The organism is Emticicia aquatilis, from assembly GCF_014644295.1.
Taxonomy (GTDB): domain Bacteria; phylum Bacteroidota; class Bacteroidia; order Cytophagales; family Spirosomataceae; genus Emticicia; species Emticicia aquatilis.
Genome location: NZ_BMKK01000015.1, coordinates 1 through 115,343 on the forward strand (window position 1 = coordinate 1; position 115,343 = coordinate 115,343).

Genomic DNA, 115,343 nt, shown 5'->3' on the forward strand with positions numbered 1-115,343 from the left:
GGTCGTCAACAAGCCGTTGACAGCATATTTTGGTCTGTCAACAGCAATCTTCAGCATAAACTGTAATAAACATATCTTTTATGAAATCTGAGTATCAAGTTCAACAGTAGAAAGGCTCGTTGCAGGCTTTGTTATCATTCTCTGAATCTTCTCTGTCAACAAACGTAAAACAGGCTGTCAACAAGCTGTTGACAGGCCGTCAACAAACGTAAAAAAGTCTGTCAACAAGCTGTTGACAAACCGTCAACAAAAGTAAAAAAGTCTGTCAACAAGTGTAAAACAGGTCGTCAACAGGTCGTCAACAAGCCGTTGACAGCATATTTTGGTCTGTCAACAGCAATCTTCAGCATAAACTATAATGAACATATCTTTTGTGAAATCTGAGTTACTGTACTCAACAGTAGAAAGGATTGTTGCAAGCTTTGTTGCTATTCTTTAAATTTTCTCTGTCAACAAACCTAAAACAGCCTGTCAACAAGCCGTTGACAAGCCGTCAACAAACCTAAAACTGTCTGTCAACAAGCTGTTGACGAGCCGTCAACAAAAGTAAAAAAGTCTGTCAACAAGTGTAAAACAGGTCGTCAACAGGTCGTCAACAAGCCGTTGACAGCATATTTTAGTCTGTCAACAGCAATCTTCAGCATAAACTATAATGAACATATCTTTTGTGAAATCTGAGTTACTGTACTCAATAGTAGAAAGGATTGTTGCAAGCTTTGCTGCTATTCTTTAAATTTTCTCTGTCAACAAACCTAAAACAGGCTGTCAACAAGCCGTTGACAAGCCGTCAACAAACCTAAAACTGGCTGTCAAGAAGCTGTTGACGAGCCGTCAACAAAAGTAAAAAAGTCTGTCAACAAGTGTAAAACAGGTTGTCAACAGGTCGTCAACAAGCCGTTGACAACATATTTTGGTCTGTCAACAGCAATCTTCCGCCCAAACTATAATAACCATATCTTTTATGAAATCTGGGTTATTGAGCTCAACAGTAGAAAGGCTTGTTGCAGGCTTTGTTTCTATTCTTTAAATTTTCTCTGTCAACAAACGTAATACAGCCTGTCAACAAGCCGTTGACAAGCCGTCAACAAAAGTAAAAAAGTCTGTCAACAAGTGTAAAACAGGTCGTCAACAGGTCGTCAACAAGCCGTTGACAAGCAGAAAATTTATACGTCATCTTTTAAATATACGTTCAATAATTTAAAAATCACCGCATTTTACTTATCAAATTCGACTGCCAGTTTACATCAAACTTCCAAACTCATTTTTGAAAATAATTGACCGTTAACAAACTTCGATATAATTTTCAAATTATTTTAATTTACAGTATCCAATTAGCCAAATGAGGTTTTGAATTTTAGTTTCAAAAAGGGTCGTTTGTTGTGTACTCATCTTGCTCAAATGAAATTTAGTTTTTTACAACGTGAGTTGGTAATTTTTGACAATAAACTAAAGATGTATATTTTGAAATTTTCAAATTGATGCAAAAACATCAATTGCCAAACTATATTAGCATTTCGTTACTATTTAATTAATTAAAATTTACACAAGTTATTGATAATCAGCATTCTAAATATTTTACGGAGTTTTCAATTGAAATATATTTTTACTGTAGTGAGCATTTAAAACTGTTTCTTGAACTATATTACCCTGAACACGCTATTTGCCAAATTAAATAGACTGCAAATATTATCCAACATTCTCAGCCGACATGATTAACCTTGCAAAATGATTTTCTAAATGATTTCTCATGGCATTTCTGAATAATTCTGGCGAGCCATTTTCAAGAATATCAACAAGTCCTTTATGTGAAACAAACTTCTTTTGTTCGAGCTGTTTTTGAAGTAAACCGCTATTATGCACATAATCAAAGATAGGCAATAACATTCTTTGAAAAGTCTTCATGGTTTTATTCCCTGTAATTTCATACAATTTTCCATGAAATTTTATTTCGTGGTCAATATTAAAAAGGTGAGATTCGCTTGATAGTGGCTCATTCTTCACAATTTCTTTCAATTCATTGATATCTTCTTTTGTTATTTTTTGAAAAATAAAATCTGCCATTCCAATTTCTAAAACCAACCTAATCTCAAAAATTTCTTTAAGCGTTTCTTGGTCGAGAATATGAGGATTCATGCTCTTACTCATGATTCCAAAAATATCAGGACTCGTGATAACCGAACCTTTCTTTTTCTTTGATTCAATCAAACCCATTGTACGGAGCCGAGCCAGTGCTTCTCTAATAACAGTTCTACTTACGCCCAGCGTTTCCACTAATTCTATTTCCTTAGGAATGACATCCCCAACTTTGAGTTTTCGATTTTGTAGTAATTCGACCAAATTCGCCTCTACTTTATCTACCAGCGAGCTATTATCTACAGTTGTGAAATTATTAATTATATTATCGACCATATTATGTATTATATATTAAAACAAAATTAGCTAAAAAAAAGCTTATTGAAAAACATAGTAATTAATAAATATAATTTAACAAAAAAATCTTTGTGATATAAAAAAAGAACATATTATTTATAATTATACAGTTATTGTATGAATACAGGAGTATTTAATAGTAAAATCTTTCTTCAGATAATACCTAATTGCATAATTATAAAAATTTATTTTATAATTATTTTGATTTTTAAATAATACCTTTTAGTTTTGTTATGTCATACATAATACATCAATCAAATTCTTTTCTATGAAAAACCTTTATCCGAAAGTATGTATCATAATTGCCTGCTTTCTATTTTCAAATGCTTTGTGGGCACAAACAAAAAATATTACTGGAAAAGTAAAATCTGAAGACGAAGGTCAAGGTCTTGTAGGTGTCAGTATTTCAGTAAAAGGAAAGTCAGTGGGGACAATTACTGATAGTAATGGGGCTTTTTCGATAGCTGCAGATGCAGGTGAAACTATTGTTTTTAGCTATATTGGTTATCAAAAAGAGGAAATTAAAGTTGGTAACTCTTCAATACTCAATGTTATATTAAAGCCTGATTTAGCTACCCTTAATGAAGTGGTAGTGGTGGGATATGGCACTCAAACTCGTAAAAATATCACCAGTTCTATCGGAAAACTGAATACCGAAGTACTTGCCAATGCCCCACGAGCAAATGTTGGTGCTGCATTACAAGGCTCATTGGCTGGTTTGCAGGTAATCAATAGAAGTGGAACACCCGGTGCGGCTCCAAGTATTTTGTTAAGGGGTGGGGCTTCAATAAATAGCCCAGGAGCACCATTGGTGGTAGTCGATGGTGTTGTAAGGTCGCTTAATGATATTGCACCAGATGATATTGCCTCTATTGAATTATTGAAAGATGCTGCTTCAACAGCAATTTATGGAGCAAGGGCAAACAATGGCGTAATTTTAATTTCTACCAAACAAGGAAAAATAGGCACAGCTCAGGTTTCTTATAAATTCAATGCTGGTTACAACAAAAATCGTGAAGGCTACCAGTATATGAATGCCCGTGATTATATATATTATAATAGACTTGGAAACCTCAATTCGCAACGAACCTTAGCACAAGTAAATGCTTCGAGAGGTTATGGTTTATTAACTGGGGCAGGAGATTTGGCACTTTTCGACATTCGACCGAATAATGCAGCTAATGCAGGGCTTTTAGCTCAAGGTTGGGAAAGTTTAGACGACCCTTATGGTGGTTCGATTTTATTTAAAGACCATGGTCAGGAAGTTCAAGACTTGGTTTTTAGAAATACTCAAACCCAAGACCATTATATCAATGTTATGGCTGGAAATGATAGAGGTAAATATTTTGCAAGTTTTGACTATTATAATGAAGAAGGTGTAATCGTAGGTTCTGATTATAAGCGTTATACAGGAAATATCAATGGTTCTTATAAAATAAAACCTAATTTGGAGGTTTCTACGGGAGCAACTTTTTCTACCTCAGCTCAACTTGGAGTTTTGGGCTCCGAAGTGAATACTTTGTATCGTAATTTGGCGATTTGGCCAACCATGAACCCTTGGTTAGATGCTGAAAAAACGCAACCAAATCCGGGCAATGGAATTAGCGATGGCAATCCTCTTTATTGGCTAAACAAAACTAAGAGAAGCAATGAAGTAAATAGAATCACCGTAAATGCTTCTGTAAAATATGATATTATAAAGGATTTGTATATCAAAGTTTCGGGCAATGCCTATTTATTTGAAAATATAGACCAGTCTTTTACACAAGCAACCCAAAACTATACAAATTTATATACTACTCCGCCATCGTTTAGTAGCACTACTCGAAATTCGATTTCAGCATTTTCAAGGTCAGTTCAACAACAATATAACGCTATCATCAATTACAGTAAAACATTAGGCGAAAAACATAACATAAATGCGATGCTGGGGGCAGAACTTTTTGGAAACAAAGGCTTCGGAATGCAAGTTTTTGGTCAAAATGCACCAACTGATGATATTATTACAGCAAATGCATCGACATCGTTTGCCGCAGGAAGTAATTTTAGTTCAAGAGATGAATATAAAATTCTTTCAAATTTCGGACGCTTAAACTATGATTATGATAGTCGCTATCTTTTAACTTTAGTTTACCGCCAAGATGGTGTTTCGAGCTTGGCAAGTAATAATCGCTTCGGATTTTTTCCAGGAATGTCGGCAGGTTGGAATGTTCATAAAGAAAAGTTTTTCCAAAATAGTTTTCTTTCTAAATACATTACCTCTTTGAAACCAAGATTTAGTTATGGGCAAAATGGAAATATTGCAGGAATTGGGAACTATGAAGTACAAGGAGTATATGGTTCACAAGGAAATTATAATGGGAGTCTGGGATTTCTAAATACAGGAATTGTCAATAGTGATTTAAGATGGGAAAAAAGTAAAACGCTGGATTTAGGACTTGATTTAACCATTTTTAATAATCGCTTGACTTTTATGGTGGATTATTATGATAGACAAACCAGTGATTTATTAACAAATCTTACACTTCCAAGTTATGTTGGTTTTACTTCGGTTAGAACAAATTTAGGAACGTTCCAAAATAAAGGATTTGAGTTTACGACAAATGCGATTGTTTTAAGAAAACCAAACGGTCTTGTCTGGGAAATTGGAGGTAATATAGCCTTTGTAAAAAACAAAATTCTACAATTACCTTTCAATGGTAACGAATTTAATCGTCAGGGTGGCTTACAAATTTATGATGCAGCACAAGGTAAAGTAGTTTGGGTAGGAGGTCTTCAAGAAGGGCAGCCTCTCGGAGCAATTTATGGTTACAAACAAGTATCAATATTTAAAAGTGCCGAAGAAGTAGCTCAAATTGCTGCAAATAGAATAGATGCCATTGCTGGAATCGGTGGACCAAATACTTCGCAAGCTAATAAAATTACTGCTGGCGATGTAAATTGGTTAGATGTTGATAAAAATGACATTATTGATTCAAGAGACCAAGTTTACCTTGGCAATATAAATCCGAAAGTTACAGGTGGTTTCACCACAAGTATTTCGTTTAAAGGAATTTCATTATTTTCTCGCTTTGATTTTGCATTAGGACATACCATTTATAATGATTTGGTAGCCCGAACATTAGGTAATTATCAGGGTACGTTCAATTATATGGAGCTACAAAAAAATGCGTGGTCGCCAACCAATACCGATACTGATATTCCAAAAGTATATTTTGCCGACCAAGTAGGAGCACCAGCAGGAAAGAAAAACTATACCAGAGCTAATAATGCAAACCAAGTATTAAATGGCAACAATTCAAGATTTTATGAAAAAGGTGATTATTTAGCTTGTAGAGAAATTACGCTTTCTTATGATTTTGCCAAGTCAATTTTACCACAAAAATGGCTATCACAGGCAAGAGTTTATGCCAATTTTAATAACCTTTTTTATGTAACCAAGTTTAGTGGACCTTCACCAGAGCCACCAGCAGGAGGCATATATGCGGGTACTTATCCAACACCAAAATCAGTAGTTTTGGGCGTTCAGGTAACATTTTAATCATTATTTTAAAAAGTAATTTCATGAAAAAGACAATTAAAAATATATTGATGAGCGTAAGTATTGTGGTATTCATCACCTCATGCTCAACAGACCTTGATTTAGCTCCAATTAGCAGTATTAGCGATACAAATTATTGGAAAACCGCCGACCAATTCGATGCATTTGTTTCGGGCATTCAAGCCCGGTTTAGAAGCCATAATTCCAGTTTTCAAGCATTGGGCGAACTTCGAGCTGATATTTTTGGTACAGAGCCTGGCAACCCAAGTACATTTACAGGTGAAGCCACTCAGGGAGTAGAAAGAATGTGGTTACAAACCTTAGATTTAGACAATACAGGTGTGAGTAATTTTGGTGGTTTTTACAGCAATATTGTTCAAATCAATCTCTTAATTGACAAACTCAGTACGTCCACGGTAGTTACCCAAGCCAACAAAGATTACTATTTAGGTATGGCTTACGGCATGAGAGCGTATTACTATTTTCATTTATTGAGGTCGTGGGGCAAAGTAGTGATTCAAACCGACCCAATTTTATCAATTAATATTGCAGATTTAGCCAAAGAGGCATCAAGCGAAGAAACAGTAATGGCTTTAATAAAAGCTGATATTGAAAAATCGCTTAGTAGCTTTGGAACAAATTATACTTTCAGAAATGCAAAATCTTTTTGGTCAAAAGCAGCCTCATTGATGCTTAAAGCAGAAGTTTCTCTCTGGAATAGTTATCGAGGAGGCGGAACAACTGATGCCACAGCTGCACTAAATGCCTTAAAAGACATTCAAACCAATGTGCCCAGTTTGGCTTTGTTACCAAGTTATAGTTCAGTTTTTACAGCTTCAAACAAAGGAAACAACGAGATTATTTTCTCTATTCGCTACTTGCTTAATGAAGCTACAATGGGATTTGTTACAGGTAGTTTTGTACCACAATCAGGCTTAATTGCCAATTTCTATGACCTCGATGGCTCACGACAATTTAATGTTACGACCGACAACTGGGGTGGACTTCTGAGAGCTCCTGTAAAAACATCAACCTACAATAAATTCAACGATTTGGATAGCCGAAAATTGGCTTCCATTCAGCCAGCATTTCGTAAAAATGGAACTAAATTTGAATTGGCAGGTGCTTTTACCAATAAATTTCAAGGTGAACAAAGTGCAGGTTCGAGGTCAATTACAAACGATTATCCGATTTATCGTTATGCTGACTTACTTTTGATGATTGCCGAAGCAAAAGTCATCTTAGGTCAAAGCCCAGCCGACGAAATAAATTTAGTAAGAAAAAGAGCTTTTGGTGCAAAATACGATGAAAAAACGCTCGGTTTTCCTAACCAAAGTATTGATGTAAAACCAGCAGAGGCCATATTGAATGAACGCCTTTTCGAGTTTGTATTTGAAGGCAAAAGATGGTACGATTTAAGAAGATTTGGCAATAACTATGTGTTTGCCAATACCACAGTTTTACCCTCAGAAGCATATAAAGTTCTTTGGCCAATTGACCGAAATTCATTGACAAACAATAGGTCGTTAAAGCAGACCGACGGCTATCCAGCTTTTTAAACACCAACGATTCAAAGCAAGTGCTTTGTGCTTGCTTTGAAAATAGTTAAATTATTACTTTTATTATTTTATAAATTTAAAAAAATGGCTATAAATCACTTAGAAGGCTTAATTGCTGCACCATTTACACCAATGTACCCAGATGGTTCATTGAATTTATCATTGATTCCTGCATATTATGAATTTTTGAAAGAAAATGGAGTAAACGGAGCTTTTATTTGTGGCTCAACTGGAGAGGGTGTATCATTAACATTAGTAGAAAAAAAGGTCGTAGCAAAAGCATGGGCAGATTGTACCAGCAATGATGCTGACTTCAAGGTAATGTTATTTTTGGGTGGGACTTGCCTTGAAGACTGTAAAGACTTAGCCCGATTTGCAGAGCAAATTAATCTGTATGCTGTTTCATTTACTGCTCCTTTTTATTTCAAACCTGTAAATATTGAAATGCTTGCAGAGGCGTGTAAAGAAGTAGCGGCAACCGTACCTCAAATGCCTTTTTATTATTATCATATTCCTGTGCTGACAGGTGTAAATTTTGCCATGTTTGATTTGCTAAAAGCTATTGAAAATAAGATTCCAAATTTTGCAGGCATCAAATTCACCCACGAAGACTTTATGGATTTCCAGTCTTGTCTCTCATATAATGATAATCACTATGATATGCTTTGGGGCAGAGATGAAAATATGCTTTCGGCCTTAGTTTTAGGGGCAAAAGGGGCTGTGGGTAGTACCTTTAATTATGCAGCACCATTATACAATCGCTTAATAAAGGCATTTCAAAACAACGATTTACAAACTGCACAAAAGCTACAGTTAACCTCAATAAATATGATTCGTTTATTGGGAAAATATGGAGGTATTGCCACCGGAAAAGCCTATATGAAATTGGTTGACATAGATTGTGGCAAGTTCAGATTACCCGTTAAAAACATGGATAATACACATTTTGAAATGTTTAAAAATGACGTAAAAGATTTGAATTTTTCAGAATTTTGTTCAAAACCAGCCGTTTCGATAGCATGAATCGTAAATTCCTTCTAATAATCGTACTTATATTTCTACCATTGAAAACTATCTCGCAAAAGTTAAGGCAAACACAAATCAAGTGGTCTGTTTGGTCAGAGTTACCGATTGCTGATGGATTAGAAAAACAAGTAGGATTGGCGGGTGCTTCATCGGGACTCAGTAATGATGTGATGCTTATTGTGGGCGGTTCAAACTTTGAAGATGGCGTACCTTGGAGAGGTGGCCAAAAAAAATATTTCAATGATATTTATGTGGTTCAAAAAGATGGCAAAAACTTCGTTTGGGCAAAAAAGACCTATAAATTACCATTTAATTTAGCTTATGCTGCTACGGTAAGTACGCCCCGAGGGCTCGTTTGTATTGGTGGAGAAAACGAAAATGGGATTAGCCCAAAAGTAATACTTTTGAATTGGAATGATAAAAAACAAGAAGTTGATTTCAATTTTATGCCAGATTTGCCATGTGGTATTACAAACGCATCCGCTATATTTTTAGATAATAAAATCTTCGTTTTAGGTGGGGAAACTAAATCCGAAACACTGAGTTCTGTTTACCAACTCAATGTCAATTCTGGTGGGGCAACTTGGCAAAAACTCATGGATTTACCTCTTCCCTTATCTCATTCAGTGGCTGTTATTCAGTCAAACAACCTTTTTCTTTTTGGTGGAAGAGCAAAAACTGAGAGCGGAATTAGCAAATTGTCAAACAGGGCCTTTCGATTTGACCTAAAGAAAAACAAATGGGAAACAATAAAAAACATTGCTGATAAAAACATTGAGATTCCAGCCCTTTCGGCGGGAGTCGGGGTAGCTCTTGGAAAAGATAAAATTCTTTTGATTGGGGGAGATAAAGGAAATATCTTTTCCCAAATAGAAATGTATAATGCCAAAATAATTCAATCAAAAGACGAAAACGAAAAGAGTAGTTTACAAAAAGAAAAAGTTGCACTTTTAGAAAATCATCAAGGATTTAGCAAAGATATTTATGTCTATGATATTCGTAAGAATAGCTGGACAAAATTCGGAGAAATGCCAATGATTACTCCAGTCACGACCAACCTTGTAAAGTGGGGCGATGTTATTTTCATCCCTTCTGGTGAAATAAAACCAGGCATCAGAACGCCAAATATCTTGATAGGCAAAATAATAAAATGAAAAATTCTAAAAAATATCCTTGGATTTTAGTGGGGTTGCTGTGGGTGGTTGCATTATTAAACTACATGGACAGGCAGATGCTTTCTACAATGAAACCCACCATGATGATAGATATTGCAGAACTTCAAACGGCTGCAAACTTTGGTAGGTTAATGGCTATTTTCTTGTGGATTTATGGGTTTATGAGTCCTATTTCGGGAATGATTGCCGACCGAATGAATCGAAAATGGTTAATTGTAGGTAGTTTATTCGTTTGGTCTGGAGTAACTTTTGCGATGGGTTTTGCCAAATCTTTTGAGCAATTATACTGGTTACGGGCACTCATGGGCATCAGTGAAGCCTTGTATATTCCAGCTGGGCTTTCACTAATAGCTGATTTCCATACTTCAAAAACAAGGTCGCTCGCTATCGGAATCCACATGACAGGTTTGTACATGGGACAGGCTCTGGGTGGCTTTGGGGCGAGCATTGCCGCCCAATTTTCTTGGAATTCAACTTTTCAATCTTTCGGAATCATTGGGATGGTCTATTCATTCATATTGATTCTTTTTCTTCGAGAAAGTAAAAGTTCAGAGAAAGATGATTCAACTGAAAATATTTTCATCGAAAAAGCACCTTTTTACAAAGGAATGATTGTATTATTTAGCAATATTTCGTTTTGGATTATCCTCTTTTACTTTACCGTCCCGAGTTTGCCTGGTTGGGGTGTTAAAAACTGGTTGCCGACACTTTTTGCAAGTAAGTTAAACTTAGATATGGTGCAAGCAGGGCCACTTTCTACGATAACCACTTCTCTTTCATCGCTTTTGGGTGTAATTGTTGGTGGAATATTATCAGATAAATGGGTACAAAAAAACCTTAGAGGCAGAATTTATACTTCTGCTATTGGTTTGGGGTTGACTATACCAGGACTATTATTAATTAGCTTCGGTACTTCTTTGTTCCATGTAGTTGGAGCGGCATTCTGTTTTGGCTTTGGCTTTGGTATGTTCGATTCCAATAATATGCCTATTCTTTGTCAATTTGTTTCATCTAAATACAGAGCCACAGCATACGGTTTTATGAATTTGACAGGCATTTTGGCAGGTGCTTTTATCACTGATTTATTAGGAAAATCAACTGACAAAGGCAATCTCGGAAAAGACTTTGCCTTAATGTCGGCCATAGTGTTGGTTGCTTTGATTATTCAACTTACTTTCCTTCGACCCAAAGTCAATGATTTTAACGATATTTAAACATACAATGAAAAAAAAGAGATTAATTCTATCAATTTACTTATTTTTTGCATTTGTAAACGGAAGTTGTCAAACAAAAGAGACGCCCAGTATTCAACAAAACAAAATTGAAGTAACCACTTACTTTCCTTCTAATCCAGTCATAGCAGGGCTTAACTCAAACCCGCAATTAAGAGTAAATATTGCAATCCTTGAAGGGAAATCAGCAGTAAATTTTAAAAAAATTAAATGTACAATTAATGCTGAAGCTGTTGGTTTAATTCAAAAAATCAATGTCTTTTTCCCTAATACGATAGCTTTTTCAGAAAGCAATTTAATAGCAACTCTTAGCCCTACTTCTACGGAGTTTGAGATTCCAGTTAATCTATTGCTAAATCCTGGCAATAATTATTTTTGGATGAGTACCCAACTAAAAAATGATGCAGAGATTAACAAAACAATAGAAATCCATTGCACCGATGTTATTGATTTTAATGAAAAATCATACCCTATTAAAGAATCGAGTGCGGCTTTTATTAAAGCTATTGGTAAAGCCGTTCGTAAAGCTGGCGATGATGGGGTCAATACTTATCGTATTCCGGGTATCATAACAACTGATAAGGGAACACTAATTGCGGTCTATGACATTCGTTATTCAGGTAGTGGAGACCTTCCAGGCAATATTGATGTAGGTATGAGCCGAAGTATCGATGGTGGTAAAACGTGGGAAACCATGAAAATAATTATGGATATGGGACCACCACATGAAAACAATGGTATTGGCGACCCTTCGATTTTATTTGACCCAGTCACCAAAAAAATATTGGTTGCTGCCTTATGGAGCAAAGGCAATCGCTCTATAGGCGGTTCTGGCCCAGGACTTACGCCAGATGAAACAGGACAATTTGTTTTGGTAAGTAGCACTGATGATGGGCAAACATGGTCGGCACCCAATTCAATTACGCCACAAATAAAGATTCCATCATGGAATATCTTATTTAATGGTCCGGGAAGAGGAATTGCAATGCAAGACGGCAAACTCGTTTTTCCTGCACAATATTGGAATGAAACAAAGATTCCTTTTTCAACCATAATTTATAGTGAAGACCACGGCAATTCATGGAAAGGTAAAGCTTTGGGGCCAAAATCAAATACGACAGAAAGCCAAGTAGTGGAAACAACACCAGGAACACTTATGCTGAATATGAGAGATAACAGAGGTGGCTTTAGAAGTGTGGCAACCACAAACAATTTTGGCACGACATGGACAGAACATCCCACTTCTTTTAACACACTTACTGACCCTGTTTGTATGGGAAGTTTGATTAAGGCAAAAGTAAAGGTAGGAGGGGTGTTGAAAGATGTCTTGTTCTTTAGTAACCCTAATTCTGCATCTGGTCGAGATAATATAACTATCAAAGCCAGTTTAGATTTAGGTGAAACATGGCTTCCCACCAATCAATTATTGATTGATGAACGACTTTGTTACGGATATTCATGTTTAACGATGGTGGACGAAAATACCATTGCTATTTTATACGAAGGCACTAAAGATTTATACTTTGTAAAAGTGCCAGTGAATACTATTATTAGATAAGTTAAATTCAAATGAATTTATGGAAATGCTATATACAAAAACAATTTTAACTGAGTTACAAAATTTTTATAAAAATCAATTACTCAATGATACCATTCCATTTTGGTTTCCTCGAAGTATTGATAAAGAACACGGCGGATATTTATTGATGAGAGACCAAGATGGTACTTTAATCGATGATGATAAAGCCGTTTGGATTCAAGGACGTGCTACTTGGATGCTTTCGACACTTTTTAATACCTTTGACCAAAAACAAGAATGGTTGGAAGGTGCAAAAAGTGGCATTGATTTTCTGAATAATCATTGCTTTGACACTGATGGTCAAATGTTTTTTCATGTAACTAAAGAGGGAAAACCGATTCGCAAACGTAGATATTTCTTTTCAGAAACGTTTGCCGCCATAGCCAATGCCGCTTATGCAAAAGCGAGTGGAGATAAAAATGCCGCTGATAAAGCAAGATTCCTTTTTGGAAAATGTATCGAATATGCTACAACACCAGGTTTATTACCTTCAAAATTTACTTCTACCCGACCAGCAAAAGGCATAGGCGTACCTATGATTATGATAAATACTGCACAGCAAATTCGTGACAATATTGGCGATGAGCGTTGTGATGAATGGATTAGTAAATGGATTCTGGAAATAGAAACTGATTTTGTGAAAGATGATATAAAGTGCGTCATGGAGCAAGTTGCCCCCGACGGAAGTATAATAGACCACATTGACGGTAGGACTCTCAACCCAGGACACGCTATAGAAGGGGCTTGGTTTATTTTACACGAAGCCAAATACCGAAACAACGACCCTCATTTGATAGCATTAGGCTGTAAAATGCTCGATTATATGTGGGAGCGTGGTTGGGACAAAGAACATGGCGGCATTATGTATTTTAAAGATGTCTATGACAAACCCGTGCAGGAATATTGGCAAGACATGAAGTTTTGGTGGCCTCATAATGAAGTTATTATTGCTACGCTTTTAGCATATTTAATGACAGGAAATGAAAAATATGCTCAATGGCACAAACTTGTTCATGAATATGCCTATGCTCATTTTCATGATAAGAAAAATGGCGAATGGTTTGGGTATTTGCACAGAGACGGCACCATTGCTCAGACAGCCAAAGGCAATTTATACAAAGGCCCATTTCATTTGCCTCGTCAAGAATGGTATTGTGTTCAGATTTTAGAACAATATTTAAACTCAAATTAAGCCATGAAAAATACTTTAACTCTCGTAGTTTTAATCGCTTTTTTCTTAAAAACACATGCACAAATACCCGTCTATATTTCAGGAACAGAAGGGCATAAATCGTACAGAATACCAGCCATCATCAAAAATGGAGCGGGAGAATTGCTGGCATTTGCTGAAGGTAGAGTAAAAGGAAGCGGCGATTTTGGTGATATTAACATCGTTTTGAAAAAAAGTATGGACAATGGAAAAACGTGGGGGGAAATGACCACCGTTGTAGATTACAATGATTTACAGGCAGGAAATCCCGCTCCAGTTTTGGATAATTCTGACCCAAATTTTCCAAAAGGCCGAATTTTTCTTTTTTACAATACTGGAAATAACCACGAGGGGGAAGTCAGAAAAGGCAAGGGTTTAAGAGAAGTTTGGTACAAAACATCGACTGATGGAGGAGATACTTGGAGTGAGGGCGTAAACATAACGCTACAAACGCACCGTCCGAATCAACCTTTGGTGAATGCGTCTTATAATTTCAAAGAAGATTGGCGTTCTTATGCCAATACACCTGGTCATGCGATGCAGTTTCAAGAAGGTAAATACAAAGGACGAATTTTCGTAGCTGCCAATCATTCGGTTGGCGAGCCTCAAAAACAATTTACCGACTATGCCGCCCATGGTTTTTATACAGATGACCATGGAAAAACCTTCAAACTGAGTGAAAACGTAGCCATTGAAGGAAGCAATGAAGCCACAGCCGCCGAAATTTCTGATAACAAACTCATGCTTAATGCCCGAAACCAAAAAGGAGATAAGCGGTCGAGGATTGTAGCCATAAGCAATAATGGTGGCGAAACTTGGAGCGAAACCTTTTTTGATGAAAACTTGCCCGACCCAGTATGTGAAGGAAGTATTTTGAATATTGGCAAGAAAAAAGGTAAATCAATTCTCGCTTTTTGCAATGCCGCTGATACTAAAAACCGAGATAATCTAACTCTTAAAATTAGTTATGACGATGGAAAAAGCTGGAAAGCTTCAAAATTGGTGTATGCTGGAAAAGAAAATAATGACAAATCTCCATCGGCTTATTCAGACATCGTAAAAATAGGCAAAAAAACTATCGGTGTTTTATTTGAAAAAGACAATTATTCAGCAATAGTATTTTCCCCAGTAAACTGGAAATGAAAAAAACACCACTTTACATAATTTTGATTTTCCTACAGTTCGAAACTTTCTGTCAGGTACAAATCTCTCATTTCAATGATTCACTCTTTTCAACCTATTATCATCAAAGAGTAAGCCTTTTCAAAAGTTTACCTAAGACTAAGAATGACATCATTTTTTTAGGCAATAGCATCACTGACGGAGGTGAGTGGAGCGAAATTTTTCAGGATTTACACATTAAAAACAGAGGCATCAGTGGCGATAATACCATTGGAGTTTTGAATAGAATTGGAGAAATTACTGACAGAAATCCTGAAAAAGTTTTTATATTAATTGGCGTAAACGATTTAAAAAGTGGCTTAAAACCTGATAGTGTAGTAAAAAATATTATTAGGATTTGCTCTATTATCAAAGCGAAATCGCCTAAAACTATGCTGTATGTGCAAAGCATTTTGCCAGTAAATGAAGCTTTTGGCAAGTTTGGAAGCCACACCGATAAGAAAGAAGAAATACTTGAAGTCAATAAGCAACTTTCTATCAATTCCAACTCCATTCCATATACTTACATAGATATTTTTACACCTTTTTGTGATGCCACAGGACGCTTAAATTCTCGATTCACCAATGATGGGTTGCATCTTACAGGCGAAGGCTATCTAAAATGGAAAGAGCAAATTCAAAGTCAGATTTATGATTTACCTGCATTAATTCCATTGCCTCAAATAGTAAATTGGGGAGTAAATAAGTTTTTGATTAGCAATTATAGCAATATCTCATTTGCAGACAAAACCCTCCGAAAAGAAGCAGAACTAATAAAAAACCTTTTTAAAGATAAAGGTTCTCGGTCCACTTTTAAGTTCAATGCACCTGAAGAAGCATTCAAAATTGAACTTAGAAAAGAAGTTATTTCGAATGCAAACAATATCGATGAAGCCTATTCAATAAATGTTTCAGAAAAGAACATATTAATAAAAGCATCTACGGCACATGGATTTTTTAATTCTATTCAAACACTATCTCAATTAATAAACAATAATGAAATTCAAGCCTGTGAAATAACCGATTGGCCATCTTTTCCTTGGCGAGGATATATGGTAGATGTTGGTAGAAGCTATCAGTCTATCAAGCAATTAAAGCAGCAGATAGATGTAATGGCAGCATACAAGTTGAATATTTTTCATTGTCACCTTACAGAAGATGTTGCTTGGCGAATACAAAGTAAAGCATATCCTCAACTTACCAATGAAAAGTATATGTTACGAGATAAAGGTAAGCTTTATACCTTAATCGAGATTAGAGAATTAATTAAATATTGCAAAGACCGACACATTACTTTTATTCCTGAAATAGATATGCCCGGCCATAGCGACGCATTTAAGAGAGCAATGGGCGTCGAAATGCAAAGTGAGCAAGGTTTGAAGATTTGTAAGAATATTTTGGTAGAATTGTGTCATGAATTAGATGTTCCTTACGTACATATTGGCGGTGATGAAGTGAAAATATCCTATAAAGAATTTCTGCCCGAAATTGTAGCTTTGTTGAAGACTAACAGAAAAAAAGTTATAGCATGGGACCCAGGTGGAAATGTCCCCGAAGGTACTTTTCTTCAAATGTGGAATGGAAATACAGTCACTAAAGAAAAATTCCCTTCAATCGACTCTCGGCATTTATATCTAAATCATTTCGACCCAATTGATGGTGTTGTAACTACCTTTAATCATCAGATTTGTGATGTACCTGTAGGCGATGCAAATAGGTTGGGAGCTACACTTTGCAACTGGCCAGATAGAAAAGTGGCAAAAGAGGAGGATATTATAAATATGAATGCCGTTTATCCTGTAATGCTTGCATTTGCTGAACGCTGCTGGCAAGGCGGAGGATGGCAGAATTTCTTGTCAGACATTAGTGTGCCAGGAAATGAGCGATATAATGCCTTTGTAGAATTTGAAAACCGTTTGTTACAACATAAATCTATTTATTTTAAAACACTTCCTTTTCCGTATATACACCAAAGTAATATTGAGTGGAAACTGATAGGCCCTTATGATAACAAAGGAAAAACCGATATGGTATTTGCTCCAGAATTGCCTTCTTTTTATGATACATTGCAATTAAAAAAATATCCGTCTGTCTATGGAGGTACTATTTGGTTTAGACATTTTTGGCACCCAATGATTCAATCGCATTTAGGATTTGAAAAAGATAATACTACTTTTTACGCAACAAGAAATATTTGGAGCGATGAAGCTGGGAGCAAAGATTTTTGGATTGGTTTCAATAACATTTCCCGTTCGCCTGCTACTGATTCACCACCTGAGGGTGCTTGGGACAATAAAAACAGTGTAGTTTGGGTAAATGGAAAAAAAGTAGAGCCACCACATTGGAAGAATGGCGGACAAAAAGGGAATGCTGAGATTCCGTTGATAGATGAAGGTTACGAATATAGAGAACCTACTAAAATATTTTTACAGAAAGGATGGAACACTATTCTAATAAAAGCTCCAGTCGGAAGTTTCATTGGTACTGATTGGCAAAATCCCGTTAAATGGATGTTCACGTTTATTCAAAATTAAGGTTTTTGGGGAAATTTGACGAAAAATGGCAAAATTACAAAAAACAGAACCCTTCAATTGTGTCCTTGCAATCCAAAAAAAAATCATTTGGGTATATATTCTTTTTATAGTTCCCAATGCTTTTGCCCAGAAAAGTGAAGGGTTAAAATTACCTGCCATTTTCACAGATAGCCTTGTTTTACAACAAAACATGAAAATTCCAGTTTGGGGAACTTCGTGTAGCAATTGCGAGGTAAAAATAGCATTCAATGGTTCTACAAAAACTACTATTGCCAATAAAAATGGTGCATGGAAAATAACATTACCCGCCACGAAAGCTGGTGGGCCATTTACATTAAAGGTTTCAGACAAAAACAGCAATATTTTACTCAAAGATATTTTGGTAGGCGAAGTTTGGCTTTGTTCGGGGCAGTCAAATATGGAATTTACGTTGGCACAATCAAAAAATGGAAAAGAGGAAATAACACAAGCCCAATATCCACAAATTCGTTTTTTTTCAATGACAGCCAATGCCAAAGCAAGACCATTAGCAAAAGTTGCTTTTAGCGATAGCCTTTTACAAGAACTTAGTACAGGGAATTTTTATAATAAAACTACTTGGAGGACTTGTTCGCCAGCAACCGCAGCCAAATTTTCGGCGGTTGGTTATTATTTCGGCAAAGAACTTCAACAAAATTTGAATGTTCCGATTGGGCTTATTTGTAATGCAGTAGGCGGTACAACAACCCAAGCATTTATTGACTCCATTACATTGGCGTCGCATCCTCAATTAATTCAATTTTTAGGAAACAATCAAGGCAAAACATGGCTTGAAACTGCAAAAGATGTACACCCATGGGTAATAGAAAGAACAAATGAGAATTTAGGTGAAAATACAAAAACCAAGGAATTCCTTCATCCTTTTGCACCAACTTTCTTGTTTAAAAATGGCATCAAGCCTATTGCCACTTATGCCATAAAAGGAGCAATTTGGTACCAAGGCGAATCAAATGCTACTCATCCTGAAATTCACGATGCTTTATTTACTGCCTTGGTAAACAATTGGCGAAGTGCTTGGGAACAAGGTAATTTCCCTATTTACACCGTACAATTGCCAAAAATTTCTAACCGAAGTCGTTGGCCAGAATTCAGAGAAAGTCAAAGAAGATTAAGCGAAAATCTCGAAAACACAGGCATGATAGTTACTATTGATTCGGGCGACTCTTTAGATGTTCATCCAAAAGAAAAGGAACTGGTGGGCAAACGCCTATCCCTTTTAGCACTCGCCACAACGTATCATCAAGCTCTCGAGTATTCGGGTCCTATTTTTGAAAAATACGAAATGACTAAAAATGAATTACAGATTTATTTTAGCCATGCAAAACAGTTAAAACCAGCCAACGAAACGGAACAGGTAATAAAAGGGTTTTACCTACATGGCTACAACAAAAGTGGCTCAAAAGAAGTAGTAATTGAAGCCAAAAGCATAAAAATTGATGGTTCAAAACTAATCATTTCTATTCCTGCGGAACTTCAACTAACAAGCATCAAATATGCTTGGTCGCCCTATCCGATTTGTAATTTGGCAAACGAATCGAACTTACCAGCCCCTCCATTTAAAATAGACTTTACAGGTAACTTCTAAAATAAACTTATTACTGCGGTAAATTATTTTTTATAGCAAAATCATTTATAAAATTAGAAATTTTCGAATTGGCAACCGAATATGGCGTTCTTCAATCTATAATACCATACAAATTGTCATAATTTGTATAATATTGAAAAAGTTTTGTCTATGAGGTTTTGCTTACAAATGAGACCCTTTTACAACAATATACTTTTCCCGCTACCTAACTGACAAAACAATTGTTAAAACGTTCATATTACTCAATTGGTACTTGTCGTTACCTCAATAATTGATTGTCTAATTAAACGGTCGTTAAACAGGACTTTGGGGAATATCAAAAACTACTCCCCATTTTTTTAATTTTATAGTCCTAAATTGTTGTCTTATTTAATTATATCCTATATATTTGAAATAGTTAAGAAAATAGGACAAAAATTGAATTATGGAAGTTGGTTACGCACGTGTTAGTACCCAAGAGCAAAATTTAGATTTACAGCTGGATGCACTCAATAAAGCTGGAGTAAAAAAAATATTTACTGATAAGGTTTCGGGAGCAAAGTCTCAAAAACCACAATTAGAGGAATTGCTAAAGTATGCTCGTAAAGGCGACACGATTGTAGTTTGGAGATTAGATAGATTAGGTAGAACAACCGTACAGCTTATTCAATTTGTCGAAGAATTGCAAAAATTAGGAATTAGCTTAAAATCATTAACCGAGCCTATTGATACAAGTACAGCAACAGGGACTTTGGTGGTTCAAATATTCTGTGTGTTAGCCGAACATGAAAGAAATGTTCTCAGGGAGAGAACCAGAGCAGGGCTTAATTCAGCCCGAATAAGAGGCAGAACGGGCGGGCGACCTAAAGGCCTTTCACCTAAATATGAAAAAATAAAAGACCTTGTGAAGAATGCTTATGAAAGTAAAGGCTCTACAACTGCCGAAATAATGCAAGCCTTTAAAATCCCTTCAAGGGGTACGCTTTACAGAATTTTAGAAACAGCTGGGGTAGAAGTTACGAGCTTTGTTAAAAGAAAATGATAAGTACCCAAAAACAACAATTGTAAATCTCACCAAACTAAAAATATAGATGGCAAAATTGGGTAGAAAAGACTTGGATGTAATCGCATTTAAACAAGGCATTGCCTTTGCTCGATTCACCAAAAAGCTCAAAGCGATACGTTTCAAGCAGAAATTTTATTGGAAATGTTACAAGATTCTTTAAGGAAAGAATTAGGCAGTGTAACGTTTAATCAATTAGCACCAGGCTTCAATCCACATGAAATTGAGGATTCGTTAATTGAAAAATTAATGGTGGGCAAAGTATTATTTAGCATCACAAAACGACAAGATTAATAAACTAACTTCCTTGATTTCGGGGAATTAAATTCTCATAAAACTATTTAAATGACATATATTGTTGGACTCATAAAAGATGATTTACCTGATACTTTAATCAGCCCAGTTTCTCATAATTCTGTTGAAGAATTGTATGAGTGGCTAATCAAGTTTTTTAACAAAGATGATTACAAACTTAGCATTCCCCTGACAATGGAGATATTAAAACCAGCAATTGAAGAAAATCAACCAATAATTATCAATATTGCTGGCTATCCACTTTCTGCCATGTTTGGTGATAAAAATGTAGTCATGGAGGCGACTAACCGTTTCATACATATTGTGGGATTAGATTTATTGGATAAAGAAGGTATTCAAAAAATTGCAGATGCAATTGCGAAAAATGTTAAATAAAAGATACTTCAGTATCATAAACCGACAAAAAATGTATTTAATATGTCAATATTCACAAAGCTGGAAAGCATATAATCTTGAAGAAGTTAAAGAATTTTTAGAGTTCTACTTATTAATTAATGATTTAGGTGGCATGAATCATCAGCTAAAAGTAAATGGTTGTTGGGATGGGGGTAACGGAATTTTTGTGGAGTCTGGACACCTAAATGTTAAATTAAAAGATGTGGAGTTTGCTCTAAATGTTTTCCCTAAAGAGCAACCTACACATTTAAAAAAGAAAAATAAAAAGTAATATATCAGAATTAATCTCACAAAACATGGATAATTTTCAAAACCAACTGGAGGGAATTAAAGCATTAGACCTTCTATTTTATAACTACACAAATGAACAAATAAAAGAAATGCTTCAAATAGGTGACTTTAACTATGTATGGGAAACTTACATTGATTTAGAAAAGCTGACCTATATGCAGCTTTGGGAATTGTACAACACTAAAATGAATTTAGAAACAAGGTTATCTCTTTTGGAAATAGCTAATAAATATTATGGACATGAAGCAAAAGAGGGGATTGCTTTGGGATTGAAAGTAAAAAGAATGTTCAAAGAAAAGTACTCATAGCCTAAAAGGATAACAGTAATGCTTTAGTTTCTGTAAATACTGATAATTTGTTAGGAAAAAGTTATTATCGACAATCGTTTATATTTGAGTAAAATACTGGTATCCAATTAGTTGATTGGTGGTAATGAAAGATTGCCCCTGAATGTTTAATTGTACCGATACTTTTTGACAAATTCTCAAACTAATTTATTCATAAAAACTTAACATTTGGAAAATATTGCCTGTTGCTGAAGGAAAAATTAAGGTTGTAACTTTACACATTCTTATCATCACAATCTAACAAAATGGATTTTGGCAATATAAAGGCTAAACATTTTCCCAAAAAGTTTATTTGGGGAGTTGCTACATCAGCTTACCAAACTGAAGGTGGACGCCACTTGGGTGGTAAAAAAGATTCTATCTGGGATACTTTCACCAATTCGAGCAAATTCCGAAATGGCAACGGTAACAAAGCCACCGATTTTTACCACAAATACGAAAAAGATATAAAACTCATCAAAGAGTTGAATCTCGGCTCTTTTAGGTTCTCTATTTCTTGGTCCAGGATTTTTCCTGAAGGTATAGGTGTGCCTAATCAAAGTGGAGTAGATTTTTACCATAAAATAATAGATTGCTGCCTTGATAATGACATAGAGCCTTGGATAACATTATACCACTGGGATTTGCCACAAACATTACAAAATTTAGGTGGATGGACCAACAGAGAAATACTCAATTGGTTTGGTCATTATGCTGAGTTTTGTTCTAAAGAATTTGGCTCAAAAGTAAAAAAATGGTTTGTTCTTAACGAACCTATGAGCTTTGTCGGACTGGGTTATTTTATGGGCATACATGCTCCAGGGAAAACAGGTCTCTCAAATTTCCTTTCCGCTGCCCATCATGCTACATTGTGTCAAGCAGAGGGTGGAAGAATTCTCCGAAAAAATATTCCAAATGGACAAATAGGCACTACTTTTTCCTGCTCGGTAGTCAAACCAAAAAATATTTGGAGAAGACATGTCAAGGCTGCAAAACGCTTAGATGCACTTCTAAATCGCTTTTTCATAGAGCCTGCATTGGGTTTGGGTTATCCAACAGATGTAATTCCTGGATTAAAAAGAATAGAAAAATATTTTCGCCCTGGTGATGAGGAAAAAATGAAGTTCGATTTTGATTTTATTGGTATTCAGTACTATTTCCGAATTGTAGCACAATACAGCCTTTTACCACCCATCTTATTTGCTAACCAAATACCAGCCAAGGAGCGTAATGTTAAGATAAACAATATGGGCATGGAAATTTATCCCAAAGGATTAATGAAAATGTTGAAAAAATTTAATCAATACGATGGAATCAAAGAAATCTATATTTCAGAATCAGGGGTATGTTTTGATGAGAGTATAACTGATGGGATAGTCAATGACAAAAATAGAATTCGATACTTTAAGAAAACATTTAAAATCTGTCGAAAAGCAATTAAAAGAGGTATAAATCTTAAAGGGTATTTTATATGGACATTAGTGGACAATTTCGAGTGGGCCGATGGTTTTAAACCACGTTTTGGGATTGTTTACAATGATTTTGCTACTCAAAAACGCACCATCAAAAAGTCAGGTTATTGGATAAGGGAGTTCTTAAAGAAATGAACGACACGTTAATTTAACACTTTCTGTTGTCACTTTTGTTATGACCTTAAACGACTTAAACTTCGTTTTATGGTCAATTAATTATTTTTCACTCCCTGTTGAATCCAAAATTTTATAAGGTTGGTTTCACAATCCGTAAGCTTCCCACCTTTAGGCATCTTCGGAGCGTATCCATTAATCGAAATTACCGAATCATACAATTCACCACTTTTTGCACTTGAGGCAATTTGTTCATACTTTTCAAAAACAAGTCCATCATAATGATTTTTTGAATCGTGGCATTGAAGACAATTTCTTGAAATCAGTGGCATGATTTCTTTATTAAAACTAATTTCCCTACTAACATCAGCATTACAATTATTTGCTTGAATTTCTGACTTTTTATTACAACTGAGCATTAGACTTGCAAAAATTGTCATTTGTAAGGTTCTACAGTACTTCATATTAAAACGATTATGATAAAAACAGTAAAAAAATCAACGGAAATATCATTCCAGCAATTGCCAACTTCCATCCTCTCTCCTTAAAACTAAATTTGCTTTTTTAATCATGAATATACCTGTGACAGCAATCTCAAGCAGTGAAATTCCGAAAATATCAGAATAATAAATCCACCAATTGGAGGTACTTTTATGCAACAAGTGCATTTGACTTATCAAAGGTGTATTACGATAAGTAACGATTTCACCCTTGCCTGATTTAATATTAATTTCGACCCCATTTTTTTCATAAGACACTTTCAATTCGCCTTTTTTAACCATTGAACGTCTAAACTTATCTTTGACGCCCAAACGATTCCCTAAGCTTTTTTGCAAAATCGTCCGTTAGTTCTTTTTCATCTTGCGGTAACAGTACAGAAACGTGCTTTGTATCGACCGTATATTTCTCAGGTTTCCAATAATCTCTATGGTTTTGTAAAATACCAGAGATTGATAACGCTATAATTAAACCAATATATAAATATCCTAAGTCTCGATGTAAATTTCTAATATCTAATTTCATTTAGTTACTTTAAATGTATCTATTAGTTTGCCGTTTTTATCTATTTGCTTGAAAACAATAGTAGGTCCATTCACATCGGCAATTGTCAATGAGTGTTTAGTCGAGATAAATTTAGAGGTAAATCCCTGCCACGAATCTTTATCCGTTTCTTGTTCGGGATTGTATAAATCATTACCACCTGCACCCGTAATCAAATAAATTATTCCGTTCGGTTTTGTAATTGTTTTACCATTAAATTTCTTATCTAATTTCCAACTTCCATTGACAATTCTGCCTTTCGAGAATTTATTTCCCATACCACCAACTAACTGAACTCCCTTTCCATCTGGAATAAATTTCAATGGAAATGAACGTTGATAATTATGCACGTGTCCATTAATAACTATATCTACACCAGCTTTCTCAAAAATCGGAGCAAGTAAGCGAGTTTGTTGTTGTTCATAGTGTTCAATCGAAGAATTAAATCCAGGATGATGAAACATTACAAACTTCCAAGTAACATCATTAGCATTGTTTAAATCATTTTCAATCCAACTAACAAATGGTTTGTCAGTATAATCGACATAATTATTTGAATCAATGATTAACCAATGTGCGTTTCCATAGTTAAATGAATAATTGGCCATTTTGAAATAGGTAGAGCCTCCAGCTTGCATAAATGCTTCTCTGTTTTCGGTCGATGCTGTCAGATTAGGAATAATAGCACCACCTTCAACTCCTTGCATTCCGTTAAGAGGGTTCTGCCAGTAATAATAATATGCCAACGCATCTGGATATTTATTCAAATCACGAGTTTCGATGTCATGGTTTCCTGGAGCTGTAATCATCGGAACTTTTCTCATCAAGGGCGAACCAGTTGTATCTAACACATCGGAATTATAAATTGGAAAAAACTTTTTTCGGTATTCCGAAATTAAACCTCTATCATAAACAATATCCCCAGGAACTACTACAAAATCAGGATTAGCTTTGTAGGCTTGAACAGCCAGCATCTTTTGTTGTGCTGTTTCAGCTCCAATATCTCCAAAAGCAACAAATCTATAGGGTTTTGATGCAGAAACAGGGGCTTTAGCGGACGAAATAAATACTTCATTTCCATCTTTTAAAACCTTGTATTCAAAACTGTGTCCAGCTTTAAGACCATTCATTGACGCATGAAAAACATAATGAGGTGGTGTATTAGCAACAGCTACTTTTGTGAATAATGGTTGTGGCATTTTTATCCAAGACGCATTTTCGTCCACTTTTACTTCAACGGACCAATTTGCCTCTGAATTATTTGTATGCCAAAGCACTTGCAATGATTCGGGAGAAGGATTATAACCAATTTGTAAATATGGTTCTACAACGAAAATTTTAGCGTTTTTTTGTGCTTGAATGGGTACTATATTCGCAACTAACAGGAAAAAAAGTATAATTGGTAAGAGCTTCATACAATTAAAGTTTTATAAAAATAGTCGGACAAATGCCCGACTATTGGATGTATTTTTTCGATTAATGCTTGTTACCAGTTCCATCAGATGGATATGCACCAATATCTTTGTTTGGAGGAGTGATTGCAGATGAACCAAAAGTTGCACTTACAGGCACAACATTTAATGGGGTAAATCCTGTATAACCTTTTCCAATTGCAGGAGAAGTTGCCTGTAATCTAAAATTGAAACTACCAACAAAACTCACATCTCCCATTTTTTTCGTTGTTTGCGGTAATGGGAAATTTACAAACATTGGATTATTTTTTCCGACGATTGCCGAACCATCATATACAGCACCAGGCTTATAAGTAGCTGGCAAGAATGAATTTGGGGCTGGAATGTCATTCACACTTGGTTTGGTGGCAAAGCCTGTTGGATAAATTTCATTAGCTATTTTCAATGAATCAACGTAGCAATAATTATATCCGCCTTTGATATTAGCAGTATCTGCAACTACCAAAGCATTACCATTGTAGTTGGCTGTCGCACCAACAATACGTGGACCATATTTACAATTCACCATTAAGTTGTTATAGTAAACACCTCTCGAACCTTCTTCAAAGTTAATTGAACCGCCACGACCCGCCGATGAACGGCGAAATCCTGAAGCAATTATTGTATTGTTATAAAACTGAACATTAGTCTGTGGATTTACGCCACCATTATTGGATGCCTTGGGACCATTGGTAGCAGAACCGACAATTAAATTATAGGCAAAAATACCAACATTTCCTGACTTGATATTCATCGACTCTCCGCCCGTAAAGCCACCTTTTTCAAAGGTATTTCGCATAACATTAAACTTGCAACCAAATGGGCGGAACGGGTCATCAATACAACCGTACATCCAAGAGTCTTCTAATACAAGAATTCCATCAGGATTTTTAGTAGAAAGCACGTAAGAAGTTGCCCCATTGGCCATGTAAGAAACAGGAGATGTACCCAGCTTCCCGCCACCAAATTCAAGGTGAGTCCATTTGATTATGATATTTTTGAAGGTAGTTTCTCCATAAATACCTCCCCAAAAGCCTTTATATGCTGGGTCAGTAGTTGGGTCAGCTCCTAATATATCTGTTTTTGCTACGCTTGGTACGGTAAAATAAACAGGCTTTGCCTCAGTACCAAGAGATAATAATGAGCCTTTTACAACAAAGCAATATGGTTTGTCGCCTGGAAAATGAATTTTTGCCCCTGGCTGAATCACTAAAGTATCTCCTTCGTTGATAAAAACATCGCCACCAACTTTATAGGTAGAGTCACTTAAAAGTGTACCCTTAATCGAACCTGAAAGAGGTGTTTTAGTACTAACTGCTTGTCCGACCTTGAATAAAGGAGCAGAAACAACCACTTCTTCAGTTGATGTATCACATGCAACAAGCATTGAAGCAAGACCAGCAACTACTATTGTGGCCCATAGATTTAACTTAAACTTGATTTTCATTGAGTATTTGAATTATTTTGATGCGTGTAAAAAATTTTTTGGTATTCCCCCTCTCCATTTTAGAGAGGGAGGAATTATAGGGTTTAGGTATTAATGTTTATATCGGATTCCGAATGAATAACTTTGTTGAAGTATATCTTTTTGAACCAAAATTCGGTCAGTACGAGTTTGGTCTGGAAGGTTTTGATTGGTATTAGGTTTCAGCACTTCAACGATTATTGGATTATTGAGAAGGTTGGTTAGTTTGGCAAAAGCCGAGAAGTGTGTTTTCCCAAACTTCTTTTCAGTAGAAAAATCTACTTGTGATGTTCCCCTTTGCCAATAATCTAAGTCCTTATATGGCGAAACAATATTGATTCTTTTTCCTGTATAGACCCATGAAAGCTGAGCATCTAAACCTATTTGCGAATTTTTATAAATCAGTGATAAATTACCAATATGGTCAGATTGCCCTTGGAGTGGTCGTGTTTGAGTACCCAACGAGTTGACAATACTACCGTTAGTATCACGGCCATAAATTCGCTTGGTTGTGGTGATTCTTGAATGGGTGTAGGTATAGTTACCCGAAACTCCCCAATTTTTCAAATATTTAGTAAAAACTATTTCAGCTCCATAATTTTTGGCTGTACCAAAATTAAGTGGGGTATAGACAAAGTTGGAATTTCCAAACTCCGAAAAGCCAAACTCTATAGGATTTTTGATATTTTTTAAAAACGCTCCTAATAATAGTTGTTCATTTCCACGAGGAAAGAATTCATACCTCAAATCAATATTGTCGGCCTGTGTGTGTTTCAATTTGTAATTTCCCGATTCATTGAAATATTCACCAGGAAATGTTGCAGGAACAATCTCGAAATACCCAGGACGAGTAATGCCTTTAAAGTAAGAAATACGTACATTTTCACGCTCAGATAGTTTATATTTGATGTGCAGACTTGGCAAAATATCCATGTAGCTAATTTTTCCTGTCTTACCAGTAGCAGTCACGGGTAATTGTGAAACATAAGATTGGTTGGTAGTTTCCACCCTAACTCCACCCAAAATTTGCCAATCTGATATGTTGACCTTAGCTTGCAAATAACCCGCACCTATCTTCTCCTTCGCTGTATAATTATTGGCATTCGTACTATCAGCATAAGCAAAAGACTCTGGTCTAAAGGTAAATTTTGTTTGCTCGATACTCGTAAATATTTGTCGTTCACCTCCAGGTAAGACAGTGGCTAATGAATAATTATTGTAAAAGTTACTTCTATCTTTATCTCGATACATTCCACCCGACGAGAATTCGATTGTTGGTGAATAACTATATATCAGGTGAATATAGCCCGTTAAATCTCGGTCTTCATTATGAGTCCAGATATGGCTAACATTATCTATATACCGAGCAGATTCGATGGGTTTCCCATCAAGCCCTTGTGAGGTTCTTGATGTAACGGATTGGTCAGTCCAGTCAGGGGTTTGACTTTTAGCTAAAGAATAGACTGTCGACCAATTAAATTTCAGTTTTTTTGCAAGTGTATGCTCGCCTTGTAAAGTTGAGTTGTAAATATTTTGGCGACGAAAAACAGAACGGTCATTATTACCTACATCACCAAACAAAGTTAATTGATTACTTAAAACATGTCGATGCTGCCAATCATCTAATTGCATAAATAAATTATAAAGACTAATTCTATTTCGACTATTAAAGGCATAGTCTAATTTAAGATTAAGCCCCAATCTTGCTTGTTCGTTTGAATATATACGTTTCTGAACAGATTCAATTAAGGGAGAATTAGGAAGTGGGTCTGGGCTCGGCTGACCATTCAAATTGAAGAAAGAAGAATTACTTCCTCGGTAGGTATGCTGATAACTTCCTCCTAACAAAAATCCAAGTTTGTGATTGAATATTCGGTTTCCTACTGACAAACTCAACAAGCTATTAATCGGAAGGGCAACATTTTTATATTGTAAATTTTTAATCGAAAAATCAGTTGTTTTAGCAGCATACAAATTACCGTGTATTTCAGATGGGGATTTGAATTGAATATCTTTTGTACGAAATCCTGCAAAAGGCTGATTACTAAACAATTGACTATATCCTGTTGTGGCCGTTGCCGATAAAATCAAATAGTCAGGGACACTCTTCATAACCATATTCATAGCCCCACCAATGGCATCACCTTCCATATTAGGAGTTAGAGCCTTCACAACTTCGAGTCTCTCCAGTAAATCAGCTGGAAAAATATCCATTGGAACATACCGATTTTTGTTATCAGGACTTGGAATTTTAACTCCGTTGATGGATGTATAATTATAGCGTTTGTCCATTCCCCTGATGACTGCATACTGTCCATCACCCGTACTATTTCTCACTACAGAAACACCTGATACCCGCTGCAAAATATTTCCTACCGTAATATCAGGCAATAACTGTATCGTTTTAGCACTGATAACATTTAACACATTGTCTGATTTTTGTTCGGTTTTGCGGGCATATTCGTCATTCTCGCCGTTGGCTTTTGCAGAAACGATTGTTTCAGCTAATTGGCTAACTTGCTCATTCAATAAAAAATCAGACAGTAATATTTGAGTGGCTGTTTTTACCTCAATTTTTGCAGATTTTGGTTCATAACCAATGTACTGAATCACAACTTCGTAGCTACCAACGGCTAAGTTTTTTATTTCAAAACTACCATCCAAAGCTGCTATCGAACCCATCTTGGTATTTTTAAGCAAAATCGTCGCTCCAACTAATGGTTCATTGGTTTTAGCATCTTTGATTTTACCTTTGAACGAAGCCGAAAAAGCATTGAAAGAAAGTAGAAAACTCAGTAATAAGAGAAAAATATATTTGCGACTCATAGTATAATAGTTAGTAATGCCGCAAAAGTAGTAAGATGGATGTGGGTAAATTGCTTACAATTAAGAACTTAACAGAATAATAAATTTCATAAAAATATAATAACAGTTTATTAATAATTAAGTAATCATTTAGTAAAATGATTAATATTTTGAACTATTTCCCCGAAATACTTTTCAATTCCTTTCCTGCAATGTCTTCCCAACGGTATAAATGAAAAGTTCGGTCGTCGCTCATGGCAATAAACAAGCCTTTTCGGAAAGTCTTATTAAAAGGTAAAGCAACCGTTTCTGAGCCATCACTTTGATGAGCTTTTACTTTCACAACTTTCAAAAGTTGGTGTTCATTGGGATTTTGCGTGGTGCCTTCTCTTGTGAAAACATGAAATTTGTCAGCTCCTTGGTCAGAAACGAGAATATAACCTTTAGTTTTTGATAATTTGTAAATTGAAATGCCTTCGTGGTCTTCTGTAAAACCTGTGGTAGCAAAAAGTGCCAATTGTTCGTTTCCTTTGCTTGGTTCGGCATAATATTTTCTTACGCCAATACCTTCATCAGAATAATAGACATAGCCTAATTCATCATCAACGGCAATAGATTCTATTTCTTTTTTTCCGCTGTAAAGACCAAATTTTCTTACTAATGTAGCTTTTACATTCCCAGTGCCATCATCTTGCAAGCGATACTGCCAAAGATATTCGCCCGTCGTTGGGCCAGTTTTTCGACCGACAATAGCATAAAGCTCCCCTTTTTTGTTTTTATACAAAGCAATTCCCATCAAATCACGGAAACCCGCACCTGTTTCATTTTCAAAAACTTCAATGCCGCCGTTGTCAATCGGTTTCATGTCGGGTAAAGAAAAAATACGAAGTTTATGGGTAAATCTTTCAGTAGTTACGGCAATATCAGTTGCAATACCTTTGAGTTTTAAGCCATATTCTATATCAACGTTGTTAGGTCTTTTTAAGCCTCGAACTACCTTTTCGGTTTGTACTTTTCCTTCTAAATCAAATACATACAAAGCTCCATCAAGGTCTTTGTCGGTGCCAATAATTAAACTTTTACTTGGGTCTTTTTTATTAATCCAAACGGCTGGGTCGTCGGAATCTTTATTTACACTATCGGTGATAAAGATTGGTGATATAACTTCACTTTGACCAAAAGAATGCTCAAACGAAAATAAAATAATGATTGTAAAAGAGAGTAACTTCATAGTCATAAAAACAGAATCTTGTATTTAGCAAAAAACCACTATTTTCAAGTGGTTTTATTACTAATTTTAGGGTTTAGAAGTGATTTATTTTGTTCCAAAAGCACCTGCATACGTTGCGGGTTCTGGTGATTTATAAACTATACCGTTGATGGTAATACCATCTTTAAAATTTCTTGTAAAAGTAGTGATACCTTTACCCAAAGCAGGTGAACCAGCAGATAAATGAAAATCCCAAGCAGTATTAAAATCTGAGTTCATCTTATCTGTGTTTGTTGGATAATTCACAAATTTAGGGTCATTTTCATCAGCTTTTGTACCTATAACATCATTTTTGCCCGCAAGAATCTCTGTTGATGGTTGAAATTGCGTGACGGCATCTTGTGAAAAACCATAATAATAGTTGTTGCTTACTATCGAGCGTTTGTCTTCTGGAAGCTTCACATCTCTTTTGATGCCAAAACGACAATTTGCCATTAAATTATTATACAAATCGGCTTGAACACTTTGTTCTAACCAAATTGAACCACCTTTTACGGTTGGTCTTCTCCAACCAGTATTCAAAATTGTATTGTTATAAGCAACAACATAAGCCTGAGGCGTACGTCCACCTGTACTCGAAAGCTTCAAAGCATTGGTATTGGTGCTATAAATAAGGTTAAAAGCAACATCGGCAATGACCCCCGATTTGATATTGATACCTTCACCACCACTCAAGCCAGTTGTATAAAACGTATTATTGGCAAAAATAACACTACCACCTTCAATGTATGTTGCATCATCACGCCAGTTCCGTATTGTTGAATTTCTTACTACTAATTTTCCCGCAGTATTTGAAAACCACAATGCTGGGTCGAACTCTCCACTTACAGCTTTGTATAAACCTAATTTTACTGAGGTTGAGGCTTCTGTTGTTACTGCACCACCATATTCGAGAATTACATTATCAAGCACTAATTCTGTACAAGTTTTGGCAGCTAAAATGCCTCCCCAAAGTTGTCCAAATTTATTTTTTACTAATTTTGCTCCTTCGGGAACTGAGAATTTAATTGGATTGGCGGTTGTACCAATAGCATACAAATTTCCATTCACAATTAATTCGGGTTTGCTGGTCGTATCCATCACGATACTAACACCTTCTTCAATTGTCAAGGTTTTTCCTGTGGGAATAATAATATCACCTTTTACAGTAATGATTGAGCTTTTTTTCCAAGTACCCGACACTTCCCCCGATACACTTAACTCATCTGGTTTTACTACTGGTGTTACATCAGAAGTATCATTTTTTGTACACGCTACAACGAAAATTACAGCGAATATTGACAAGAGCAGCACATTTTTCATTTTTTTCTAAGGAGTTATTAATTAAAATTATTTTACATTTTGAAACGAACACCAACAATAAACGACCTTTTATAATAATCTTGGCGAATAAGTGTACGATTGCCACTCTTTGTATCAAGATATATATCTTGATTTATTGGGTTCGTATTTTTGATTATTACTCGCAAAGGTGTATCAAGTAAGTTATTAGCTTTTGCAAAAATTACCCATTTCCCTTCGAAACCTTTTTCAATAGAAGCATCCATTTGAATAAAGGCCTCTTGCCAAAGGTCATTATCCAAAAATTGTGAAACCGTATTGATTCGTTCACCTGTGTAGGAGGCAGCTAATTGAGCATCCCAAGCATTTTTTGTATCCTTGAAAAGCATTGTTAAATTACCTACATGAGCAGATTGACCATATAGTGGTCTGGTTTGTTCAACGTTTTTTGAGAAAAGATTACCATTAGCATCTCTCTCACGGATAATCTTTTGAGTTGTAATAGAAGAACTTGTATAGGTGTAGTTGGCTTTAATGCCAAATTTTTGAAAATACTTAATAAAATTAAACTCTAAACCATAGTTAGTCGCATTTCCATAATTGCCAGGAGAATAAAATACATCTTGTCCACGAGTAGCATCTACATTCAAAGCGTATTCTATGGGGTCTTTGATATGTTTGTAAAACAAGCCAAACATTACTTGGTCTGAAGGATTAGGGAAAACTTCATATCGAATATCAAAATTATCAGCAATTGCTCTTTTCAAGTCAGGATTACCACGCTCTTGGTATTCTTCATTGACGACTTTTCCTGGTACAATTTCAAAAAAACCTGGTCGATTAATCGAACGAAAATAAGAAGTACGTAAAAACTGTGTTGGTTTTAACTCATATTTTAAGCTGATACTTGGCAAAAAATCATTATAAGTTTGATTACCAGAAGGTCTTAATTCACCCAAAGGAAACAACATTTCATACCCTTGATTTGTCTGTTCTGCTCGTAAACCGCCAATGGCTTGTAATTTTTTCAATTGTAATTTCGCCATCACATATTCAGCAGATACTTGTTCGGTAGCCTTATAAGTAAGAGCAGAAGCTGCCGAACCACGAGGGTTACTGAGTGTATAATTGATGTCAGCATTACTCACAAAATCTTTTCCGTAGAGTGTAAAAGCATTTGAGGGTTGAAACTGATAATTATTGTAGAAATTATCTCTGATTTTATCTCTATAAAGTCCGCCTACACTCATTTCTAATGAATTTCCACTAAAAAGTGTCGTATAAGCAAGATTTAAGTAGGCCGCATAATCTTGGTCAGAATTATGCTCCCAACGGCGAGCAGATTGCGAAGCATAAGTTTTGGTTTCTATAAAATTTTCTCTTTTTCCTAAGACACTTACTGTGGTATTGTCAGGAATGATATTAGTGGCGAATGAATACACTGCTGACCAATTAAGTTTCAATTTTTCAAGTAGAAAATGATTTCCTTGTAGTGTACTATTCAAGATTTGTTGTTGTGTAAGTCTCGACCTTGTAGAAAAACTTAAACCTGCATTTCCTTTTACTGGGTCGTATCCACCAATCGAAAGTTCAGTATTTTTTGTTTCTCTCAATTGTTCATTGGTGAGATTCATGTAGGCATTGTACCATTGTATTTTACTCTTTTTGCTTAGTCGAAAGTCAACTTTTGCATGAAGTCCTAATCGTTTTTGTTGGTCAGAAAATTGTCGTTCGGCAAGACCTGTAATGCGAGAAGTGCGTTCGGTATCATAGACCGTCGAAGAGAAAAATGTACTATTACTACCTCGATAAGTATTTTGATAACTTGCTGCGACAATAACTCCCAATTTATTTTGTAAGAAACGATTACCGATAGAAAAACCACCAACCAAATTGGGCAAAGGCGTTTTGGTTTGCACACTGGCAGTTGATTTAGGAAAATCACTCACCGTAGCACTATAATCTTTTCCATTTAATTCATAAGGAGAAAGGCTATTAATTTGACTTCTATCAAAACTCGAAAAACCTTTATTAAGAAATAACTCGTTATAACCACTTGCGATATTTGCTCTTATTTCTAATTGATTAGGAGCATCTTTCATAACCATATTTACCACGCCACCAACAGCATCGCCTTCCATATCGGGAGTTAGGGTTTTAGTAATCTCCAAACGTCCTAATAATTCCGAAGGAAAAATATCTAAAGGAACATAACGGTATTTGTTATCAGGACTCGGGATTTTAATACCATTGACCAAAGTATAATTATAACGCTTATCCATTCCTCTCAAAATGGCATATTGACCGTCGCCATTACTATTTCGCTCAATAGAAACACCTGAAACTCGCTGAATAAGGTTAGCGACTGTTAAATCTGGCGAGATTTCAATGGCTTTTCCCGAAACAATATTCATCAATTGATTGGAATTTCGTTCGAGTTGGCGAGCAATATTCTCAGTAGATTTATCAGCAGATGCGGTTATAACTATTTCATTCAGTGTTTGTTGAGCATTTTCTACCAACGCAATATTGACAACCGCATCTTCATTTTTAATCGTAACTTTTATTGTTGATGTTTTATAGGATATACAGCTTATTTGGGCTTCATATTCACCAGAAGGAATATTTTTTATTTGAAATGACCCATCTAAACCAGCTGCAGTACCAAACTTAGTATTTTTAAGTAAAACAGTTGCTCCAATTAACGGTTCGCCAGTTTTAGCATCTTTAATTTGACCTTTGAACGAAGCAGAAAAGACATTAAAAGATAATAAAAAGCTCAACAATAAGAGAATGTATTTGCGGAACATGATGTGTATTGCTAATGATGTCGCAAAAGTAGAGAGATGAAAAAGTAAAAGATTATTTAACGCATAAATTTAACATAAATACAAAATTGTGCTACAATTGTTATTTTAGATTTAATGATTGATTGTCATTAAATTAACTCTTAGATAACAAGGAGTTTTATTGATATTTGTTATGCTTTTTCAATATTAATTTAATGTTAAGTTTTTGTAAACAATAGTGTTCTTTTTAAGAACTTTTTAATTTTGATTGTTAAAAGATACTTCATTCTTAAACTAAACTACCAATTATTTATGCTAAAAAATCTACTTTTGGGGTTGATGCTTTCTTGCTTAACCCAATTAACACTATTGGCTCAAGTTACAACCTCATCTATGGCTGGCTTAGTCAGCGATAATAAAAATGAGGTTTTACCTGGTGCTACTGTCATGGCAGTTCATATACCTTCTGGCTCGAAATACACTACAACTACCAGAGCGGATGGTCGTTTTTCGATTCCAAATATGCGTGTTGGTGGCCCCTACACAATTGAAGTAACTTCGATTGGATATAAGAACGAAAAGGCTGAAAATGTTTTCCTTCAATTGGGCCAGAAATTCAATCAAAACTTCGTGATGGAAGACGCCACAACTGCACTCAGCGAAGTGGTTGTGAAAGCAAGTGATATAATTAATTCAAGCCGAACGGGTGCTTCAACAACCATCGGGAATGATAAATTACGTGCCTTGCCAACTATTTCACGTTCTACTGCCGACTATACACGTTTAAATCCAATGGCGGCTGAGGGCGGCTCGTTTGCTGGACGCAATGACCAATTCAATAACTACTCGTTAGATGGAGCAATTTTTAATAATCCATTTGGACTTGATGCTTCTACGCCTGGCGGACAAACCGATGCTCAACCTGTTTCATTAGATGCCATTGAGCAAATAAGTGTTCAAGTTGCTCCTTATGACGTCACACAAGCTGGTTTTACTGGAGCTTCAGTTAATGCTGTTACGAAATCAGGCACCAATGAATTTAAAGGAACCGTATTTGGTTTCACTCGTAATCAAAACTTGGTAGGCACAAAAATTAAAGATGTTACACTACCCAAATTAGATTTAAGTCAAAATCAATTTGGTTTTAGTTTAGGTGGTCCAATCATCAAAAACAAATTATTTTTCTTTGTAAATGCCGAATTCGACCGTCGTTCTGATATTGGTTCTCCGTTTCGTCCTGCTGCACCAGGACGAACAGGCTCTGATGTTTCTCGAGTATTGGCCTCTGACCTTGATTTAGTTTCAAAACTTTTGAAAGATACTTATGGATATGAAACTGGGCCTTATGAAAACTTTTCATTAAAGACTCAAAACCAAAAAGCTATTGCAAAGATTGACTGGAATATCAACCAAAACCATAACCTTTCGTTCACTTATACATATTTGGATGCCTTTAAAGAAAAGCCAGCTAATCCATCTGCTATTGGCCGTCGTGGACCAGATTTCTTGACGTTACAATTCAGAAATTCAGGTTATCGAATCAATAATAAGATTTCGGGAGGAACCGTTGAATTAAAATCTCGTTCTGGTAATAAAGCGGCCAATAAACTACAAGTAGGATATACTGCTTTTGATGATACCCGTGACCCATTTTCTTCGCCTTTTCCAGTTTTGAATATTGGTAAAGATGGCGTTAGATACATTGTAGCGGGCCATGAACCTTTTTCAATTAATAATAAGTTAGGACAGACAGTTCTGCAAATCACGGAAAATCTAAATATTTTCGCTGGAAAACATACACTTACCTTTGGAACAAGTCTTGAAAAATTTGGCTTCAAAAATTCATTCAATCTTACTGGATACGGTTCAAGAGTATTTTTCCCTGATGTGCCGATTGCAGATGTGTCAACCCTGATTAAATCAAAAGATTTTGCTGCCGAAGTTACAGCCGCTAAAGACGCTTTCAATAAAAACTCTTGGGCTTTGGCTGAAACAAATTTAGGGCAATTTGCACTTTATGCACAAGATGAGTTTGCTGTAAATAACAAACTTAACTTAAGTTATGGCGTGAGAATTGATATGCCACTGTACTTTAATACAGCCGAGAAAATAAAAGAGAATATCGACCCTTCAAGAAATTGTTGTTATGACCCAACAATTCAGTATTACGATGAAGCGGGAAAAGCAACGAAATTTGACCATACTGTATTGCCAAAACAAACACCATTGGTTTCACCACGTGTAGGATTTAATTATGATGTAAAAGGAGATAAAACGCAACAATTACGTGGTGGAAGCGGCTTATTTACAGGTCGTTTCCCGTTTGTTTGGATTGGAAATCAAGTAGCAAATCCAAATTTCTTTTTCTATTGTGTTACTGACCCTAATTTTAAATTTCCACAAGTTTGGCGAACAAATTTAGGATACGACTATCAAACAAAAAGTGGTTGGGTCTTTTCAGCTGACGTTATTTACACGAAAGACATTAAGGCAACAATTGTGCGAAACTACGGTTTGAAACTCCCAACAGGTCGATTAGTTGGAGCAGATACTCGTCCGTATTACCAAGCAACCGACCGTGCAACGGTTTTTGGTGGAGCAACCAATGCGTATGTTTTTGGAAATACGAAAGTGGGGCAGTCGTTCAATGCTTCTTTGCAAGCTGAAAGAACTTTCTCGAACGGAATGTATGTAAAATTTGCTTACAACTTCTTAGACTCACGTGATGCGGCTTCGATTGATGCTGAAATTTCTTCTGATGCTTATGACCGTAACCCTGCCAATCCAATGCACACTAACACGGCTATTTTAGCTCCATCGCTTTACGGAAATCGTCACCGTGTGATGGCCGTTGGTTCTCGTAAATTTACTTACGGAAATATGGCTACTACCATTTCATTGTTTGGTGAATACGTGCGTGGAAATCGTTACAGCTATACTTATGCAGGGGATTTAAATAATGATGGCTCAGGACTAAATGACTTATTATTTATTCCCACTGATACTCAAATCGAAAGTATGAAATTTAGTGGAGATGCTGCCGCACAAGCTGCTCAAAAAGCTGCTTTGAAAAACTACATTGCGAATGATTCATACTTAAGTAATCACCGTGGACACATTGCTGAAAAATATGCCAGTTTAGCTCCTTGGTATTCAAACTGGGATTTACGAATCTTGCAGGATTTTAAATTGAAAAATAAAAATGTGATTCAATTAAGTGCTGATGTACTGAACGTTGGAAATCTTTTGAGCAAAAACTGGGGTGTTCGTCAGTGGGCGGGTGAAACAGGTTTAGCACAACCAATTGCGGTTTCGGTAGCAAACGGTACACCAACTTATACATTTGATATTACTCAGAAATCAGCCATTCAGAATCGTTTCGATATTCTTTCTCGTTGGAGAATGCAATTTGGTTTAAGATATAGTTTCTAATTCAATCTTAAAGTTTTAGAAATGCAAAACGGCTTCTATTGCGGGAAGCCGTTTTGCATTTTTGACAGATAACATTTATTAGTTTTTCTTTTGTATTTTCTTAGATTTGGCCTTCAATTTCTCTACTTTATCATCATCATCACGGCGTTTTTGCATGGTTTCGGTGCGGTCAAGTTCTTCCGAACTCACAAAGAACTTCCAGTCGAACTTTTCATCAAATGGAGTCAAGGCTTTTGCAGGGTCAAAAATTCTGAGGTCAGACTGCACGGCATTATATGGTAAAAAGTCTGGTTTATCAGTGAAAATATCTGACATATCAGTTGCTCCTGCATCGTATTGATTCAAGTAAGGAATGCCCAGAATGTGCCAAAAAGTCTTGAAAATACTACCAAAACTATAATGTACTTTGCTCACATAATCCTTTTTAGTGTAGGGCGAAATAACCATCATTAAGCTGCGGTGAGCATCCACATGGTCAACGCCACCTTGTGGGTCATCTTCGGTAATGAAAACCGCCATATTTTTCCAGTAAGGTGTTTTTGATAAAAATTCAATCGTGCGACCAACCGCCAAATCATTATCGGCCATGTAACTCGCTTGAAATGGAAAACCTGCGTGCGGACGTTCACCTGTACCGTGGTCGTTGGGTAACATAAGCGTAATAACCGAAGGCAAATTCCCTTTCGACCAACGTTCGTTAAATTCTTTCATAAACAAATCAGCTCTAAACTGGTCAGGAATCGCCATATTATAAGTCGGAAAAGTCTTTGAAGATTTATCAATGAGTGGAGCAGGCAGTGGATAATTTACAGTGTAAAGTTCACCAATGTATTTCATAGTGCTATCGCTGAAAGCACCTGCCATTTCTACGCCAAACCCAAAATTGTAAAAGTCGATTTTGTTGCGTTCGAGATGCTCCCACATACTGCCACCTTCGTTATAATCCTCAGGGTAAATTGAGCCAGCCGAACCATAAATTGCCAGATTTCCTGGTGCGTTGGATGTATCTCGTTGTGAAAGTTTTCCACCATAGGAAGCAGCCGTTTCAGTTTCACACCATTCATTTGGATAGGTATTTACGAGCCAACGGTGTCCGTCGGCAGAAACATCAGAATCACAAAAAAAATTATCACTCATCGCAAAACGTTTCGCCAAAGCGGCATGATTAGGCATTACTCGTGCATCAGGAATTGTTTTTGTCCCTTTTCGATTGATAACTTTTACACCATTCCCAAAACGTGCTAATGTCGAATCGCCAACACCATTTTTGTTTTGGCCAAAAACTTCATCATACGTTCGGTTTTCTTTGGCGATAAATACAATATATTTTATTTCATCTGAAGGTTTTTTATTCGTGGCTGGAATCGGATTTTTATCTTTTCTTGGAGCTATAAACTTAAAGTTATTTTCTATAACAACTTTCGTTTCTGACTTCAATTGCTCATCAGTAGGAATATCAATCACTAAAACCAAACCTTTCATCAAACCACCAATATAACTACCTTCAGCACCCATTTTGAAGTTTTTTCCAGCATTTGGTCCACTTCCGAAGCCTTTTGCATTGGCAACGATGAGTTTTTTGCCATTATTACTCACTTTTAGTTTGGAAGGAAACCAACCCGTTGGAATATGTCCGACTACCTCAAGGCTCGCTACATCAATCACCGCCACGGCATTGATGCCCGATTCGGCAACAAAAAGGCGTTTTTGGTCGGGTGAAAGCGTTATACCAAAAGGAATAATTCCACGTAAATTTCCGAGACGTTTATCAATCGAAAGTGGAATGTTTTTCAAGAGCTTTCCTGCCTTAATATCAATCACCGATATACAATCATTATTTCCATTGCTCACAAAAACGTAGTCGTTGGTTGCCACGACTGAGTTTGGACTGCTGCCACCCACCGCAGGAAAATCTTCAATCATTTGTCCGACGAGAAAACCAGTTTTGATTTTGGCCGAAGGTTGAGAGGCTTGAGTTGGATAAATCCAAACAGAAAAAGATTCGGGAGCGTTGGGGTCGCCAAGAGCAGGAATACCGTTAGCGGCATCGCCTTCGAGCATCTCTTTTGAACCGTATTTTGTAGAAGGAAATTTATGAGCCGTTCCTTTGATATTTTTTGGGTCTAAATCAGTAAATTTTTTATATTCAAAAACACCCACATTGGCCACCACTACATTTTTTTCGTCGGGAGTGAGCGTGATTCCGAAAGGATAACGCCCCGTTGGAATATTCTGAATGATTTTTTCGGTAGCCACATCAATTACCGCAATTCGGAAGCCGATTTGGTCAACAACATAAATCGTTTTTCCGTCTTTAGTCATTGCCATATCGCCCAAGTATCCGTGCATAAAGTTCTGATTAGTAATTTTTAACGCACAATTGATAGAGCCTTTGGGCTTACCCGTACTGACATCGTATTTAAAAATCTTATTCGATTCTCCACCCGAAACATAAACTGTTTGGTTATCGGGGCTAATGGCTAAACCCATGAAACAAGCCTCCAAAATTCCTTCATTGTTTTTTGCACCTTCAGGAACTTGAATCGTTTCTGGATTTGCCGAAAGAATATTTTTGATGATAGAAATCGAAAATGGACGAATACCCGAATTGGCCGTAATAGCGATGTTTCCGTCGGGACTTAAAACTAAACCATAAGGATGTGGAGCAGTTGAAATCTGTACACCACGAGGTGTAATAATACGCCCATTTGGAATTATCGTTTTGCCTGATTTATCTATTTTAGCAGGAGCATTTCCCGCTGGAGCTTCTATGACAACTTGGGCTTGAATAGCGAACGGAATAGCAAAAAGTAAGAAGATTTTTTTCATGATTTTAGTGGGTAATGGTTTTGCTTAAAGAGTTGGGTTTGTAAACCCAACCCTTTAAGCTCGAAAGTATTAAATCTCAACATTTAGTGTTAGCCACAAACTACGACCCACACCATTGATTCCTGAGCCATGGGTGCGGTAATCTTTATTTGTTAGATTTTGAGCAGAAAGATTGATATTCAGCCATTTATACTCATATCCTGCATAAATATTGAAAATCTGCCAAGCTGCGGTTCCGTTTTTGCCAATGCGATTATCGTCTTTGTCCCCTTGTGAGAGGCGGTCTTGCTTGGATGCAAAAAGCAATTCGGGGCGAACAAAGAAATTGCTTTTACGATATTCCACACCTAAACGCCCATTGAGTGGCGGAATGCGTCGAATGGGTTCGTTTTTCGTAATATTTTGTCCATAAGTGTATGAAATGCCACCGTACGTTTTCAATTCTTTACTCAATATTCCCTCGAACTCGGCTTCAATACCTTTGATGTTAGCTTTTTCGATGTTTTCTTTTTGATAAAGATTATAGCCATTAATGACTTGATTTGGCACCTTTACACGGGCAATTAACTCTCGCAAATCACTGTAATAGATGGCGGTAGCAGCCGAAAAACGATTCGTTCTGAATTTATAACCCAACTCATAATTATTCGATTTTTCAGGTTTAAGGCTGTTGGTTGGCAATTCGTATCTAAAATCAACGATGCCAAGTGTGCCTAAATCATCGACATTCGGCGTGCGAAAACCAGCATTATAAGAAGCATAAATATTTGATTTTGAGCCAATTAGATAAGCAACCGAAACATTTGGCACAAGAGCTTGAGGCGTTAGATTTGTTTTACCGATGGTTTCGTCGGGAACAATAATCGAAAAGCCATTGTAGCGAAGTCCAGCTGAAAACTGCCAATGATTTTGGACAAATTGGTGTAAGGTGTAGAGCGAATAGTTCAAAAAAGTTGAATTATCGGGGTATAAGCCACGCAAAAATTTAGGAGCTTCAGAAGATGCAGGTGAAGCTGGGACATCAATTTTTGAGCTTCTTACTAAATCATGGTAAATTTCAATACCAGAATTGGCTGTCCATTTCTCCGAACATGCCGAAAAAACATTACTTGTTAATCCTTTTGTATAAACTTTGTCAGTTTCATGAATCAACCTTGTTGAAGCATTTTTTTGGCTGTTTCTTCCTTCATAAGTCATTTGTAATGAACCAATTATCAAAAATTCATTAAAGATTTTCGACTCATTTTTTTGGTTGAATTTCACGTAAGATAGATTCCGTCTTTGGGGTTGAAATTCGTTGATGGCGAAATTTTCTAACACAACTTTATGATACACAGGCACATCTTTGGCTTCAAAATACTGATGAGCCAAGGTTAAAATTCCTTTACCGAGTTTTAGTTTGGCTTTTAGGTTTCCCATTTGTTCGTCATAACCCGATGGCGATTGGCGACCCGTGAGTTTTCCACCTACTAAATCACCGAAATTTCGATAACCAAAACTGCCCGAAATTGCCAGTTTTTCGCCGCCATAATTTATTTCACCACGAGCAGTTTGTTCCATTCCTTGTGTAGCAACTCTTCCCAGAAAACTTGTTTTCCATTTACTACCAAATTCGGGTTCTGCCGTAAAAACTTGAATCGTTCCGCCCAAAGCATCAGAGCCGTATTGCACCGAACCGCCACCTTTCAGCACCTCAATTTTTTCAATTGAAAATGGGTCTATTGTATTAAAATATTGATTTGGCCCATATCGAAATGTGCTATTACTGAGGCGAATACCATCTACCAAAAGCAAAGTTTGATTTCCTGTAAGTCCACGCACAAAGGGCGAGCCACCTCCGTGATTGGTTTTCTGCACGAAAACACCATTTACACCCATCAGAGCTTCAGGAGTTGTGCGTGGAGCATACGTTTTGAGGTATTTTTTATTAAGAATTTTGACACTATTGGCTGTCTGAAACTCTTGATTGGCCGAACGATTGGCCGTAATAACGACTTCGTTTAAAAGTTCGGTTTTGGTTGAATCTGTTGCGGAATTTAATAGTCCGACATATAACAATAATACTTTCATTTGTTGATTAGGAATTTATTACTCAATCAATCATTATCTGTTTTCGTAACTCTCACAAATGCACTTCTTCTTGGAGCTGGAAGCTGAGCCAATTCTCCTTTTATTCCTTTCCATAAAATTTCATTAAAAAGATTATCGTCATTACTATCAGCTTCTGCGAAATCTAAGCCTTCTGAACGTTTCGCCGATGGTGTGTATGCGATATTGATTTCACCTAAATTGATTGAAGAAGGAATATGAAGATACGGTGTAAAGTCGGGATTTGATGTAAAACTACGAAACATTGGCGTAGCGGCAGCATCATATTGTGTCATTGGGGGCAAACCAAGTATTAATTCAATTGTTCGGAGCATCCCAGAGGTTGAATACATCGTATGGTCAACGTGCTTGCGTTTCGTGTACGGACTCACCACAAGGGCAATTGAGCGATGGGCATCTACGTGGTCAGGGCCATTCTGAGCATCGTCTTCGATAATAAAAATTGCGGATTGATTCCATATTGGGCTTTTGCTTAAATGCTCCACAAACATCCCAACGGCTAAATCATTATCAGCGACACAAGCAAACGGAGTGGGCTTTCCAACGGCCATTCCTTGAGTATGGTCTGCACCAAGTCTAATCGAATTAAATGCAGGAACGGCCTTTGCTACAACCAAAGAATCAAAATCTCGTTTCCATTGATTCACACGGGTAGTATCTCTTACTTTCTGATTGTAATAGCCTGTAAAGTTTGAACAAACATGCTCTTTATCCAGTGCAGGAATGTTCCCTTTTTTATCATCAGCAAAAACACCATACGTGCGATAGCTCACGCCTTTACGCTTACAAAAGTCCCAAATAAAGCCGTCTTTATCATTAGCAATCTGTCGGCGGCCCATGCCTTCTGTTACCCCCCCACGACGACCATAACCTGTTGGCCAAGTTTTTTCTAAATAGTCGTTGGCGTGGGCACCCATCGACCAATTATGGCCATCGGCACTTACTTCGGCATCTACATAAAAATTATCAAGCAATACGTATTCTTTGGCCAATTTATGTTGGTTTGGTGTGTATTTTTCACCAAAAAGGCAAAGCGTAGTATCTCCGTTACCTTCTTTTATATCACCAAAAACTTGGTCATAGGTACGGTTTTCTTTTAAAATATAAAATACGTGTTTGATGGGTGAAGTATCACCCACTTTCTTCGGAATTGGATTGTTGGGTTCACCTTCGGTTACGAGTTCTTTCTCTTTTTTATAGGGGGTATTCTGATATACTTTTTTTGAATAGGCGTCTAATTCTTTTTCGCTTGGTGTATCAATGATACTTAGCGTACCTTTCATCAAATTACCAATGTATTGCCCACGGGTATCTTCACCGAGATGAGACTCTGAAAGTACACCTTTCTTTACTGGTTGCGGCCCAAGTGGGTTAGCAAATGAGGTAAATCCTTTACCATTAGAAACCACAATTTTTTGCCCAATAACTCGCACATTAGTAGGGTACCAGCCCACAGGAATAAATCCTTTTGAAAAACTTTTGCCTTTATTGCTTACATCAAAAACCGCTAAGCAATTATTATCCGCATTAGCAATGTAGAGTGTTTTTTCATCTTTTGATAACGCAACACCATTTGTAACCGAGCCAACGAGTGAGTTTGGATACAAACCGGCATCCAAGATTTCAATAACCTTTTGAGCTTTTGTATCAATTACAGAAACACTATTGTCGCCCGCATTGGCTACAAATAAATATTTGCCACTTTTACTTAAAATCAATTCATTTGGATTGTACGAAACTGGAATTGATGTGAGCATTTTACGGTTTTGTGTATCAAAAAGGGCTATTTTACGTCCACCCCAAAGTGAAATATAAAGTGTTTTTTTGTCGGGTGAAAGTACACAGGTATAGCCTTCATGGCCTAAATTTTGCTCGTAAACAATGGCTTTTGTTCTTAAATCCAGTATATAAAATGAGTTATTTTCTTTTGTGACAACGTATAATAATTTGTGGTCGTCATCTATTTCAATACCAACTGGTGAAATTTTATTTGGCCATTTCTTTCCCAAAATTAAACTATCATTTAAAACGAGTTTGTTTTCGATGATGCCATACTTTAAAATCCAATTATCGTTTCCGCCCGAAGCATATAAGCTTTTTTCATCTTTACTAAACTTTAACCCATAAAAAGACTTCGGAATCTCGATATTATCTAAAATTTTTTCTGATTTTACATCAATCAGTTGAATACTTTGCTTCCCTTGACCATTATTTGTTACGGCCATTAGTTTCTGAGAAGCAGAAACAGCGATATTCAAGGGCAAATCGCCCACTTCCAAGGAGCGGCCTGCGGGTGTCAGACTCCAACCATTGGGTAATAAAACTTCTTGTGTATTGGGTTGTGTATTGATGCTCTGACTGAAAGCTCCGAATGAAGAAAGTATCAGGAAGAATAGAAGTATTTTTTTCATTTTAATGTGTTTTATTAAATGGATAACGCTGACAAGCTCTCAGGAACTTGTCAGCGTCAGAAAATCAATTTTATGGTTTTACTTTTCCCACCAAACTTTTGTATCGCTATTATCAGCACCCATCGACGCAACTGCACCAGCCAAACCTTCTGGATTGAGTGACTGTAAATATGTAGGGTACGGTACACGACTTGGGAAGTTATTACTGGCAGGAATCCCAGTACCTCTCGGTAATACTGGGTAGCCAGTTCGACGTTTTTCAAACCATGATTGATAATCGACAAAGAAATAAGCATAGTATTTTTGTATCATGATTTGTTCCAACTGTTTTTCGGTAGAAAGTGTCGCATCGTAAGCGATACTTTTCTGTGTTAGAAAATTGGCAGGCATAGCTGCTCCCCATTGAACCATCGAGGCCGCAATTCCTGCTTCATAATGTGCTTTGGGCGTTTTACCAGTAGTATATCCTTTGAGAGCGAGTTCGGCTTTGATAAACTCCACTTCGGCATAAGGCATCATTACGCCTAATTGTGGCAAAGTTTTAAGGGCATCGGTATAACTTGAATTTTGGCCAACTACGTATTCGAGCGTGGTTGGATAACCACTTTGAATGCCTTTAAATGTTGATACACCTCCGACTGTAACGGGTATTGCCCAAATAGCACGACGTGGGTCAGCACTTACATTCATCGAATTTAAGAAAAATTCAGTAAAATATGTACCATCTCTCCAATCTAATGTACGGGCATTATAATACGGATTAAAATAAGGAAAGGTACCAGGGTATCTGAAAATCGCTTCGTCGGCGTTGGTTGTAAAAGTTGGATATTTTGTGGCATCGGCCAAAATCGCTGCTATCTGCTCTTTTACATTAATTTCACCTTCTTTTTTCGATAATCTTAGTAATAATCTTAATTTGAGAGAGTTTGAAAACTTTTTCCAACGTTGAATACCAATATTTTTTCCACTCGTCAAAACGCTTGTATTATACACAAAATCGCCACCGTAAGTCAAAATTTTGGTATCATCAAAAAGGCCGTTGGCAGTGTCTAAATCCTTCAAAATCTGGATATAAATATCCTTTTGTTTATCAAATGAAGGCTTAAAATTACCCTCAGTTGCCTTGATTGCCTGCGAATAAGGCACATCACCATACAAATCTGTTAAGATAGAATATGCCCAACACTTGTAAACCAATGCAATAGCTTTGTAATTATTTTCTTTCAGACGGTCCGCAATAGTATAAATATCTTCAATATCGGTTAAGTTTTGGTAAAAACTACTCCAAACACCAGCCCCTGGGTTAACAATGTAACGATGAAGCCCTAAACCGCTTGTACTTGAACGTGGGGCATCAACCTGCATGAGTTCGTGGGTAAAATTACGTGCGGCTGAAACAGAATTATTGACTATTCTATACTGCAATTGACTTAGAATAACCCCAGGGTTAACCTTTTCGGGTCTATTTGGGTCAATATTGATTTTTTCAAAATCTTTAGTACATGAGCTTGTAAATGACAATACAACCCAAAGTGTAACGATATATTTAAATTTATTTTTCATTTTTCGAGATACTGTTTGATTAAAACTTAAATGTCAAATTGGCTCCCATACTACGTGCCGATGGAAACTGCGTAAGTTCTACTCCTGGTGTGAGCGTTCCACTATTCAAATTTCCACCTTCTGGGTCAAAGCCTGGAAATTTGGTAAAATTGAATAATTCACGACCAAATAAAGCAACACTCGTTTGACGGATACCTATTCTACTTAGTAGGTTTTGTGGTAAATTGAACTCAAAACGAACTTCACGGATTTTCAAGAATGAAGCATCAAAAATATTGACTTCAGCATTACTGATTTGGTAATAATTATCATAGTATGCACTTGCCGCTACCTTTACTGTATTTGGTAAAAATGTTCCATCAGGTTGTTTTACAACACCATCACCAATTAAGCCTCCGTCTCGGCCCGGGAGAGTTACTTTGGTTTTTCCAAGTGTATTATTTTTATGATTGGTCTGCGAATACATACTGCCTCCCATTTGTCCATCTAACAACATACTCAGTTTTAGCCCTTTGTATGAAAATTCATTCGACCAACCTGCTTTCCAATCGGCAAAGGCATTACCCCATTTCTTTACGGTTGGGTCAAGTTGAGCAGGTAGTCCGTTTGTTCCATAAATAATTTGGCCATCGGGTGAGCGTTGAAAACCACGACCATACATATCGCCCATCAATCCACCTACACGAGCTTCAATCGTTACGTTTCCACTATGGCTATAAATGGTTTGGTTAGTAATTCCTTCGGCCAATTCACGTACATAACTGCGATTTCTTGACCAAATCAATGTAGAATTCCACTTAAAATCATTGTTGTTGACAATTTTTCCATTCAATTTTACTTCCACACCTTTACTGTTGATTAAACCTGCATTGATGAGAGCATTTGAAAAACCTGAAGTTGGGTCAAGTGGAACGGCCAAAATTTGATTTCGGCTATTATTATTATATACTGCAAGGTCTAAGCCAAGACGACTTTTGAATAAACGAAGGTCTAAGCCAAATTCATAACTTGAGGTTATTTCGGGCTTCAGATTGGCATTAAATAGAGTAGCTGGATTCGTGAAATTATTACCATAAATACGGTCGTAGTAACGAGTAGTTTGGTAAGGACGAGTATCATTACCAACTTGAGCCCATGAAGCACGAACTTTGGCAAATGAAATTGTTTGTGGCATTTTTATTAATTCGTGTAGTAACAAGCTCGAACTTACTGACGGATAGAAAAATGAATTATTGGCAAATGGTAAAGTACTCGACCAATCGTTTCTGCCTGTTAAATCCACAAAAATCTTTTCATCGTAAGCAAATTGCGTGGTAGCATAAACACTGTTAATTGCTTTGCGTGTCTTGAGTGGGTCGGCAACTGCTTGGTCTAAGCTATTCGATATTTGATAAATACCAGGTTGAGCCAGTTGGTCGGCATACATACCTGCAAAATCGTACGTTTGATTCATGGCATTTCCTCCAAGCGATGCCCTTACACTAATTTTATCACCATAACTATCTTTATAGTTGAGCAAAAAGTCGGTGTTTGACTCGTAACTAAAAACATTTTGTTCTCTAAACATCCCTCTTGGATATTTGGTCATGCTAAAAGGGCGTTGCTGAGAGCGATACTCAAACGACATATCCACACCAGTTCTGAGCATTAAATCAAACTTATCAGATAGTTGATAATTGGCGGCAATATTTCCGATAAGACCATGCTTATTCATTTTATTCAGCATTTCGTACATGTCCAAAAAGGGATTATCAGGGCCAGGATTGAACGGATTTCTCTGCTGTACACCCTCTAATCCAGGTTGCCAATAAGGTTTGTACCACTCAGGATTGACATTGGGAGCAGGACCGATAATGATAAAATACATCAACGATTGGTTATTATAGCCAGCAGCGGGTAGATTATCGCTTCTTTTATTGGTATAATTGGCTTTTCCTGTAATCTTTAATTTTGAAGATAACTGTTGATTAACTGACAAAGCTGCATTGATTCGCTCAAAGCCTGTGTTTGGAACAATCCATTCGTTTTTTAGATGAGTGAACGAGAATCTTGCCGAACCCTTATCCGTTCCTCCTTCAAGCGAAAGGCTATTAGAAAATGTTTTTCCTGTCTGGAAATAGCCCGAAATATAATTTTTGTAAGGCACCCATGGCGTTCTTTCCGTTGGTTTACCGTCGGGTGTATCGGGGTTATATTGAAAGTATGATTGACCATCAAATTTAGGCCCCCATGAACGGCCAGCTGCTGCGGTTGTGCTGGTATTGTTGCCATCGGCACTATTCAAGTAGGAATAATATGTATCTATGCGTCCTTCACCGTACTCAAACTGATAATCAGGCCAGCGATTAACTTGTTCAACATTAAAGTTTGTATTGAAAGCTACCCCAATTCCACGGTCTTTTCTTGCCCCTGTTTTTGTTGTAATGACCAATGCACCACCCGCAGCTCGGCTTCCATAAAGTGCGGTTGCTCCTGGGCCTTTCAATACGGTTACATTTTCTATATCATCGGGATTTAAGTCCGAAACTGTTGAGCCATAATCAACGGGGCTATCGGCCGAAAGGTGAGAAGTAAAGCCAGTTCCTGTAATTTTACTACTAATCGGTACGCCATCTACCACAATTAGTGCTTGGTTATTTTCAAGATTTAATGATGATTCACCACGTAGAGTAATTCTGGAAGAACCAATTGGCCCCCCTCCAACCCCTTGAATATTTAAACCAGCTACTTTACCCGAAAGTGTATTTACCCAGTTATTCGCTTTTGCATCAATCACTGCATTGGCATTGATGGTTTGAGCTGCAAAACCAAGTGATTTTTCTTCACGCTTGATACCGAGTGCCGTCACGATTACCTCATTCAAAGTTTTAGCATCTTCTTGTAAAATCACATCAATTTTACTTCGATTTCCAACCGTCAATTCTTGAGTAGCAAAACCAATGGCTGATATTACGAAAATCGCTTTCTCAGCATTTACATTGATTTTAAAAGTACCATTATTGTCTGAAACAGTACCTGTACTTGTTCCCTTTACCTGAATATTTACTCCAGGGATTGTTTCACCAACGGCTGATTTAACACTACCCGTTACGGTAGTATTTTGGGCGTTGGAATTAATAAACGAGGAGAAAGAAAAAATAAAAGCCAATAAGACTTTAAGTAGAGTTCTTTGCATAATATTTGATTAGTTTGGGGTATGTACAACAAAAAAATCAAACCCTTTAAATCTCAGAATTTGTTGTCCTTTGATAAGTTGTTTGAACAACAAAAGTAGATGGGTTGTGTGAATTGAGGGTTAAGGCAACATGATTCTATTGTTACTGTTTTAATAAATCCGTAGTCATAAAAATAACATTTGGTTAATACATTATTTTTCAGAAAGCATAACCAAAATTTCATAAAACCTTAATATATAATGATTAAATAATTAGTTTTTTCTGTATAATTTAATTTGTATTATATGGAACTAATCATGGAATTAAGGCAGCTCTTGTACCAAGTAGTAGCACATAAAAGCATCACAGACGAAATAGCTGGTATTTTTATTCAGCATTTATCTAAACAAGGGAAAGTTACAATACCGAATGTTGAAAAAGTGAAAACTTGTTGTAAAATCGTGTTGTGTTTTGCCAATAATGAGCTCATCGGAATCGGAGCATTAAAGTTAAACCAAAGCACTGCCTTTGAAAAGTCTGGTTTGCTTTCAATAAAAGATATTTTTGGTTTAGAATTGGGGTATTTTTTTGTAAGCGAAACTTACCGAGGGCTGGGTGTTTCTACAGCCATTGCTCGTTTATTACTTTTAGACCAAACAGAAGAGAATGTATTGGCCACGACAGAATTATATACCAACAATCCGATGATGAAAACGCTCGAAAAACTCGGATTTAAGCACTACGGTATTCCTTACAAAAGTATCTGGCACGATGGAACAATTGGCGTTTTCCTTAAATTTAAAAAGGGCGTAAAAAATGAAAAAGCCCCTTCTGATTAAGAAAGGGCTTTAATCATTTATCTGCTCAAAAAATACGCATCAATTTTCTTTAATTCTTTCATTTTTTGCTGAATAATTGGCTTTTTCCTTCGGCTGATTACTGCATTTTGCAATATTTCGCCATTGGGTAACGAAATCTGTAATACTAATCCATCGAAACTGGATGTATATTTTGTGTTTAATAAAACCGATTTATTGGGTCTGACGAAATAGTCAAATTCAGAAAATCTTTTTGCAAGTTTTTTGAGCGTGTACGAAACCAAAAATCTGCTCCCATCCGTGAGGTAAACGTAGGTGTAGTTTACCTCAGCTCTTAGCATGATAATTTCCTTTAATGCTATCTTTTTTCTACCTCCTACACTGATTAAATCATAATTATTAGCTTTCATATTCATAAAAAGTTACGTGATAATTAGTTGCAACCACCTATTTCGGCTTTAAATATTACGCCATTATCGGCCTTAAATCCAGCATTTAATTCTATTGACTTTGCCTGAAACGTAGCATTAGCCGTTCCAGTTATCATATTTGTAGCGACAATTCTTCCATTTACTGCCGAAGCCTGTTTTAGTTGTGTTCCGCTTGAAAAACTATCAGTTGGGTCAACTAAAGTTAAATTCTGAGGGCAAGCCGTGCCAAATTCAAATCGTGAAACCGTTGGGTAGTGGTCTGAAGTAGTTGTTGAATAATTTGAAACAACAGGTCTGAAACTTGATACAGAGGCCAAACTATATTTAATACCAGTAACTCCATTATCATAAAATTCATTTGAAATAATTTGATGGTCGATGTAGTCAGGAAAAGAAGCCGTACTTGCACAGTTAGCATCGCTTAGTGTTTTTGAAATTGGATTCCAAAAAGCACTTGGACGTGTTCCTGCAATGACCGTTTCGTCGGGGTTAGTGTATAAAAAAGGAGCATAGCTACTTATCTGACCCGTAGCAATAGATTTATCAACATCATCGTTTAAGTCTCCCAATACAATCGTTTTTCGAGTTGGGAACTCGGCTTGTAAGGTGTCGTACATGGCTCTAACATCATATTTTCTACGGTTGTACGATGTTAGGTCTGAGCCAGATTTGGCATGAAGACCAACAAAAAGCACAGTATCAGTTTGATTATTGATATTTACTTTTGCCAAAAACTTGAATGGTTTACGACCCGATGCCCAAAACTGGCTTGGTGTACCCGTTGGTGGATAGGTGGCAGGAGTAAAATTTTCAAACATTGGTTTTGAGTAAATCTTGGTAACAACGCTATTTTTATAAATTATACACACTCGCTGAGGGTTTGCATCGGCCACACTTGTTGAGTAAGCCGAAGAACATTCACCCGAAAACGTATTTGCACCGTAGGTATCATTCAAAGCCTTTAAGATTGTTCCGAAAGCGGTGGTTACATCGGCTGGATTTGATGGATTATACTGACAAATCTCTTGGAGCATATACACATCGGCCTTAACATCTTTAATGATATTGCTGGCGTTGGTAATTTGTGTAATGTCATTCGTACCACTTTGCGAAGGGCCATTGGTCGGGTGTCCTAACCACTCAATATTCCAGTTGAATACATCTAATTTGTTAGGGTCGTCAGTAAATGTCGTAAGTCCGCACCCACCAGAAACCGAACAAGTATTGGCACTATTTGTTAAATCGGTTGTAAGGCTTGGAAATAGCTGTAATTTATCTGTTCCAGTTGCATTAATAAAGCGTCCAACCAATCCAGTGATGTCTTGTGTAACCGTTGGAATTGTTGTGCCTATCAAGTTGGTTGCCGTTGCATCTATTCTAATTTCTGTTCCTCCTTGATTATTGCAACTAATAACGGTGTAGTTTGTGGAAGCCACAAATGTTCCTGTTGACTGAATATTGGCCGAAACGATTTTGATTAATTTACCTTCATTTGCACTTAGAAAATCATTCAAAGCAATATTGGTAAGTGGGTTATTGGAATCAAAAACTGTGGGAGCAGGAACCATGCCCGATGAAACCTTTGAGATACAAGTGAGTGTAATAATTTCTGATTCGCCATTAAAGCGAGCCGTTGTTCCTGTTAATCTCACGACATCACCCAAAGCTAAACCATTGGTTGTAACCACATTCGTAAAGAATACAGCAATCCCCCCAGTAGCATCTTGAACATAAAATTTATTAGCTCCAAAAATACCTGTAATTGAACCAGTAATCGTAACTCCAGCACTTCCTGTATAAGTTTGTTGAGCAGGGATTGTTGCTCGTACTGTTGCAATATCGGTAGCATTACCGCAAGCTAAACCATTAGATACCGACCCATTCACTGTAACATTTGCCGAAGCAGCACCTCCACCAGAATTTGATACAGTAATTCCACTTCCACCATAATTCCCAACAGCAAGGCCACTTTTCAATCTAACAAATATCTGAGTAGCAAATAAAGTTCCGCCAGTATAAGCCACATTTAGATTATCAGCATAAGAGCCATTTTGTGAAGTGGCTACTTCAAAATTTGCGGGGGCAGTAACCGTTATATTATTGGCCAAAGGCGTAAGGTTTAAGCCTGATAATGAATAACTTACACCTGCTGATGGGCCATTATTTTCTAAATATGTTAATCCATTAATGGTTGCTGGTGATACTGTAAGAGATGGAGAAGTATTTATACCTGCACTAACAGTTAAATCATCAATAGAAAGACCATGGTCAGAACCTGTGTGGTCAGGGTCATACCAACGTAAAATAATTTCTCCTCCTGCTGGTAGTGGACTGGTAAAATTGATAACACTGCTAATAGCTACTCTATTTGCGGCAAGATTACCGTTCAAAGCTCCTGCTGTTCCTCCAGTGATTGGAGAAGTAAAGTCTAAAGCAGCCTGTGCAGTATATCCAGTAGGAAGTGCTGAACTGGGGGTCAATGCTACCGAACTAAAAGCAGTATTTGAAGTAATGTATGAAAACGCTACTGTTTGAGCCGCTGCAGCACTATTTCTCCATTGTTCCCCAGTATAGCTTACTGTTATAGAGCTAATAGGTGAACCTGTATTATTTGTAAGCCTTAAGCCGATGGAAAAATTTCCTGCAGCAGCTCCTCCCGAACCAACAGAACCAATAGCTCTCTCGGTTGCGGTGGAGGTACCATAACTGTAAAGTGCTCCAGCGTTACTGGCTCCATCATTTGCAACAATGGTTGTTCCTGTACCTGTTCTTTGAGCGTATATCCCAGTAATCGTCGAATTATCTGTCCATGTTGCACTACTTGAAGTTATCAAGGTATTGAAGTCTTGTGTGAAAGACCAATTTCCGCCTGAATTTGAAAAGTTCGCTTGACCGAAAGCTCCAAAAGTTAAGATAAACAGTAATAATGTTAGTTGTTTTTTCATTGTAATTTTTGATGAAATGTTTAATTACAACCACCAATTTCAGCTTTGAATACTGTACCAGCATCGGCTTTGAAACCTGGTGATAGTTGAATTGATTTAGCTTGATAAGTAACAATGGCGTTTCCTGTAATCTTATTTGATGCCTGAATACTTCCATTATTAGCATTAGCCTGTTTTAACTGACTTCCCGTAGAGTAATCATCGGCTGTACTTACTAAACTTACTTGACTCAAACAAGGTCCAGCACTATTTACTGTAATAGTAGTGGCGGTTGAAACAATACTAACACAACCATTAATTGTACAGGTTGCCATATAATTCGTTGTGCTTGAGGGAGTAACTGTCAAAGGATTGGCATTACTATTATTATAAGACCATGTTATTACACCACTTGAACATCCATTAGCTGTAAGCGTTGAACTTTGACCAATAGTGATTATTGTAGGATTTGCCACAATAGTTGGAGCGGACGGTTTAGCATTTACAGTAATTGCAGTCGCATCGCTCACATCAGAAACACAACCAGCTATCGTGCAAGTTACGGTGTAAGATGAACTACTTGTTGGGCTAACCGTTATGCTGCTACCTGTTAGTCCGCCTGTCCAGTTTAGCGTTCCTCCCGTACAAGCACTGGCAGTAAGGGTTGTGGAACTTCCACTACAAATGGTCGTTAAACTTGCCGTAGTTGTCGGCTTGCTTGGTTTAGTATTTACGGTAATTGCAGTCGCATCGCTCACATCAGAAACACAACCAGCTATCGTGCAGGTTACAGTGTAAGATGAATTACTTATTGGGCTTACCGTTATACTACTTCCTGTCAACCCACCTGTCCAATTCAATGTTCCTCCTGTACAAGCACTTGCGGTTAGGGTTGTTGAATTTCCACTACAAATGGTTGTTGAACTTGCTGTAATCGTTGGTTTGTTTGGCTTAGCACTTACGGTAATGGTAGTTGCATCACTCACATCTGAAACACAACCAGCTATCGTACATGTGACGGTGTAGGATGAATTGCTTGTTGGGCTTACCGTTATGCTGCTACCAGTTAAGCCACCTGTCCAGTTCAGCATCCCTCCCGTACAAGCACTTGCGGTTAGAGTTGTTGAATTTCCACTACAAATGGTTGTTGAACTTGCTGTAATCGTTGGTTTGCTTGGTTTGGCATTTACGGTAATTGCAGTCGCATCGCTCACTTCAGAAGTACAACCAGCAATCGTGCAAGTTACGGTGTAAGATGAATTACTTGTTGGGCTTACCGTTATGCTGCTACCTGTTAACCCGCCTGTCCAGTTAAGCGTTCCTCCCGTACAAGCACTGGCAGTAAGAGTTGTTGAACTTCCACTACAAATAGTAGTTGAACTTGCTGTAATGGTTGGTTTGCTTGGTTTGGCATTTACGGTAATTGCAGTCGCATCACTCACATCGGAAGTACAACCAGCAATTGTGCAAGTTACGGTGTAAGATGAATTGCTTGTTGGGCTTACCGTTATGCTGCTACCTGTTAATCCGCCAGTCCAATTAAGCGTTCCTCCCGTACAAGCACTGGCAGTAAGGGTTGTTGAACTTCCACTACAAATGGTCGTTGAACTTGTAGTAATGGTTGGTTTGCTTGGTTTGGCATTTACGGTAATTGCAGTCGCATCGCTCACATCGGAAGTACAACCAGCAATCGTGCAAGTTACGGTGTAAGATGAATTACTTGTTGGGCTTACAGTTATACTGCTACCTGTTAAGCCACCTGTCCAGTTAAGCGTTCCTCCCGTACAAGCACTGGCAGTAAGAGTTGTTGAACTTCCACTACAAATGGTCGTTGAACTTGCCGTAATGGTTGGCTTGCTTGGTTTGGCATTTACAGAAATATTTGTTCCATTATCTGCTCCAACAATCATCGGATTGCTTGATATTATTCTAATTCTATAACCATTCCCTGCAACTGTATTCGAAGGAATAGTAACATTTATTGTTCCTGAGTTTATGCCTGTCAATGTTCCAATCGAAACAGGATTTGCAAAACTTCCGTTAGCATCACTTAATTGAGCGGTGAAAATATTCCCTATATTAAATGTTTCATTATTGAAAACAAACGGTAAACTTACTGCCGATTCTGTACATAAATTTTGGGCTATCGTTCCAATTTCTATCACTGGGGCAGAAAGGCTAACTGTCTCGCTTCTAAATTTTTTCCAGTTATTTTGAGGAAGTTCTTTTGCGATTGTTCCATCACCATAATAAATAGCATCTCCATTATCGACCAATAACTGAATATTGGTACTTGTATTTAGATTTGTTGGTACTTCTACGATAGATTCAAAACTCCCTTCAACAACAATCGAACTCAAATTAAAACTTCTTTTGATGGGGTCGTCCGCAGGTTTTCCAGTCCATGTATAAAACTTGAAATCTTTTGGAGCAGTACCCGTTGCTGCATCGGCTGGTCCTGCAATTATTAAATATTCATTCGTATCATTTTTCCTGATTTCTCTAATACCTCTTTCACCAAGATTCAATTCTATGGGCGTTCCAAAAGTTGCCGAACCAATCGTTCCCCCATTAGCTGCCAAGATTGAAGTAAAATTAGTAACAGGTATAATAAGTGCCTTTTTGCGGTCGGCAGGTACAACCTGTGGAGCTCTAAAGGCAATGTAAGCAGTTGTATTATCAGGAGCCATTTCTATTCCTTCAATATTGAAGCCTTTTAATCCTGTACTTTCAGGTATTACACCAGCTGCTGCACTCGCCACTAATCCATAATAATTTGCTCCTTTTCCGTGTACATTATTGGCATCCCATGCCAAAATATCATCCTTTAGAAAGTCATATCGGCTAACATAGGTTAAGGAAGTAGAAACTCCAGTTCCTGTAATATCTGTTCTGAATACTCTATTTCTATTCGGTCGGTTATTGCCACTGGAAGCATTGCTTTCAGAACCCATCCAATAAATACTACTTCCAATTTTTAACGATGCTTCAATATCCACTTCTCTCGGAATACCGCCAGAAATATCCGTAAGACCTAAAACACTCGTAAAATCAAAGCTATTGATTGGAAGTCCAGAATTATTTCGATTATATAACCTAATAGTTTGGTCTTCGTCGTCGGCAACTAACATTAACTCATTATCTACTTTTATCGCTGTACTTGCGTCGCTTTTTCCTGTATGAAAATGCGTATTTGTTGTAATATTTGAAGCCTGCGATGCAGCATAGTTTAAAGTAAATGTTGTATTGGTAGTTCCATCATTTACTGTGACAGTAATTGTTGCATATCCTGCCGAAATTGGCGTTATTTTAAGGTTTCTTGAAGCCCCAGTTCCTGTTAATACTAAGTTTGCATTTGGTACAACCGAAGTATTATTAGAAGTTACCGAAACAGTCAAACTACCCACGGCAGTTTCAGTATCTCCAATCGTAAAATTTATTCCCAGCGTTTTTGCAGGGTCAGTTGGGTCATCTATTACCGCACTTAATGGGTATGAACCAGAGATATTTGTATTCGAACCTCCGTCAATGTAATTAGACGTAGTGGCTACATCTATGACGATTGTTGGAGCAATATTGAAAACTTGACAGGTATTAAGCGGAGCATCAGCATTAGTAATTATAATTGGAGTTGTGCCACCTGCTGGATTTACAGTATTTGCTCCACTTGCCCAAATACCATCATCATCGATAGCTGGACAACCGCTAATTATGCCAGTTGCTACATCTCGCTTCTCAATTCTTCTTACACCAGTCGATAAATTAACAGGAATATATGCCCCCCATGACCCATCAGTTCCATCAACTGAATTATACCAAGTACTAAAATTAGTTGTAATCCCATCATTTTCTGTAAAAGTTCCATATAATGGTCGTCCTGTTCCACTTGAATTATCATATAAAAAGATTATTTCTTCTCCACTTGCTCCCGAACTACCTCTAATAGCATTGGCACCATTAGTTCCAGAAGTGGGTGTAAGCATTGTGAATGTTTGAGAAGTAGTAAGTGTAGTAACAACTGATGTTCCATTTGCACCATTATTCAATTGAATACTCAAAGGAACTGATAATCCAGCATTAAAGGCTGAATTTGAAGTTGGGACTATTACAAACCATCCTTCGTAAGTACCACTTGCATCTGTGGTTAGCTCACCATACCGATTGGCATTAGAGGTAGTATTAAATTCGTTTCCACTCATCAAACTTCCACCTAAACTTTTTTGGCTTGTATAACCAGTAATAAAACCTGCCGTACCTGTGTTATTATTAATAACCATCATATTCCCAGCAGTTGGAGCACCATTAGTATATCGATAAGTAGCATTAGGTAAAAGATTATCTAATCTTAAACGACAAACATATTGTAATCTACTTGCCGCAGTAGTACCATTGATAGCATATTGAGGAAAAATTACTTCAGTAATTGATGGTGCAGGAGTAATATTTGCAGTTAAGCCCGTTGGTTGTGTAATGGTATAATTGGAAGCACCAGCTCCGCCCAATGTGATATTAGCCGTAACCGCAATACCATTACCCACAGCACTTGAAGCAAATGTACCAGCCCCAGTAAATGTAACAACATCGGGTGAAATAACTCCTGTAAGTGTACCAGTGATTGTGGCATTGGTGTTGCCATCAAATACTTTGTTTTGAGCAGTTGCCCCCGAAAGTGTCAAGGCAAGTGCTGAAATATTGGCAGTTAGACCCGTTGGCTGACTTAATATGTAATTCCCTGCTTTTGTTCCACTCAAGGTGTAACCATTTACCGTAACAGGTTTAGCTGTACCAATATTTTTGTTACCAAATGTTGCGGATACAGTTCCAGTAATCGAAACATCGTCATTGTTTATTATCCCGTCTAAGGTTGGGATACCACTTAATGTTGCAGTGGTATTTCCATCATAGATTTTGTTATTAACTGTAATGCCTGAAATAGTCAAGGAAGCCTTTGTGATGTTTGCAGTAATTCCCGTTGGTTGGGTAATCATATAATTACTGGCATCGACTCCCCCTAAAGTTAAGGATGTACTAACGGAGATATTATCACCTGCATCAATTGAGGTAAATATGCCATTTCCGCCTACTGTAACTTCATCTGGATTTATCACACCAACAAGCGTTGCTCCATTGATGATGGCTGAATTATTTCCGTCATATACCTTATTTGATGCAGTTGCTACACTAACGGTCAATTCTTTCTTTGTAATATTAGCCGTTAAACCCGTTGGTTGTGTTAGTATATATTTGTTTGCATCTGCTCCGCTTAATGTTGAAGATGATGTTACAGCAATTCCGTCTCCAACGCTGGACTGTGCAAATATCCCTGTCCCTATGAGTGTTACTTCGTCAGAACCCACTACTCCGTTGAGCGTTCCTGTAATTGTTGCGGCATTGGTTCTATCATAAATCTTATTCTGAGCCTGAGTTGTATTTAAAGTCAACGTTTTCTTATTGATTGTGTACATCAGGGTTGCCGAACCTGTACCGCCATTATTGGTCGCAGAAATAGTCACACTAAATGGTGAACCAACTATGCTTGTTGGTGTTCCTGTTATTTCGCCAGTTGTCGTGTTGATGCTTAACCCTGGGGGTAGGCCAGTGGCATTGAAGCTCGTGGGCGAGTTCGTGGCAGTAATTATGTAGGTACTTGATACAGCACCATAGGTTGCCGAAGTCGTCAATGTACTTGTAATGATGGGAGTTGGTAAGTTTGTTATATCGGCCAACAGACCTGTCGGCTGTGAAAGTGAATAATTATTGGCAGCAGAACCAATAATGTTATAACCTGTTACGGAAACTGCAATTCCAGTCCCAACAGTAGCTTGAGCAAAATTAGCCATTGGTGAACCACTTAATGTTACATCACTTTCATCGCCCAAAACAACTCCATTTAAAATTGCTGTTCCTGAAAGCGTCGCTGTTGATGTACCATCATACACTTTGTTATTGGCCGAAATACCCGTTATGGTAAGTGGTTTTGCTGTTATATTGGCTGTTAAACCCGTTGGTTGTGTCAAAGTATAATTACCCGCATCTGCCCCACCTAATGTTGAGTTTGAAGTAACCGCAATGCCATTTCCAACCGCACTTGAAGCGAAACTTCCAGTACCATTGAGCGTTACTATTTCCGAACCAATAATACCATTTAATGTACCTGTTATCACGGCGTTTGTAGTACGGTCATATACTTTATTTTGTGCGACTGGGTTTGAAATAGTAAGTGGGGCTGCGGTAATAGTAGCCGTTAAAGAGGGCTGAGACAGTGTGTAATTGCTCGAAGGGGCAGTATAACCTGTAACGGTTACTGTTTTTGAATTTCCGACCGTAGTATTGCTAAAAGTGGCTATTGGAGAACCTGTTACGGCAAAACTTTCACCATTTTCTAAGCCAACATACGTGGGTGTACCCGAAATAGTTGCAGAGTTATTTCCATCATACACTTTATTATTGGCCGTAATTCCTGTTATGGTTAAATTTTTTGGACTAACAGAACTTGATACGGTGGCTACATTTACGCTGGTAGCATTTGTGCTTGATAATACAATATTTCCCGAATAAGGCGAACCCGAAACAGTTGCCGTAGCTTTTAGCCGAACATAGATAGTCGTACTATTTATTGTTCCACCCGATTGCGTCAGCGTTTGGGTATCTGCATAGCCACTACTGGCATTACTTTGTGACACCTCAAAGTTAGTAGATGGTGGAGTTATTAGAATATCATTCGTAAGATTTGAACCTGAAACAGTAAAACTTGTAGGGGTTGAGGATGGGCTTCCGTAAGTTGTATTTACTGCTGAAAGAGTACCAGAAGTTGAAATTGTTGGAAGTGCTGTTGCACTAAAAACCACACCATCTATTGCTAAGTTATCATCATTTCCAGTTTCATTAATATCTGTCCATCTAATATATAAGGTGGCACCTGCAGGCCAGCTTATTCCTGTTACCGTGTATGTGATATTTGATTGATTGATTGCAAGATTTCCATCTAAAGTTATATCACTTGTTGTATTGTTAGTAAGAGCTGTAAAATCTAACTGACTTACATTATTGTAAGTACCGACAGTAAGTGAGCTTGGTGATATTGCATACGCAAACGTTAATTTATTAATGACCGCCGAAGCACTGCCACCATCTTTCCATTGTTCACCTACATATGAGAGCGTAAACTGAGTAAGCGTACTACCTGTATTATTTGTAAAAAATGCTCCAAATTGTGAAGTCAAACTTCCTGAAGCATACGAGCCGAATGCTCGTTCGTTAGAAGTAGTTGCACCATCTAAGTATGTATCACCTGTTCCTGACGAGCCATTGTCATTTCTGAGTGTAGTGTTTGCATTTGTTCCAGCCTCTGTAAATATCCATCCATTGGGTAAAACTGATGCTGCTTGGGTAGTATTATTGGCAGGAACTGTGGTATAGAGATTATCGAAGTTCTGTGTATAATTACTACCTCTTGTTGAATAGCTGATTTGACCAAAATTTTTAAAATTGACAAATAAAAACAAAAAAAAGAGAGACAATTTTAAGAATTTAGGATATACTAAATGTAGATTTCTTTTCATAAAATAGCGGAGTGTTTGTCAATGTTTGTTTTTCAAAAGGTTACTTGATAACAAACTTAACCTCCAAATCAATGGTATTTAGTAGCTCCGCTTACATCTTAATAAAATGATAATAATAGCTTGATAATAATATCGTTAGGTTAAATAATTGTTACCGAAAATTAGATTTGTCTTAATATTCGTCTCGCTTTTTATTATCATAACAATCTTTTAAAATTAGCTTAATCAATGCAGGTTTTCTGTTAAATAGCTTTGGGGTCATTTTAAACGTGACCCTTTTATGAAAACAAACTACTACGGTATCCGACTGATTATAACTATTTTTATTTTAGTTTTTAATCTAAAAAACACCTTTGGACAAACCTATTTTGATATGTCCACAGGAAATTATTCCGAAACTTTTACTTCTTGGAGCAATCCTTCGACCAATTCTTGGTCAGCCGTTGCAATAAGCACAGGCACAATTCCATCGGCAGGCTCAACAACGGTTTCTTCTGCCAGCTTTTCATCAGGTACTTCTGGAGGTGTTCAAAATGGCAGCACTAATATTCAATTTTTATCTACTGGAACAACCGATAATTCGAGTGCTGTAGCATTAGATTTAAACCTAAATTTTGCGGGAAGAAATGCTGGAAATTTAAGCTTTGATGCTGCAACGGTTTTTAACTCAACGGGGAATCGAGCAGGAACTTTACGAGTCTATTATTCGATAAATGAGTCGAACTGGAATGAACTTTTAGGTACAAATTTACCTTTTACTGCCAATAATAATGTTTCTAAAACTGGTTCTATCAATATTCCCTTGCCTTCTACACTCAACAATGAACCAACCGTAAAACTTCGTTTTTATTATCACAATGGAGGCACAGCACTTCCTTCGCCAACAGGCAGCCGTCCAAAAATTTCGATTGATAATGTAAATGTTACTGCAGTTTCTGCTGGGCCAAACCTTAGTGTAAACCCAACTTCAATTATCAACCTAAACTATTTTGTGGAAAATGGCCCTTCGGGTGCGAGTAGCTACACACTCAAAGGTTCATCTCTCACTGGAGATATTACCCTTACTGCCTCTTCAAATTTTGAAATTTCAACTACTTCAAACACAACAGGCTTTAATAATTCTTTAATCATAAGTCCTGTTTCTGGCTCTATTGATATGCCAATTTATGTTCGTTTGGTTGCTGGTTTATCGGTCAATACTTATACTGGTACAGTTTCACATTCGGGAGGCTCAGCTCCAACCAATCCAGTAATTAATCTTTCAGGAAATGTTTCTGAAATCATTTTACCAACTAAATTGGCAATTACAGCTGTAAACCCTGTTTCGCCACAATTAAATACCCCTTTTTCCGTCACAGTTGAAGCAAGAGATAACAATAATACCCCACAAAACGTCAGTAGCCCAACAACAATTAACCTCTCAATTAATACAGGAAACGGGGTCTTAGGTGGCACACTCTCTGGCATTATTCCAGCTGGTAATAACTCCGTAACAATTACTGGGATTCTTTATAATGTTGAAGAAAATGGTGTAAGCTTAGCCGCATCAAGCACCGCTGGTGATATGCTATTGGCTGGAATAAGTGCTAACTTTAATATAACCTACAATGTATTTCCAAATGAAATAAAATCTATTGTATCAGGTAATTGGAATAGTACTTCAACTTGGGACTGTAATTGTATTCCAACCATGAACGATAATGTTCGTGTACGCAGTCCACATAAAATTACTGTTTTGCCTCTACCAACCGAGCAAGGTTGTGCTAAAATCTTAATAGAGAGTGGTGCTGTTTTCGACCTCCAAACGGGTGTCTTTAAGATGAATATCGTCGCACCTACTCCACCTTCGACGAATATAAATTTAGCAATGGGAAACCCGTCGGGAGCAACAACCAATATTACCTCACCTGACAATTATCTATTAGACAAACCCCAGTATGTGATGAGTTATAACCGTTCGAGAGCAACCTCAAACTGGGTGAGTTGGTACCTAAATAGTTCATCAATCGGCTCAACCCCTCGACAAAACGATTTTCGAGCTGATACCTCATTACCAAGTGGGTGGTATCAAGTGGGCGATACCGATTATTCGGGGAGTGGCTTTGACCGTGGACACATGACTCCTTCAGGCGATAGAACAAGTTCGGTAGCCAATAACTCTGCTACATTTTTGATGACAAATATGATTCCTCAGGCACCCGATAATAATCAAGGGCCGTGGGAGGGTCTTGAAAGTTACCTGCGAGGACAGCTAAACAACAATCAGGAGATTTATATAATTTCTGGTTCTTATGGAGTCGGTGGAACAGGCTCAAATGGAACGACAAACACGATTGCTAATGGTAAAATAACCGTGCCTTCGCACACCTACAAAATTGCAGTTTTATTGACAAATGGCACTGATGATGTAAATAGAGTTACGACTTCAACAAGAGTTATTGCCGTTATTATGCCAAATATTCAAGGAATTAGAACCAATTCTTGGCAACAATACCGCACAACCGTTGATGAAATAGAAACAATAACTGGTTATGATTTTCTTTCAAATGTTCCTGTAAATATCCAAAGTGTCATTGAAGCAACCGTTGATACTGTTACAAATTAACATTGATTCCATATTTATTCGGCTATTGAAATGGATTCTATAATTGATTTTGTTTAATATAACTTAATCCTCTTTTTTTGCGATACTAAGTCTAAAGGCCGATATTTGAAAAAAACATTCATTTTTATGCGTTTTCTATATTCAATCCTATTTTTCTCCATAAGTCTAAACACTTTTTGTCAGTTTAAGACATTGCCCTATATCCAAATTGGAGAGAGTGAACACTTAGACAAGATGTCGGTGATGTGGCATACCGATGAGGATATTAAAGATTTTACAGTCAAATACAAAATATCTCTAAATACAGAAAAACCAATTGAAAAAACTGTTAGTAGCAAGGCTCTTGTTATAAGTGGCAAAGTTGAGAGATATATTTATGAATGCTCCTTGGAAACGAATATATCTGGAAAAACCATTTCTTATGAGATTTGGAAAGGTAAATCAAAAGTATTTGGGTCTGAATTTAAAACCAAGCCATTCAAAAATGAAGAAGTAAAAATGGTGGTATTTGGAGATGTGGGTACAGGAAATGAGATACAAAGAAAGATTGGAGATTTGGTGATTAAAGAAAAACCTCAAATGGTGGCCATCAGTGGTGATATTGTCTATAACCGAGGTTTGGTACATGAATATGACCATAACTTCTATCCCTATTATAATACCGTTGAAAGACCATTTATGAGTACCGTTCCTTTCTTTGTAGCTCCCGGCAACCACGATTTAGAAACCCGTGACCTGAACAAATATAAAGATGCTCTGGCCTATTACTTCTTTTGGAATCAACCATTAAATGGCCCAGTAATGAAAGAGAATTCTGCATTACATCCAGAATTAATTGGTACAGACAGCCTCAAAAAAGAATTCTATAAAAATGCAGGAAATAAATATCCTGTAATGAGCAATTATTCCTTTAACTATGGCGACTCGTTTTGGTTAGTACTTGACTCTAATCCTTATGTTGATTGGACTGATTCTACACTGAAAAAATGGGTGAGCAACGAATTGTTAAAGGCAAAAGATTTTTCATGGAAATTCGTAATGTTTCACCATCCTGGTTTCAATTCGTCAAGGGCTCACTATGAACAGCAACAAATGAGGATTCTTTCTCCACTCTTTGAAACTGGAAAGGTTGACGTAGTATTTAATGGTCATGTGCATAATTATCAAAGAACTTTCCCGATGCAATTTAGTCCGAGTGGAACAGGTTCAAGAATTGCAACGGCTTCCAACCAAACCAGAGGCAGAGTGATTTCAGGAAAATGGACTTTAGATAAAAAATACGACGGAAAAACCAATTTGAAACCCAATGGACCAATATATATTGTAACTGGTGCGGGCGGAAGAGAATTGTATGATGTGGACCAAACGCATGACAAAGATAGTTGGCAGCCCTTCACTACTCAGTTTTATGCCGTAAAACACTCATTTACAAGCATTGCATTTAACACTCGTCGATTAACTATTAAACAAATCAATATTGAAGGAGAGACTGTTGAAGACCTCATGATAGAAAAACCATAGTTTTAAAATTCATTGAGTGATTTCATTCAAAAATCCTTTAAATTTAGGTATTCCCGTTATTTTGAATAGTTCCAAAGAGACTATTTCCTGCATATAGAAATAAAAAACAGCGAGTACAGGTAGTAATGATTTTCCGCATTATTATGTCATTGTTATTTCAACAAATCAAATATATCGGTTCAAGCGTTTCTTCTAAAATCAATTTCTTCACAAAAACATAATATTGCATTGGCTGTTGCGATGGGGAAAATTTAGGGTGTAATTTTGTAGATTATTTTCACCTTAATCATTTGTAATGGATTTTGGCAAAATAAAAGCTAACATTTTCCGAAAAAATTCATCTGGGGAGTTGCAACTTCTGCCTACCAAACAGTAGGAAGTAAATAAAATTTTACTTTTTTGTGATGGTATAATAAATCAGAAAATGACGATAAAATTTGGGTAATGCCTAAGCCCAAAATGATAGAAATAAGTATCGAAACATATTCAAAAGGGTTTATTTGGTTTGGGTTCATTACAAGTTAAGTTCAAAGTTTTTTCCAAAAGACTATTTTGTCTTCTCCGTCATTCCAAAAATCTCTAATTATGGCTTCTTGTGTATAACCAATTTGCTTGTAGAATTTTCTTGCACCAATTTGGGCATCATCAGTTGATGTTTCTACAATTAGAATTCTCGCTTCCTTATTTTTAAGTAGTTGTTCAATATATTCCATCATTTTACTTGCAATTCCTTTCCTTTGAGAGGCTTCGGCAACACCAATTGCTAATAAATTATATGTTCCGTTCGTAAATTTTTCTGGCACACAATATCCAAGTGCAACAATTTTATTGTCGTCAACACAAGTAAACCAAATATCCTCTGTGTTTGAATTGTTGAAGTAGTCGAATATCATTTTATCTAAATATTCAGATGGAAAAAGGCCGCTTGAATCAGCTACTTTTTTTAATCCATCAATGTCTGCCGATGTTGCGGCTCGTATTCTTTGGTTCATTTTTTTATTTTAATTCTTAAAATTTTCTTGTTCAATTTTTAGGTATAAGTTTCTGTTTGCAGTGTCATAGGGTTGAACATTACAAGTTGAAGTTGATTAATTTAAAGTTTCTATCTTTGTTAGTTGTGGTAAGATTTCTGTGCAATATATATAACGTTCTAAATCGTAATAACTCATCATTAATTCATTTTCATTGAGTTCGATAAAACTATAACTTAGCGTTTTCATATCGTCATTTCGATTAATAATAAAGCCGTTTTGTTTATCATCGAATGATTGAAAAAAATGTAAAAGGGATAACTTCGTAATGGGTGGCTTCATCGCCAACCAATTAGTAAATAAATCTTCTCGCTTGGCTTTTGATTCATTATTATATAAGGTGGCCGACGAAAATAAGTGGGCAAGACTGGTATCTAATCGAATACGATGCTTGGTTTTTCCATCCCAAACTAATTGAAAAAGCAGATTCTCTGACCACAAAATTAAAGTAAATGGCTCAATATGAGCTAAATCCATCAATTGCCAATCAATTACGGGCATTTCTGAACTTAATAATTCTGATACGATTAATCCTCGACTCTTTAGATAGTGATTTTCTTTTGTATGAGTCTCGAAACCACCATTCAATAGTATAATCACGTTGCCTAATTCACTCAAGCCAATCCAAGTACCACCCGCCAACGAATCAATTGGGGCTAAATATTTTACGCCATTTTTCTTAGTAATTGTTGGTGCAAAAGCAGCAGCTCTCTTAGGAGATTCATCTCTCAGAGAGGCAAAATAACCTCCTTTTTTGTTGGGAATAAATACGACTGTACACATCAGAGTTTATGATTTAATTAAAATCCAATTCGAGTTCCAATAAGAAAAGACCATGCCTGGGCAGTACTTTCTTGCACCCTTACGTTTGATAACCAATAAGAAGAATCTAAATAGAGTGTTTGTAAGAGTTTAGAATTAGTGTTATAAAGTATTCGTGTACCAGCTTTTGAATAAATTCCTTGCATTCTTGTTACGGTTTGCGAGATTATCCCCTTAGTAACATCAACCGTAAGTCTTGGCTCTCCGATGTTGGCATAGCCAATTCCTAAATAAGGCGAAAAAGAACATTTTTTTGAGGAGACGATTGCAATGTTTTTTCCAAAATTAAAACCCGCCAACAAGACCGAACTATTGGTATTCTGAAATAAATAATTTGAATTTTTATCTTTTATTTGTTGGCTATACTTCACTGCGTTGAAATCAAGAACAAATTGTAAGAAAAAATTCCGTTTCAGGCCATACTCAATACCCGAATTGAGTGCCAATGATTGTTGATAGGATTTGGCAAAAGCAGATGCTGGCACTAATAATCCTACTGAACTTGTGAAAAATATTTTAGTCGAATCTTGTTGGGCAAGTGAGCAATTACCGATAAAAAGTATGAGAATAACAATAATTGTTTGACACTTATTTCTTGCTCTATTCATTTTGGATTCCTTGTTTATACTTAATGGTTGAATTAGCAATGCCAAAATTAGCATCTACCAAATCTAATTTCATTTCAATCAAGGCCACACGAATCAACGCTAAATGGTGAATGGTGTGTTCGGTGTTATAAATTATTTCTCTATAAAACGTAGTAAAAACTTCCTGTTTTTCGTTTCCTACCGATTCTTCAACAATCACTCTTAGTTGTTTATCCGCCAGTCTAATAGAAGAATCCAGTTGCATTAACGCATTTTGAGCCTGTATTTTATCAGTTTCTAAACTCAGGTTTCGACTACGGTTAATATAATCTATTTCGTTCTTTTGATAACCATCAACTAAACACTTGACCAACTCAACGATGTGTCTGGTATGACTACCGATGCTCGAATTGGCTAAATGCTCTATTTTATTAGAGTATTGTTCGTTGGTTAATTTTGATAATAATTGACTCAGAGAATTTAATTGTGCTGATAATTGCAGGAAAATCATAGTAACGCAAAGTTTTTATTGACAAGATTAGCTTAGAGTTTATTAGTTGAAAAATCTTTTAAAGAGAGTTATTCCTTGTTCTTTATGCAAAAATTGAATCAATAATGAAAGTACCAACACAATGATTGCCAATGTGAATAATTGCCCGCCATCGCCTTTTGATTCGATGCCGATGACTGTTAAATGTGATAAAATTGCACCAGCCATCAAGCCCATTCCTAAAAAACCACCAACAAATGCCGTAGCTGGAATAAGTAATAAAACTCCTGTAATCAATTCAATAATGCCAGTTCCGACTCTACCCCATGGCTCAACGCCGAGTTTCGTAAATAGCTCAACTGACTCAGGATGTGCAGTAAATTTGAAATACAAGGTTTGTAAAAGAATAATGGCTGCTGCTACTCTAAATAGCCACGAAAGAATGCTTTTTAAGTTCATAAGAGGTAAGTGTTTAAATAAAGTTTATTAATGATAAATGGCTTGCCAATTTTTATCGGCTTTTGTTTTCAAGTTGGTTTCGTCTTTGTTCCATTTCAAAAGTGTATTGTTTGTCCATGAATGATAAAAAAGATACAGCTTCCCATTCAAAATTTTGAATGTTTCGGGGTCAATTTCTACTTTCTCATTGGTCGCCCCCATTGCATAAGCACACCAACCACCGTATTGAGGTTCGTATTTTTTGGGGTCTTTCACAAATAAATCTTTATTGGTGGCAGTCGCAAAATAGTAAACTACTCCTTCGTATTTGGCGGCAAATTGTTTATTCCCTTTGATGGCTTTGTTTTGAGTAAAATAGGTCACAGGGTCGAAACCTTGAATAGCTACGCCGTCTTCAAGATTAAATTGTTTGGTACGTAAAGCACTTTGGGCGTGAATTTCGCCAACGCTGATATAAGCGATAAATAGTAAGATGCTGAAAAGTTTCATTGTTGTATCTGAATTAATGGGGGTTTGAGGTTTTAAGTGAAGTCCAATTTTCATTGGCTTTTTGGATGCGAGTAGGAATATCTTTCGACCACAATTCTTTTACTTTTTTATTATAATTGAGGTATAATTTGCCATCGACTACCGTCCAAGCGTTGGGGTCAGTTGGCGACAGATGATTTTCGCTCGTTCCGTAAGCACAAAAACCACCATATTGAGGAGCAAATTTTTCTGGGTCTGCTTTGAAAGCGTCTAAATTAGTTTGTGAACTAAACAACCATTTGCTACCACTCCAGTAGTAAGCGAAATCGCTTTTACCTTCGATTGCTTTTTGTTCGGTAAAATACGCCACAGGGTCGTAGCCTTTGATAGCAGTGCCATTGGTGTTTGTAAAAGAAATACTTTGAGCAAAAGTATTGAACGATAAAATGAGGGCAAATATGCCAGTCAGAAGATTTTTCATTTTGAGTATTTGTGTTTGTTTGATTTTGATAACGCAAAGGTACTCGCTATTCCTCAGCTCGTAAATGTAGATAGTTCCCGAAGAAATGTAGATTCTTCCCTAATTTGATTGTTGGCTTGTTTTTCTAAGCTCAGAAGGGTTGATGGAAGTATAATTTTTGAAAAACTTACTGAAATGAGCGGCATCTTCAAAGCCTAAATCATCAGCAATTTCTTTAACAGATTTGTCGGTGAAATAGAATAATCGTTTGGCTTCAGTGATGATTCTTTCGTGGATAGTTTGCAAGGGTGTTTTTTTGTTATAAAGCGAAAATGTATTGGCAACCGTTTTCGGAGATTTATGGAGTAAATTGGCATAGAATGAGACCTGATGTTCTTTTCTAAAATGCCGCTCGACCAACATATTAAATTGTCGGATTAGATTAAACTTTTCTTCGTTTACTTCTTCTGTACCTAAATACTGCTTTTTGGCCAGCCTCGTAATATTGATGATAAGCCTAACGAGCAACATTCTAAGCATTCCGCCCTTTATGTCTTCTTCTGATTCAAATTCGTCCTCAAAAACTTCTAAAAGTTTTTGCATTTTGATAATGTCCTCTTCGTAAAGTTTAATAAACATCGTTTGTGAAGGTCCATAAAATACAAAACCTACACATCCAACCTCAGAATCGTGGTCAACAACACAATAAAATTCTCGGTTAAACTGCCAAATAACCAAATCTTGCGAACGTTCAAACTTAAATGTTTGGCTCATCATGATTGGCAAAATTGTATTTGAGGTGAAATCGTAAGCTATATTATCAATCAATACTTTTTGATTATTTCCACGATTCCAAACAATGGTATAGTATTTTGTAGGGTTATCCGATTGATTTCCTGTTCGTTGAAAATCAATTTCATTTTTTATCAAAATGACCGTTTCGTTTTTACTGTATTGATTGAAAATATGCTTCATGAAGGCTGTTTCTAAAAATATTTTTCAGCAGAAATATAAGCAATACTGATAAATCATTTGGACTTTAAGCAATAGTTTTCCCTATTTGTTTTATGGTAAAGTAATTCAGAAATTACTGAAAATATTTCGTCCATAAAATTCTTCAAATACTTATCAGATGGTTCTTATCTATCGCCCAAAAGTACCTTTCTAATATCACCTTTTTCAATTGCTAATAAATAGAGCAGATAAGGAGCGAAAGCTATAATTCCGATAATGGTGGCTACTGGTGCAAATATAATAGAAGATAGCGAATATTTATTTCGCCACAAAATCCATATTCCAGAGAGTAATAAATAGCAACTAAAATCTAAATTAAACTGCCCATTCCAACCGATGGAGGTGATATTATTTATAAAAATTTGGAATAAAGTCCAGCCTTCATTATTGATTACTAAGGCAGTAAAAACAACCAAAACAATGGTTTGTACGGTCAGTATCGACTTTAATAGAGTTGGGTTAGTATTTGAAGTGTTCATTCTTAATCAATTTTAAAGTTTTAAAATTATTTAGCCGATTTCCAAAGTGGACCTACTGCCAACAAAAGCACGATAACATTAAACAATACATTTGACCCATTTCCCGAAGCGTAGGAACCAGCACTGTCTAAACAAAACCAAGCACATAACCCAAAAAGCACCGATTTGCGAACGCCTTCGGGGGCAAGGTCATAAACCCATTTTTGCAAGCACCAAATCATAATTCCCCAACCAAACAGAAAACCACCCGTAAGTGCAGATAGGAAGCGAGTGGTAGGGGCTTCATAATTTTGAAGGCCGTCAATTGGCCAACTCAATAAATCCAGCGACCACCGTGCTGGTTCAGAGGTTGTGAGCATTGTACCCAAAAAGAAAATAGGTCCGAAAGAACCTACTACAAATGCCGTAAATTTAAGGTAAGACTTATGAAAAGAATTTGTCATTTTAGATTTTGCGTTTTATTTACGCTGCAAGTTAAATCTATGAAATGAAAAATTTTAGACGCTACCGTACACTGAGGATTACATAAAATTTTCTATGATTTGCTTTAAGCGTGTAAAATAGCCAAAAAGCCATTGATGATTAATATTTTCAGCATTTATTTGTAGATAAAAATTTTCAAGGGCTAATTCAAAAATACTTTCCAATTGTTTTTGAGAGAGACTTAGACCTAAGTCCTTAACCCAAACTATCACAAACCCATTTCCAATTATTTCGTTTGATTTGGTTAGAATATCTGCAAATATTTTGCGGTCTCTGTGTATGCGTAGTTGTCGGTTAAAAAGTATATCAGTTTTATGCTCAACAATGATGGCAATTAGGTCAGGATTAATAGTTGTAGCGTTTCTTTCCTTGTTTGCAATAACTAAGGATTGTTCGAGGTGGTGTTTTAAAAGCTCTTCAACAAAAAGTTCAAGGTCGGCAAAGTGATGATAAAATGAAGATTTACTTTTACCTACTTTTTTGGCAAGTGGTTCAATTTTCAGTCCACTTTGCCCTGAAAGAGCAAAAATTTCGTAGCCAGTTTTAATCCAAAGTTCTCTACTTTCTGTCATTTTTTATTTACCAATTTTGCTTTTAATTCAACGATTTCGGCTTCCAAATTCTTAATATGTTGGTATGGTAGTTGCAAAATCTCCTCAATCTCTTCGGTAGTGAATCAGGGTGTAATGTGCTGCGGACAATTCCAGTCTTAGGCTTCTACATAAAAAATCATCATGAGTTCTGGTCGAAACTTGTAATCTACCAAATTGAGCGACTCGAAAAGGACTGGATTGTCTTTTAGTTCTGCAATTTCAGCCTTTACGTAGATTTTCAATCGCTTTCTATTGGGATAATCTACCAAAAACAGAGCAACTTTATTATTGGTTGCCAAATTGCCAAGGGAAATGTACTGCATATTGCCGCTAAAATCAATAAAACCCAAGCGATTTTTATCCAGCACTTTCAAAAATCCTTTTGGACCTCCCCGATGTTGAATATACGGAAATCCATTTTCGCCAACAGTTGCCACATAAAAGCTATCTCTTTTTGAGATAAAATTTTCCTCAAATTTGGTAAGCCCTTCATAAAAAATTTGGCGTTCCATTCGGGCGTAGTTGGCTCGGCTGTCGTATTTTTCTTGTAAGTTTTTGGCTGCCGATAAATAATTTTATTGTTTTTTCATTTCCAATTCTTAAAACCAGCGAGTTTCAAACAACTTTAGCATTTATTCGGTATCTTTATCAAAAGAAAAATAACATGACAGACCATATTTTTGATTTCATTGGTGGCGATAGCGGTCAATGGCAAGTAACAAAAATGAGTACCGCTATTGGAGAATCAATGGAGATGGTTTCGCACTTAAAAATAGTGCCGAGTTCGCTAATAACTCAGAACGATAGCATTTGGACTTTGAAAGGCTTGAAAAGTAATATTCGGTATGCCGAGAAAGCAGAAAAAGAAAAACTCTTAGCGGTTCAAGAAGGACTTGGACGAGAGCAGGCTACCTGTGCGGCATTAATTCCACTACAAAAAAATGAGGCTTGGTGGAATTTGGCACAAGATGAACGCCGAAAAATCTTTGAAAGCCAGTCGAAACATACCGCAACGGGCTTGCATTATTTGCCAGCCATTGCCCGCCAGTTATACCATTGCCGAGATATTGGCCAACCATTTGATTTCCTGACTTGGTTTGAATACGCTCCCGAACACGCTGACGCTTTTGAAGAATTGGTATTTCAACTCCGCAAAACCGAAGAATGGAGTTATGTGGATTGGGAGGTGGATATTAGGTTGGTTAAAGTGCTTTAGAAGCAATTAACCACTCCTTGATTTGTACAAACTAAAACGCCATTTTGTAGAAAATTTCTACAAAATGGCGTTTATTACTGAAAAACATTTTTTTATGCGTAAACTTCCTCCAAAACTGGAGCAACAGGAAAATCAATTGGAATTTGGGTGATGGCGTGTAAGTAATTTGAAATAATTTTATCGCCGATTACCATCAGAACATCTACCAAGTTTTCGTTGGTGTAGCCCGCCGCAAAGAAATTTTCTACACTTTCTGCCGACGCACGTCCACGGTTTTCGGTTGTGTCTTTCACAAAAACAGCCAAAGCATTTAATTTTGCATCGAAAGAAGCTTCTCCCTTACGAATTTCAAGAATTTGTTCATCGGTAAAGCCATTCATTTTACCTAATACAGTGTGGGCTGATTGACAATAACGGCAGTCGTTTACTTGGCTCACTACTAAATTCACTACTTCACGTTCTTTTTTGCTGATAGAACTGGCGGCATTTTGTAAGTTTAAGTAAGTGCCAAGTCCATTTTTTGAATAGCCAAAAGTGGCATATAAATTGGGTACAAAACCTAAACCTTTTTGAAGGTTATCAAATATAGCTTGGTTGTTTTCTGACACTTGGTCTCTGGTTGGTACTGCAATTGTTTTCATTGTTATGTTTTTTAAATTGTTAATTGATTGTTTATTTCGTTTTGATGTTACAAAGGTCATACATAATAAGCAGGTACTACGAACCAGTTTTTCCCTCTGTGTTATCAATTTTTCCCGTTTGAGATTTTAGCAAAAAAAAATCCCAGTTTGGCAACTGGGATTTTACTAATAATTTAATTTTGAGATTATTTTAGTGCCTTCTCATTTCTGTTTTGAAATCGGTCGGGTTTTGCCCAATGATTTTCTTGAAAAATCGGCTAAAGTGAGCCACTTCTTCAAAGCCCAATTCGTAGGCAATTTCTTTGGTGCTTTTATCGGTGTAAATCATCAGACGTTTGGCTTCGAGCGAGATTCGTTCGTGAATGATTTGAAGTGGGCTTTTCTGATTGTAAATCAAAAAAAGATTAGAAAGCGTTTTGGGCGATTTGTTCAATAAATCTGCATAATCTTGTACTTGATGTTTGGTTTTGTAATGATTTTCTACCGATAAATTGAATTTACGGACAATATCGAAATCTGATTCTTTCATCGGTGGCGTAAGCGACTGCTCTTTTGCTAAACGGGTAATAATAATGATTAACCTCTTGAGCATCATTCTGAGCATTTCGCCTTGAATATTGTCGTGAGTTTCAAATTCATCGGCAAAGACTTTTACTAATAAATCTAAACGAGTGACATTTTTTTCATCTAAACTGATGAACAATAAATCTCGCATACCATAAAACAAAAAACCTACGCACGACACCTCTCGGTCGTGGTCAACAATGCAATAAAACTCACGATTAAATTGCCATGAAACTAAGTCTTCGGGTCGTTCAAATCTAAATGATTGATTGACCATTAGTGCTAAAATCGAATTTTTTGGAAAATGATATTCCACTTCGTCAATCCATGCAGTTTGTTCCTCTCCTCTGTTCCATGCAATGGTAAGTAGTCTTTCGTTGCGGTTTTTGAAAAAGTATTTATCGAACGTAGGCTCGTTAATTCTAAGCGATAAGGCACTATCAAGTGCGTTTTCTTGGTAAGCATATATCATCGCTCAAATTTGTTTGGTAGTAATGATTACTTGATTTGTCAGTAACTTATGAACGGGACATTTTTCGGCAATATTGAGCAACATAGCTTTTTGCTCATCGTCTAAATTTCCCACAAAATGAAGTTCACGCAAAATATTTGTCGATTGACTAACGCCAACTCTTTCAACTTGCAGCGAAAGTTCAATTTCCAATTGCTCTAAATCCCATCCTTTTCTATCGGCATACATTCGCAAGGTGGCGGCCGTACAAGTAGCCAAACCCGCCAAGATAAACTCATAGGGGTCTGGCCCTAAATCCGTTCCGTTATTTTCAATTGGCTCATCGCCAATTAATTCATGCTTATCTGTTTGAATCACCGTTTGGTATCTATCTCTGCCAATGCTTGCTTTTACTTTGGTTATTTCTGCCATTGCTTTAATGTATCAATAAAAAACTATTTTACTCAACATATTCAGAAAACAAATGTATTGCTACTTAAAATTTCACATCGTACCAGTTATTCCCTATGAGTTACCAATTTTTCCCGAATTAATGTTTAAAAACAAATTTTAAGTATAGTTCTTCTTAAATTATAATGAATTTCTAAACTCATTTAGATGATTATTTATAAAATTTTTCTAAAAAAACCAAACTATTTCTCAATGCTGCTTCATTATTATATCAATTTATCCTTTTGCTTTTATTCATCTTTTTAATAATTTCAAGCATTATTGATGCTAAATGAAGTCTGTTCAATCAGTATGAAACATTACTTGTTTAGCTGAGTAAAAATAAAATTTTAACAAAATTTGCAAAAATGAACAATGTTCATTTTATTTATACGGTAATTTTAAATCAATGGCAATTTCAGATAGAAAAGCAAGAGAGAAAGAAGATTTGAAAGCACTTATTTTGAGTGGAGCAAAAAAACTCTTTGTTGAAAAAGGAATCGAACAAACAACCATTCGGAATATTGCCGATGCGATTGATTACAGCGTAGGTACAGTCTATGTGTATTTCAAAGACAAAAATGCCATTTTTCATGCCTTGCACACGCAAGGTTTTACGCAATTAGGTGGCGAATTTAAGGTCTTATTTCATGTATCAGACCCAATGGAGCGTTTGCGAGCAATGGGTAGAGTTTATATCAATTTTGCATTGCAAAACCCTGATATGTACGACCTTATGTTTAACTTGAAAGCCCCAATGGAGTTTTTGAATGATGCAAAAAAAGAAGAATGGAGTGAAGGAAAAGGTACTTTTGGTGTGCTTCGCACCACGGTTGAGCAGTGCATGACCGATGGTCATTTCAAAGGACACAACTTAGAGCCAACAGCCTTTATGATTTGGAGTATGGTGCATGGCATGGTGAGTTTAGAAATCAGTAAACGCTCACTCGGTGTTAATATTCAGCAGCCCGAAACAATCGTTGTGGCGGCTTATGAAGAGTTTTTGAAAATAATGGATAGAGTTTAATATTTTTTTGCTCAATAATGAACATTGTTCAAATTTAAAACAAAATTCAATGAATCGTTTTTTACGCATTTCTATATTTGCTTTCTTATTACTTTTTCATCGGAAAGTAGATGCCCAAAATCATCTTGAAAAATATATTACTCAAGGTTTGGCAAGCAATGAGAGCATCAAAAAGCAACAGTTTATTCTCGAAAAAAATCTCTATGCACTTCAAGAAGCAAAAGCCTTGTTTCTGCCAGCTGTAAATCTTAACACAACTTACACATTGGCAGGAGGTGGCCGAACCGTTGATTTTCCCGTTGGCGATTTGCTCAATCCCGTTTATGGAACACTCAATAAAATGACAGGAACAAACGATTTTCCAAGCCTTCAAAACCAATCAATTTTATTAAACCCCAATAACTTTTATGACCTCAAGGTTCGCACAACTTATCCTATCATCAATGCTGAAATTGCTCTCAACAAAAAGCTCAAAAGTCAGCAGTACGATTTGCAGAAAATTGAAATTGATGTTTTCAAGCGTGAACTCGTGAAGGATATAAAAGTGGCTTATTATCAATATTTACAAGCGACCGAAGCCATTAAAATTTACGAAAATGCTCTCGTGTTGGTCAACGAAAACGAAAGGGTAAACAATTCCTTGTTCAATAATCAGAAAGTAAATCGGACGGCTTTATCGAGAAGCAATAATGAGGTTCTGAAAATGACTTCTCAGATAAAAAATGCGAAGCAAAAGCAAAATAATGCCAAGGCATACCTCAATTTCCTGCTGAATCGTCCACTCGATACTGAAGTTTTGGTAGATAAAATTGAAGCTATCCCGATACAAAATCTAAATGTTGAGGCTTCATTGACTAACCGTGAAGAATTACAAAAACTCAATACTGCCAAAGCTATCTATGAAAGCCTGCTGAGTCTGGCAAAAAGTGCCAAAATGCCCAAACTTAATTCATTCCTTGACTTGGGTTCGCAGGGTTTTAATTTCAAGGTAAACAACAAAACACCGTACTATTTCTTAGGACTCTCGCTCGAATGGAACATTTTTTCGGGCGATAAAAACAAGGCAAAAGTAAGTCAGGCACTTGCCGACGGCAAAGCACTCGAAGCACAGACAAATTATGTAGAACAACAACTGGCATTGCAGGTAAAATTGGCTATAAATGCTTTTTCGATGGCAATAACTAATTATCAAACGGCACTTTCTCAGGCAAAAACTTCGGAAGATAATTATCGTGATATGCTACGGCTTTATAAAGAAGGAACAGTACTTCTGATTGAACTCTTGGACGCTCAAAACCAGCTGATTTCGGCACAATTACAGACCAACATTTCATTGTTTGATACTTGGATAAAACAAACCGAAATCGAACGAGCTAATGCAAGTTTTACCATTAAATAATACATAAAAATGAAAAATATAGCATCAATAATCATACTAACGGTGGTTTTTTCTTGTGGAAAGAAAAACGAAAAGACAGCTGCAAATCTACTTACCGAAGAAACAATTGCGGTGAAAACTGCCAATATCTCCGCAATAAATGCACTTTCGCAAGTAACCGCAACGGGGCTTCTTTCAACGGTAAATGAAGCAAAATATGCTTTCAAAATTGGCGGAATTGTAGAGAAAATTTATGTCAACGAAAGCCAGTTTTTCAGAAAAGGGCAGTTGTTGGCAACGCTCAAAATTACCGAAATCGAAAGCCAACTTTCGCAAGCCAATCTGGGTTATGAAAAAGCTAAACGAGATTACACAAGAGCCACCATTTTGTATAAAGATAGCGTAGCAACTTTGGAGCAATTGCAAAATGCCAAAACAGGCTTAGATATTGCCGAAAAAACCATTGAGGGCATCAATTTCAATAAAAAATACACCAGTATTTATGCCAATGCCGATGGTTTTGTAACTAAAAAGATTGTCAGCGAAGGTGAAGTAATTGGCGGTGGAATGCCAGTTTTGGCCATTAACGAAACAAGTGGCGATGCAGGTTGGGTACTCAAATTGGGCGTAACAGACAAAGAATGGGCGGCCATTCAAGTTGGGAATAAGTGTAGTGTAGTGTTAGATGCTTTTCCTAATAAAGTTTTTCGTGGTTTTGTGTTCCGAAAATCGCAAGCTGCCGAACAAAATAGTGGCACGTTTCAAGTCGAAGTAAAACCGATGCTTGGAAACCTAAAACCCGCCCTCGGAATGTTTGGAAAAGCCACCATTGACATTGGCAAAAGTACCAAATTACTCTCAATTCCTTACGAAGCAGTAATCGAGGCTGACGGGAATAATGCCTTCGTTTTTACACCAGTTTCGAGCAAAAAAGTTAAAAAAGTGCCAATTATTATCGAAAGTTTCAATAATCAAGCAGTTATCGTGAAAAGCGGATTAGAAAATATTTCTGAGATTATAGTTTCAAACAGTGCCTTTCTCAACGAAAAATCAACCATCAACATTATTAAATAAAAGCAATGAACTTGACAAATTTTTCTGTAAAAAATTATCAGTTTACATTGGTAATGTTTCTGATGATTGCAGTTGTTGGCGTGGTTACGTTGCTCACAATGCCCCGTGCCGAAGACCCCCAAATCAACCCACCTACGTATCCAATTATTGTGATTTACCCAGGGACAAGTCCAAAAGATTTGGAAGAGTTGGTCGTAAAACCGATTGAAAACGAAATCTATGAATTAGAAAACATTGATAAAATCACGACCGAAATCCAAGATGGTTTTTGTGTGATAAAAGCAGAGTTTAAATATGGCTTAAATGTAGATAACAAATACCAAGAAGTTGTGCGAGAAGTAAACGCCCTTCGTAGTGAACTGCCATCGGATATTTACAGCATCGAAGTCAATAAAGTGGACCCTTCTGATGTAAATATTGTGCAAATAGCTTTGGTTTCTGAAAATGCTTCTTTCAAAACTTTAAAATATCACGCAGAAAATCTGAAAGACCAACTCGAAAAAGTATCTTCCTTGAAAAAAGTAAAAGTGGCGGGTGTTCCCGAAGAAGTTGTGAGAATTGATGTGCGAATTGATAAACTGGCCGAGTTGAAAATACCGTTAAACCTCGTTATCGGAAGTTTACAAAGCGAGGCTATCAATATTCCAGGGGGGAGTGTTACTGCTGGTACGAAAACTTTCAACGTAAAAACCAGTGGGAAATTTAAAAACATTGAAGACATTGCCAATACGGTTATTTTCAACGGAAATGGTAAGATTATTTTCTTGAAAGATATTGCCACAATTGGCTTCAAAAACGAAGAAGAAAAACACATTACTCGTATCAATGGCCACCGATGTGTATTGGTTTCTGCGGCACAAAAAGTAGGAGCCAATATTAGTACTACGCAGAACAATTATTTGCCAATTGTGGCAGAATACGAGAAAAATTTGCCCGAAAACATAAAATTAATCAAAAATTTCGACCAAGCCGATAACGTGGCTCAACGCCTTTCGGGTTTAGAAATTGATTTTCTGATTGCTATTTTGCTGGTTCTTGTCACGCTTCTGCCGCTCGGTTTTCGGGCTTCAATAATCGTGATGATTGCCATTCCGCTCTCGGTTGCCTTGGGTTTGGTCGGGCTAAACGCTTTCGGTTTTTCGCTCAATCAGCTTAGTATTGTTGGTTTGGTGGTGGCTTTGGGTTTGTTGGTAGATGATAGTATTGTGGTCGTTGAAAATATCGAACGATGGCTACGAGATGGATATAGCCCCAAAGAAGCAGCCATAAAAGCTACTAAACAAATAAGTTTGGCCGTAATTGGTTGTACGGCAACATTGGCTATTTCATTCCTGCCGATGATTTTCTTGCCTGGTGGGCCAGGTGAATTTATTCGTGGTTTGCCGATGGCAGTTATTACGAGTGTGTTGGCCTCGTTGGTGGTTTCGCTGACGGTTGTGCCGTTTTTGGCGAGCCGTTTACTGAAAAACCATGCCAACGCCGAAGGGAATATTTTTTTAAGATTACTCAAAAAAGGCATTAGCAGTAGTTATTCAAAACTCATGACTTTTGCTCTAAAACGCCCAATCATTACGCTTTTAGTTGCTTTTGGCTTATTCGGAGCGTCGGCAACGCTTTTTCCTGTCATTGGTTTTAAACTTTTTCCAACATCCGAAAAACCTATTTTTCTAATCAATATTCGATTGCCGCTGCAAACCAGTTTGCAAGAAAACAATCGAATTACGAAGATGGTAGAAGATAGTTTGAAGCAAAATAAAGCGATTGTTTATTTCACGAGTAATATCGGAAAGGGAAATCCGCCTATCTATTACAACGTACCGCAACAACAAGAGAAAAATGATTTTTCGCAGGTGTTTGTGCAACTGGACAGCCACGCCAAACCAACCGAGAAAAAAATACTGATTAATGAGTTACGTCAACAATTCGCCAGCTTTCCTTATGCCAAAGTTGAAGTCAATGATTTTGAACAAGGCCCACCCATAGAAGCACCGATTTCGATTAGAGTTTTTGGTGATAATCTGGATACGCTACGGAAATTATCTTACGAAGTTGAGCAAATTGTGAAGGCGAATGCGGGAACAATCTATGTAAATAATGACCTAAATGTACTAAAAACCGACATAAAAGTAAATATCAACCGTGAAAAAGCCCGCACATTGGGCGTGTTGACAGCCGATATTGATAAAACCGTAAGGCTGGTGGTGGCAGGCTTGCAACTCGGAAATTATTCTAACGATGATGGCGATGATTTTAAGGTAATTATTGATGCCCCCAGAGAAAAATTTGCCACACTTGATGTATTCAATAACCTGTTTGTCAATAATGCCGTTGGAGTACCGATTCCGCTCAACCAAATTGCCGAGGTGAGTTTCGAGACATCTTCTACAACCGTCAATCATTTTAATAAAAATCGTTTTATCAAGATTACGTCATCGACCAAAAAGAATGTTTTGGCCAACACAGTTTTGAAAGAAATTGTACCGAAACTTGATAAAATCAAAATGCCAAAAGGATATTTTTACAAACTTTCGGGAGAAGCCGAAAGCGAAGGTGATGCTTTTGGTGGTGGTTTCATTACGGTCATTTTGCTCACGGTGTTTTTATTTATTGCCGTACTGATTTTACAGTTCAAAAACTTCAAAGGTACGCTCATCGTGCTTTCGGTGATTCCGCTGGGCGTGGTTGGGGGCGTAACGATGCTTTGGCTTACGGGCAATCCGATGTCGTTTATTGCTATCATTGGTTTTATCGGATTGGCTGGTATTGAAGTAAAAAACTCTATTTTGTTAGTAGATTTCACTAACCAACTCCGAGCCGAAGGCATGGAACTCAACAAAGCCATTGAGCAAGCGGGCGAAATTAGATTCTTACCAGTCGTACTCACTTCGCTAACCGCAATCGGTGGCTTAATTCCGCTGGCACTCAACCCCAATCCCCAAATTTCGCCTTTGGCTTTGGTTCTTATCGGCGGACTTTTGAGCTCGACCATTCTTTCCCGAATCGTTACCCCAGTTATGTATAAAATTATTCCTCCTAAAATTGAAAAAGATGAAGACTAAACAAACAATTATGATGCTTTCGTTGATGTTTATCGGCACTCTGACTGCATTTTCACAGACAAAGGCTGATGCTATTTTAGGCGAATGGCTTTCAGCCAAAAAGGATTCAAGATTTCTGATTTACAAGCAAGGCAACAAGTATTTCGGGAAAGTAGTTTGGGGAACGGAAGTCGATAAAGGCATTGTGGCGAAAGACACCAAAAATCCCGACCCAAAACTTCGTAACCGAGATTTGTTGGGGCTGGTGCTGCTCAAAGATTTTGAATTTGATATGGATGATACTTGGGAAAATGGCACCATCTATGACCCACGAGAAGGCAAAACTTATTCGTGCAAAATGACACTAAAAAATGCCAATCAGCTTGATGTGAGGGGCTTTATGGGTATTTCGCTCTTTGGAAGAAGTGAAATTTGGACAAGATATAAATAAACAAAAACATAAAAAAATGAATCAAACCGTATTGATAACTGGTGCTTCAACGGGCATTGGGCTTGAAATGGCGAAGCAATTAGCCGCCAAAAAATTTAATCTTATATTGGTTGCTCGAAGTGCTGAGAAACTCCAAGAGATACAAAAGCACCTTCAAGACCAAGAAGGTGTAACTGTGAAAATCTTCGCCAAAGATTTATCAAATTCTGCCAATGCGATTTCACTTTATAATGATGTGAAGCGAGAAAATAGTAAGGTCGATATGCTCATCAATAATGCTGGTGTAGGTCTTTATGGCAATTTTACCGAAACCTCATTAGATGCCGAACTTGATATGATTGAGTTGAATATCTCTTCGTTGGTGGCTTTGACCAAGCTTTTTGCCCAAGATATGCTCATTCTTAAGTCGGGTAAAATTATGAATGTGGCATCGTTGCTGGCCTTCTTACCGTTTCCATATTACTCAGTTTATTCAGCAACGAAAGCATTTGTTTTGGCATTTTCTGAAACACTGGCGGCCGAATTAGAAGGAACGGGTGTAACAGTTACAACACTTTGCCCTGGACCAATTGACACACCTTTCAACACCGATTCGATGCTTACAACAAATGCTTACAAAGCCAATAAACCCATGCCAGCGAGCGTGGTAGCAGAATCAGGAGTTGACCTTTTATTAGATGGAAAAGGTAAAAAATTAGTGGGTTTCAACAATTGGTTTATCTCTAACCTACCACGTTTTACACCCGATTTTATTATGATGAAAATCAAGAAAAATTTAGCAAGTCAAAGAAAATAAACGCCTTGACCACGAGCAATAAATATAGCTTAGATAATTTAGATAAGCGTTTTTTCTTTAATCAAGAGCTTATCGAACAATCTTTTTTGAACCAAAACTTAGACATTTCACTCACTCATGTTGATGATTTTGAGTTTACCGTAGAAGTGTTGAGTTACGGCGATTGTTTTGCTACAATTTTAGATAAAATCTACGCTATTGCTATTGAAAGTTTTTGGTCAAAAAGGAAATTTAAAATTTGCCCGATACAAACGCAATCGGAAGTTCCTTTCTTTATGAATGAGCCAATTTTTGTAGATGTATTCCTTATACACTCGTGCAAGACAAAAGCAGTTTTAGAGGTTTTTGTGTATCAGAGTGAAACCGATATTTTTAATGAAACAGTCGAAATTATTTAAAACAAACGTAAAATGAAAAAGATTAATTGTTTGATAATCAGCATAATATTAGTATTTTTTTTGAATAAAACCTACGCACAACGCCAAGATTGGCGTAAGTATGTTACTCAAGCAAAAATGAATTGGCCAACGTATTTTGAGCCATCCGAAAGCCCAATTTTTGTGCATAACGAAATCGAAATAAATGCTTCGCCCGAGAAAGTTTGGGCGATATTAATCAGCACAAAAGACTGGAAAAACTGGTATAACGGTGCGGGCGATGTGGAAACGATAAATGCCGAAAAATTGGAAGCAAAGACAAAGTTTAATTGGCGAAGCCTAAAAATGAATGTAGCTTCGGAAGTAAAACAATACGAACCTAACAAAAGGCTTGCTTATACCGTAAAAACCAAGGGCGTGGATACTTACCATGTTTGGCTCATTGTTCCAATGGCAACTGGCTGTAAAATAATTACCCAAGAAACTCAACATGGATTTAAGTGTAAAATGGGGAAAATTTTCAAGCCCAAACAAATCGTAGAAGCTCACCAAAGAGGAGTGGAGGGTTTGAAGAAATTGGCAGAAAGCAATAAAATTTAAAATAACTATGAAATATTTCCTCGAAACTCTCAAATATCGCAACGAATCTCTCTTTTATTTTGGTTTACTATGTTTTGTTTTGGCCATTATATTTCTGATTTTAACACGTTTTACTACCACACAGGTATATAATGTAAATGCGTGGTATAAACCATTCAAATTTGCCGCATCGACCACGCTCTACGCTTGGGCAATGGCTTGGTTTATCGGGTATTTACCAAACTTCAATGCAAGAATTTTCAATTGGGTAATCATCATCACTTTGGGTTTTGAAATCATCTATATTGCTTGGCAAGCCAGCCGAGGAATGTTGTCACACTTTAATGTAAGCACCAGTTTTTATTCATTTATGTATTCAATGATGGCATTGGCTGCCACCATAGCCACACTTGCCACGGCATATATTGGTATCTTGTTTTTCAAAAATGATTTTCCTAACTTGCCTTTACATTATGTATGGAGTATTCGACTGGGAATTTTCTTATTTGTGGTTTTTGCTTTTGAAGGTTTCGTGATGGGGAGCAGAATGACACATACAATCGGTGGGCAGGATGGGGGCGAAGGAATTCCGATTTTGAATTGGAGTACCCAATACGGCGACCCACGCATTGCTCATTTTATCGGTATGCACGCTTTGCAGGTTTTACCCATTCTATCTTATTATGTTTTTAGAAATATCACATTTACTGTAATTATTGCCATTTTATATGGGTTGGTCGCCGTTTTTTCACTCGTAAAGGCACTACAAGGGAAATTAATTATTGGCTAACATCTAATGCCGTGCAGTTGCATGGAATTAGCTTCCCATGTATAGCATGTATAGCTTGAGATAATACTTTACCAATTCTTGACGCAATTCGAGAGTGGACTTTTAAATTTTACTGTTTCTTCAATTAATCGCTTTTTCTATTTCACAGCAAAAACAATGATATTTACTAATATTATGCCTATCAAATGATATACACCCAAATAATACGGTAATAAATATGGGCTGATAAAAGTAGGGCAGTTAGCGTTCTATTTCCCCACCTTCGCCAATCTCTGTTCGTTAAATAGTACGATGCTCTAAATTGAGTTACCTCATTTTGAACACAAATAACTGCATTTTGGACACATCCAAAACATTTTAACTTCTGACCTTTGTGCTTCACAAATAAATAAAAAATGATGAAGTACAAAGTTTTAGGAAATACAGGGTTGAAAGTCTCTACGCTATGTTTAGGCACAATGAATTATGGCGGAAAAGGTTTTTTTGGCTACATGGGCAACCTCGACCAAAAAGCGGTTGATGAACAAGTTAGAACAGTAACTGATGCGGGAGTAAATTTTATAGACACCGCCAACATTTATTCTGAAGGACTTTCAGAAGTTATGATTGGACAAGCCATCAAAAATCTTTCTATCAACCGTGACGACTTAGTTTTGGCTACCAAAGTTAGGGGCTCTATGGGCAAAGGACAAAATGATTTGGGGCTTTCAAAAAAGCACATTATCCAGCAAGTAGAAGGGAGTTTAAAAAGACTCAATACGCATTATATCGACTTGTACCAAATTCATACCGCCGACCCACTGACGCCCATCGAAGAAACCATCAGAACCTTAGACGATTTAGTACGAAGTGGCAAAATCAGGTATTTTGGAGCAAGTAATATTTCGGCTTGGCAATTAATGAAAGGCTTGGCGTATTCGCAATACAACCATATGGATAGGTTTGCTTCTTTACAAGCCAATTATTCGTTGGATGTAAGAGATGCCGAACGAGAAATTGTGCCTTTGCTGCAAGACCAAAAAGTAGGAATGATGGTTTGGAGTCCTTTGAGCGGCGGTTTGCTAACAGGCAAATACAAACGAAACGGACAAAAAGAAGAAGGTCGATTAAATAGTTTTCCATTCCCGCCTTTTCATGAAGAACGAGCCTACGATGTTTTGGATGTGCTTACACCCATGGCGGCACAAAAACAGGTTTCAATCTCTCAGTTGGCATTGGCTTGGCTATTGCATCAGCCTGTGGTGAGTAGTATTATCATTGGTGCAACCAAAATACATCAACTACAAGACAATTTAAAATCAGTCGATGTTATATTTACGGCTGACGAATTAAACCAATTGAACGAGGTGTCGAAATTACCTGTTGAATATCCTGCCAATGTGTTGGAAATAATGACCATGGACAGAAGTGCAGGAGTTGATTTTCAGAATGCTTAAATTCACCAACATTAAAGTAGGCAGGAAAACATAACTGCCTACTTCTTTTAGATTATGAAACATTCAGAGCAAAATATCACCAAAATAACTTCGATAAAAGAGCTGCATATTTACATGAGTTTGCCAAGTCCATTAAACCCATTGCTTACTATTATTGACCATTCTGAAACACCCAATCAAGAAAATAACCAAAGGTTACTTTTAGATTTCTACAATATTTCAATCAAAAGAAGCTTTAAGGGAAAGTTGAAATATGGCAAAAATAACTATGATTTTGATGATGGAAGTATGTCGTTTATTGCACCCAATCAAATAATAAGTGTAGAAAGCGATGAAAACAGAAACTCCGACGGCTGGTCATTAATCTTCCATGCTGATTTGATTAGGCAATATCCATTGGCAAAATCAATAAAAAACTATGGCTTTTTTTCGTATGCCGTCAACGAAGCCTTGCATCTTTCGGCCGAAGAAGAAAAAACCATTGAGGCAATTGTACAAAACATTCAAAATGAAATCAATTCGAGATTAGATACTTTTAGTCAGGATGTAATTGTTTCCAGCCTCGAATTGCTGTTGAGTTATTGTAATCGTTTTTACAACCGTCAATTCATTACCCGAAAAATGGCTACCAACGATTTGCTCACAAATTTTGAATATATTTTGGACAAACATTTTAGTGATAATACAAACTTGGTATTACCGACGGTCGAGAATCTATCCACCGAACTGAATGTATCTTCTTCCTATTTGAGTGATATGCTGCGAAGTCTAACAGGACAAAATACCCAGCAACACATTCACAATAAACTCATCGAAAAATCAAAAGAAATACTTACCACCACCAATTTGACGGTCAGCGAAATAGCCTACCAATTGGGTTTTGAGTATCCGCAATCGTTTTCAAAACTCTTTAAAAATAAAGTAAACATGAGTCCATTGGAGTTTAGGGCAAGTTTTAATTGAGAATGTCAGATTTAGCTACATCAAAGTCAGATTCGGTGTATTTTTAAGAAAAGCCAGTGTTGAACTTTGCAATATAAAATTAATAGACACAATGAACAAAATATTGGTTACAGGAGCAACAGGACACCTTGGCAGTGCGGTTATCAAAACATTATTGACAAAAATTTCATCCAATCAGGTTTCAATTATTACTCGAAACGAAGAAAAGCGACTTGAATTTGAATCAAAAGGATTTAATGCCCATTTGGGCAGTTATGAAGACATTTTTTCTCTCGAAAAAGCAATGGAAGGGGTTGATACAGTTTTACTCATTTCATCAGGCGACCAAGGCGACCGAATGCAAGAGCATAAAAATGTAATAGATACAGCCCAAAAAGCAGAGGTAAAACACATTGCCTACACAAGTAGATGTTTGAATGACAGACACACTTTGGCAAATAAATTAATGGTAGAGCATTTTGACACAGAAGATTACATCATAGCAAGTGGCTTGACATATACTTTTTTTAGAAATATTTTATACATGGATGCCATACCACAATTTATTGGTGGTAAAGTAGCATTGGAAAGAGGTATATTTCTGCCGGCAGGCGATGGCAAAGTATCTTTTGCATTAAGGAGTGAAATGGGTGAGGCAATGGCGAAAGTTCTGTTGAAAAATGAACGTGGAAATAAGATTTACAATTTTACAGGCGATAAAACTTACTCGTTTTATGATATTGCAACTGCACTCACTGAACTTTCGGGTAAAGAAGTTAACTATACAAATGTTGAAACTGCGGCATTTGAAGGAATGATGAGACAAAGAAATTTGCCAGAGCCAGTAATTCAGAAAATTGTAGATTTTATTACTGACATCAAGCATAATCAAGAAGCCGATATTTACAGCGACCTTGAAAATCAATTGGGCAGGAAACCAATAGGTTTAAAAGACGGATTAAAAGTATTGTTCGGCTTATAAATTTACCTTTGTTTTATGAATTTACAAACACCGAATCTGATTAAAACCATCGCCGAATATCATCGGTATATGGAGTTGCCAAAGCCCGAACACCCTTTGATTAGTGTAATAAAATTTGAGGAAATAAAACGCCAACCGAACAATTGCCCAAGTAGTATCATTCATAATTTTTATTCGATTGCATTGAAGAAGAATTTTACTGCAAAAATGAAATATGGGCAACAAGATTTTGACTTTGATGAAGGTGTAATGCACTTTATGTCGCCAAAACAAGTCTTGACTATACAGGCTTCATCAGTTGAGGAATTTAATCATACAGGTTGGTTGTTATTAATCCACCCCGATTTTTTGTGGAATACAGCACTTGCAAAAAAGATAAAACAGTACGAATATTTTAGCTATAAAGTATCTGAAGCATTGCATCTTTCTGAAAAAGAAGAAATTTTGGTGACCGATATTATTGAAAAAATTGCACAAGAATACCACGCCAATATTGATAATTTTAGTCAAGACGTAATTGTAGCCCAAATTGAATTATTGCTAACCTACTCTGAACGCTTTTATCAACGACAATTCATTACCCGAAAAATTGCCAACCATAAAATCCTTAACCAGCTGGAAGCTTTACTCACAAGCTATTTCAATCAAGATGATTTAGCGGACAAAGGTATCCCAACGGTTCAATTTATAGCAGATAATTTAAACATTTCGGCAAACTACCTAAGCCGTTTGTTACAACTACTCACAGGGCAAAGCACCAAGCAGTTTATACACGACAAATTAATAGATTCAGCAAAAGAAAAACTATCAACTACCGATTTAACGGTGAACGAAATAGCTTACAGTTTAGGTTTTGAGCATCCACAATCATTTAACAAGCTTTTCAAAAGCAAAACTAATCTGACACCAATTCAGTACAGAAGTTCATTTAATTAAAATTTGACAACTATGAAATCTTTATTTTTATCAATAATATCTTTGAGTGTTTTTTTGTTTTCGTTCAACAGTAAAGCCCAAAATGCTGATGATTTGAAACAAATCATTATCAAAAAGTATAAAAGAGTAAGAACAACACTAAAAAACGGCGACCCAAATTATGTGTTAGAAATGCTCGCCAACGATGCTATTTTATTTCTACCAAACGGAACAGAAGTAGTTGGAAAGGCTGCTTTAAAACCCTTTTATGAAAAAGTAGCACTCACAGGCATTGATATAGAAAGCACCCCAACTGCGGTTGAACTACTATCTGAAACTACGGCATTTGAAGTAGGTATTTTCACTTCTACGACAAAAACGAGCAAAAAAAATTCGGCAAAATACATTAACATTTGGAAGAAAATTGACGGAGATTGGAAATTATACAAAGCAATAGACCAAGCCAAGTTGTAATTCTAAAAATCTTTACCACCCACAGGATTTTGCAAATTTAAAGTTGACATCCATACTCTCAAGAAAAAGTTAGTTCAGTAGCAGAGACCAGTCCAGCACGGTAACTTTCTACTACTTTTCGTAAGTAGGGTATGGAGTTGCGATTTTTTTTATTTCCTTGTAAGTCCCTGATTATCATATATTTATATTATATATGTCAAGTCATTTTAGTAGCATACGACTTGTTATATAGTTTATCTTATGTTAAGCAAATTAAAATAGATTATATCAAATCTTATATAAATACGCACTTAATCTACTCTGGTATTGAGAAAAATATATATTCTTCATATCAGCATCTAAGAATGACTCTTCAATCATCAACTTCACAGCATCAGTTTTCGTCGTAAAATCTTCAATGATTCGTTTCAATCGTTTTGATTGAATGCCAATTTTAATGCCAAACTCAAAAAAATCTGAATAGCTAAAATACCCTAATGAATTATAAGCATCGGTATAATAATCACTGTAAAATAAATCCAAAGCCATGGCAGGTTCATTGGGTGTATGCAGATACGTACACAGTAAGTCATAGGCAGGTTAAAGTCTGAAATCACCAAATTTTGTCTGAATTAATGAGAAATTTTTGAGATGAGCATCTCCATTTGAAAACACATAATTAAACAACACTAACTTATAAAAACGCTCAATTTCAACTGTCCAAGCTGCACAGTATTTTCTTAGTAGCATAGCTATTTCTTCGTAACTACCTTCATACTTATAATTATCCCCACTAATCTGCCGACTTACTTGTTTGATTTGAGTAAAATCTTCTTGTAGCCATTTAGTCCCATCTGCTTGTACATCAAATCTTTTGACCAGATACGCTGGTTCAGAATTTTTAAAATAGATGAGCGTGTTTGGAGCGGTTTCAATACCAAAAATCTGTGAAGCGATTTGCATCGTTAGATGCTCATTTTCGGGTGCAGAAGCTAAGTTCTGAAATCTCCCAACAGGAATTGGTTTTAGAATATACTTCCCTCCTACTTGCGTCAGTTTTAGCGTATCTTCTTCGAGTTGTAATGAATATTTTACTTGCACTCCTGAGATAGAAATTTGTCGGATATTATTCTCAAAATCATTGTTATATATAAATTCTGGTGCTTCAAAATCGAGGAATGGCGAAACCCTTTTTCCATCAAATAAATGTTTGAGGGCTTTCGCAGAAAAACCGAGTGATTTGATTGGATTATATGTCGATAAACATTTGCTCATATTTCTTTTACTGTAATTGCCCCTATTGTATCATTCTTAGCTGTTTTTAGCAAACGAGTAAACTCATCTTTTTCATCTATCTGAAAAGCCTTACACTGAATTTCTTTATTAATTCCTTCTGAGAGCAATCCACTAAAAAACGGAAAAAGTGAAGATGATTCAAAAACTTTGGCTTGTTTTGGAAATGAAAAACTAATCGCTGGCAATGCCGAATTCAAATAGTTTGCAGTGTACTCAAATAAGTACCTATTATCTGATTTTTCCAAGTATCCTGCCAAAATTTGGTTATAGTAAACTTCCGCCTTCATTGTTTAGTTTTTTTATCACAACCGTTATTTCCATTCCCAAAACATCTAATATTTTTTGTAGGGTATTCAAGGTTGGATTCGCCCTATCATTTTCTATTTTCTGAATAGATTTTGTAGAAACTCCACAAAGTTCGGCCAAGTCTTCTTGCCTAATTTGTAAATACTTACGACGCTCTTCTATCAATTTTCCAAATTCCATAACAGAACTATAATTCTTATTTTACTGTAAATTTAAGAAGAAAATTATCAAAATTAAGAAAATACGAATTATAGTTCGTATTTAAAAATACACTATTTGGTAATTTGTAGATAACGAAATTTATCAAAAAAATCATAAGTGCAAATTTTGCACTTATGATTCTAACAGCTTTTTAAGACTTGATATTTTACCCATTAAATGTTCACAATCTTTTTTGGTTGAGATTGTTTTGGCAAAATCAACTACATCTTTTTTAAGGGATTTTATCAGCTTCTGATTACTTTTTGCTGGAGCCTTTTCCTCTCCCCTACTCACAGCATTTTTTATATCATCGACCGAATTCAATTCTTCGGTATTCACTTCCATTTTTCCCAAACGCTGAATTTCTTCTTTACTCAAATCAATCTTTCCAGACAGCAACTCACTTTTCAAATTTGTGGGAAGCTTCTCTACACCCTTGGCAAAATCACCATCATTCTTAATCGTCCGTGGACTGACCGCATGTTCCGCCGCTAATTTTTCGGCAATATCTCCTTTTTCTCCCCCTTCCCTATCGTACTTGCCTTTGCCTGTTTTTTCTCGATTATAACGAAGTCCTCTGAAATACGAAATCTGCTCTGGATTCAGGTTTCTTCTACCCAACTGAAAATCAATCATGTAGTCTTTTACGGCATCCAAATCTTCAAAGTCGAGCAGACCAATCTTAAAATCAACACCAAATTGAGTACAGATTTTGTATCGATTGTGTCCGTCAATCAAGATATAAATGGGTTCGTCACGCTCCCCTATTCCTGCTTTTTGTTCGGTTGTTTCCCAAACCGTCAGCGGGTCTTTGCAGCCGTGTTTCAGAATGTTATTTTCAAGCTGTTTGTATTCTTCGGTCGTAAGTGGTGGAATAAACTGTTTGAGCGACTCAAGTATTACAATTTGTTTTTTTATTTTTTCGGTTTCGGAAAAAGTCGAAGGCTGTAAATCAACCAAAGTCTTTTTCATTCCAGCCATAAAATTCTTTGCCATAGATGGGTTTATTTTAAGCCAAAGTCATTACTTCTTTGGCAACGTTCATGTATTGTTCGGCCGAAAGTGATTTCGGTGAATAGCTGAATAAATCTTGTTTTGCTACCTGCGATTGCTTGATAACAGTCGAACTCTCAATTTGGGTTTTAAAAATATTAAAATGTCCGTAGGTTTCTTTGATATGCTCAATCATGCCACGGTGCACACTTTGATTTTTATGAATCATTGTAAACAAAATGCCCTTGATTGTGAGCGAGAAATTGCTGTGTTCACGAATCTCCATGATGCGGTTGAAAAGGTTTTCTACACCATAGTACGCCGATGCCTCGGGCTGCATAGGCACAATACACTCATGCGAAGCCACCAAAGCGGCCGTAGTGAGAATATTAAGCGATGGTGGGCAGTCGATAAGCACGTAATCAAAATCGCTCAAAATAGGGCTTATTTTGTTGTGCAGGCGTTTCTCTGCTCCTATCGAATTGACCAACTCTAATTCTCGATAAGCCATCCGAATATCCGAAGGCGAAATCATGAGGTTTTCTTCAATCTGAATTATTGGCAGTGGTTCTTTGCTCAATAGCGAATCTATGACTTGCATCTCGGGTGAGTGAATTCCAAAACACTGCGAAAGATTTCCTTGTGAATCCATGTCAATCATCAATACTCGATTGCCCAGTAGATTCAGAGCTTTTCCGAGATTTATCGTCGAAGTGGTCTTCCCTACTCCACCCTTGTGGTTAACAATCGAAATAACTTTGGCTTTTGAAAATAATTCATCCGAATAGCCATACTGACGCAAAACAGGTTCTAACTTGCTCAGGTGAGTTTCGTTGAGTTTAGCCAATCCATCAACAACTTTATAAAGAATCCTTGATGGAATTCCTGCCTCTTTTTCAATCTGGGTACGATTAAGTGCAGGTTTCATATTTAAAAACTTAATAACCAGTTCGGACGAAATCATGATATTTGTGGTAAATTTTTTCTCAAAAATATAAATATTTATCTTTTAAAACAATCATTGGATAAAAAAATATCTAATATTTTTCAAGAAATAAAATTCTTAAAGAATACGAAAAGTAAGGTTCGTTCTCGTTATAAAATTTCAAAAAACCGACGAGAACGAAGTACGTATTTCTCTTTCTTTTAAAATCAATCTACAAAAAATAGTACTTAAAATTCTATTCGATAAAATTGGTTTTAAAATTTAAAAACGAGAAATTTGGTGTAGAAAATAAATCAAGATTTTATGACAAGTTTTGCTATAAATCAAGGGTATCAACAACAATTATTTTCTCAGCCAATGGTTGTAGCTCCAAGTGTTGAGAATGAAATTTCGGCTGATGTAATTGAGCAATTAAATGATTTAATAATGGCACAATACGAAATGTCGCTTTTTGAACGCCGCATTTTTATTGCCATAATCGAACAAATCAGTAATAATTTACTTGAGGTAGGAGGGATGAAAGTAGTACCCGAAATAGTACTTGATGCTCGACAAATAATTGCTGCCAGTGGCTTAAAAGGTGAATCGGCATTTGTGGAATTACAAAAAGCAACAACAAATCTGATTAAGCACGTTTGTAAGATAACCGAAACCGATGGACTTTTACAGGTTTCATTGCTAAGTAGTGCTAAATATATGAAAGGCAAAGGGCAGATTAAACTTCGAATAGACGCAAATCTGCACCCGTATTTACTAAAACTAAAAAATCAGTTTAGCATTTATAGTCTTGAAAAACTGATTCTATTCAAAAGCTATTATTCACAGTGCCTTTATGAACTATTCCGAAAACTACCAAAACAGAATGGTACAATAATGATTTCGATAGAGCAACTACGGAAAATTTTAAGAATAGGAGAGAGCGAGTACGAACGTTACTTTGATTTCAAACGCTACATCATACAACAAGCCCAAAAAGAGTTAGCGATACACGACACAAGTTTCGACTTCAAAGAAAAAAAGCAGGGCAAAAAAGTAATTGCACTACAGTTTATTTTTAAATAAAAAATCATAAGTGCAAATTTTGCACTTATGATTTTTTAGCGTTATTTCTTCTATAAAAACCAGAACTTCTTACATATAGAGTTATCGACAATGCAAACTACATCCAAATAATATTTGGTTCAGAAGTTAGACTTTAATCTTGAAAATAAATACTAATCATTTTAGTATTTAAACCAATAACTGTTTGTTTTTTTAATTTTAAAGTATTTTATGTATTTTCTGTCGTTGTAATTGACTTATAACCAATGTTTTATGAGACTAACTATCACTTATATGTCGTTAACTATCACCAATATATCGTTAACTATCACTAATATGTCGTTCTAACTATCACCAAAATGTCGCTAAGTATCACTAATATGTCGTTCTGACAATTTCTCTATAAAGAATACTCTCTAACTATCACTAATTTGTCGTTAACTATCACCAAAATGTCGTTTTAATTTATATTGATGTATTATCTGGTTTTTGAATCAATATTTGAGGTTTTCAGAAAAAAAGAACGTTAAAAATCCATCTAACTATCACCAAAATGTCGTCAACTATCACCAATATGTCGGATAATAAAATAAGTACAAAATCATAGTATCACTTATGTTTTTATGAGTGATATTTATTAACTTTGTGAATGATACTCTAACACTGAAGAAAATGCGAAAAACAAAACTCTCTGAAAATGTAGCAAACCAAATAAAACTTATCCGAAAATCAAATAAGCTGGTAGAAGCTCGCTACAAATTTGATATTTGGGAAATGAGAGTTTTTGTAAAAATGCTCACACTGATACGTCCAGAAGACCAAGATTTTGCTCAATACCGCATCAACTCCACTGAAATCATCCATGATTTTGGTTTATACGATAACGGTTCTATCTACAAATCTATCAAAGAAGGAGCTGAAAAACTTTTAACCAAACAGGTTGAGATTGAAAGGATTGATGAAGAAGGACGCAAAAAACGAATAAAGGCGAATCTGATTAGTTCGACGGAAAGTTTTGTTGATGAAAATGAAGGGACTGATATTATACTGAAATTCGACCCCGAGCTCAGACGCCACTTGCTTGATTTGAAAGAAAAGTATTTAACGTATGATGTAAGAAATATTTTGAAACTAACGAGTGTGTATTCAATCAGAATTTATGAACTGCTAAAACAGTATGAAGGAATGATTGATGAATCGAAACAAGGTTATGCCAAGCGTAAATTTAGCATAGATGAATTGAAGAAAGTCTTAGGAATTGAGGAAGGGGAGTATCAACTGTACGGGCATTTTAAGAATAAGATAATTCTAAAAGCACAAAAGGACTTAGAATCTGAAACAGATATTAGATTTGAAATTGAGGAAGAAAAATCGAGTCGAAAAATTGTTTCGATAATTTTCTTGATTTATCGAAACAACAAAAACTCTAAAAAAGAGCCGAAATCTAAAAAACAAATAACGGAAAGTGTACACCCAAAGTTTAATAAGATTTATACAAAAGTAAAAGATTTTGTTTCAGTAGAAATTGTAGAGAGTTGGTTTAAAGAAATTCCGTACGAACAAATTGAAGTAGGAGTGGGGTATGCCCTTTCGCAACATAAGCGTGGAAAAGTGAACGATATGGTTAAGTACTTACAAAAAATGGTTCGCACCGAAATAAGTCCAACTATTGAGAGAAAGTCAATTCCAACCACTGCACCTATCATTAGGTTTGAAAACGAAGAAGCAGTAGAAGAAATTGCCAAACTAAAATCGGCCAGCGACTTAGTTTTTAATGAAATATGCAATGATTTACTGGCCACCAACAAAACACTCAAAAACCAAATCATGATTAATATGCAAAATGGTTTGTTTGCAAAATTCTACAATCAGAGTTTATCATTTGAACAAAACTTAAAAGACCCAATGGTAGGAGGGGCCATGAAAGGACTTATTCATCAGGCTTTTCCCGAAGCGTTCACAGAATATGACAACATGATAAAAAGGCTTAAACAATTGGAGAAATAAACGAGTTTACTACACCCGAAAACTTGCGTAATAAACACTACTTTTTGTATTTGTGAAATCCTCATTCAAGATATGGTGTATTATAAAAGAGCAATTGGAGAATTAAAGTCGTCGTTCTGATAAATGATATTCATAAAATTTCAATTCCATAAAGATGTGATTGGAGTGGCTATATCTCCGAGCTTCGTCATTTCCTCCATCGTATTTCAATTCCATAATGGTGCGATTGGAGTATTATCCATCACCGCCACGGGAAGCCCGTCGGCTATATTTCAATTCCATAAAGGTGCGATTGGAGTAGGTTCAGAAACGAGCGTTCCAACTGGCTCAAAAGCATTTCAATTCCATAAAGGTGCGATTGGAGTTCTTGGCGATGTTGTTCAAGAACAGGCTAAGCCATATTTCAATTCCATAAAGGTGCGATTGGAGTTTGACCTTGCGGCTATTGTCATTGCTGCTGGCAAAATTTCAATTCCATAAAGGTGCGATTGGAGTTTCCCTCAGTACCTTCAAAAATGCCAAAATTATATTTATTTCAATTCCATAAAGGTGCGATTGGAGTCCATGCTATGCCCTACTAAAATAACTTTTTCGGCATATTTCAATTCCATAAAGGTGCGATTGGAGTAATATCAGTTAGTGGGTTTCATATATTTCTTGAGTTATTTCAATTCCATAAAGGTGCGATTGGAGTATGCTCGAATCGTAAATCGGCAATGATTGTGTAAAAATTTCAATTCCATAAAGGTGCGATTGGAGTGTACCGTCATTGGGATAAATTGATAAAAACACTTAGATTTCAATTCCATAAAGGTGCGATTGGAGTTTCTTACCTCCTATAATTATTGAGGTTAATTTTTAAATTTCAATTCCATAAAGGTGCGATTGGAGTATTTGAGAGGTTGTAAGGGGTACGTAAGTGACTGTTATTTCAATTCCATAAAGGTGCGATTGGAGTTCATAGATGAGCCGCAAGGAATTGCCCAATATTCCATTTCAATTCCATAAAGGTGCGATTGGAGTGCCGTCAATCATTAGAAACGGATACGGTGTTTCTTCATTTCAATTCCATAAAGGTGCGATTGGAGTTTTTTATATTTCAATTACTTTGAAATCCGTTCAAACATTTCAATTCCATAAAGGTGCGATTGGAGTTTCATAATTACTATCAACATCTCATTTGCGAATCGTATTTCAATTCCATAAAGGTGCGATTGGAGTTTTGATTGACTGGGAGCAAAATGTTGACTACGCTGAATTTCAATTCCATAAAGGTGCGATTGGAGTTTTGCAATAAATTCTTCGACAGCTTGGGTGTATATTATTTCAATTCCATAAAGGTGCGATTGGAGTACAAAGAAAAATTGTCCGATAGCTCCAACTATGTAAATTTCAATTCCATAAAGGTGCGATTGGAGTTACACCCGTTCCAAGTCCGCTAATACCCGTCGAAACATTTCAATTCCATAAAGGTGCGATTGGAGTCCCAAATTCCCGACATCATCCAATCTACTGCCTTCAATTTCAATTCCATAAAGGTGCGATTGGAGTAACTGTCCGAGAATCGTATTTTTGTTTCCAGTCGAAATTTCAATTCCATAAAGGTGCGATTGGAGTATCTTTAGCTCAGTTGGTTAGAGCATGGCAACGTAATTTCAATTCCATAAAGGTGCGATTGGAGTACTAAATTAAAGTTAAAATCTGCTTGCTTTAGCCCTATTTCAATTCCATAAAGGTGCGATTGGAGTATCAATGACACCAGTTGCTATTATTACGTTCTTTATTTCAATTCCATAAAGGTGCGATTGGAGTACGGTATTATACTTTGAGTAGTCGATACGGTTTGCAAATTTCAATTCCATAAAGGTGCGATTGGAGTGCTACTAATTAGAAACGCACTCTACAAACTTGCTCAATTTCAATTCCATAAAGGTGCGATTGGAGTTTCTTGCTTAGGCACTCTGAATGAAATGTTATGTGTATTTCAATTCCATAAAGGTGCGATTGGAGTCTTAATTTACAAGCAGAGTTCTAAACTTAATTTCAATTTCAATTCCATAAAGGTGCGATTGGAGTTGCCGAACACTCAAGCCCTTCAGTTAGGCCCACAATATTTCAATTCCATAAAGGTGCGATTGGAGTACGCTCACGCTGTGGCTTGTTTGATGGCTTTAGGCGATTTCAATTCCATAAAGGTGCGATTGGAGTCCACTCCCACCTGTTTACAGTGCTAAAACTTCAAAAATTTCAATTCCATAAAGGTGCGATTGGAGTAGAATTTTCTGCCGCCTTTTGCATAATTGCCTAAGTATTTCAATTCCATAAAGGTGCGATTGGAGTAATACCAGATGATGATTGCAACATGGCTCAGACCCTATTTCAATTCCATAAAGGTGCGATTGGAGTGACAGTACAGGGGTCAAAGGTAACAAATGCGAAAGCATTTCAATTCCATAAAGGTGCGATTGGAGTCCAAAACCAATACCGGCAAAAGGTGCATTATCACTCATTTCAATTCCATAAAGGTGCGATTGGAGTTCCGATTCATAGAAGCTCTGCACAACATACTGTGGTATTTCAATTCCATAAAGGTGCGATTGGAGTGTCGTTTGTATGTCGCACACTTCTCAAGGTCTGCTCATTTCAATTCCATAAAGGTGCGATTGGAGTGATTTTATATTTTCATTCATTGCCAGTTCCTTGAGATTTCAATTCCATAAAGGTGCGATTGGAGTCCATTCCGTAGATTGAAACGTAGTTTTTTGCACCGAATTTCAATTCCATAAAGGTGCGATTGGAGTAATGTTGCAGTTCCTGTAAAATTTGCATTATTTATATTTCAATTCCATAAAGGTGCGATTGGAGTGCAAGTATCATCTTTCTTCTTATATCCCTGCCTCAAATTTCAATTCCATAAAGGTGCGATTGGAGTTTTGGTTTGATGATGAATTTATTAACAATTTTGATTATTTCAATTCCATAAAGGTGCGATTGGAGTTTCCAATTTCTATTTTTGTTGTCTAAGTGAATTGTATTTCAATTCCATAAAGGTGCGATTGGAGTTTAAGAAGAATCAGGATGAATTTTCGGAAGAAAATGATTTCAATTCCATAAAGGTGCGATTGGAGTTCCTTGTATTTCGCCAAATACATCAAGTTTTTTGGTATTTCAATTCCATAAAGGTGCGATTGGAGTCCAGTGGGCCAGTTGGAGATGGTTTTATGATTATCTATTTCAATTCCATAAAGGTGCGATTGGAGTGATTATTCTTGCTTGGATTGTGCTTACCATAATAGTATTTCAATTCCATAAAGGTGCGATTGGAGTGCCGCCCTTCACTCGCTCATCATAATTGAGAGCCGTATTTCAATTCCATAAAGGTGCGATTGGAGTTCTTTCAGAAATACTCTGTTCTCATTTGCGAATCGTATTTCAATTCCATAAAGGTGCGATTGGAGTAAATGACGATGTAAAATTGCATTTGGTTTAACAAGATTTCAATTCCATAAAGGTGCGATTGGAGTTTTAGATTATGAAGAATCAAATACACTTGAAGGATTATTTCAATTCCATAAAGGTGCGATTGGAGTAAGGCGGGTGAACCATACGTTTCCGAGCGTGAAACCATTTCAATTCCATAAAGGTGCGATTGGAGTTTCTTTTGAAAACCTTAAAGACTTAAATCAAGTATCATTTCAATTCCATAAAGGTGCGATTGGAGTATGCCCGCAAATGATGGCAAACGAGGCTTTCTTTCGATTTCAATTCCATAAAGGTGCGATTGGAGTAACAGCCTTGAGAAATATTTTCTCAAAGTTGCTCACATTTCAATTCCATAAAGGTGCGATTGGAGTAACGATTTTTTGATTCAAGTAAACAATATAAGGCAAATTTCAATTCCATAAAGGTGCGATTGGAGTAAATTTGTCTCAACCGTTCGGGCATCGACAAACGAAATTTCAATTCCATAAAGGTGCGATTGGAGTCATTTCAGTCCAATCATCAATAATCATCATTCTCAAATTTCAATTCCATAAAGGTGCGATTGGAGTAGTCAAACCAACTTAATTCGTCACCAAATTTTTTCGTATTTCAATTCCATAAAGGTGCGATTGGAGTCACCGAACACCCCAAACAAGGTACTCGTATTGCCAAATTTCAATTCCATAAAGGTGCGATTGGAGTTCTTTAGAAATGTCTTTTGGAACTATGCTTCGCAGCAATTTCAATTCCATAAAGGTGCGATTGGAGTTTCTTTATCACCTTCAACAGTTATTTTAGTGTAGTCTATTTCAATTCCATAAAGGTGCGATTGGAGTTTTATCCCTAACCATTTTGTCTATTTGTTCGGGTAAATTTCAATTCCATAAAGGTGCGATTGGAGTGTAGCCTATCAAGCTTCAGCATGGTTACGCAAAAAAATTTCAATTCCATAAAGGTGCGATTGGAGTTTTGCCGAAAATATCTCATTATCAGGGTGGATAAAAATTTCAATTCCATAAAGGTGCGATTGGAGTAACACGGCAACGACATACCAAGTTTATAAAGGTCAATTTCAATTCCATAAAGGTGCGATTGGAGTGAAATATTAGAAATTACGGACAGGAAACATGATGCTATTTCAATTCCATAAAGGTGCGATTGGAGTTGCTACATCATTTCAATTTGAAGAAGTGGCAGGTGCATTTCAATTCCATAAAGGTGCGATTGGAGTATCGCCACAAGCACAAAAAGCAATAATTGTTTTGGGATTTCAATTCCATAAAGGTGCGATTGGAGTAGGTAGAAGACCAAAACCAAAAAATGTTTACTCAACATTTCAATTCCATAAAGGTGCGATTGGAGTTGTGTGTTTTTAGCTCATTTTCCAGACTAATGGCTTATTTCAATTCCATAAAGGTGCGATTGGAGTTCTAAATGAAACTCAAACAACAAATGATTAGGCTTATTTCAATTCCATAAAGGTGCGATTGGAGTAACAGCTTATTAGAACTTTCCAACCTGTTGAAGAAAATTTCAATTCCATAAAGGTGCGATTGGAGTTGTAAGGTTATCAGCAGTTTCGCCTATTTTTACACTATTTCAATTCCATAAAGGTGCGATTGGAGTAGTGTTGATGTTGTACCAGTTCCTCCAATTACCTTATTTCAATTCCATAAAGGTGCGATTGGAGTTTTTGAATAGCCAAAAATGCTTCTTTTTTATGGTCATTTCAATTCCATAAAGGTGCGATTGGAGTTATGAGGGGGATATTTGCAAGGTGTTATACACAGATATTTCAATTCCATAAAGGTGCGATTGGAGTAAATCAATGACACCAGTTACTATTGTTACCTTCTTTATTTCAATTCCATAAAGGTGCGATTGGAGTAAAAGGCTTTTCTTGATGGTGTTGAAGTGTTACAAATTTCAATTCCATAAAGGTGCGATTGGAGTTTTTAATTTTCTGTCATTTTGGCACGTTTCGACGTTATTTCAATTCCATAAAGGTGCGATTGGAGTGCTGCTGACTTCTCAGCTTGTACCATGCCATCCAAAATTTCAATTCCATAAAGGTGCGATTGGAGTGTAAAGGTTCATCTTAGACTTATACTTACGATAAAATTTCAATTCCATAAAGGTGCGATTGGAGTGAGCAGGAAAAACGAGCGTATTTAACACACCAAATTATTTCAATTCCATAAAGGTGCGATTGGAGTGAACCATTTCCTTTTACGTTAATTAAATATGCAAATATTTCAATTCCATAAAGGTGCGATTGGAGTCATAGCGAGGGAAAGAGTAAATTGCATCAGTCAAATTTCAATTCCATAAAGGTGCGATTGGAGTACGTCAAAACCGTTTCTTGGGCAAGCCTTTGTTGATATTTCAATTCCATAAAGGTGCGATTGGAGTGGGCAGGAAAAACAAGTACGTTTAACACGCCGAATTATTTCAATTCCATAAAGGTGCGATTGGAGTTTTCGGTTGGATAAAAACCCCTGTTATTATCTCGGATTTCAATTCCATAAAGGTGCGATTGGAGTCCCTATAAGGTGAATTTTTCGCCCCGTGCGAGAGATATTTCAATTCCATAAAGGTGCGATTGGAGTAAGTGATTATGAGACATACTATAATCAACCATAAAGAATTTCAATTCCATAAAGGTGCGATTGGAGTTTATCTGTTTGGTGGCAACGAAAACGATGCTACGTAATTTCAATTCCATAAAGGTGCGATTGGAGTTCAATCATTTCGTCGGAAAGTCGGTCACGAATTACCATTTCAATTCCATAAAGGTGCGATTGGAGTGGTCAAATCTGTTTGTGTAAAGGCTGGGTCGAATACATTTCAATTCCATAAAGGTGCGATTGGAGTGCAGTTAGTATCAACGATTCAACTAAACCAAATTCATTTCAATTCCATAAAGGTGCGATTGGAGTAGTGTTTGATAAATCAGCCGTATCCATTGCACTCGAATTTCAATTCCATAAAGGTGCGATTGGAGTTTAGTCGTCGGAGATGCGTATGACACGCTTACGCTATTTCAATTCCATAAAGGTGCGATTGGAGTACTTCCAATCGACTCAAAAACACCAGCAAAAGCATCATTTCAATTCCATAAAGGTGCGATTGGAGTAAGCTGAAATACTTGCTCATCACAATTACGTTCCGTATTTCAATTCCATAAAGGTGCGATTGGAGTTTTTTGCTTCCTCATTCCATTTGTCATACTCATTAAAATTTCAATTCCATAAAGGTGCGATTGGAGTAATTTTGTAAAAAAGAAATTTTTCTTCGGTGGCTAATTTCAATTCCATAAAGGTGCGATTGGAGTATTTGCTCTTTATAAGCCTTAGTTTTTGCTAAAATAATTTCAATTCCATAAAGGTGCGATTGGAGTAGGCACTTTATTGCTGCCTTTTACTGAATTGTAGAGTATTTCAATTCCATAAAGGTGCGATTGGAGTACAAGCACTCAAACAATTTAGAGACCGTGTAGAAAGATTTCAATTCCATAAAGGTGCGATTGGAGTCCAGTCAATAATTTTGCCAGTTTCAAGTTCAATTACATTTCAATTCCATAAAGGTGCGATTGGAGTCCGTCAAAACATCATAACTCGCATTGCTTATATCAAATTTCAATTCCATAAAGGTGCGATTGGAGTTTCAAAATATGCAACAGCTTCTTCCCATAAACCCTCATTTCAATTCCATAAAGGTGCGATTGGAGTTACTTCGGCATTTGTTTACACTCCTGTTGCTGTAACATTTCAATTCCATAAAGGTGCGATTGGAGTAGCGGTGAAGTAGTAGCAAGCATGAAGGATAATTAATTTCAATTCCATAAAGGTGCGATTGGAGTTTGAGATTATTAGGCGTAACGACAATATTTAACGTATTTCAATTCCATAAAGGTGCGATTGGAGTTACCCCTGCAATGACAATTTTAAATAGTGGAAGCGTATTTCAATTCCATAAAGGTGCGATTGGAGTGTTGCTGAGTGTATTTGCTTGTCTATTATCTGTTCTATTTCAATTCCATAAAGGTGCGATTGGAGTTGTGGGTGTGTTTTGTATTCTTTTCGGCAGAATTGTATTTCAATTCCATAAAGGTGCGATTGGAGTTATTCTATTTTCATCATTCAAAACTCTTTTACCATTATTTCAATTCCATAAAGGTGCGATTGGAGTTACCAAATCAACATTGTCTGTTGTGTATTTAAAATTATTTCAATTCCATAAAGGTGCGATTGGAGTGACACGCCCGACGATAACGCCCAACATTATTACTATATTTCAATTCCATAAAGGTGCGATTGGAGTCCCAAAGCTCCGTTCTTTTTTTCAATCGTTACTTTATTTCAATTCCATAAAGGTGCGATTGGAGTGTTGAGTCTTTTTCATCATCTACCACTTACCAAAAAATTTCAATTCCATAAAGGTGCGATTGGAGTCCAATTCCGCATTTAAAGTAGTATCATTAAATTTTATTTCAATTCCATAAAGGTGCGATTGGAGTTGGACATATTTCACGAATGAGCAGTAGTGCTTCTGAATTTCAATTCCATAAAGGTGCGATTGGAGTAAAGAAATGACAGATAGGCAACTAATGATAAAAGCATTTCAATTCCATAAAGGTGCGATTGGAGTATAAATCTTGCTTTTTCTTTTTTAAGTCTTCATCGATTTCAATTCCATAAAGGTGCGATTGGAGTAAAACCTCCATTGATATTGAATATATCAACATAACATTTCAATTCCATAAAGGTGCGATTGGAGTTGGGCTTATTTCTGCTCAACCTGTTCAGCGTAATGTATTTCAATTCCATAAAGGTGCGATTGGAGTATGTAGGTTTCGCCATCAAACCCAAGCAAAAATGAATTTCAATTCCATAAAGGTGCGATTGGAGTCCATCACGAACCATCAAGTCGGGGTCAGACAATAACATTTCAATTCCATAAAGGTGCGATTGGAGTTGCTTGTTATGTTGCTCCTTATGTTTGTGAAGTGAAATTTCAATTCCATAAAGGTGCGATTGGAGTAGTTATTCGCAATATTCAGGTTGTTTCGGGTGCAGTATTTCAATTCCATAAAGGTGCGATTGGAGTTGGAAATTTTATACTTGACCAAGATGGTGAAAGGAAAATTTCAATTCCATAAAGGTGCGATTGGAGTGCCCAAAGTTCCGTTCTTTTTTTCAATCGTTGCTTTATTTCAATTCCATAAAGGTGCGATTGGAGTCACCAAGCAAAAAACGATTTAAGCCCATTCCAGCCGAATTTCAATTCCATAAAGGTGCGATTGGAGTAGGTCAAAATGTACGCTTTTTAACCGATACCGAAAAATTTCAATTCCATAAAGGTGCGATTGGAGTTCCCATGATTTTATTGTCATATCGAAACTCTCTAATATTTCAATTCCATAAAGGTGCGATTGGAGTTAGTTCTTGATATACACGATATAGTTCGGCACGAAAATTTCAATTCCATAAAGGTGCGATTGGAGTTTGTCAAAGTAACTGCCGAAGGTGTACCCAAATTATTTCAATTCCATAAAGGTGCGATTGGAGTCCGCCTTTATCCCCTTCTCCTGATAACGAGCCGTAAGATTTCAATTCCATAAAGGTGCGATTGGAGTCCGCCTTTATCCCCTTCTCCTGATAACGAGCCGTAAGATTTCAATTCCATAAAGGTGCGATTGGAGTGCCCCCATGATGTATAACTTCTCAGTAGTAGGGGTATTTCAATTCCATAAAGGTGCGATTGGAGTTACTTTGTTTTTGAGAAAGAAATTACAAATTATAAGATTTCAATTCCATAAAGGTGCGATTGGAGTAAAATGATTATTCCCTCGGTCATTTGGACTATTGAAATTTCAATTCCATAAAGGTGCGATTGGAGTCTGTCAATTCCGACAGGGTTTAGAATAGGTTGCTGTAATTTCAATTCCATAAAGGTGCGATTGGAGTTACTACCTATTTTCCTCGCTCAAGTGGTGTACTTTAATTTCAATTCCATAAAGGTGCGATTGGAGTCTGGCAACTATTAATGATTGTCGGTATTGCAGCCTAATTTCAATTCCATAAAGGTGCGATTGGAGTCATTAGCCGAAACACCACCCCCTGCTGGTATTCCATATTTCAATTCCATAAAGGTGCGATTGGAGTAATTTTGGTCGGCTGTGCCAAACTTGTCTTGTAGTATTTCAATTCCATAAAGGTGCGATTGGAGTATGGCTTTATCATAGTTTAAGCCCTCAAATAAATCGCATTTCAATTCCATAAAGGTGCGATTGGAGTTTAATGCCAAATGTGTTTTCAGAAACGTACATTTCTATTTCAATTCCATAAAGGTGCGATTGGAGTACACCGTTCTTTCAAAACGGTATCAATTGACTTGAATTTCAATTCCATAAAGGTGCGATTGGAGTTTGGTTTTTCTCGTAATTTGTTAAGAACTCTTTTTCTATTTCAATTCCATAAAGGTGCGATTGGAGTAGCGTGTTCTACGCCAAACGATTCTTCACTACCATATTTCAATTCCATAAAGGTGCGATTGGAGTTGCCGCACGTTTGGAGTGGTACAACTCATAGTACAATTTCAATTCCATAAAGGTGCGATTGGAGTTTGAAGCCGCAGCTTCCCTTACCCAACCTCTCGCAAATTTCAATTCCATAAAGGTGCGATTGGAGTAATTTCATTACCTTCAGTATCAACATTTCCAGTGTAATTTCAATTCCATAAAGGTGCGATTGGAGTGATATTCTGCCATAAAAAAAGAAATCAGCTTTTCGAATTTCAATTCCATAAAGGTGCGATTGGAGTTTTATTAATTGATTCATTTTATTAATTGTCTGAAAGATTTCAATTCCATAAAGGTGCGATTGGAGTGCATTGCTTTTCTCCAAAAACAATATGCTCAGGTTTATTTCAATTCCATAAAGGTGCGATTGGAGTTGTAATTGTTCATTTCTTGAATTGCTTCGTCGAGTTCATTTCAATTCCATAAAGGTGCGATTGGAGTACGACTGTCTTCTCTAAAGCTTCAATAATGATTTCAATTTCAATTCCATAAAGGTGCGATTGGAGTCCCTGGGCTTATGCTGTGGTGGCTGGATGGAAAAAAATTTCAATTCCATAAAGGTGCGATTGGAGTCAGACGAGCCAATAGACCAAGTGGCCCCGAAAAAGTATTTCAATTCCATAAAGGTGCGATTGGAGTAAAGAAGGTTTTATTGAAGTAACTGGAGAAAATCCGATTTCAATTCCATAAAGGTGCGATTGGAGTATAAAACAGCTGGGAAGGTACTTATTCCTGGCTGTATTTCAATTCCATAAAGGTGCGATTGGAGTCAAGCTCGTAACTCAAGCTGACCAAAAAGGTTTCGAATTTCAATTCCATAAAGGTGCGATTGGAGTAACATTCACAAAGTACATGAAGATAAAGTTGAAAACATTTCAATTCCATAAAGGTGCGATTGGAGTAACCAAAAATCCTTCTCGGTCACAAGTCTGAAATAAATTTCAATTCCATAAAGGTGCGATTGGAGTTTTAGTGCGAATTTCAAGAGTTTTTGGGGAGCGATATTTCAATTCCATAAAGGTGCGATTGGAGTGTTTTACTAATATCAACAGGAAGTTTAAGTAGTTTTATTTCAATTCCATAAAGGTGCGATTGGAGTCGTGAAATATTGCTCACTACCATTATCAGAAATTTTATTTCAATTCCATAAAGGTGCGATTGGAGTTTGAAAACTCATACGCTCCTTGTGAGCCGAAACTGAATTTCAATTCCATAAAGGTGCGATTGGAGTGCCTTCGCCATAGGAATTGAAACCACCTTTTTCGACATTTCAATTCCATAAAGGTGCGATTGGAGTTTCGTAACCTATCAATCCACCCATTCCCCAGTCGGGAATTTCAATTCCATAAAGGTGCGATTGGAGTATATCTGGGAGATGTATTTTTGTATAATCAATTGGATTTCAATTCCATAAAGGTGCGATTGGAGTAGGATAATAATAGCACGATTGCAGGGCCAATCATAATTTCAATTCCATAAAGGTGCGATTGGAGTAGCCGTTTGGAATCTATATTTTGGACCGTACGCAAAATTTCAATTCCATAAAGGTGCGATTGGAGTACTTGACTTACCAACGCACACTATTAACTATACGAAATTTCAATTCCATAAAGGTGCGATTGGAGTAAGCATCGGATAATTTTGTCTTTTCGCACGTTCCATATTTCAATTCCATAAAGGTGCGATTGGAGTCCTTTCATTATGAGTATTGAATGTTCTTGCTAAATCATTTCAATTCCATAAAGGTGCGATTGGAGTCTTTCATAGCTAAATCTTGACGCAATCGAAAAATAGATTTCAATTCCATAAAGGTGCGATTGGAGTTTCGTTATCATCGAGAGATTTTTCAATCTCATCGGCATTTCAATTCCATAAAGGTGCGATTGGAGTAATTACTGCTGGCGAGGCTGATACGTACAAGAAATATTTCAATTCCATAAAGGTGCGATTGGAGTGTGCGTGAGTAGTTGCTCGAATGTATCTTTGAGCATTATTTCAATTCCATAAAGGTGCGATTGGAGTGCGTAAATTCTTCAATAAATTCAAAATCAATTTTGTGATTTCAATTCCATAAAGGTGCGATTGGAGTTCTATGTTGGTGCGTCGGGTTCGGATTCGTTTGCCGTATTTCAATTCCATAAAGGTGCGATTGGAGTGGGGTCAAATAGTTCTTTGATAGCCCTGACCGTAAAATTTCAATTCCATAAAGGTGCGATTGGAGTAGGTAACAATGACAAGTTTCCACCTCATAGTGAATATTTCAATTCCATAAAGGTGCGATTGGAGTAATATATGATACCTCGCTCAAGCATTAAGTTTATGAATTTCAATTCCATAAAGGTGCGATTGGAGTAAAACCAACTCAGTTAACTCAAAAACAACTTATTCAATTTCAATTCCATAAAGGTGCGATTGGAGTAAGCAAAAAATAATGACCCAAGGGTCAATTATTCCGCATTTCAATTCCATAAAGGTGCGATTGGAGTGAAATCCTCGATGATGTAATTAATGCTCATTACTATATTTCAATTCCATAAAGGTGCGATTGGAGTGCTATGCACAGAAAACTATTCAGGAGCTTGAGTCGAATTTCAATTCCATAAAGGTGCGATTGGAGTGCATTTTGCACATGAAAGCGTGTTTCAACTGCTTTATTTCAATTCCATAAAGGTGCGATTGGAGTGTTTTTTGACCAAAACGATTCCGAAACTCCAGCGGGATTTCAATTCCATAAAGGTGCGATTGGAGTAAGTTACATTCGCATTTTTCCCAAAAAATTCGCCGAATTTCAATTCCATAAAGGTGCGATTGGAGTAGGCAGTAATTGAATGTTTTCTTGAAATCAATCATATTTCAATTCCATAAAGGTGCGATTGGAGTCTTCAATACACCATTGAATTCCATGTAAAATATTTGAATTTCAATTCCATAAAGGTGCGATTGGAGTAGCGTCTTCTTGTCGCTCCCTCCAATCACCAACACTATTTCAATTCCATAAAGGTGCGATTGGAGTTATAGCCTGTTCACCAATTTTCAAAGCAACTTCATCATTTCAATTCCATAAAGGTGCGATTGGAGTAACCAATTATCACCAAATTCGGGCAATAAAATATTATTTCAATTCCATAAAGGTGCGATTGGAGTTAGGAAAAATCACATTAAAATCGTCGTTTTGATAAAATTTCAATTCCATAAAGGTGCGATTGGAGTACTATAAAGCACAGGCTGAAATGGTATGCAGAAGATATTTCAATTCCATAAAGGTGCGATTGGAGTAGAAATACTCTGTTCTCATTTGCGGTCGTTGGAAAGATTTCAATTCCATAAAGGTGCGATTGGAGTATCTTCAATTGAAAGTGTTGTTTGTTTGTCGATAAAATTTCAATTCCATAAAGGTGCGATTGGAGTACTTTGATTGTTTGAAATTTCATTACGTTGATTTTTATTTCAATTCCATAAAGGTGCGATTGGAGTCCGTTGGAAAAACGGCCTTTGTGATGCAAAGAAAGCGGTTTTTGTGCCTTAAAACAAGAAAAAAAATCGTCGAACACCAATAATACTTTTTTACTGGGAGTTCGACGACTACTGATTATCAATGACTTATCTCGTATTTTATTATTTTCCATGATGTCAATGAACAATATTTGTATGAATCTTCTGAGTTCGACTACCACACCTACAAAAAATTATCTGTCATCATACGTTCTACACCTATCACTTCTTTATCAAGCCATCGTTCATCTCGGCTCTTAAAAAGAATAATACTATCCGTTTCTTCATTCATTATCTTTCGAGCAACATACAGCATTTCTTTCAACTTTACATCTGTTATTTCACCTTCAAAGACTGAATTCTGAATCCAATTTAAGTATTTTCGGCAATGTTTTAGCATCTTTCCTACTCTTTTTTCACCACCATTGGCTGATGCTATATCATAAACGAGAATTATATACATATTCTTTTAAAAGAAACTCCCCTTTAGGGATGGTCGGCCGCTGCCGTGGGGGTTACCAATTCATTTTAAACGGCTTATACTCTTCAATTCCAAGTAGATGTTTGCTGAGTTTGTAGCATTCTAACTTCACCAAATGCTTATAGCTTACATTTCGTCCCAAACTTCGATGTTTGAAGGTTTCCTTTAGTTTGTCTTCAAATGCCTGTGCAAAGGTTTTTCGAGCCGTATCTTTCATCACACAACGATTGAGTTCTTGTCGGAAATCGGAGGCTTGAATTTGCTTTTTATTGAGTAAACTAAATATGGTGCGGTCAACTAAAATGGGTTTGAAAATTTCGGCTAAATCAAGTGCCAACGAATACCGTCTGTAACCAGGTTCGTGCAGAAAACTTATCGTTGGATTGAGCTGAGTATGATAAATCTGGTCGAGACATAGCGTGTAGCACATCATATTTCCAAATGAAATCAAAGCGTTTACTTCATTATTGGGTGGTTGTTTAGTGCGGTTTCCCATCGAAAAATCATTGATTATCACATCAAATGCCTCATAATATGTCTGGCGGATATTTCCTTCCAAACCCATTAATTCATCAATTTGGGTAGTGTCTTCAATTTTTGTTATGTAGTTTTGAATGGCCGAAATCTGTTTTCCGACTTCTTTTTGGCGGTTTTGATAATATTGCAGATTCTTCAACATATTATTAGCTCCGCCCAGCACAAATTTCTGAGCAACAACTATCCGCTTTTTATTCGATAAAAAATACTTAGTTTGTTCAACCTGCATCTTACCCGCCAACAAATATTCTTTTGGCATAAACGAACCCGTATAATGCTCATAATAATCAAAGAAATGCACCGAAATATGGTGTTTCCCAAGAAAATTATACATTGCCGAATTGGCATCAAGCGACCCAAAACAATAAATATTATCTATTGTCTCAACGGGTAAATATCGAGCTTGCCCTTCACAGCCATTTTCATCGACAGGCAAAAACCGCAGCGTATTGTCTTGCCTACTCAGGCGACCAGGATTAAACAAATAGTACGTTTTCTTCATAATAATTGTTTTATTTCATTGAGCAAAAAAGCCTTTAAACCACACACCCATAAACCTTCGCCCATTGGATATTTTTCACCATCGGGAATAATTACGTATTGATGATTGGGTTGAATGTCTTCAACTGATTGATAAAAGCCTTTTGATACCTTCGGAGCATTTGAATACTTGATTTCAATACAAACTTTTTCTCCCTTCTGCGTGATGGCAATCAAATCACATTCGGCACCGTTGTGAGTACGGTAGTAATAATATTCCCATTGATTACCAACAGTTCGCTTGATTTCTTCAATCACATAGCCTTCCCACGAAGCTCCCAATAAGGTATTTGACAGCAATAACTCATAATTTCCCACTCGAGCCAAGGTGTGCAACAACCCCGAATCTCGAATATATATTTTAGGAGCTTTTACTAATCGTTTCGATACATTGGCAAAATAAGGTTGCAATAATTCTATCCAATAGCCCCCCTGCAAGAGTTCAAGGTAAAATTTTATAGTTGGTTGAGAAACGTCCATTGACCTCCCTAAATCACTGATATTTAGCACATTACCATGAATATGCGTAAGCAGACGAATGAATCGAGTGAGTGTTTGGCTCGAAACCTCGTAACCCATTCCTCGCAAATCTTTTTCCACAAAAGTATAAGCTAAATTCTCCAACCATTTTTGTCCTCGGGCAATATCTTTGCTCAGAAAAGCAATCGGAAAACCTCCCTTAAACCAGTGTTCTTTCATGGTGGCTAACTCATAAACTTCTGTTATCGAAAAGGGAGTAAGCTCATGATACGCAATTCGCCCCGCCAGAGATTCGGTGCTGTTGCGTAATAGATTCGGTGATGCCGACCCTAATAACACAAATCGAGCAGTTGAACGATTACGGTCAATCAATGACCTTAGCAAAGGGAACAACTGTGGCATCAGCTGAATTTCGTCAATTACCACACATTTATCTTCATGGCTTTCGAGATAACTCTCGGCATCGGTTAGCTTTGCTACATCTCGGTCAGATTCCAAATCCAGATACAAAATAGGTTTTTGAAGATACTCCGCAAAAGATTTGGCGAGGGTGGTTTTACCTACCTGACGTGGCCCAACAATGGCAACCGCTGGGTAAAAATCGAGGTCGTCGAGTATCTGATTGAGTTTGTTTCTTTTTATCATTTTTCCATGAAAATTAAAAGTTAAACTTATAATTTTCATGGAAGAAAAGCAAATAAAATCAAATGTATTATTCTTCCGTACTCCAACAAAAATCAAAATACGAGCATTTACTACATTTTGATTTGGGTAGGGTAGGAGGGCAGCTTTCGAGCGAAATAATCTCAGTAGTTTGTAAAATCGATTTTTCAATTTTCGCTTCGCCTTCCTCGCTCAATTCCACTCGCTCGGTTTGGCGGAGTTTTGGATATTCGATTTGTCCGTAATTGGCGGTGATGTTATTCTTACGCAATAAATACAAATAAAACTGCACCTGTGCCACATGAGCTAACTCTTTAGCCGCCGATTTTTTGGTTTCGTAAACCACACCCCGAATCGCATCAAAAAAATCAATCTTGGCGGTGCAAGTCACAAAACCCTTGTCAGTAAAAACTTCGGCCGAAACCTCCAATTCTTGGTTTTTATCAGCTCTTTGTGGATAGCTTGTTTCGCCAATCAATTTCCCTTCAGCCACAATATCAGATGTATGCTCCATACGTATCGCATGGGCGTGCAGCCATAGCTTGCGGTGGCATAAATGCAGATAATTGATAAGAGTGGCGTTGATATTCATCTATAATTTGGGTAAAAAATCTATCAAAAACTTGCTGAGCGATGTTACTGTAATATTTGCTTCTACTTTATAGGTTTCATTGGTTTTGGCGATTATAAATCCTTCTTGGGCATTCGTATCTGCCATTGTTATTCTAAATCCTTTACTGATTTGTGGGGCCGAACTAAATTTAATCTCAATGGCTGCTTTTACTTGGTTGTTATGCTCAATAATCAAATCGCATTCTGCACCTTGTTGGGTTCTGTAAAAATAGGGCTTGGCATCAATCAATGTATATTGCATTTCTTCGATGATTTGCTCAATCACAAAGCCCTCCCAAGAAGCCCCCACTTGAGGGTCGTCGAGTAGGTCTTTTTCTTGCATAATATCTTTGAAAGCGTGCAGAATGCCACTATCACGCAGATAAATCTTGGGCGATTTTACCAAACGCTTCGGAATATTGACAAAGTAGGGCTGTAAACGACGAACCAAAAAAGCCCCTTCCATTAAATCCAAATACCGATTGATGGTTGGGTGTGTTAAGCCCATCGAGCGGCCAATACTTTCCGAATTCCATAAATTACCGTGAACACTCGCCAACATCCGCCAAAAGCGTTCAATCGTTTGTGGTTCGGCACTTAGCCCCAACAAAGCCAAATCTTTTTCTATGTAAGTTCTGATAAAGTTTTTTCGCCAAATCATGCTTCCTCTCTCCGAGCCAGCCAAATAAGCAAGCGGAAAACCACCTCTGTGCCAAAGTTTGGTTTCATTTTCGTTACCCACCTCAT

80 protein-coding genes and 1 CRISPR repeat array (1 of these 81 running past the window's edge) are annotated in these 115,343 nt (G+C 36.7%); of the genes, 36 read left to right on the plus strand and 44 right to left on the minus strand.

Features of this window, described 5'->3' with window-relative positions; genetic code table 11:
• Positions 1-1,686: 1,686 nt before the first annotated feature.
• On the minus strand, positions 1,687-2,409 hold the full coding sequence (locus IEX65_RS24825) for a FadR/GntR family transcriptional regulator (RefSeq protein WP_188770519.1): 723 nt from the start codon (positions 2,407-2,409) through the stop codon (positions 1,687-1,689).
• Positions 2,410-2,698: 289 nt separating this feature from the next.
• Between IEX65_RS24825 and IEX65_RS24830 the strand changes: the two genes are divergently transcribed.
• From IEX65_RS24830 to IEX65_RS24900, 15 genes are all read left to right on the plus strand, one after another.
• Positions 2,699-5,971, plus strand: coding sequence for a SusC/RagA family TonB-linked outer membrane protein (locus tag IEX65_RS24830; protein WP_188770522.1), 3,273 nt, complete (start codon positions 2,699-2,701; stop codon positions 5,969-5,971).
• Between the two features lie 23 nt (positions 5,972-5,994).
• Positions 5,995-7,530 (plus strand): SusD family outer membrane lipoprotein NanU, encoded by a 1,536-nt coding sequence (gene nanU, locus IEX65_RS24835; RefSeq protein WP_188770524.1) that lies wholly within the window; start codon positions 5,995-5,997, stop codon positions 7,528-7,530.
• A gap of 84 nt (positions 7,531-7,614) precedes the next feature.
• The gene (locus tag IEX65_RS24840) at positions 7,615-8,553 is read left to right on the plus strand and encodes a dihydrodipicolinate synthase family protein (protein WP_188770526.1); all 939 of its coding nucleotides are present in this window, start codon (positions 7,615-7,617) and stop codon (positions 8,551-8,553) included.
• Positions 8,550-9,710, plus strand: coding sequence for a Kelch repeat-containing protein (locus IEX65_RS24845; protein WP_188770528.1), 1,161 nt, complete (start codon positions 8,550-8,552; stop codon positions 9,708-9,710). Before IEX65_RS24840 ends, IEX65_RS24845 begins: the two co-directional genes overlap by 4 nt.
• Positions 9,707-10,945, plus strand: coding sequence for an MFS transporter (locus IEX65_RS24850; protein ID WP_188770530.1), 1,239 nt, complete (start codon positions 9,707-9,709; stop codon positions 10,943-10,945). The genes IEX65_RS24845 and IEX65_RS24850 overlap by 4 nt, the downstream gene beginning before the upstream one ends.
• Before the next feature lie 7 nt (positions 10,946-10,952).
• Positions 10,953-12,521 (plus strand): sialidase family protein, encoded by a 1,569-nt coding sequence (locus IEX65_RS24855; RefSeq protein WP_188770532.1) that lies wholly within the window; start codon positions 10,953-10,955, stop codon positions 12,519-12,521.
• A gap of 19 nt (positions 12,522-12,540) precedes the next feature.
• Positions 12,541-13,734, plus strand: a complete 1,194-nt coding sequence (locus IEX65_RS24860; RefSeq protein ID WP_229250884.1) for an AGE family epimerase/isomerase — start codon at positions 12,541-12,543, stop codon at positions 13,732-13,734.
• A gap of 3 nt (positions 13,735-13,737) precedes the next feature.
• Positions 13,738-14,895, plus strand: a complete 1,158-nt coding sequence (locus tag IEX65_RS24865) for a sialidase family protein (RefSeq protein ID WP_188770534.1) — start codon at positions 13,738-13,740, stop codon at positions 14,893-14,895.
• Positions 14,892-17,447 (plus strand): family 20 glycosylhydrolase, encoded by a 2,556-nt coding sequence (locus IEX65_RS24870; RefSeq protein WP_188770536.1) that lies wholly within the window; start codon positions 14,892-14,894, stop codon positions 17,445-17,447. Before IEX65_RS24865 ends, IEX65_RS24870 begins: the two co-directional genes overlap by 4 nt.
• Positions 17,448-17,472: 25 nt before the next feature.
• The gene (locus IEX65_RS24875) at positions 17,473-19,071 is read left to right on the plus strand and encodes a sialate O-acetylesterase (RefSeq protein WP_188770538.1); all 1,599 of its coding nucleotides are present in this window, start codon (positions 17,473-17,475) and stop codon (positions 19,069-19,071) included.
• 424 nt (positions 19,072-19,495) lie between these two features.
• Positions 19,496-20,092, plus strand: a complete 597-nt coding sequence (locus IEX65_RS24880; RefSeq protein WP_188770540.1) for a recombinase family protein — start codon at positions 19,496-19,498, stop codon at positions 20,090-20,092.
• Positions 20,093-20,458: 366 nt separating this feature from the next.
• Positions 20,459-20,803 carry a hypothetical protein gene (locus IEX65_RS24885; RefSeq protein ID WP_188770542.1) on the plus strand — a complete coding sequence of 115 codons (345 nt, stop codon included), beginning with the start codon at positions 20,459-20,461 and terminating at the stop codon, positions 20,801-20,803.
• Positions 20,804-20,834: 31 nt separating this feature from the next.
• Entirely contained in the window at positions 20,835-21,095 is a 261-nt protein-coding gene (locus tag IEX65_RS24890; protein ID WP_188770544.1) for a hypothetical protein, read from the plus strand.
• Positions 21,096-21,120: 25 nt separating this feature from the next.
• Positions 21,121-21,423 carry a hypothetical protein gene (locus tag IEX65_RS24895; protein ID WP_188770545.1) on the plus strand — a complete coding sequence of 101 codons (303 nt, stop codon included), beginning with the start codon at positions 21,121-21,123 and terminating at the stop codon, positions 21,421-21,423.
• 284 nt (positions 21,424-21,707) lie between these two features.
• The gene (locus tag IEX65_RS24900; RefSeq protein ID WP_188770547.1) at positions 21,708-23,048 is read left to right on the plus strand and encodes a GH1 family beta-glucosidase; all 1,341 of its coding nucleotides are present in this window, start codon (positions 21,708-21,710) and stop codon (positions 23,046-23,048) included.
• 77 nt (positions 23,049-23,125) lie between these two features.
• On the opposite strand, the gene IEX65_RS24905 is transcribed toward IEX65_RS24900, so the two are convergent.
• From IEX65_RS24905 to IEX65_RS24940, 9 genes are all read right to left on the minus strand, one after another.
• Positions 23,126-23,467, minus strand: coding sequence for a hypothetical protein (locus tag IEX65_RS24905; RefSeq protein ID WP_188770549.1), 342 nt, complete (start codon positions 23,465-23,467; stop codon positions 23,126-23,128).
• A 69-nt stretch (positions 23,468-23,536) separates the two neighbouring features.
• Positions 23,537-23,863, minus strand: coding sequence for a hypothetical protein (locus IEX65_RS28085; protein ID WP_229250886.1), 327 nt, complete (start codon positions 23,861-23,863; stop codon positions 23,537-23,539).
• Positions 23,823-24,050, minus strand: coding sequence for a hypothetical protein (locus IEX65_RS28090; RefSeq protein WP_229250888.1), 228 nt, complete (start codon positions 24,048-24,050; stop codon positions 23,823-23,825). The genes IEX65_RS28085 and IEX65_RS28090 overlap by 41 nt, the downstream gene beginning before the upstream one ends.
• Complete coding sequence (locus IEX65_RS24915; protein WP_188770551.1) at positions 24,047-25,483, minus strand: metallophosphoesterase; 1,437 nt, start codon at positions 25,481-25,483, stop codon at positions 24,047-24,049. Before IEX65_RS24915 ends, IEX65_RS28090 begins: the two co-directional genes overlap by 4 nt.
• A gap of 61 nt (positions 25,484-25,544) precedes the next feature.
• On the minus strand, positions 25,545-26,966 hold the full coding sequence (locus IEX65_RS24920) for a hypothetical protein (protein ID WP_188770553.1): 1,422 nt from the start codon (positions 26,964-26,966) through the stop codon (positions 25,545-25,547).
• Between the two features lie 90 nt (positions 26,967-27,056).
• On the minus strand, positions 27,057-29,810 hold the full coding sequence (locus tag IEX65_RS24925; RefSeq protein ID WP_188770555.1) for a TonB-dependent receptor: 2,754 nt from the start codon (positions 29,808-29,810) through the stop codon (positions 27,057-27,059).
• A 154-nt stretch (positions 29,811-29,964) separates the two neighbouring features.
• Complete coding sequence (locus IEX65_RS24930; protein ID WP_188770557.1) at positions 29,965-31,020, minus strand: phytase; 1,056 nt, start codon at positions 31,018-31,020, stop codon at positions 29,965-29,967.
• 84 nt (positions 31,021-31,104) lie between these two features.
• Positions 31,105-32,361, minus strand: coding sequence for a right-handed parallel beta-helix repeat-containing protein (locus tag IEX65_RS24935; protein WP_188770559.1), 1,257 nt, complete (start codon positions 32,359-32,361; stop codon positions 31,105-31,107).
• A gap of 32 nt (positions 32,362-32,393) precedes the next feature.
• Positions 32,394-35,150, minus strand: a complete 2,757-nt coding sequence (locus IEX65_RS24940) for a TonB-dependent receptor (RefSeq protein ID WP_188770561.1) — start codon at positions 35,148-35,150, stop codon at positions 32,394-32,396.
• Positions 35,151-35,441: 291 nt separating this feature from the next.
• On the opposite strand from IEX65_RS24940, the gene IEX65_RS24945 reads away from it, so the two are divergent.
• A complete protein-coding gene (locus IEX65_RS24945; protein ID WP_188770562.1) occupies positions 35,442-38,561 on the plus strand; it encodes a TonB-dependent receptor in 3,120 nt (1,039 codons plus the stop codon).
• Positions 38,562-38,639: 78 nt separating this feature from the next.
• On the opposite strand, the gene IEX65_RS24950 is transcribed toward IEX65_RS24945, so the two are convergent.
• From IEX65_RS24950 to IEX65_RS24970, 5 genes are all read right to left on the minus strand, one after another.
• Positions 38,640-41,390, minus strand: coding sequence for a bifunctional YncE family protein/alkaline phosphatase family protein (locus IEX65_RS24950; RefSeq protein WP_188770564.1), 2,751 nt, complete (start codon positions 41,388-41,390; stop codon positions 38,640-38,642).
• Positions 41,391-41,459: 69 nt separating this feature from the next.
• Positions 41,460-43,460, minus strand: coding sequence for a TonB-dependent receptor (locus tag IEX65_RS24955; protein WP_188770567.1), 2,001 nt, complete (start codon positions 43,458-43,460; stop codon positions 41,460-41,462).
• Positions 43,461-43,486: 26 nt separating this feature from the next.
• Positions 43,487-45,910, minus strand: coding sequence for a bifunctional YncE family protein/alkaline phosphatase family protein (locus IEX65_RS24960; protein WP_188770568.1), 2,424 nt, complete (start codon positions 45,908-45,910; stop codon positions 43,487-43,489).
• 78 nt (positions 45,911-45,988) lie between these two features.
• A complete protein-coding gene (locus IEX65_RS24965; protein WP_188770570.1) occupies positions 45,989-47,473 on the minus strand; it encodes a SusD/RagB family nutrient-binding outer membrane lipoprotein in 1,485 nt (494 codons plus the stop codon).
• Between the two features lie 19 nt (positions 47,474-47,492).
• Positions 47,493-50,648, minus strand: a complete 3,156-nt coding sequence (locus IEX65_RS24970; protein ID WP_188770572.1) for a SusC/RagA family TonB-linked outer membrane protein — start codon at positions 50,646-50,648, stop codon at positions 47,493-47,495.
• Positions 50,649-50,933: 285 nt separating this feature from the next.
• On the opposite strand from IEX65_RS24970, the gene IEX65_RS24975 reads away from it, so the two are divergent.
• A complete protein-coding gene (locus tag IEX65_RS24975) occupies positions 50,934-51,467 on the plus strand; it encodes a GNAT family N-acetyltransferase (RefSeq protein WP_188770573.1) in 534 nt (177 codons plus the stop codon).
• Between the two features lie 17 nt (positions 51,468-51,484).
• Here IEX65_RS24975 and IEX65_RS24980 read toward each other — a convergent pair whose 3' ends face one another.
• The 3 genes from IEX65_RS24980 to IEX65_RS24990 are packed head-to-tail and all read right to left on the minus strand — an operon-like array spanning position 51,485 to position 62,363.
• Complete coding sequence (locus IEX65_RS24980) at positions 51,485-51,856, minus strand: LytTR family DNA-binding domain-containing protein (RefSeq protein ID WP_188770575.1); 372 nt, start codon at positions 51,854-51,856, stop codon at positions 51,485-51,487.
• A gap of 23 nt (positions 51,857-51,879) precedes the next feature.
• Positions 51,880-54,822: a 3-coathanger stack domain-containing protein gene (locus IEX65_RS24985; protein ID WP_188770577.1), complete on the minus strand. Its 2,943-nt coding sequence runs from the start codon at positions 54,820-54,822 to the stop codon at positions 51,880-51,882.
• 20 nt (positions 54,823-54,842) lie between these two features.
• Complete coding sequence (locus IEX65_RS24990; RefSeq protein WP_188770579.1) at positions 54,843-62,363, minus strand: beta strand repeat-containing protein; 7,521 nt, start codon at positions 62,361-62,363, stop codon at positions 54,843-54,845.
• 280 nt (positions 62,364-62,643) lie between these two features.
• Between IEX65_RS24990 and IEX65_RS28095 the strand changes: the two genes are divergently transcribed.
• A complete protein-coding gene (locus IEX65_RS28095; RefSeq protein WP_229250890.1) occupies positions 62,644-64,968 on the plus strand; it encodes a DNA/RNA non-specific endonuclease in 2,325 nt (774 codons plus the stop codon).
• 126 nt (positions 64,969-65,094) lie between these two features.
• Positions 65,095-66,489 (plus strand): metallophosphoesterase, encoded by a 1,395-nt coding sequence (locus IEX65_RS25000; RefSeq protein ID WP_188770580.1) that lies wholly within the window; start codon positions 65,095-65,097, stop codon positions 66,487-66,489.
• Positions 66,490-67,016: 527 nt separating this feature from the next.
• Here the strand turns inward: IEX65_RS25000 and IEX65_RS25005 are convergent.
• The 12 genes from IEX65_RS25005 to IEX65_RS25060 all read right to left on the minus strand — a co-directional run bounded on the left by IEX65_RS25005 (position 67,017) and on the right by IEX65_RS25060 (position 73,887).
• Positions 67,017-67,481 (minus strand): GNAT family N-acetyltransferase, encoded by a 465-nt coding sequence (locus IEX65_RS25005; protein WP_188770582.1) that lies wholly within the window; start codon positions 67,479-67,481, stop codon positions 67,017-67,019.
• Positions 67,482-67,577: 96 nt separating this feature from the next.
• Positions 67,578-68,303: an NRDE family protein gene (locus IEX65_RS25010; protein WP_188770585.1), complete on the minus strand. Its 726-nt coding sequence runs from the start codon at positions 68,301-68,303 to the stop codon at positions 67,578-67,580.
• Between the two features lie 17 nt (positions 68,304-68,320).
• Positions 68,321-68,950 (minus strand): hypothetical protein, encoded by a 630-nt coding sequence (locus IEX65_RS25015; RefSeq protein WP_188770587.1) that lies wholly within the window; start codon positions 68,948-68,950, stop codon positions 68,321-68,323.
• A complete protein-coding gene (locus tag IEX65_RS25020; protein ID WP_188770589.1) occupies positions 68,943-69,440 on the minus strand; it encodes a DinB family protein in 498 nt (165 codons plus the stop codon). Before IEX65_RS25020 ends, IEX65_RS25015 begins: the two co-directional genes overlap by 8 nt.
• 42 nt (positions 69,441-69,482) lie before the next feature.
• A complete protein-coding gene (locus tag IEX65_RS25025) occupies positions 69,483-69,878 on the minus strand; it encodes a DoxX family protein (RefSeq protein ID WP_188770591.1) in 396 nt (131 codons plus the stop codon).
• 27 nt (positions 69,879-69,905) lie between these two features.
• Positions 69,906-70,367, minus strand: a complete 462-nt coding sequence (locus IEX65_RS25030; protein ID WP_188770593.1) for a YHS domain-containing (seleno)protein — start codon at positions 70,365-70,367, stop codon at positions 69,906-69,908.
• Between the two features lie 13 nt (positions 70,368-70,380).
• Positions 70,381-70,827 carry a YHS domain-containing (seleno)protein gene (locus tag IEX65_RS25035; protein WP_188770595.1) on the minus strand — a complete coding sequence of 149 codons (447 nt, stop codon included), beginning with the start codon at positions 70,825-70,827 and terminating at the stop codon, positions 70,381-70,383.
• A 99-nt stretch (positions 70,828-70,926) separates the two neighbouring features.
• Complete coding sequence (locus tag IEX65_RS25040; RefSeq protein WP_188770597.1) at positions 70,927-71,781, minus strand: helix-turn-helix domain-containing protein; 855 nt, start codon at positions 71,779-71,781, stop codon at positions 70,927-70,929.
• A 164-nt stretch (positions 71,782-71,945) separates the two neighbouring features.
• Entirely contained in the window at positions 71,946-72,299 is a 354-nt protein-coding gene (locus tag IEX65_RS25045) for a hypothetical protein (protein WP_188770599.1), read from the minus strand.
• 26 nt (positions 72,300-72,325) lie between these two features.
• Positions 72,326-72,742: a hypothetical protein gene (locus IEX65_RS25050; RefSeq protein ID WP_188770601.1), complete on the minus strand. Its 417-nt coding sequence runs from the start codon at positions 72,740-72,742 to the stop codon at positions 72,326-72,328.
• 78 nt (positions 72,743-72,820) lie between these two features.
• The gene (locus tag IEX65_RS25055; RefSeq protein ID WP_188770603.1) at positions 72,821-73,354 is read right to left on the minus strand and encodes a TetR/AcrR family transcriptional regulator; all 534 of its coding nucleotides are present in this window, start codon (positions 73,352-73,354) and stop codon (positions 72,821-72,823) included.
• 137 nt (positions 73,355-73,491) lie between these two features.
• Positions 73,492-73,887 carry a pyridoxamine 5'-phosphate oxidase family protein gene (locus IEX65_RS25060; protein WP_229250892.1) on the minus strand — a complete coding sequence of 132 codons (396 nt, stop codon included), beginning with the start codon at positions 73,885-73,887 and terminating at the stop codon, positions 73,492-73,494.
• Positions 73,888-74,039: 152 nt separating this feature from the next.
• Here IEX65_RS25060 and IEX65_RS25065 point away from each other — a divergent pair, with 152 nt between their 5' ends.
• Complete coding sequence (locus IEX65_RS25065; protein ID WP_188770605.1) at positions 74,040-74,591, plus strand: chlorite dismutase family protein; 552 nt, start codon at positions 74,040-74,042, stop codon at positions 74,589-74,591.
• A gap of 92 nt (positions 74,592-74,683) precedes the next feature.
• Here the strand turns inward: IEX65_RS25065 and IEX65_RS25070 are convergent, their stop codons facing one another.
• The 3 genes from IEX65_RS25070 to IEX65_RS25080 all read right to left on the minus strand — a co-directional run bounded on the left by IEX65_RS25070 (position 74,684) and on the right by IEX65_RS25080 (position 76,679).
• The gene (locus tag IEX65_RS25070; protein WP_188770607.1) at positions 74,684-75,232 is read right to left on the minus strand and encodes a carboxymuconolactone decarboxylase family protein; all 549 of its coding nucleotides are present in this window, start codon (positions 75,230-75,232) and stop codon (positions 74,684-74,686) included.
• A 190-nt stretch (positions 75,233-75,422) separates the two neighbouring features.
• Positions 75,423-76,268 carry a helix-turn-helix domain-containing protein gene (locus IEX65_RS25075; RefSeq protein WP_188770609.1) on the minus strand — a complete coding sequence of 282 codons (846 nt, stop codon included), beginning with the start codon at positions 76,266-76,268 and terminating at the stop codon, positions 75,423-75,425.
• Between the two features lie 3 nt (positions 76,269-76,271).
• A complete protein-coding gene (locus tag IEX65_RS25080) occupies positions 76,272-76,679 on the minus strand; it encodes an OsmC family protein (protein WP_188770611.1) in 408 nt (135 codons plus the stop codon).
• A 427-nt stretch (positions 76,680-77,106) separates the two neighbouring features.
• On the opposite strand from IEX65_RS25080, the gene IEX65_RS25085 reads away from it, so the two are divergent.
• The 14 genes from IEX65_RS25085 to IEX65_RS25150 all read left to right on the plus strand — a co-directional run bounded on the left by IEX65_RS25085 (position 77,107) and on the right by IEX65_RS25150 (position 90,956).
• On the plus strand, positions 77,107-77,724 hold the full coding sequence (locus tag IEX65_RS25085; protein ID WP_188770613.1) for a TetR/AcrR family transcriptional regulator: 618 nt from the start codon (positions 77,107-77,109) through the stop codon (positions 77,722-77,724).
• Between the two features lie 49 nt (positions 77,725-77,773).
• Positions 77,774-79,123, plus strand: a complete 1,350-nt coding sequence (locus IEX65_RS25090; RefSeq protein WP_188770615.1) for a TolC family protein — start codon at positions 77,774-77,776, stop codon at positions 79,121-79,123.
• Between the two features lie 9 nt (positions 79,124-79,132).
• Positions 79,133-80,176 (plus strand): efflux RND transporter periplasmic adaptor subunit, encoded by a 1,044-nt coding sequence (locus IEX65_RS25095; RefSeq protein WP_188770617.1) that lies wholly within the window; start codon positions 79,133-79,135, stop codon positions 80,174-80,176.
• 5 nt (positions 80,177-80,181) lie between these two features.
• The gene (locus IEX65_RS25100) at positions 80,182-83,235 is read left to right on the plus strand and encodes an efflux RND transporter permease subunit (protein WP_188770618.1); all 3,054 of its coding nucleotides are present in this window, start codon (positions 80,182-80,184) and stop codon (positions 83,233-83,235) included.
• Positions 83,225-83,665: a DUF2147 domain-containing protein gene (locus tag IEX65_RS25105; RefSeq protein WP_188770620.1), complete on the plus strand. Its 441-nt coding sequence runs from the start codon at positions 83,225-83,227 to the stop codon at positions 83,663-83,665. The genes IEX65_RS25100 and IEX65_RS25105 overlap by 11 nt, the downstream gene beginning before the upstream one ends.
• Before the next feature lie 16 nt (positions 83,666-83,681).
• A complete protein-coding gene (locus tag IEX65_RS25110; protein ID WP_188770622.1) occupies positions 83,682-84,461 on the plus strand; it encodes an SDR family NAD(P)-dependent oxidoreductase in 780 nt (259 codons plus the stop codon).
• A gap of 5 nt (positions 84,462-84,466) precedes the next feature.
• Positions 84,467-84,859, plus strand: a complete 393-nt coding sequence (locus IEX65_RS25115) for a hypothetical protein (protein WP_188770624.1) — start codon at positions 84,467-84,469, stop codon at positions 84,857-84,859.
• A gap of 12 nt (positions 84,860-84,871) precedes the next feature.
• The gene (locus IEX65_RS25120) at positions 84,872-85,438 is read left to right on the plus strand and encodes an SRPBCC family protein (protein WP_188770626.1); all 567 of its coding nucleotides are present in this window, start codon (positions 84,872-84,874) and stop codon (positions 85,436-85,438) included.
• A 7-nt stretch (positions 85,439-85,445) separates the two neighbouring features.
• Complete coding sequence (locus IEX65_RS25125; RefSeq protein ID WP_188770628.1) at positions 85,446-86,207, plus strand: hypothetical protein; 762 nt, start codon at positions 85,446-85,448, stop codon at positions 86,205-86,207.
• A gap of 395 nt (positions 86,208-86,602) precedes the next feature.
• Positions 86,603-87,643, plus strand: coding sequence for an aldo/keto reductase (locus IEX65_RS25130; protein WP_229250894.1), 1,041 nt, complete (start codon positions 86,603-86,605; stop codon positions 87,641-87,643).
• 54 nt (positions 87,644-87,697) lie between these two features.
• On the plus strand, positions 87,698-88,606 hold the full coding sequence (locus tag IEX65_RS25135) for a helix-turn-helix domain-containing protein (RefSeq protein WP_188770630.1): 909 nt from the start codon (positions 87,698-87,700) through the stop codon (positions 88,604-88,606).
• Between the two features lie 91 nt (positions 88,607-88,697).
• Complete coding sequence (locus IEX65_RS25140; protein ID WP_188770633.1) at positions 88,698-89,567, plus strand: SDR family oxidoreductase; 870 nt, start codon at positions 88,698-88,700, stop codon at positions 89,565-89,567.
• A gap of 15 nt (positions 89,568-89,582) precedes the next feature.
• Positions 89,583-90,503, plus strand: a complete 921-nt coding sequence (locus IEX65_RS25145) for a helix-turn-helix domain-containing protein (protein ID WP_188770635.1) — start codon at positions 89,583-89,585, stop codon at positions 90,501-90,503.
• A 12-nt stretch (positions 90,504-90,515) separates the two neighbouring features.
• Positions 90,516-90,956, plus strand: coding sequence for a nuclear transport factor 2 family protein (locus IEX65_RS25150; protein WP_188770637.1), 441 nt, complete (start codon positions 90,516-90,518; stop codon positions 90,954-90,956).
• A 267-nt stretch (positions 90,957-91,223) separates the two neighbouring features.
• Here IEX65_RS25150 and IEX65_RS25155 read toward each other — a convergent pair whose 3' ends face one another.
• The 6 genes from IEX65_RS25155 to IEX65_RS25180 all read right to left on the minus strand — a co-directional run bounded on the left by IEX65_RS25155 (position 91,224) and on the right by IEX65_RS25180 (position 94,659).
• The gene (locus IEX65_RS25155) at positions 91,224-91,484 is read right to left on the minus strand and encodes a hypothetical protein (RefSeq protein ID WP_188770639.1); all 261 of its coding nucleotides are present in this window, start codon (positions 91,482-91,484) and stop codon (positions 91,224-91,226) included.
• A gap of 51 nt (positions 91,485-91,535) precedes the next feature.
• Positions 91,536-92,210, minus strand: a complete 675-nt coding sequence (locus tag IEX65_RS25160; protein ID WP_188770641.1) for a type II toxin-antitoxin system HipA family toxin — start codon at positions 92,208-92,210, stop codon at positions 91,536-91,538.
• Positions 92,207-92,518, minus strand: coding sequence for a HipA N-terminal domain-containing protein (locus IEX65_RS25165; RefSeq protein ID WP_188770643.1), 312 nt, complete (start codon positions 92,516-92,518; stop codon positions 92,207-92,209). The genes IEX65_RS25160 and IEX65_RS25165 overlap by 4 nt, the downstream gene beginning before the upstream one ends.
• Positions 92,496-92,717, minus strand: coding sequence for a helix-turn-helix domain-containing protein (locus IEX65_RS25170; protein ID WP_188770644.1), 222 nt, complete (start codon positions 92,715-92,717; stop codon positions 92,496-92,498). Before IEX65_RS25170 ends, IEX65_RS25165 begins: the two co-directional genes overlap by 23 nt.
• Positions 92,718-92,870: 153 nt before the next feature.
• Complete coding sequence (locus IEX65_RS25175; protein WP_188770645.1) at positions 92,871-93,734, minus strand: ParB N-terminal domain-containing protein; 864 nt, start codon at positions 93,732-93,734, stop codon at positions 92,871-92,873.
• A gap of 13 nt (positions 93,735-93,747) precedes the next feature.
• Positions 93,748-94,659: a ParA family protein gene (locus IEX65_RS25180; protein WP_229250896.1), complete on the minus strand. Its 912-nt coding sequence runs from the start codon at positions 94,657-94,659 to the stop codon at positions 93,748-93,750.
• 321 nt (positions 94,660-94,980) lie between these two features.
• Here IEX65_RS25180 and IEX65_RS25185 point away from each other — a divergent pair, with 321 nt between their 5' ends.
• Together IEX65_RS25185 and IEX65_RS25190 are read left to right on the plus strand one after the other, a co-directional pair.
• On the plus strand, positions 94,981-95,739 hold the full coding sequence (locus IEX65_RS25185) for a replication initiation protein (RefSeq protein WP_188770647.1): 759 nt from the start codon (positions 94,981-94,983) through the stop codon (positions 95,737-95,739).
• A gap of 651 nt (positions 95,740-96,390) precedes the next feature.
• Positions 96,391-97,725: a replication initiation protein gene (locus IEX65_RS25190; RefSeq protein WP_188770648.1), complete on the plus strand. Its 1,335-nt coding sequence runs from the start codon at positions 96,391-96,393 to the stop codon at positions 97,723-97,725.
• A 137-nt stretch (positions 97,726-97,862) separates the two neighbouring features.
• Positions 97,863-111,265: direct repeats of the CRISPR family, unit length 30 nt; unit sequence ATTTCAATTCCATAAAGGTGCGATTGGAGT.
• Positions 111,266-111,467: 202 nt separating this feature from the next.
• On the opposite strand, the gene cas2 is transcribed toward IEX65_RS25190, so the two are convergent.
• From cas2 to IEX65_RS25215, 5 genes are all read right to left on the minus strand, one after another.
• Complete coding sequence (cas2, locus tag IEX65_RS25195) at positions 111,468-111,746, minus strand: CRISPR-associated endonuclease Cas2 (protein ID WP_188770649.1); 279 nt, start codon at positions 111,744-111,746, stop codon at positions 111,468-111,470.
• Between the two features lie 52 nt (positions 111,747-111,798).
• Complete coding sequence (gene cas1b, locus IEX65_RS25200) at positions 111,799-112,803, minus strand: type I-B CRISPR-associated endonuclease Cas1b (RefSeq protein WP_188770651.1); 1,005 nt, start codon at positions 112,801-112,803, stop codon at positions 111,799-111,801.
• Positions 112,800-113,966 (minus strand): ATP-binding protein, encoded by a 1,167-nt coding sequence (locus IEX65_RS25205; protein ID WP_188770652.1) that lies wholly within the window; start codon positions 113,964-113,966, stop codon positions 112,800-112,802. The genes cas1b and IEX65_RS25205 overlap by 4 nt, the downstream gene beginning before the upstream one ends.
• A 67-nt stretch (positions 113,967-114,033) precedes the next feature.
• On the minus strand, positions 114,034-114,576 hold the full coding sequence (gene cas4, locus IEX65_RS25210; protein ID WP_188770653.1) for a CRISPR-associated protein Cas4: 543 nt from the start codon (positions 114,574-114,576) through the stop codon (positions 114,034-114,036).
• On the minus strand, positions 114,577-115,343 hold the 3' portion of the coding sequence (locus IEX65_RS25215) for an ATP-binding protein (RefSeq protein WP_188770654.1). The gene runs 400 nt beyond the window's last position; 767 of the gene's 1,167 nt are visible here — the last part of the coding sequence; the start codon falls outside the window, past its right edge; it ends in the stop codon at positions 114,577-114,579.

What these genes read in the sequence shown, in the direction of transcription:
- IEX65_RS25010 (WP_188770585.1), bottom strand. Translation starts at nt 68,303, where the DNA reads ATGTGTACAGTCGTATTTATTCCCAACAAAAAAGGAGGTTATTTTGCC.
- IEX65_RS25170 (WP_188770644.1), bottom strand. Translation starts at nt 92,717, where the DNA reads ATGGAATTTGGAAAATTGATAGAAGAGCGTCGTAAGTATTTACAAATT.
- IEX65_RS24870 (WP_188770536.1), top strand. Translation starts at nt 14,892, where the DNA reads ATGAAAAAAACACCACTTTACATAATTTTGATTTTCCTACAGTTCGAA.
- IEX65_RS24885 (WP_188770542.1), top strand. Translation starts at nt 20,459, where the DNA reads ATGACATATATTGTTGGACTCATAAAAGATGATTTACCTGATACTTTA.
- IEX65_RS24825 (WP_188770519.1), bottom strand. Translation starts at nt 2,409, where the DNA reads ATGGTCGATAATATAATTAATAATTTCACAACTGTAGATAATAGCTCG.
- cas4 (WP_188770653.1), bottom strand. Translation starts at nt 114,576, where the DNA reads ATGAATATCAACGCCACTCTTATCAATTATCTGCATTTATGCCACCGC.
- IEX65_RS24920 (WP_188770553.1), bottom strand. Translation starts at nt 26,966, where the DNA reads ATGAAAATCAAGTTTAAGTTAAATCTATGGGCCACAATAGTAGTTGCT.
- IEX65_RS25110 (WP_188770622.1), top strand. Translation starts at nt 83,682, where the DNA reads ATGAATCAAACCGTATTGATAACTGGTGCTTCAACGGGCATTGGGCTT.
- IEX65_RS25030 (WP_188770593.1), bottom strand. Translation starts at nt 70,367, where the DNA reads ATGAAACTTTTCAGCATCTTACTATTTATCGCTTATATCAGCGTTGGC.
- IEX65_RS24940 (WP_188770561.1), bottom strand. Translation starts at nt 35,150, where the DNA reads ATGTTCCGCAAATACATTCTCTTATTGTTGAGCTTTTTATTATCTTTT.
- IEX65_RS25000 (WP_188770580.1), top strand. Translation starts at nt 65,095, where the DNA reads ATGCGTTTTCTATATTCAATCCTATTTTTCTCCATAAGTCTAAACACT.
- IEX65_RS24985 (WP_188770577.1), bottom strand. Translation starts at nt 54,822, where the DNA reads ATGAAAAAACAACTAACATTATTACTGTTTATCTTAACTTTTGGAGCT.
- IEX65_RS24980 (WP_188770575.1), bottom strand. Translation starts at nt 51,856, where the DNA reads ATGAAAGCTAATAATTATGATTTAATCAGTGTAGGAGGTAGAAAAAAG.
- IEX65_RS25060 (WP_229250892.1), bottom strand. Translation starts at nt 73,887, where the DNA reads ATGGAACGCCAAATTTTTTATGAAGGGCTTACCAAATTTGAGGAAAAT.
- IEX65_RS24880 (WP_188770540.1), top strand. Translation starts at nt 19,496, where the DNA reads ATGGAAGTTGGTTACGCACGTGTTAGTACCCAAGAGCAAAATTTAGAT.
- IEX65_RS25205 (WP_188770652.1), bottom strand. Translation starts at nt 113,966, where the DNA reads ATGATAAAAAGAAACAAACTCAATCAGATACTCGACGACCTCGATTTT.
- IEX65_RS25055 (WP_188770603.1), bottom strand. Translation starts at nt 73,354, where the DNA reads ATGACAGAAAGTAGAGAACTTTGGATTAAAACTGGCTACGAAATTTTT.
- IEX65_RS25145 (WP_188770635.1), top strand. Translation starts at nt 89,583, where the DNA reads ATGAATTTACAAACACCGAATCTGATTAAAACCATCGCCGAATATCAT.
- IEX65_RS24915 (WP_188770551.1), bottom strand. Translation starts at nt 25,483, where the DNA reads ATGAAGCTCTTACCAATTATACTTTTTTTCCTGTTAGTTGCGAATATA.
- IEX65_RS24955 (WP_188770567.1), bottom strand. Translation starts at nt 43,460, where the DNA reads ATGAAAGTATTATTGTTATATGTCGGACTATTAAATTCCGCAACAGAT.
- IEX65_RS24945 (WP_188770562.1), top strand. Translation starts at nt 35,442, where the DNA reads ATGCTAAAAAATCTACTTTTGGGGTTGATGCTTTCTTGCTTAACCCAA.
- IEX65_RS25150 (WP_188770637.1), top strand. Translation starts at nt 90,516, where the DNA reads ATGAAATCTTTATTTTTATCAATAATATCTTTGAGTGTTTTTTTGTTT.
- IEX65_RS25130 (WP_229250894.1), top strand. Translation starts at nt 86,603, where the DNA reads ATGATGAAGTACAAAGTTTTAGGAAATACAGGGTTGAAAGTCTCTACG.
- IEX65_RS24960 (WP_188770568.1), bottom strand. Translation starts at nt 45,910, where the DNA reads ATGAAAAAAATACTTCTATTCTTCCTGATACTTTCTTCATTCGGAGCT.
- IEX65_RS24970 (WP_188770572.1), bottom strand. Translation starts at nt 50,648, where the DNA reads ATGCAAAGAACTCTACTTAAAGTCTTATTGGCTTTTATTTTTTCTTTC.
- IEX65_RS24925 (WP_188770555.1), bottom strand. Translation starts at nt 29,810, where the DNA reads ATGAGTCGCAAATATATTTTTCTCTTATTACTGAGTTTTCTACTTTCT.
- IEX65_RS24965 (WP_188770570.1), bottom strand. Translation starts at nt 47,473, where the DNA reads ATGAAAAATAAATTTAAATATATCGTTACACTTTGGGTTGTATTGTCA.
- IEX65_RS25105 (WP_188770620.1), top strand. Translation starts at nt 83,225, where the DNA reads ATGAAGACTAAACAAACAATTATGATGCTTTCGTTGATGTTTATCGGC.
- IEX65_RS24865 (WP_188770534.1), top strand. Translation starts at nt 13,738, where the DNA reads ATGAAAAATACTTTAACTCTCGTAGTTTTAATCGCTTTTTTCTTAAAA.
- IEX65_RS25080 (WP_188770611.1), bottom strand. Translation starts at nt 76,679, where the DNA reads ATGGCAGAAATAACCAAAGTAAAAGCAAGCATTGGCAGAGATAGATAC.
- IEX65_RS25035 (WP_188770595.1), bottom strand. Translation starts at nt 70,827, where the DNA reads ATGAAAAATCTTCTGACTGGCATATTTGCCCTCATTTTATCGTTCAAT.
- IEX65_RS24890 (WP_188770544.1), top strand. Translation starts at nt 20,835, where the DNA reads ATGTATTTAATATGTCAATATTCACAAAGCTGGAAAGCATATAATCTT.
- IEX65_RS28090 (WP_229250888.1), bottom strand. Translation starts at nt 24,050, where the DNA reads ATGAAATTAGATATTAGAAATTTACATCGAGACTTAGGATATTTATAT.
- IEX65_RS25090 (WP_188770615.1), top strand. Translation starts at nt 77,774, where the DNA reads ATGAATCGTTTTTTACGCATTTCTATATTTGCTTTCTTATTACTTTTT.
- IEX65_RS25015 (WP_188770587.1), bottom strand. Translation starts at nt 68,950, where the DNA reads ATGAATAGAGCAAGAAATAAGTGTCAAACAATTATTGTTATTCTCATA.
- IEX65_RS24950 (WP_188770564.1), bottom strand. Translation starts at nt 41,390, where the DNA reads ATGAAAAAAATCTTCTTACTTTTTGCTATTCCGTTCGCTATTCAAGCC.
- IEX65_RS24975 (WP_188770573.1), top strand. Translation starts at nt 50,934, where the DNA reads ATGGAACTAATCATGGAATTAAGGCAGCTCTTGTACCAAGTAGTAGCA.
- IEX65_RS25095 (WP_188770617.1), top strand. Translation starts at nt 79,133, where the DNA reads ATGAAAAATATAGCATCAATAATCATACTAACGGTGGTTTTTTCTTGT.
- IEX65_RS25175 (WP_188770645.1), bottom strand. Translation starts at nt 93,734, where the DNA reads ATGGCAAAGAATTTTATGGCTGGAATGAAAAAGACTTTGGTTGATTTA.
- IEX65_RS25125 (WP_188770628.1), top strand. Translation starts at nt 85,446, where the DNA reads ATGAAATATTTCCTCGAAACTCTCAAATATCGCAACGAATCTCTCTTT.
- IEX65_RS25005 (WP_188770582.1), bottom strand. Translation starts at nt 67,481, where the DNA reads ATGAACCAAAGAATACGAGCCGCAACATCGGCAGACATTGATGGATTA.
- IEX65_RS25100 (WP_188770618.1), top strand. Translation starts at nt 80,182, where the DNA reads ATGAACTTGACAAATTTTTCTGTAAAAAATTATCAGTTTACATTGGTA.
- cas1b (WP_188770651.1), bottom strand. Translation starts at nt 112,803, where the DNA reads ATGAAGAAAACGTACTATTTGTTTAATCCTGGTCGCCTGAGTAGGCAA.
- IEX65_RS25070 (WP_188770607.1), bottom strand. Translation starts at nt 75,232, where the DNA reads ATGAAAACAATTGCAGTACCAACCAGAGACCAAGTGTCAGAAAACAAC.
- cas2 (WP_188770649.1), bottom strand. Translation starts at nt 111,746, where the DNA reads ATGTATATAATTCTCGTTTATGATATAGCATCAGCCAATGGTGGTGAA.
- IEX65_RS25135 (WP_188770630.1), top strand. Translation starts at nt 87,698, where the DNA reads ATGAAACATTCAGAGCAAAATATCACCAAAATAACTTCGATAAAAGAG.
- IEX65_RS25165 (WP_188770643.1), bottom strand. Translation starts at nt 92,518, where the DNA reads ATGAAGGCGGAAGTTTACTATAACCAAATTTTGGCAGGATACTTGGAA.
- IEX65_RS24895 (WP_188770545.1), top strand. Translation starts at nt 21,121, where the DNA reads ATGGATAATTTTCAAAACCAACTGGAGGGAATTAAAGCATTAGACCTT.
- IEX65_RS25025 (WP_188770591.1), bottom strand. Translation starts at nt 69,878, where the DNA reads ATGAACTTAAAAAGCATTCTTTCGTGGCTATTTAGAGTAGCAGCAGCC.
- IEX65_RS24900 (WP_188770547.1), top strand. Translation starts at nt 21,708, where the DNA reads ATGGATTTTGGCAATATAAAGGCTAAACATTTTCCCAAAAAGTTTATT.
- IEX65_RS24845 (WP_188770528.1), top strand. Translation starts at nt 8,550, where the DNA reads ATGAATCGTAAATTCCTTCTAATAATCGTACTTATATTTCTACCATTG.
- IEX65_RS25065 (WP_188770605.1), top strand. Translation starts at nt 74,040, where the DNA reads ATGACAGACCATATTTTTGATTTCATTGGTGGCGATAGCGGTCAATGG.
- IEX65_RS24905 (WP_188770549.1), bottom strand. Translation starts at nt 23,467, where the DNA reads ATGACAATTTTTGCAAGTCTAATGCTCAGTTGTAATAAAAAGTCAGAA.
- IEX65_RS25140 (WP_188770633.1), top strand. Translation starts at nt 88,698, where the DNA reads ATGAACAAAATATTGGTTACAGGAGCAACAGGACACCTTGGCAGTGCG.
- IEX65_RS25040 (WP_188770597.1), bottom strand. Translation starts at nt 71,781, where the DNA reads ATGAAGCATATTTTCAATCAATACAGTAAAAACGAAACGGTCATTTTG.
- IEX65_RS25120 (WP_188770626.1), top strand. Translation starts at nt 84,872, where the DNA reads ATGAAAAAGATTAATTGTTTGATAATCAGCATAATATTAGTATTTTTT.
- IEX65_RS24935 (WP_188770559.1), bottom strand. Translation starts at nt 32,361, where the DNA reads ATGAAAAATGTGCTGCTCTTGTCAATATTCGCTGTAATTTTCGTTGTA.
- IEX65_RS25050 (WP_188770601.1), bottom strand. Translation starts at nt 72,742, where the DNA reads ATGACAAATTCTTTTCATAAGTCTTACCTTAAATTTACGGCATTTGTA.
- IEX65_RS24830 (WP_188770522.1), top strand. Translation starts at nt 2,699, where the DNA reads ATGAAAAACCTTTATCCGAAAGTATGTATCATAATTGCCTGCTTTCTA.
- IEX65_RS24850 (WP_188770530.1), top strand. Translation starts at nt 9,707, where the DNA reads ATGAAAAATTCTAAAAAATATCCTTGGATTTTAGTGGGGTTGCTGTGG.
- IEX65_RS24875 (WP_188770538.1), top strand. Translation starts at nt 17,473, where the DNA reads ATGGCAAAATTACAAAAAACAGAACCCTTCAATTGTGTCCTTGCAATC.
- IEX65_RS25160 (WP_188770641.1), bottom strand. Translation starts at nt 92,210, where the DNA reads ATGAGCAAATGTTTATCGACATATAATCCAATCAAATCACTCGGTTTT.
- IEX65_RS24855 (WP_188770532.1), top strand. Translation starts at nt 10,953, where the DNA reads ATGAAAAAAAAGAGATTAATTCTATCAATTTACTTATTTTTTGCATTT.
- IEX65_RS25180 (WP_229250896.1), bottom strand. Translation starts at nt 94,659, where the DNA reads ATGAAACCTGCACTTAATCGTACCCAGATTGAAAAAGAGGCAGGAATT.
- IEX65_RS24990 (WP_188770579.1), bottom strand. Translation starts at nt 62,363, where the DNA reads ATGAAAAGAAATCTACATTTAGTATATCCTAAATTCTTAAAATTGTCT.
- IEX65_RS25185 (WP_188770647.1), top strand. Translation starts at nt 94,981, where the DNA reads ATGACAAGTTTTGCTATAAATCAAGGGTATCAACAACAATTATTTTCT.
- IEX65_RS25020 (WP_188770589.1), bottom strand. Translation starts at nt 69,440, where the DNA reads ATGATTTTCCTGCAATTATCAGCACAATTAAATTCTCTGAGTCAATTA.
- IEX65_RS25190 (WP_188770648.1), top strand. Translation starts at nt 96,391, where the DNA reads ATGCGAAAAACAAAACTCTCTGAAAATGTAGCAAACCAAATAAAACTT.
- IEX65_RS28095 (WP_229250890.1), top strand. Translation starts at nt 62,644, where the DNA reads ATGAAAACAAACTACTACGGTATCCGACTGATTATAACTATTTTTATT.
- IEX65_RS24860 (WP_229250884.1), top strand. Translation starts at nt 12,541, where the DNA reads ATGGAAATGCTATATACAAAAACAATTTTAACTGAGTTACAAAATTTT.
- IEX65_RS25155 (WP_188770639.1), bottom strand. Translation starts at nt 91,484, where the DNA reads ATGGCTTTGGATTTATTTTACAGTGATTATTATACCGATGCTTATAAT.
- IEX65_RS25075 (WP_188770609.1), bottom strand. Translation starts at nt 76,268, where the DNA reads ATGATATATGCTTACCAAGAAAACGCACTTGATAGTGCCTTATCGCTT.
- nanU (WP_188770524.1), top strand. Translation starts at nt 5,995, where the DNA reads ATGAAAAAGACAATTAAAAATATATTGATGAGCGTAAGTATTGTGGTA.
- IEX65_RS25085 (WP_188770613.1), top strand. Translation starts at nt 77,107, where the DNA reads ATGGCAATTTCAGATAGAAAAGCAAGAGAGAAAGAAGATTTGAAAGCA.
- IEX65_RS24840 (WP_188770526.1), top strand. Translation starts at nt 7,615, where the DNA reads ATGGCTATAAATCACTTAGAAGGCTTAATTGCTGCACCATTTACACCA.
- IEX65_RS25045 (WP_188770599.1), bottom strand. Translation starts at nt 72,299, where the DNA reads ATGAACACTTCAAATACTAACCCAACTCTATTAAAGTCGATACTGACC.
- IEX65_RS24930 (WP_188770557.1), bottom strand. Translation starts at nt 31,020, where the DNA reads ATGAAGTTACTCTCTTTTACAATCATTATTTTATTTTCGTTTGAGCAT.